This window comes from Stutzerimonas stutzeri (assembly GCF_019090095.1).
Classification (GTDB): domain Bacteria; phylum Pseudomonadota; class Gammaproteobacteria; order Pseudomonadales; family Pseudomonadaceae; genus Stutzerimonas; species Stutzerimonas stutzeri_AN.
Window position 1 is genome coordinate 1,866,261 of record NZ_JAGQFP010000002.1, and the last position, 113,092, is coordinate 1,979,352.

Here is a 113,092-nt window from a genome sequence, read left to right on the forward strand (position 1 = left end):
CGACGACGCACCCAGCACACCGGCGAGCAGGCGCTCGGTATGCGCGATCCATTGCCCGTCGGCCTGCTGCTTGGGCGAGTAATCATGGCCGTGACGGCGGGCGAAACGCTGGAAACTCAACTCCGCGCGCTCGGCGCCAACGAAGCGCGAGGCCAGCGAAAGCAGGTCCTCGACCTGCACGGCAAGCAGCCGGCGGGCGTTGGGGGTGGCGTGTATTTCCTGGCCGATGAAGCGGCTGGCCTGCCAGTGTTCGGCGACGCGGGTCTGCGACAGGATCGAGACCCAGAAGAACAGCGTCGCGTTGCCGACCAGCGACAGCGTGACGCCCAGGGTCAGCGCACTGGTGTTGAACGGCAGCTCGGTGGTGTACATCCACTGCAGGCCGGGGAACATCTCCAGCGGCCAGCCGAGCAGCGGCAGCACCAGGGTGTAGACCCAGATCAGCGCACCGGCGGTGAGGCCGGCGAACACACCGCGGCGGTTGGCCTGCTTCCAGTACAGCGCGCCGACCATGGCGGGCGCCACCTGGGTCAGGGCAGCAAAGGCGATCTGGCCGATGGTGGCCAGGCTGGCGCTGGAGCCGAGCAGCCGGTAACTGACGTAGGCCAGCAGCAGGATCGCGACGATGCTGATGCGGCGCACCGAAAGCATCCAGTGACGGAACACCTCGAATGGCTGCTCGGCCTCTTTGCGGCGCAACAGCCAGGGCAGCAGCATGTCGTTGGAGACCATGGTCGACAGCGCCACGCTGGCGACGATGACCATGCCGGTGGCCGCCGAGGCGCCGCCGATGAACGCCAGCATCGCCAGCGCCGGGTGCGCTTCGGCCAGCGGCAGGCTGATCACGAAGGAGTCGGAGCTGACACCACTGGGCAGCAGCATCTGCCCGGCCAGCGCGATGGGAATGACGAACACGGCGGCGAGCACCAGGTAAAGCGGGAAGACCCAGCGCGCCAGACGGAAGTCGCGCGGCTCGATGTTCTCCACCACCGTCACATGGAACTGCCGCGGCAGACACACGATCGCCATCAGCGCCACGGTGGTCTGCACCAGCATCGAAGGCCAGTTCACCGTTTCTTCCCAATAGCCGGTCAAGGTCGATGACGCATAGGCCTGGTTGAACAGGTCGCCGAAGCCGTCGTACAGGCCGAAGGTGACGAAGACCCCTACCGCGATGAAGGCGAACAGCTTGACCAGCGATTCGAAGGCGATCGCCAGGACCATGCCGCGATGGTGCTCGGTCACGTCCAGGTTGCGGGTGCCGAACAGCACGGTGAACAGCGCCAGCACCATCGACACGATCAAGGCGGTGTCCTGCGTGCCGGAGCCGGCAGCGGCCTCGCTGTGGTTGCCGATCAGCAGGTTCACGCCGAGCACGATGCCCTTGAGCTGCAGGGCGATATAGGGCAACACCCCGACCAGGCAGATCAGCGTGATGACCACGGCCAGCAGCTGCGACTTGCCGTAGCGCGCCGCGATGAAGTCGGCGATCGAGGTGATGTTCTCCTGCTTGCTGATCATGATGGTCTTCTGGATCACCTGCGGCGCCAGCAGCATCAGCAGGATCGGCCCCAGGTAGATCGGCAGGAAGGACCACAATTGCTCGGCCGCCTGGCCGACCGCGCCAAAAAAGGTCCAGCTGGTGCAATAGACCGCCAGCGACAGGCTGTAGACCCAGGCGCGCACACGGGGCGACATCGGCGCACTGTTGCGATCGCCATAGAAGGCGATGGCGAACAACACAGCCATATATGCGAACGCGGCCAGCGCGATCAGCCCACCGGACAACGACATGCACACTCCAGATAACAGATGAAAAGCGACCGATACCGATGCTGTCGCGTAGTCGGTGTCGGTCGAGACTAACGACGCCGCCGGGGCTGACGCAGCCGGACGATCAGATCCACCGGTGCGGTTGCTTGTACCGATGCCTTGTGCGACTGCTCAGGCTCGACGGATGACGACAATCGGCGGTTTCGCTCAGCAGTAGATGAGTATGCAAAGTTTCGCAGCAAAAGCGTCAAGCGTGTTGCTGCTGCGACCATCGTCGCATGAGCCTGTTCGCCGCAGTGAAGCGGTGATAGCGCCGTGCCAGACGGGTCGCGGCCATTCGGCGTGCGCCTGTGACACAGCGCCTGGCCTGCGCGCTGCAACAACGGCGTGCCGTGACCGCCGGTTGGCGGATTGCCGGGCACGCCTGGGGCACTTCCCGCTTGCGCCAGCATCACACAGGGTTATCCCGCCGATATCAGGAGAGCCTTCGATGTTCACGCCGCGTCCGGTCACCTTGCAGCGGGGCGCCTTGCGCCTGGAGCCGCTTGTCGAAGCGGACATTCCGGACCTGGTCGCATTGGCCCGGCGCAATCAGGACCAGCTCATCTACCTCAATGGCCCCTTGCGCCCCGACTGGTATCGGCTGGCGCTCGCCGAGCAACGCGAGGGCCGCGCGGTCGTGTTTACCCTGCGCATGGCCGATCGCATCGTCGGCACCACCCGGTTCGCTGACTTCAATCCGGCATTGCCGGCCGCCGAACTCGGTTGGACCTGGCTGGACCAGGCCGAGCACGGCAGCGGTCTGAACACCTCGATCAAGCAGCTGTTGCTTCGGCATGCCTTTGAAGAGTGGCAGCTGGTGCGGCTGCAACTGAAAACCGCAGCCAGCAACCTGCGATCGCAACGGGCCATCGAAAAGCTCGGCGCCCAGCGCGAGGGGGTGCTGCGTAACCACCGTCGTCTGGCCGACGGGCGGCTGGACGATACGGTGCTCTACAGCATCACCGATCTCGAATGGCCTGCCGTCCGGGATGCGCTGGGCGCGCGCGGCCAAGATCAGTAGGCGGCTTCGGCCGGTTCGTGACCGGGTTGTGCCGGCACCGGGCAGGAAGGAGCTGGACGGTGCCGAGGGCAACGGCCGTCGCCGACGAGGCACCGCTTAGGGTAATGTTGGCGGTTTTCACGGGCAGACCGCGCCGCGGCCCCGAACCCGTTCTCGTCTTGCTCTACACCTCGGCCGTCAGCGGCGTGTAGCGCTGCATCGGTTGCGGTGCATACTTAAGGAGCCTTGATGTCCCGCTTGCAGGAATTCTTGCATGGCTGCCGCGATATCCTTCCGCTGATCGTCGGCGCGATTCCATTCGGCATCATATTCGGCACGTTGGCCATCGGCGCCGGCCTGTCGCCCTGGCAGACCATCGGCATGTCAGCGCTGGTCTTCGCCGGCTCTGCGCAATTCATCGCGGTCACGCTGATTACCGGAGGCGTGGGGGCTGCAGTGGTGCTGCTGACGACCTTCGTCGTCAACCTGCGCCATGCGCTCTACAGCGCGGCGCTGCAACCCTTTGTGCGGCATCTGTCGAGCCGCTGGCGGGTGCCGCTGGCATTCTGGCTGACCGACGAGGCCTTCGCCGTCATCCAGCATCGCTATGCCAGCGATGATGCCTCGCCGTACAAGCACTGGTTCTTCTTCGGCGCGGCGTTGACCATGTACCTCTCCTGGCAGCTGGCGACCCTGGCCGGCATCGCCTTCGGTCAGGCGGTGCCGGACGTGGCCAGCTGGGGCCTGGATTTCGCCATGATCGCGACCTTCATCGGTATCGCCGTGCCGATGATGCGCACCCGTCCGCAGGTGGCCTCGGCCTTGGTCGCCGCCGCCGTGGCGCTGTTGACCTGGGAGCTGCCGTACAAACTCGGCCTGATCGCTGCGGCGCTGGCCGGTATCGTCGTCGGCGTCTGGCTCGAGCGGCGCGCCGAGCGCCAACTGCGGGAGGCGCACTGATGCAGACCTGGCTGCTGATCATTGGAATGCTGGCGATCACCTTCCTGACGCGCTACAGCTTTTTCGCCTGGCCCGACCTGCGTTTTCCGCGCGTGGTGGAGCAGGGCCTGCATTACGTGCCGGTCGCCGTACTCACCGCCATCGTGGTGCCGGGCATGCTCCGGCCCGAGGGCGACTGGGCGTTGCACTGGCACAACGCGTACCTGTTGGCGGGGCTGCTGTCGATCGGCGTTGCCGCCTTGACCCGCAATCTGCTGGCGACCATCGCGGGCGGGTTGCTGAGCTTCTTCGTGATGCGCTGGGCCTTCGGGCAATTGCCGCTATGACCGCGCTGGCCAGCCTTGTTTCGGACTATCAACGCGGAGACGCGCCATGACCCCGCATTCGCAGTTCGGCCTGCTCGGCAGCCGACGCTTCCTGCCGTTCTTTCTTACCCAACTGCTCGGCGCCTTCAACGACAACGTGTTCAAGCAGGCGCTGGTGCTGGCGATCCTCTTCAAGCTGGGTACCACGGCCGACGTCAGCGTGCTGGTGAACCTCTGCGCGCTGTTGTTCATCCTGCCGTTCTTCCTGTTTTCCGCGCTGGGTGGCCAGTTCGGCGAGAAATACGAGAAGGCCTGGTTGATCCGCCGCATCAAGTTCGCCGAGATCCTGATCATGCTGGTCGGCGCCGTGGGCCTGTGGCTGGGCAACCTGCCGTTGCTGCTCGCCGTCCTGTTCTGCATGGGCACGCAATCGGCGCTGTTCGGGCCGGTGAAATACGCGATCCTGCCGCAGCAACTGCGGCCCGATGAGCTGGTTGGCGGCAATGCGCTGGTCGAGATGGGCACCTTTCTGGCGATACTCGGCGGCACCATCGCCGCGGGCGTCCTGATGGGCTACCTCGACTATGCGCTGTGGGTGTCGCTGGCGGTGGTGGGGCTGGCTACGGTGGGGTTCCTCGCCAGCCGGGCGATTCCGCTGTCGGCGGCAGCGCTGCCGGGCCTGCGGCTGGACTGGAACCTGTTGCGCCAGTCACTGACCATCATGCAGTTGGGCTTGGGGCAGCAGCGCGCCGTCTCCCGGGCCATGATCGGCAATTCCTGGTTCTGGTTTCTCGGCGCGGTGTACCTGACCCAGATCCCGGCCTTCGCCCGTGATTGGCTGCAGGGCGACGAGGGGGTGGTGACGCTCATCCTGGCGGTGTTCTCGATCGGCATTGCGCTGGGCTCGATGCTCTGCGAGCGGCTGGCACGGCACCGGGTCGAGCTCGGCCTGGTGCCGCTGGGCGCGAGCGGATTGACGCTGTTCGGCGTGCTGCTCTGGTGGCATGCCGGCAGCGTGCCGGCCGCAGCGGCGGTGAGGGACTGGTCGGCGCTGCTGGCCGAGCCACACGCCTGGTGGGTGCTGCTGGACATTCTCGGTCTGGGCACCTTCGGCGGGCTCTACATCGTGCCGCTGTACGCCTTGATCCAGTCCCGCACGGCGCTGCAGGAGCGGTCTAGGGTGGTGGCCGCGAACAACATTCTCAACGCGTTGTTCATGGTGATCTCGGCGATCTTCGCCATCGTGCTGCTCAGCCTGGTGAAACTGACGATCCCGCAACTGTTCCTCACGGTGGCGCTACTGAACGTCCTGGTGATCGGCTGGATATGCTATTCGGTGCCGGAGTTCGCGGTGCGTCTGCGCGACTGGCTGTTGCGCCGGCCGTTGCCACCGCCGACGGCCTGACCCGTCGCGCAAGCGGCATCGCCGGTGGCGGCGGGCGCTTGGCTAGCGCTCGGCCGCGGTCGCGCTGGCGACGGGGTAGAAGCGGCGGCGCACCCTCTGCATCTCGCCGTGGCGCTTCAGGCGAGCGCTGATCTGTTCGAGCGTCGTGGGAATGTTCAGCTCGCCGTTGAGCATCGGGCGCAGGCGCGTCTGGAACAGGCTCCAGAAGCGTTTCATCTCCGGGATATCCGGCATGATCTCGCCGCTGGCGGCCGACTGGTAGGTATGCGCGATCAACGGGTCGCGCTGCAGGGTTTCCAGCAGTTCGAGGTTGGCGGCCGCACCCAGGGGCTTGTCCGCGTCGATGGCGCGTAGCCCGTCGGCCGTGGTCAGGTAGTCCTCGAGAAAGCGCTGCGCCTGGGCCTGGTTGGGGCTGTGCGAGTTGATCGCTGCCGCGATGATGCCGACGAAGGGCTTGCCGCGCCGATCGGCATCGATCCCCGGCACATCGTCGATACCGATGCGCATGCCGGTCGTACGCAGCTCGTTCCACACCCAGGGACCATTGACCATCATGGCCAGCTCGCCGGCCTTGAACGCCTTCATCATGCTGTCGTAGTCATCCTCCGGTGCCAGCACACCTAGCTCGCGCAACTGGCGCAGTTGCTCGAAGCCGGCGACGGCGCCCGGGTTGCCGATACCCAGATCGCTCAGGTCGTACAGCCCGTCGTGCTTGCGCACGCTGTAGCCGCCACTGCCGGCGATCATCGGCCAGGAGAAATAGAGGTTGGCGTAGTCCCAGGCGATCGCGCGCTTGCCTTGTTCGCGAAGACGTCGGTCCAGCTCGATCACTTCGCGCCAGGTGCGCGGCGCCGAGGCGACCAGGTCGCGGTTGTAGATCAGGCTGACGACTTCGGTGGATAACGGGTAGCCGTAGATGCGATTGCCGACGCTGACCGCCTCCCAGGTAAACCCCGGGGTGCGCTCGAGGGCGGCGGGGCTCGGCTTCAGCGGGGCGAGGTGGCCAGCGTCGAGCCAGGAGCCGAAGCGATCATGGGCGAAGATGACGATGTCGGGGCCTTTGCTGGTCCCGGCGAGGCGGTCGAACCGCGCCGCGAGGTCTTGCGGCGTGGCGACTTCGACCTCGATGCCCGTGTCTGTATGAAAGCGCTCGCCGACCTTGGCGACGCCGTTGTAGCCCTTGTCCTGATTGACCCAGACCAGCAGCTTGCCGCGTTCGAAGGCCGACGCGGTGGTGGCCAGGCAGGCCAGCATCAAAACCCAGGCGGTATTGCGCAACCTGATCATGTGCAACTCCTTGCTCGGTAGCGACGCACCCGGTCCTGTCCGGGACCGGGTGGAGGGTTTTGCGGCGCCGGCTATTTGATCTGGATGCGCTCCAGCAAATAGGCCCGCGCTTCGCTGTCGCCGATGCGAACCGCTTCGTCCGCCAGGCGCAGTGCGCGTTCAAGGTCCTGGCTGGCCAAGGCCGCGTCGATGCCCTGGCGGTAGTAGGCCTGGGTTTCCGGCAGGACGGCCGGAGCGGGGGTGGAGGGCACCTGATTGCCCATCTCGCCGCCGATGCTGTAGGCGGGTACGTAGGTGTTGGCCTCTTGGCCGGCGGCGCGGTCTTCGATCAATACCATCTTGATCACACCGACCGGCGAATGCTTCGCCACCGGATCGGGGATGCTCGGCGGCTCGTTGCCCAGCGCCTTGGCGTACGCCTTCGCCGGGTGCTGCAGGGTGGTCTGGCCGTCGCTGTCGCGCTCCGAGGCGAAAATCACCAGGTAGCGTTCGTTGCCGGGGTTGTCCAGGTAGAGCCGGTCGACCCGCAGGCGGGCATCGAGGCTGTCGCCCTTCATGCCTTCGGCCGGTACGTAGGTGAAATCGTCGGCGTCGAGCAGGCGGGTCATGCGGAACTGACTGTCGAGCAGCATGACGCTGGGCGCCAGTACCGTGTCGCCCGCCTGGCTGAACAGGCGAATCTCGAAGGATTTGCTGTCGCGCGGCAGGGCGAATGCGCGGAAGAAGCTCTTGCCGGTCTTGAAGGGGTAGGCCGGGGCGGAAGCATCCAGGGTCACGTTACCGGAGAAGTTGGCCGGCAACGGTTGAAAGGGGAAGGTCTTGATCGCGTCGCAGCAGATCGGAGCGTCAGCCAATGCCTGGCGAGCGCTGTGTATCGGCATGTCCAGTGGAGCGGGCGTCTGTGCCAGCGCATCCACACGGCGAAGCGGTTGGTTGCCGCAACCGGCTGCCAGCAGCACGGCCAGGCCCAGCAGGGAATATCGCAGCGTTTTCATGATCAACACTCCAGTCGCCAATCGAAAAGACCCCGACCAGCCATGGTCGGGGTAAAAGCACCGCCGGAACGGTGGGAGCGAAAAAAGAGAGAGTGGCCGGACCGGGCGGCGTGCAACGGGAGGAGAGGGACCGCTGCGCGCCGCCGGACCGTCAGGCGCTTACCACCAGGCCTCGGCTTGTACGCCGAAGGTCAGGCCGTCGTCGTCGCCGGCGTCGATGGACTCGCTAGCCGCCTGGTAGCGGCCACCGTCCCACTTGGCGTAGGTGGCGAAGACGCGGATCTGCGGACGGGCCCAGAAGCTGCGGCCGGCGGACCATTGCTGGGCCAGGGTGAGTTTCTTCAGATCGCGGCTGCGCTCGCCATCGGCCTGCGGGTCGACACGGTCGTAGCCGAATTCCAGCGCGGTGCTCATGGTCTCGTTCCACTTGTAGACCGGGCGCACGCCAAAGGAGAGCCATTTCTGGCCGGAGTCGTTGTCGAAGTCTTTGTCTTCGTAGATCTGCACGTACATCATTTCGACGTTGTCGGTCAGGCCGACCACGCCCTGGTTGACCAGGCGGAACATGTCGCCATCGCTGTTGCCGGTGTTGTTGCGACCGCTGCTGCCGATGATGCCGTCGGTGCCGTACTGCAGGGCGAGCTTGTTGTAGCCGCCGAACCAGTTGCCCTGAGTGTGCTCGAGGGTGACCATGTGGCCCTTCTGGTCCTGATAGCCGTCGTCACGCTCTTGCAGGTCGGTCAGGTTGGCCTTGCCGTAGTCGTAACCGATTTCCAGCTTGCCGTTGGGGTTGACGTCGATTTCGGCGACACGGAAATCCAGGGTGTCGTTGGCGATGTTGGTGCCGGTTCCCGAGCCTTGATAGGTCCACTCACCATCGGTGTTGCGGATCCAGGCGATGCTGGCCTTGCCGAAGCCCAGGTCGATGTCTTCGATACCGGCACCGGGGCCGGATACGTCCCAGTAGTAGTAATCGTTGATATGCACGTCGTGGCGCTTGTAGTAACGCTTGCCCGCCCAGATGTCGGCGCCTGGCAGGCTGGAGATCAGGTTCTTGCCCACCACGTTGAACTGGCGGATGGCAACGTCGCCGCCTTCATCGAAGGGGTTGTTGGCATCGCCATTGGTGTCAGTACGGGTGGCTTCCCAGTCGTTCGCCTGGCGCGAGTTGTAGGCGATCATGCTGTCGACGTAGAAGCTCTGTTCGCCTTCCTTCCAGACTTCCTGGCCAAGACCGATCTCGGCGTAGGTTTCGCATTCGTTGCCCAGACGGTACTTGGCCGGTGCGCCGGCTGCCTGGAAACAGGCCTGATCGCCACCCCCTGCGGTCGCACCGACGCCGGAACGCATGTAGCCATGGAAATCCACCGCGTACGAAGGCATCGCCGCCAGCAGGGCGGTGCAGAGCAGGGTGGGCTTTAGATAACGCACGGATTGTTGCGGAGTCATCGCGAAAGTCCTTTGTTCTTTTTGTTGGTCAAGTGCGACCGGCGAGGTTTTGCCAGCCGTGCGCCAACGGTCGCTCCGGGTGAAACCGGTTTGGGCTGACGGCGGTTGAAAGCCTGCGATTCGGCGAAGATCGCGACATCCTCCCGGGCGGTTTTTTTTCAGGCGGAGCGGCAGGGCGTAGCGGGGGAGGAGGTCGGGCGACGCGACGGCCGCGCGGATTACGCCTGGCCACTAAGCCTCGAATAATCCGGTTGGGGAGGTATGGCCGGGCAGGCGTGCGGGGCAGGCTGTGGCGGTCGGTGATGGGGTTGTCACCGACTGCGCCCGGCCGTCCGGGAAGCCGGTGGCCGTTGTCGGGTGCTCACAACAACTACAAGAGTGGAGCTACTTCGATGAGACATGCTTTATCTTCGACCCGCCTGGCCTTGGCGGTTTCTTCCCTGTTGCTGACCCTGGGCACGGCCCACGCCGCCGATCTGGCCGGCAAGAGCCCGGCTGGCGTGCGCTACCACGGCGGCGATGAAATCATCCTGCAGGGCTTTCACTGGAACACGGTGCGTGAGGCACCCAATGCCTGGTACGACAGGCTCCGCGAGATGGCGCCGACCATCGCCGCCGACGGCTTCAGTGCCATCTGGATGCCGGTGCCCTGGCGTGACTTTTCCAGCTGGAGCGACGGGTCCAACTCCGGTGGCGGAGAAGGCTATTTCTGGCACGACTTCAACAAGAACGGCCGCTACGGCAGCGATGGCCAGCTCAAGCAGGCGGCGGCCGCGTTGAACGCCGCGAAGGTGAAGGTGCTCTACGACGTGGTGCCCAACCACATGAACCGCGGCTATCCGGACAAGGAAATCAACCTGCCGGCCGGCCAGGGCTTCTGGCGAAACGACTGCAACGACCCCGGTAACTATGCCAACGATTGCGATGATGGCGACCGCTTCATGGGCGGCGATGCGGACCTCAACACGGCCAACCCTCAGGTCTTTGGCATGTTCCGGGACGAGTTCGCCAACCTGCGCGGGAACTACGGCGCCGGCGGTTTTCGCTTCGACTTCGTCCGGGGGTATGCCGGCGAGCGGGTCGACAGCTGGATGAGCGCGGCCCATGACGACGCCTTCTGCGTGGGCGAGCTGTGGAAGTCGCCGAGCGAATACCCGAGCTGGGACTGGCGCAACACGGCCAGCTGGCAACAGGTGATCAAGGACTGGTCCGACCGGGCCAAGTGCCCGGTGTTCGACTTCGCCCTCAAGGAGCGGATGCAGAACGGCTCGATCGCCGACTGGAAGAACGGCCTCAATGGCAATCCCGACCCGCGCTGGCGCGAAGTGGCGGTGACCTTCATCGACAACCACGACACCGGCTACTCGCCGGGGCAGAACGGTGGCCAGCATCACTGGGCGCTGCGTGACGATCTGGTGCGCCAGGCCTATGCCTATATCCTCTCCAGCCCCGGTACGCCGGTGGTGTACTGGTCGCACATGTACGACTGGGGACAGGCTCCGCTGATCCGTCAACTGATCCAGATCCGCCGCGCCGCGGGCATCCGGGCGGACTCGGCCATCGAGTTCCACAGTGAGTACTCGGGCCTGGTCGCGACGGTGCAGGGCACGGCGCACACTCTGGTGATCGCCCTGGGCTCGAACCTGGACAACCCGGGCCAGGTCAGCAGCGGCAGCTTCAATCAGGCGCTGAGCCAGGACAATGGTCAGGTGCGGATCTGGACCACTGGCGACAACGACGGCGATGGCGGTGAAGACGGCGGCGACAACGGCGCGCTGGTCAGCGTCAACTTCCGTTGTGACAACGGCGTCACCCAGATGGGCGATAGCGTCTACGCGATCGGCAACCTGACGCAGCTGGGCAACTGGAACCCGGCCAATGCGGTCCGCCTCACCGATGTCAGCAACTACCCGACCTGGAAGGGCAGCATCAGCCTGCCGGCGCAGCAGGCGGTGGAATGGAAGTGCATCGTGCGCAGCGAAGCCAATCCGACCCAGGTCAAGCGCTGGCAGCCGGGCGGCAACACCCGCTTCACCAGTGCGGCGGGCGCCAGCACCAGCGGTTCCTTCTAACCGACGCGCGCCGGCTCCGGTCGGCGCGACCGTCTGCTGGCCGGAACCGCTGCATGGGCCGGTCAGGGTGGAGATTCGCCATCCAGTACGCCTGCCCTACGCCTGGGTGCTCCTCCCTTCAGGGGTGGCGGGGGGAGGATGTGTGGATGCCCGGCCCAAAGGATTCTGGCGCGACAACAACAAGTCGTCGCGTTCGCTGTCGCGCCAGGAGCTTTCATGTCCGCCCAATTGCGTTTTTCCCTCTTTCGACTCGGCTTCCTGCCGCGCCTCTATCTGCTGATTGCCGCACTCGTCGTCTTGCTCATGCTGGTGACCGGTTCCAGCCTGGTGGCGATCGGCCGGTTGCAGGACAACGCCGGGCAAATCTCCACCACGGCCTCACGCCTGCTGGTCAGCGAGAGTTTTTTCAGCACCTTGCAGAGCCTGACGCAAAACCTGTCCGACGCGCTCGCCGAGGACCGGCCGGAGCAGCTCGATGCCTTTATCGAGCGCCACCGCGACCTGCATCAGCGGGCGGTCGAAAAGCTCGACGAACTCGATGGTCTGACACCGGGCCACACCGATGCCAAGCAACGGCTGAGCGAGTTGTTGCCGGAGCTCGACCGTCGCAGCCTGGCGCTGATCGACGCGCACCGTGGCCTGCTCCAGCGCGTCGAGCACAATGCCGTTGGCCTGCGTGACCTTCAGTTGGAGTTCTCGCGCCTCAAGCAGGATCTGTTGCAGGCCCAGTTCGTCACCCACGACGACCTGGTGGCCTATTCGATCAAGCAGTTCATCATCCCGCTCGAGCAGGTCGAGGCGACGATGTTCGATGCGATCGGCAGCGCCTCGCCCAGCAAGCTCGACGAAGCGGCCGCCACGGTGGCCGCACGCTTGCCCGACTTGCAGAAGAAGCTCGACAACGTGCTGATGGACCTGGCCCCGCACCAGGACAGCCGCACCGATTACGCGCACAGCTTCCGCCCGCCGTTCGACGCCATCCAGCGCCAGCTTGAGGTCACCGGGCAGGGCGCGGTCGGGCAGTACTACGCTTGGCTTCGCGACAAGCAGGCCAACCGCGAGCAGAAGGACCAGCTCAGCGGCTTGCAACGCCAGGCCCGCGACGATATCGGCACGCTCATCGCCAGTGCCCAGCAGGCCAGCGACGAACAGCTTGCCCGGGCACAGGACACCTATCGGCTGGGTGTGATCCGGCTGCTCTGGATGGCTGCGCTATCGATCGGGATCGCGCTGTTCATGGGCCTGTGGCTGAGCCGCACCATGCGCGTTGCGCTGGGTGCCGTCACCGGTACCTTGCAGCACCTGGCCTCAGGCGACCTGCGCGACCAATGCAGCTACCGCAAGGCCGACGAGTTCGGTCGCGTCAGCGAGCACGTCAATCGGGTCGCCGCCAACATGCGCGATGCACTGGCGCAGCTCGGGCGCAACGCCGACGAGCAGGACGAAATCGCGCGGCGCAATGCAGAGGCCTGCAACCAGGCGCGCGCCGGCCTCGAGCAGCAGCGCAGCAGCATCGGGGCGCTGGTCGCCAGCCTGACCGAGCTGGAAACCAGCTTCGGCGAGGTCGCTCATCACGCCGGCGAGACGGCAGCGCGGGTCGGCAGCGTCGAAACCCTGGCCCGTCAGGGCAGTGAACTGATGAGCGACACCCGCGAGAGCACGGCCAGCCTGGCGCGCCAGTTGGAGGCGAGCGTGGACGAGATCGCCAATGTCGAGGTGCTGAGCGAACAGATTGGAGAAATTCTCGTCGTCATCCGCGGCATCGCCGACCAGACCAATCTGCTGGCACTCAACGCAGCCATCGAGGCGGCGCGCGCGGGCGAGCAGGGACGCGGCTTCGCCGTGGTGGCCGACGAGGTGCGCGGACTGGCGCAGCGCACGGCGAAGTCGACGGGAGAGATCCAGCAGCGCATCGAACGCCTGGCGCAGGGCATCGCCTCGGCGGTGCAATCAGTGGAGAAGAGCCGGGTGCAGATGCAGGCCAACCTGGATCAGGTCGGTACGGCCGACCAGCTGATGCAGGACATCCGCCAGCAGGTAGAGCACATCGCCACCATGTCCCGCGAGATCGACTCGGCGACCGGGCAGCAGCGTCTTGCCGCCGAGGAAGTCTCGCGTGGAATGCATGAGATCGACGCTGCGGCCGAGCAGAACATGGGCAGCGTCGTGGCGATCAGCCAGAGCAGCGATCGCCAGGCGCGCATGTCGGCCGAACAGCAGGCGCTCTGCGCGCGCTACTACACCTGATCCCGGCAGCGGTATGGCGATGATGGCCAGCCAAGGTGCGCCAGGCGGCGCCGATGGGTTGAGGCCCTAGGTCCTTTCGTCAGTTCGATCGCTTCGCTAATGGCCGGGGCCGAGTCGCTCAACGGGTGAGCGACTCGCTCGTTCACGGCTGCGGCGTGGCGCCAGGCACCTGCCAGCCGATCGCCTGCGCTTCTGCACGCTCGAACTGGGCCAGCAAGGCGGTACGGCTGGCGCCCTGTTCGCCTGCCAGGGCGCCACAGCGATGCAGATCGTCGTAGCGGGCGTCGGCCATCTCGCGCAGCCAGGCGAGCCGTTGCAGCGTCAGGGGTGTGCAGGTCTGGCCGTCCAGGTCATCGGCCAGATCCAGGCGATGCGAGCGCCATGCCTCGCACAGGTATAGCGCTTCCGCCGAGCCGGACAATGCGCTTTGCCAACGCGCGATGACAGCGTCCAGCCGCTCGAGCACGGCGGGCGTCGCACCCCGCTGATCCAGTTCATGGCGCCAGCGCTGGTAGTGCTCCAGGGCGATGGATTTTTCCAGGCGGAATGCCGCCAGGGCGCGGTCGCTGCCCAGCCGTTCCTGCCCCAGCAGCCAGGCGAAGAACTGCCGTGTTTCGAACCGCTCGACCGGGTGGAAGCCCGGCCCGGCGAGGCCGTCGCTGTTGAACTCGCGCAAGGGGTCGAAGCGGTACAGGTAGCCGAAATCGAACAGGCGGATACGCCCGTCATCGAGCACGTTGCCAGGGCACAGGTCCCACTCGAACAGACCGTGGGAGGCGAGGGTGATGACGGTGTCGAACAGGTCGGTCAGGCGCGCTTCGTTCCAGTCGGCGACCACCTCGCCATCGATCCAGGGCGACAGCAGTACGCCGTGTCTGAAGCTGGCGTAGCAGGTGTCGACGATACCCGCGAGCCGTTCGGCCAGTTCCGGCCGTGCCTTGAGCGCGCGCAGGTCCGCACGCCGCTGGACCTCGTTGAGGAACGAGGTCTGACCGTCGGCGTTCTGTACCAGGCAGCGTTCGCGGGCGCGCTTGAGCGTCCAGCTGCGCCCCTGTGCTTCGACCCGGTAGACGTGCGCGGTAAGCCCGCCGGACAGGACCCGGCTGACATAGGCTTCACTGCCGTCGGTCGAGGCCAACGTGGCGAGGGGCAGCGGGCAGTCGTCCGGGTGGCCGACCTCCAGCTCCGCACCGCTGCTGACGAAGGCCAGTTGAGCTTGCTGGCGGGCGTTAAGGGTTGCGTTCATGACGAGGCATTCTCCGATCGGTGCGGCTATTCAGGGCCGGCGCGTGGCCGGATGGACTGCAAGCGGGGTTTGGCGGTGTGTCGCGTCGTGGCGGGAAGCCCCGCAGCCCCGCTGCCGGGGCCGCAAGGCGTGCGCGCTCAACGGTGGACTGACGCGCCGGCCTGTACGACGACCACGCGATCCGCGCCGAGGACTCGCGAGAAGGCGTAGGGCTGGGTCGACAGCCGCGCATGGCGTCCGGCGCCGATGGCCGGGTGGCGGGCGCGGAACTGGCCCAGTGCGCGCCAATGGTCGAGCAGTGCCGCGACGTCCGGTTGGGCCTGCTGCGCCCAGTTCATGTCCGAGCGGGTGCCCTGGAAGGGATCCGAACCCGTCGGGCCGAACCGACGGGCGCTTTCGTCGCCATAGAAGATTTGCGCGGTGCCCGGCGCCAAAAGCAGGGCATTGGCCAGCCCGCGTTGCAGCGCCAGGTCGTTACCGGCCTGTTGGGAGAACAGCGCCGTATCGTGGGATGAGCCGTAGTTCATGAAGTTGTGGTCGGGATGCTCGGCCAGCAGGCTGGCGTAGGCCGCGTACGTCGGCTCGGCCTTGGCCAGGCATTCGCTGGCCGCTGGCGCTGCGTCGGTCTGGAAGGCGAAGTTGATCAGCGCGTCGAAGCCGTTGTCCTGGTAGGCGCTGGTTTCGGGGCCATGGCCGAACACTTCACCGACCATCCAGAACGGCGAGCCGGCGAAGCGGTCGTCCGGGTGCGCAGCCGACCATTCGGCACGGGCGCGGTCCGCGGCCTGGCGCAGCTCGGCCCAGGCCGCCGGTTCGACATGCATCACCGTATCGGCGCGAAAGCCGTCGACGCCGTATTCGCGTACCCAGTCGGTCAGCCATTCGACCAGGTAGTCGCGGACCCGATAGCCGTCGCGCGCTACCGCACCGGTGGGTTGCTTGTGCTGCAGGAAGACCGGCAGCCCGACGGGCTCGTCGCGTTCGGTCTTGAAGTCGGGCAAGAAGCTCAGCGAGCCCTTGACCGGGTCGACCAGGGCGCTGGGTGGCTGGTCGTAGTCACCGAGGCCCGACCGCACCCAGTCCTTGCCCCACCACTTGACCCAGTCCGGGTGCTGGTAGTCGATCAGGTTGTGGTAGGCGTGGAGGTTTTCGTGGGGCTCGGGTTGCCAGCGCGTCCATTGCGCGGGCAGGTATTGCGCCATGCCGTCGCGCAGTCCGCCGAAGCCGAACGTCTGCATGTCGGCCAGGGTCGAGTAACCGGGATGGTTCATCACCACGTCGAACAGCACGCGGATGCCGCGGGCGTGTGCTTCGGCCATCAGGTTTCGCAGGTCGGCCTCGCTGCCCATGTTGGCGTCCAGCTCGGTGTAATCGAGCGCGTAATAGCCGTGGTAGCCATAGTGGCGGAAGTCGCCCTTGTCGCCGCCGCCGACCCAGCCATGAATCTGCTCGTAGGGGGCGGTGATCCAGACGGCGCTGACGCCGAGTTCGGCCAGGTAATCGAGCTTGCTGGTCAGGCCCTTCAGGTCGCCGCCGTGAAAGGTGCCGATTTCCTCTGCTCCGTTCGGATCGCGGCCATAGCTGTGGTCGTTGGACGGGTCGCCATTGGCAAAGCGGTCGGTAATGACGAAGTAGACGGTCGCGTTACGCCAGTCATGGGCGGCTTCGGCAGGCGCGTCGGCCGCCTCGAGCAGTAGCAGGCCATCGCTGCCGGCGGCCGGGGTCAGGGTGACCCGGCCGTCACGCACCGTCGTGGCCTGGCCGCTGTAGGCGTCGCGAACCCGTTCGCCTTCGGCGAACACGCCATCGACCTTGAGGCTCACCGGCTCGCCCTGCCAGACCGCGCAGGTGATACCCGGCTTGGCGGGTTTGGCTTCCTTTATGGGCAGCAGACGCAGGCTCGCGTTTTCGCCGGTTTCGACGATCAGCCGATACCGCCCCGGTGCGGGAACGTCGAAGCGCAACGCAGTGTCTTTGTCCAGCGTCTGCTTGCGGTAGGGCGTCAGCGGCTGCGACCGTTCCGCATCGGTGGCGCCCAGTTCGAGCCTGCCAACGGGCAGCGTCAACTCGGTGCTGTAGCGCTCGGGCTGCATTTCGCGCCAGCGAAGGTCAATGGGTTGGTCGGCGATACGCGCCGTGATCGAGGGCTCGGCCAAGGCCAGCTGGGCGGGAAGGGCAATGGCTAAGGCGAGCAGGTGACAAGCGGGCGTCCGGCGGTGCATGGTGTCGGTCCGTTTTGTTGTTTTCGCAACATTTAACATCCGACTGCCAACCAAGTGCAGGCGTAACGCGGCATTTCGCAGGCGGAATTTGTCTTCATCCCAGACGCGGTCTACGCCCTGTCTCTACGCCCTCCCTGGGCAGGCGGGGGAGGATGTGCGCCCCGGGTCGCTGGCCGATTATGCGGGAACTGCGAATGCCCAAGGGCTGCAGCGTGTGGGATCAACAATAAGAAGCCACGAGGAACAGGAAATGAACAAAACGCTGTGGGGTATGGCCGCGATGGGTCTGGCTGCGACCTTCAGTCTTCCGCTGCCGGCAATGGCCGCGATCGAGGAAGGCAAGCTGGTCATCTGGATCAACGGTGACAAAGGCTACAAGGGATTGGAAAAGGTCGGCCAGAAGTTCACCGCCGAAACCGGTATCCCAGTCGAAGTGGCGCACCCGGACAGTGCCACCGACAAGTTTCAGCAGGCCGCGGCAACCGGTAACGGCCCCGACATCTTCATCTGGGCACACGACCGCATCGGTGAGTGGGCCAAGAGCGGGCTGATCACGCCGATCACGCCGAGTGGAGAAACCAAGAGCGAAGTGGCTGATTTCGCCTGGGACGCGGTGAGCTACGGCAACAAGCTGTGGGGCTACCCGATCTCCGTGGAAACCATCGGCCTGATCTACAACAAGGCGCTGGTCGACACGCCGCCGAAGAGCTTCGATGAAGTCTTCGCGCTCAATGAAAAGCTCGCTGCCAACGGCAAGCGCGCCATCCTCTGGGACTACAACAACACCTACTTCACCTGGCCGTTGCTGGCAGCCAACGGCGGCTACGTATTCGAGAAGACCGACGCTGGCCTGGACGTCAAATCGACCGGCGTAAACAATGCCGGCGCCAAGCAGGGCGGCAAGGTGCTCGCCGAGCTGATCGAGAAGGGTGTGATGCCCAAAGGCGCTGACTACAGCGTCGCCGAAGCAGCCTTCAACAAGGGTGACTCGGCCATGATCATCAGCGGGCCGTGGGCCTGGAGCAACATCGAGAAGAGTGGCATCGACTTCGGCGTGGCGCCGATCCCGTCGATCAATGGCGAGCCCGGCAAACCTTTCGTGGGTGTCACGGCTGCGACCCTCAATGCAGCCAGTCCGAACAAGGACCTGGCGGTCGAGTTCCTGGAGAACTACCTGCTCGAGGTAGACGGCCTGCAGACCGTAAACGCCGATGTTCCGTTGGGAGCCGTGGCGAACAAGGCCTACATGGACGAGCTGTCGAGCAACCCGCACATCAAGGCGACCTTCGAGAACGCGCAAATGGGCGAGCCCATGCCGAACGTTCCGGAGATGGGGATCTTCTGGTCGTCCATGGCGGCCGCGCTGACCAACATCACCTCGGGCCGGCAGACTGTCGATGCCGCCCTGGATGATGCCGCCAAGCGCATCACCCGCTGACATCGTCGCCGATCACCGGTCGCCGTATCGCGACCGGCGATCTACTCTCCAGGTTAGAAAGGTTCCCCGTCGTGAATGCCCTTGCCGAGTTGCCCAGCCCTGCCATGACTACCCATACAAGGACGCTTCATCCCTCGTTGAAAGCCGGGCTGCGCTGGCTGGTCTGGCTTACCTTCAACGCGCTCTCGCTGTACCTGGTCGTGGCGCTGTATGCCCAGCAACAGCTGGCATTCGCCCTGCTCGGTCTGGTCGTGACGGGAATCGCCAGTTTCGTGTTCATCAGCCGCCGTACCTATGCCCATCGCTATATCTATCCGGCGGTGGCGGGGATGCTGGTGTTCGTCATCTTTCCGCTGCTGTACACGGTGGGCATCGGTTTCACCAACTTCAGCGGCAGTAACCTGCTGAGCCAGGAGCAGGTCAAGCAGTATCATCTGAATCAGACCTACCTGGCCGGCGAGCGCTACCGGTTCAGCCTGTTTTCCAGCCCCGAGGGTGACCGCTTTCGCGTCGACAAGGGCGAGCAGGGTGTGTTCGTCAGCGATCCGCTGACCGGCGAGCCGAATGCTGAAGAGCCCCTGGCGATGCAGCCGGCCGATCAGGTCGCCGATCTGGGCAAGGCATTGCCGCTGCGCGATGTCATCCAGCGCCGCGAGCAATTGCAACAGTGGGTCATGCGCGGCCCGGACGGCAGCCTGCTGCGCCTGTATGGCCTGCGCGAAGTCGCCGCGGTGCAGCCGCTCTACCGGCAGGCCGAGGACGGCGTGCTGATCAATAACAAGACCGGCGAGCAACTGACGCCGAACCTGGAAACCGGCTTCTATGTCGACGGCGACGGCAAACCGCTGGCGCCTGGCTTCGCGGTGTTCACTGGCTTCGACAACTTCACCAAGGTATTGACGGATCCGAGTATTCGCGAACCCTTCGTGCAGATCTTCATCTGGACGGTGGCCTTCGCCGCCCTGACGGTACTCTTCACCCTGGCCGTCGGCCTGGTGCTGGCGAGCCTGCTGCAGTGGGACATGGTGCGTGGCAAGCCGTTCTACCGGGTCATGCTGATCCTGCCTTACGCTGTGCCGGCATTCATCTCGATCCTGGTCTTCCGCGGCCTGTTCAACCAGAACTTCGGCGAGATCAACCTGCTGCTCGACACGCTGTTCGGGATTCGCCCGGACTGGTTCAGCGACCCCACGCTGGCACGCGGCATGATCCTCATCGTCAACACCTGGCTCGGTTATCCGTACATGCTGCTGCTGTGCATGGGCTTGCTGCAGGCCATCCCGCGCGATCTTTACGAGGCCTCGGCGATGGATGGCGCGACGCCGTTGGACAACCTGCTGAAGATCACCCTGCCGCTGCTGATCAAGCCGCTGGCTCCCTTGCTGATCGCGAGCTTCGCGTTCAATTTCAATAATTTCGTGCTGATCACCCTGCTGACCCGCGGCGGGCCCGACATCATCGGCGCGACCACGCCGGCCGGTACCACCGATCTGCTGGTCAGCTACACCTACCGCATCGCTTTCCAGGACTCTGGACAGAACTTCGCCCTGGCGGCCGCCATCTCCACGCTGATCTTCCTGCTGGTCGGTGCCATGGCCTGGCTGAACCTGAAACTCTCGAAAGTGAAAGTGTGAGGAAAACCGGACATGGCCATCGTTCAAGCTAAATCCGTCAAATACCGCCTCTGGCTGGCGCACGCTTCGCTGCTCGTCTTCATCGCATTGATCGTGTTTCCGTTGCTGATGGTGGTGTCGATCTCGTTCCGTGAAGGAAACTTCGCCACCGGCAGCCTGTTTCCCGACCATCCCACGCTCGAGCATTGGTCGCTGGCGCTGGGCATCCCCTACACGCACGCCGACGGCACGGTGACCCAGCCGCCGTTCCCGGTGCTGTTGTGGTTGTGGAACTCGTTGAAGATCGCGTTGATCAGTTCGGTGCTGATCCTGATGCTCTCGACCACCAGCGCCTACGCCTTCGCCCGCATGCGCTTCCGTGGCAAGGCGCCGATCCTCAAGGGCATGCTGATTTTCCAGATGTTCCCGCCGGTCCTGTCACTGGTCGCCATCTATGCCTTGTTCGATCAGCTCGGCCAGCACGTTTCCTGGCTCGGCGTGAACAGTCACGGGGCGGTGATCGTCGCTTCGCTGGGCGGCATGGCGCTGCATATCTGGACGATCAAGGGCTATTTCGAAAGCATCGACGGTTCGCTGGAAGAAGCGGCCATCGTCGACGGTGCGACCACCTGGCAGGCGTTCTTCCATATTCTGCTGCCGATGAGCGTGCCGATTCTGGCGGTGGTGTTCATCCTCGCCTTCATCACCAGCGTGACCGAGTACCCGATCGCCTCGGTGCTGCTGATGGATGTCGACAAGCTGACCCTGGCCGTCGGGGCGCAGCAATACCTGTATCCGCAGAACTACCTCTGGGGCGACTTCGCCGCGGCCGCGGTGCTGTCAGGCCTGCCGATCACGGTGGTGTTCCTGTACTGTCAGCGGTGGATCGTGGGCGGACTGACCGCTGGTGGCGTGAAGGGGTAGGGCTCGCGCAGCCGAGATCGATGGAGCAGGTGACCCGACCAGGGAACGAAGCACGGGAGATGACCATGAATGTCGCAATACCTGAGCCCTTGCCGCTCATACCGGCCAAGCTGAGCATGCCGCCCCTGCCCAAAGGTCTTCTCTCGCGGCCACGGCTGGACGAGTGGCTGCAGCGCCTCGGGGATGTGCGCCTGGCGGTGCTGCATGCGCCGAGCGGCTTCGGCAAGACCACCCTGGCATGTCAGTGGGCGCGGGCATTTGCCGGGCAGGTGGCCTGGCTGCAGCTGCATCCGGCGGATAACGATCCGCGGCAGCTGGCTCGCTACCTGCTGCACGTGCTCGATGCGCAGCTGGAGCAGGGCTGCCCGCGCAGCTTGCTGCTCGCAGAGCAGGGGGCCGAGCCTTTCGACGTTCTGCTCACCCATCTACTGGCGGAGCTACCCGCCGAGAACGAACCGCTGCTGCTGGTGCTCGATGACTTCGAGGCCTTGGTCAACCCGGAGGTCATCGCGGTGTTGCGCTTTTTCCTGCGCAACATGCCGTCCTGGCTGACGCTGCTGGTCTGCAGTCGCGGTCTGCCTGAACTCGGCGTCGCCGAACTGCGGGTCAAGCACCAGTTGCTGACAGTGGATGCGGCGCAACTGGCGTTCGAAACCGACGAAGTCGAAGCCTTGCTCAACGAAGGGTTGCCGGTGACGGTCAACCGCGAGCAGGTGGAACGACTCAATCGCCGCATCGGTGGCTGGCCCTGCGCGTTGCAGCTGGCGCTGCAAGAGGTACAGACCAGCCGTGGCATGGACGTCTTTCTCGAAAGCCTCCAGCTCGGCCATCCCTTCGTCCGCGACTACCTGCGCGAGCAGGTCTTGAGCCAGCTGGACCCGGCAACGGTCGAGTTCCTCCAGGCGACCTGTCTGTTGGAGCGTTTCAATGCGTCTCTGGCCAATCACCTGACCCAGGGTAGCAATTCCCGCGACATGCTCGAGCAGCTCGAACGGAACGGCCTGTTCGTGCAGCCGCTCGACAGCTTGCGTCAGTGGTACGCCTACCATCCGCTGTTCGCCGTCTTCCTGCAGGGCGAGCTGCACACCCGCCAGCCGCAGCGCGTTGCCGAGTTGCATCTGCGCGCGGCCGGCGCGCTGATGGCCGAGAGCATGCCGGAGGAGGCCGCACGCCACGCCGTGCAGGCGCGCTGCCCGACGCGTGTCGGCGAGGTGTTGGAGCGTTTTGGTCGGCAGTTCTACCGCCAGGGACGACTGGGGTTGTTGCAGCAATGCCTGGAAACCCTGCCAGAGACGGTCATCGCCGGATCGCCCTTGTTCACGCTGCTACAGGCGTGGGTGTCACAGAATTCCTACCAGTTCGATCAGGTCGAGCGCTGGTTCAAGGCCGGCGAGCAGGCGCTGCAGCACAGCTGCTCGGAAGAGGACTGGGCGCGTATTGTCGGCGAGTTCAATGCCGTGCGCGCGCAGGTGGCGATGAACAAGGGGGACGAGCAGCAGGCCATCGCCCTGGCTCGCGAGGCGTTGGTCCGCGAACCGCTGATCATGCGGACCTCGAAGGTTGCCGCGCTGTCGGGTCTGGCCGAAGCGCATTTCGTGCAGGGGCTGCTGCCACAGGCGCAACAGCAGTACCAGGAGGCCGAACGCCGCGCGCGGGAAATTCGAGCCTCGCATCTGGTGGTGTGGAACCTCGGGCAGCTCTCGGAGATCGCCATCGCCCAAGGCTTTCTGCAGAAGGCCTACTCGTTGCAGGAGCGGGCGATTCAGTACGTCGAACAGGCGGAGCTGCAGGCCACGCCGATCATGGAATTCATCTACCGCGTGCGCGGTCAGGTCCTGCTCGAGTGGCACCACCTGGACGCCGCCGAGCAATGCGCGTTGCAGGGTATCCAGATCCTCGAAGACGTGGGTGACCGCTGGTTGATGCAGTGCTACGCGTTGCTGGCGGGCGTCGCCCATGCGCGCGGCCAGCAGAATGTCTGCGCGGACTATGTCGGCAAGATCCAGGGCATGTTGGCGGGCGACAATTACCACGTCGATTGGCTCGCCAATGCGCATGCGGTCATGCTCAGCTACTGGGATTCGACGCAGGACAAGACGGCGATCCAGCAGTGGCTGCTTACCGCACCCGCGCTGGAGCGGGGTCTCAATCACTTCGCTCAGTACAACGGCCGCAACCACGCGCGTGCGCACCTGTCACTGCAGCAGCCGGAAAAGGCCCTGCCCATCCTGCGCCAGCTGCAAAGCGATGCCGAGCAGCACGGCCTGGTGATGGATCTGAACCGCAACCATATCCTCCTGGCGCAACTGCATTGGCAGCGCGAGGAGCGCCAGCAGGCGCTGGACCACCTGCAGCAGGCACTGACGCTGGCCACCAGCACCGGCGCCATTGGCAGCTTTCTGCGCATCGGCAAGCTGATCATCGTCATGCTCAAGGCGTTGCAGCACGAGCGCACGCTCGGTGAGCTCGAGGCCCAGCGTGCCGATCGGCTGATCCAGCTGGCGCAACAGCAACGCGACTTCAGCCGGGCGATCCGCATCACCCTCGACGAGGCGGTGATCCAGGACATCATCAACCGTCCCGACGTGCCCGAGCTGATCCGCCATTCGCCGCTGACCCGGCGCGAGTGGCAGGTGCTCAGCCTGATCCATGCCGGGCAGTCGAACGAGCAGATCGCCGAGCACCTCAACGTCGCACCGACCACCATCAAGACACACATCCGCAGCCTGTATCAGAAGCTCAACATCACCCATCGCAACGAGGCGGTGCAGTTGGCGCGCAGTCTGCTGAGCAAGATCCAGGGCGAGTAAGCATTGTTTGCTGCAACCTGTGTGCACCCGACCGCGTCGGTGGGTGCTTTCACGCGTAGCGAGAGCCGAAGATGACGATGACCGAGAAACAGAAGATGCTGGCCGGTGAGCTGTATCGCCCCGGCGACCCCGAGCTGCAGGCCGATCAGGCCACCGCCAAGGCCTGGATGGTGCGCTACAACGCGGCCCTCGGCGAGACGCCGGCGGTGCGCCGGGCCTTACTCAAGGAGCTGCTGGGCAGTGTCGGCGACGGTGCGGTGGTGCGGCCGCCGTTTCATTGTGATTACGGCTACAACATCCACCTTGGCGACGAGGTGTTCTTCAACTTCAACTGCGTGATTCTGGACGTGGCCGAGGTGCGCATCGGTGCCGGCACGCAGATTGGCCCGGCGGTGCAGATCTATGCGGCGGATCATCCGCGCGGTGCCGAGGAGCGTCGCAGCGGTCTGGAATTCGGCCGGCCGGTGATGATTGGCGAGCATGTCTGGATCGGGGGCGGCGCAATCATTCTGCCAGGCGTGACCATCGGCGATGGCGCCGTGATCGGTGCCGGCAGTGTGGTGACTCGAGACGTCGCGGCGGGCGCGACCGTGATGGGGAATCCGGCCCGCAGTCGCTGAACGCGCCGAAGTGCGAGGCGACGTGCCAATGCCGCTGCGGTAGGCCAGTTGTCGTTGGCCCGGTGACCTTGGGATAGGCGACAACCTTGCCGGGAATGACAGCCGACCAGGGCCGGCTGTCGACCGCGCTTATTGCTGGGTCACGATGGCCATGTTGCCCGAGCCCATTTGCGACACCATGGCGGCGTTGCCCATGCCGCTCTGGTCGAGGATCGCCTGGTTGGCGGTACCCCCTTGCAGCACTTGCGCCAGATGGCCTTCGCCGGTCTGGGAAAGGGCGACTTCGTTGTCCGCGCCATAGATCTGCTGGATATCGGCGACGTTGAGGTTGCCGTCCTGCATCACGTCCACCCGGTTGTTGTCGCCGTAGCTCGAGCCGGTCAATTCGTTACCATTGCCGGTCTGGCTGACGGTCAGCAGGTTGTCGGAGCCGTCCTGGGCGAAATCGATCAGGTGATCGGCGCCTTGCTGAGTGACATAGGCCTGGTTGTATTCGCCGGTCTGTTGAAGCGAGGCCGTCTGGAAGTTGCCATCGAGCTGGTCGATGGTGAGGTAGTTGTTATTGCCGGTCTGCTCGGCCGTGGCGTTATTGCCATCGCCGGCCTGGAAAACATCGGTGCTGTTGGCCACGCCGTTCTGGTAAATCGCCGCGGTTTGCAACGAGCCGCTCTGGTCAACGTAGGCTTCGTTCATCGTCCCGGAAGACCGGATGCTGGCGGTGTGATCGGAACCTTGCTGCGTCACCGAGGCGACCTGCGAGTCGCCCTGCTGTTCGATCTCGGCGCGTGAGTCGAAGGCATTGGTCTGATAGACGCTCGCATCGTTGAAGTTGCCCTGCTGGTCGACGCTGGCGGTGTTGCGGGCGCCGCCGTCCTGCCAGACCAGCGAGACGTTCTCATCCCCCGTTTGGCGCTGTTCCGAGACGCTCGCCTCGGTGTTGCTCTGCACGCTTTCAGCGAAGTTGTCGTTGCCACTTTGCTCTGTCACCGCCGTGCTCATGTCCGCCGCGTTCTGCTCGGTGATCGAGACGTTGAACGTGCCGTCCTGGTATTGCCGGGCGCTGGCGCCGAAGGAGTCGTTCTGGACGATGCTGGCATCGTTGTTGTCGCCGTACTGCTCCTGGATCGCCTCGCTCTGGTCGGTCGAGGTCTGGCTGATCGCGGCAACGTTCAGGTTGCCGCCCTGGGTCTGCACCGCGTCGGACAGGGTTGCTTGCGTCTGGGTCACCTTGCCGTCGTTGCCGGCGCCGATCTGCGACTGATAGGACAGGTTGTCCCGCCCGCCGCTCTGGGTGGCTTCGGCGATATTGTCGGTACCGGACTGATTCTGTTCCGCGCGGTTATCGTCGGCGTAGGCCTGGGTCGCCAGGATCGCAATGATGGCGGCTGCGAGGGGCTTGCACTTGAACATGTCGTCTCTCCATGGGGGTAGGGGCGTGTCGTTCCTGACTGGCGCGGCTGCGTCTGGCTTTAGCCGGAGGCTGCAGCTACGACGGTGTCGGTCGCGGAACTACCCCGATCCTAGGAAGGCCTCGTGACAAAATAATGTCGAATCAGCGTTGTGTCGACGTTTTTATGGCGATGGGCGGCAGGCACGGCTGCCGGATTGCATGAGCGCTCGGACCGTGGGGGGAGGCGTGTGCACTACGCCCCCGGCAGGAGGTGGCTCTACGCCTGGTTCATACGCCTCGTTATTGCTGGCGGCGGAGGATGTTGCGGCGGGTTGCCGCACCTAGAGTGGCGGCGTGTTCCCCCAAACATCGAAGGTGGGTTGTATGAATCGCAACGACTGGTGGCGCGGCGGCGTCATTTATCAGGTTTACCCGCGCAGCTTTTTCGATAGCAACGGCGACGGGGTCGGCGATCTGCTCGGTGTGGTCGAGAAGATCGACTACATCGCCAGCCTCAACGTCGATGCCATCTGGCTGTCGCCATTCTTCACCTCGCCGATGAAAGACTTCGGCTATGACGTGTCCGATTACCGTGACGTCGATCCGCTGTTCGGCACGCTGAACGACTTCAAGCAGGTCATCGACGTCGCCCATGCGCGTGGCATTCGTATTCTCATCGATCAGGTGCTCAACCATTCCTCGGACCAGCACGCCTGGTTCAAGGAAAGCCGCTCCAGCCGCGACAACCCGAAAGCGGACTGGTACGTCTGGGCCGATCCGAAGGACGACGGCACCGTACCCAACAACTGGCTGTCGGTCTTCGGCGGGCCCGCCTGGACCTGGGACAGCCGCCGCAAGCAGTATTACCTGCACAACTTCCTGTCCAGCCAGCCGGATCTCAACTTCCATTGCGAGGAGGTCCAGCAGCAGCTGCTCGACGACATGGAGTTCTGGTTGAAGCTGGGGGTCGACGGTTTCCGCCTGGATGCCGCGAACTTCTACTTTCATGATCGTGAGCTGCGCGACAACCCGCCGAATCATGAGATTCGAGAAGGTAGCATCGGTGTGCGCGCCGATAACCCCTATGCCTTCCAGCAGCACGTCTTCGACAAGACCCAGCCGGAAAACATCGGATTCCTGCGGCGGATCCGGCAGTTGCTCGAGCGTTATCCAGGCAGCGCGACCGTCGCAGAGATCGGTTGCGATCATTCGCTGAGGACCATGGCCGCGTACACGGGCGGCAGCGATACCCTGCACATGGCCTACTCGTTCGACCTGCTGACCGAGCAGTGCAGCCCGAGCTTCCTGCGCCACACCATCGATTGCGTGGAGCGCGAGCTGGTCGACGGCTGGCCCTGCTGGTCGATCGGCAACCACGACGTGGTGCGGGTGATGAGCCGCTGGGCGCTGGCCAACCAGCCGGATCATGCCCGTGGCCGCATGTTCATGGCGATGCTGCTGAGCATGCGCGGCAGCGTCTGCCTCTATCAGGGTGAAGAGTTGGGGCTGGACGAGGCCGAGCTGCAATTCGAGCAACTGGTCGACCCCTACGGCATCCGCTTCTGGCCCGAATTCAAGGGGCGCGACGGCTGCCGGACGCCGATGCCCTGGCACGATCAGGACCCGCACGGTGGCTTCAGCCGCGAACAGCCCTGGTTGCCGCTGGCCGACAAGCATCTGCCGCTCTCGGTGGCCGCGCAGGAGCCGGATCCGAACTCAATGCTCAACATCTATCGCCGCTTCCTCGCGTGGCGCCAGGATCAGCGTCTTCTGGTCGAAGGCAGCATGCGCACCGTCTATCACGACGACGCCCTGCTGGTGTACGAGCGGCGCCTGGATGATGAAGTCTGGGTGTGTTTGTTCAACATGAGCGACAGTGCCCGGCACTATGACCTGTCTGCACCGGTCGAAGGGCTCGACGTGCCATCGGCCACCGCGGTATTCGATGGTCAGGGCGTACATCTGCCGGCGCACGGCTTCGGCTTCGCCCGCCGGCTCGGCTAAGTCCCGGGCCGGGACGAGACGGATGCATCGTCTCGACCGGCCCGTCGCCGCTCGCTATGCTCGCCGTGACTCGTCGCGGCAGCTGTTTTGAAGGAGAACAACAATAATGGCCAGTGTAACCCTGCGGAATATTTGCAAGAGTTATGACGAGGTCCCCATCACCCGCAACGTCGATCTGGACATTGCCGACGGCGAGTTCGTGGTGTTCGTCGGGCCGTCGGGATGCGGCAAGTCAACCTTGCTGCGGCTGATCGCAGGCCTCGAAGACATCACCGACGGCGAATTGCAGATCGATGGTGAGCGGGTCAACGAGCTGCCTCCGATGGATCGCTCGGTGGGGATGGTCTTCCAGTCCTACGCCCTTTATCCGCACATGAACGTGGCGGAGAACATGGCATTCGGTCTCAAGCTGGCCAAGGTCAGCAAGGTCGAGATCAACCGCCGCGTCGAGTCGGTCGCCAAGATCCTCCAGCTCGATCACCTGCTCGAACGCAAACCCAAGGATCTGTCTGGCGGGCAACGCCAGCGCGTCGCGATCGGCCGCACGATGGTTCGCGAGCCCAAGGTGTTCCTGTTCGACGAGCCACTGTCCAATCTGGACGCGTTCCTTCGGGTGCAGATGCGTATCGAAATCTCGCGCCTGCACCAGCGCCTCAAGGCCACGATGATCTATGTCACCCATGACCAGGTCGAGGCCATGACCCTGGCCGACAAGATCGTGGTGCTCAACGCCGGGCGCATCGCCCAGGTTGGCCCGCCGCTGGAGCTGTATCACTACCCGCATAACCAGTTCGTCGCCGGGTTCATTGGCTCGCCGCAGATGAATTTTCTGCCGGTGCGCGCCTTGCGCGCCGATGCGGACTCGGTGGAGGTCGAGATGCCCGGCGGCAGCACCATGTGGGTGCCGGTGGATGGCAGGAAGGTCAATCCAGGCGATGCGCTGACCCTGGGTGCTCGCCCCGAGCATTTCGTTGACGCCGAACAGGCGGATTTCGTCTTCAACGGCGAAATCGCGGTGGCCGAGCGGCTTGGCGATCACAACCTGCTGCACCTGAACCTCGAGGGGGTCGACTCGATGGTGGCGGTGGCCAGCGATGGCAATCGTCGAGTGTCGGTTGGCCAGATCTTCGCGACCGGCCTGCAAGCCAACAAGTGCCACCTGTTCCGCGCCGATGGTGAAGCCTGCGCGCGGCACTATCGCGAGCCCGCGCTGCACGGTTGATGCAGCCTGCGGCAGCCGGATCCGGCTGCCGCGGCGCTTATCAATGGCTCAGTTTCAGCCCCACCAGGCCGACGCAGATCAGCATCACGCTGGCCAGGCGGAGCAGGGCTGCCGACTCGCCGAACAGCAGAATGCCCACGACCACCGTTCCGACCGCTCCGATGCCCGTCCAGACGGCGTAGGCAGTGCCCAGCGGCAGCTCTTTCATGGCGATGCCCAGCAACGCCAGGCTGGCGAGCATGGCGGCAACCGTGAGCACGGTGGGAAGCGGGCGGGTGAAGCCTTCGGTGTACTTCAGGCCAACGGCCCAGCCGACCTCGAACAGGCCGGCAACAAACAGGATGATCCAGGACATACGCACCTCCACGGGACGGTGATAAGGGTGGGGCCGTCCCCGGTGATGTGTGCCGCCTGAGGTCGTCCTCAGCGTGCGCTATTGTCCACAGCTGCACGGTCCGGGCAACTGCCTCGGACCGGCGCAAGCGTATCAGGGGGCGTCAGAGCCGTCCTTCATTCTTCGATAGACCGTCGCCAGCAGCGCCCCGGAGAGGTTGTGCCAGACGCTGAACAACGCGCTGGGCACCGCTGCCAGCGGCGAAAAGTGAGCGCTGGCCAGGGCCGCCCCGAGCCCCGAGTTCTGCATGCCAACTTCGATCGACAGGGTCTTGCGCTGCGCCAGCGGCAGGCCGAACAGGCGTCCGACCAGATAGCCGATGCCGAGCCCCAGGCTGTTGTGCAGCACGACCACGGCCATGATCAACAGGCCCGACTCGGCGATCTTCGCCTGGCTCGCAGCGACTACCGCGGCAACGATGATCACGATGCTCACCACCGAGACCAGCGGCAGGATGTCGACCACCTGATGCACCCTGTTGCCCAGCAAACGCCGGGCGACCAGGCCGAGGGCGATCGGCACCAGCACGATCTGCACGATGGACATGAACAGCGCGCCGAAATTGACCGGTAGCCAGGCCGAGGCCAGCAGCCAGATCAGTGCGGGTGTGACCAGCGGGGCGAGCAGCGTCGTGACAGCGGTAATCGCCACGGACAGCGCTACGTCGCCGCGGGAGAACCAGGCGATGACGTTGGACGCCGTGCCGCCCGGGCAACAGCCCACCAGGATCACCCCGACGGCAATTTCCGCCGGCAGACCCAGCAGTTGGCAGAGCAGCCAGGCGAGGGCGGGCATGATCAGAAATTGTGCCCCGACACCCAGCGCCACCCAGAGTGGACGGCGTGCGACCTCGGCGAAGTCTGCGGCTTTCAGGGTCAGGCCCATGCCGAACATGATCAGGCCGAGCAACGGGACGATCCAGGCGGTGGCTGGCAGGAACCAGCTGGGCTGAAAGAAAGCGAGGACGGCGAACAGCAGGACCCAGAGGGCGAAGGTGTTGCCGACAAAGCGGCTGAAGGCGGCGAGGGCACGCATCGGGCTTACCTTGTTGTCATTGGAGAGGGGCCGTCAGCCTCGGCTGACGGCCAGAGGCAGTTTAGATGCCCTGCGGAATCTCCTCGCCACCCAGGGCTTCGAACAGCGCGGGCAGGAATTCCTTGAAGGTCAGCATCATCAGCACGAAGCTGGCGTCCTGCTGGCCGAGGTCGTCGTCACCGCCATCCTGTTCGGCCTGATCCTGCAGCAGCTCTTCGAAGCGCAGGCGCTTGATCACCAGCTTGTCGTCGAGCACGAAGGAGAGCTTGTCCTGCCAGCCCAGCGACAATTGAGTGATCTGCTTGCCCACTTCCAGATGCTGCTGGATCTCGTCGCTGGTCAGGTCCTGACGCTTGCAGCGGACCACACCGCCGTCTTCATGGGTGTCGCGCAGCTCGCACTCGTCGAGCACGAAGAAGTCATCGGCCGCCTTTTGTGTCTTGACCCAGTCGGTCATGGTTGCCGAAGGAGCAATTTTCACCGTCAGCGGGCGTACCGGCAGCGAGCCGATGGCTTCACGCAGCGTGGAGAGCAGGTCTTCGGCGCGCTTGGGGCTGGAAGAGTCGACCAGAATCAGGCCCTGCTCCGGCGCGATGGCCGCGAAGGTGCCGGACTTGCGGATGAAGGCACGGGGCAGGAAGGCCTGAATGATGTCGTCCTTGAGCTGGTCGCGTTCTTTCTTGTAGACCTTGCGCATCTGCTCGTTTTCGATCTCGTCGACCTTTTCCTTCAGCGCGTCCTTGACCACGCTGCCGGGCAGGATGCGTTCTTCCTTGCGTGTCGAAATCAACAGGAAGCCCTGGCTCGCATGCACCAGAGGTGCATCTTCGCCCTTGCCGAAGGGCGCGACGAAACCGTAGGTGCTCACCTCCTGGCTGGCGCAGGGGCGGGCGGGCTTGGCGGCCAATGCGGTTTCAAGTGTCTCGGCATCGAACGGGACGGTCTGGGTGAGACGGTAGACGAGCAGGTTGCGAAACCACATGACGATTGAGACTCCGGTAAAAGCAAAGCGCGCATTATTCCCGTCCCGGTAACGCAGGCCAACCCTGCGGCGCCGATGCGAGCTCGTTTTTGCCAATAAACAGTGGGTTTCCTAAGTCGTTGTAAGTTCTTCAATTTTTTTTTCAAAAGGGGGTTGCCAAGGTTAAGAACCCTCTCTAGAATGCGCCCCACTTCGAGAGCAAACGGGTGATTAGCTCAGCTGGGAGAGCATCTGCCTTACAAGCAGAGGGTCGGCGGTTCGATCCCGTCATCACCCACCACTCGAGGTTTAGCGCAGCGGTAGTTCAGTCGGTTAGAATACCGGCCTGTCACGCCGGGGGTCGCGGGTTCGAGTCCCGTCCGCTGCGCCATATTAGCCATCAAGGAACACTGAACGCCTTGATAGCACGAAGAAAGCGACCTTAGGGTCGCTTTTTTTTTGCCTGATGTTCTGGTCGTCATCTTTCTGCGTTTCGTGCGGCACTTCTGGACTTTGCATTGTCTTTACCTATTACCGCGGCGTGCTCGGTAGTCACTGTATGAGGTGGCTGTTAAGCTCCGGTCATCGTTTTTGCTTCACCCCTTACGCGTAATTAAAGGAAACAGAATGAGACATCATCGTTTGGCGTCGGCGATTGCCCTGGTTGGCCTGGTTCTGGCGGGCTGTGATTCGGAAACCAGCGCCAAGCTGGAAACCCCGGCACAAAAAGCGTCCTATGGCATCGGCCTGAACATGGGCAAGAGCCTGGCGCAAGAGGGCATGGCCGATCTCGATTCGAAAGCCGTTGCGCAGGGCATCGACGATGCCATCGGCAAGAAAGAGCAAAAGCTGACCGACGAGCAACTGATGGAAGCGTTCAGCTCCTTGCAGAAGCGCGCCGAAGAACGCATGGCTGAAATGAACAAAGAGGCCGTCGCGGCCGGCAAGAAATTCCTCGAAGAAAACGCCAAGCGAGAAGGCGTGAAGACCACCGAGTCCGGTCTTCAATATGAAGTGATCAAAGCCGCCGATGGCCCGCAACCGGGCCCGGATGACGTCGTGACCGTTCACTACGAGGGCAGCCTGACCGATGGGACTGTCTTCGACAGCTCGATCAAGCGCGGCACCCCGATCGATCTGCCGGTTGGTGGCGTGATTCCGGGATGGGTCGAAGGTCTGCAATTGATGCACGTGGGCGAAAAGTACAAGCTGTACATCCCGAGCGAACTGGCCTACGGCGAGCAGAGCCCGAGCCCGCTGATTCCCGCCAATTCGGTGCTGGTCTTCGACCTAGAGCTGCTGGGTATCAAGGGTGACGAGAACGCAGCGGCGCCGGCTGCCGAAGTCGAGCCTGAAGCTGCGGAAGAGACCGACAAGCAGTAATCGCTTCGCGGTATCGAAACGCCCCGCTTATGCGGGGCGTTTTCGTTTCTGGCCGCCACGCCCGGGTTGCTCTCGCACGCGCCGTCGAAGCGGGCTGCGTGCGCGCTTAGTGCGTTCCGCGAGCGGTCGCCAGCAGCACGCCGAATGCGACCAGCAGTCCACCGAATGTGCAGTCTATCCAGGGGCGAACGGCCAGGATGCGCTCGCGCATGGCACCGGCTGAAAAGCACAGCGCGACCAGGCTGAACCAAGCCACGTGTGCCATCGAGATGAAGACGCCATAGCAGATCTGTACCGCCAGTGGCGTATCCGGATGCACCACCTGGATGAACAGGCTGACGATGAATACTGTGGTCTTCGGATTCAAGGCATTGGTTAGAAAACCGGTACGCAGCGCGTCCCAGTTGGAGAGTGACGGTGCGGTGCCGTCGGCCGGCGCGCCACCTGAATTTACGCGCAGCATCGTCACGCCGAGATAGATCAGGTAGGCGGCACCGACCAGCTTGATGACATTGAATAGCCAAAGCGACTGCTCGATCAGCAGGCCGACGCTCAGAAGGGTGTAAGACAGGTGGACCAGTACGCCCAGGCCAACACCTAGAGACGTCAGCACGCCGGCGCGGCGCGACAGGGTCAGGCTGTTGCGAGTGACCATCGCGAAGTCCGGTCCCGGACTGATCACGGCGAGCAGGGTTATTGTGATCACGGCTATCAGTTCATTCATGACGTATCCTGTCGGCTGGTGGAGAGAAACAGGATGCTAGCCAAGGTGCTTCTGGGTGAATAACGATGTTTTCTGACAGTGTTGGTGAGACAGGCTCACAAGCCGCCATTCGGCCTCTACCCTCGTTACTGGCGCTGCGTTGCTTCGAAGTCGCGGCTCGCCTGGAGAATTTCAGCCGCGCCGCCGATGAGTTGCACCTGACCCATGGGGCGGTCAGCCGGGCTGTGCGCCTACTCGAAGATGAACTGGGCGTGACGCTGTTCGAACGGCGTGGTCGTCGTGTGCTCCTGACCGACTCCGGGCGTACCCTGGCGCGGGCGGTGAGCGGGGGCTTTGGCCTGATGCGGCAGGCTGTTGCAGAACTGCGCGCCAGTAGTCGCCAGGCACGGCGCTGGGTATTGTCTTGCGAACCCACGTTGCTGATGCGATGGCTTATTCCTCGCTGGCCGGACTTCCAGGCCAGGCATCCGGGGATTGAGGTGCATCTGGTCGCTGGCGGCGGACCGTTCTCCTTCGCGGACGGGATCGACCTGGCGATCCGTCGTAACGATTTCCGGTGGCCTGGCAACTACCATGCCGAGCCGTTGTTCGTAGAGCGGGTTGGCCCGGTCTGTCGGCCGGACAAGGCGGCGCTCTGGCTTCGCCGGGAGTGCGACGGTGAAGCGTTGCAGGCCGGTGCGCCTTGCCTTCACGCCCGGACACGGCCGTCGGCGTGGCAGGACTGGGCCTTGGCGGCGGGTCGGCGCTTTCCCGAGGCGCCAGGGCAGACCTTCGATCATTTTTTCTTCAGTTTGCAAGCGGCTGTCGCCGGTCTGGGCGTCGCCATCGGCCCCTGGCACTTGGTGCGTGACGATCTGCACAGTGGCGTGCTGGTCGCCCCGCTGGGGTTCGTCGAAGATGGCTCACGCTACTGTCTGCTGTCGCCGCAACCTTTGCAAACCTGCGGCCCGCAGGCCGATCTGTTGGCCTGGCTGCGCGAGATAGCCTGATCGAGGCGGTACAAAGGGAGGGCAGCTCACCGAATAACCTGGGACACAGTCCCTGGTGAGAGTCCGGCGGATACAAAAAATCCCCAGGTTTTCATCTGAGGCTTTGAAGTTGGCTCCGCGACCTGGACTCGACTGCGCAGCAGAACGCGCTTCAGCGCGGCCCCGAAGGGGTGAGCGAAGCGAATAACCTGGGACACAGTCCCTGGTGAGCGTCCGGCGGATACAAAAAAGCCCCAGGTTTTCACCTGAGGCTTTGAAGTTGGCTCCGCGACCTGGACTCGACTGCGCAGCAGAACGCGCTTCAGCGCGGCCCCGAAGGGGTGAGCGAAGCGAATAACCTGGGACACAGTCCCTGGTGAGCGTCCGGCGGATACAAAAAAGCCCCAGGTGTTCACCTGAGGCTTTGAAGTTGGCTCCGCGACCTGGACTCGAACCAGGGACCCAATGATTAACAGTCATTTGCTCTACCGACTGAGCTATCGCGGAACAGCGGTGCGTATCCTACTGTTTGTTAAGGGGAAGTCAACCCCTTGCGGATCAGAGGACCTGGACGATGGCGTCGGTGACATGGTCCAGATTGCTGTGGTTCAGCGCGGCGGCGCAGATGCGCCCGGTACCGATCGCGTAGACGCCGAATTCGACGCGCAGGCGCTCGACCTGTGCTGCGGAGAGTCCCGAGTAGGAGAACATTCCGCGCTGCTTGGCGACGAAGCTGAAGTCCTGTTTGGCGCCCTTTTCAGCCAGTTTGCGAACCATGCTCAGGCGCATGTCCTGGATGCGAGTGCGCATCTCGCCAAGCTCGGTTTCCCACATCGCACGCAGCTCCGGACTGTTCAGTACGGCGGAAACCACAGTAGCGCCGTGCGTCGGCGGGTTGGAGTAGTTGGTGCGAATCACGCGTTTGATCTGCGACAGCACGCGCGCCGACTCGTCGCGGTTCTGCGTGACCATCGACAGGGCGCCGACACGCTCGCCATAGAGCGAGAACGACTTGGAGAACGAACTGGAGACGAAGAAGCTCATGCCCGATTCGGCGAACAGGCGGACTGCAGCGGCGTCTTCCTCGATGCTGTCGCCAAAGCCTTGGTAGGCAATGTCGATGAACGGCACGTGATCATTGGCGCGCAGTACGTCGAGGATGTGCTGCCAGTCCTCGGGTTGCAAGTCGACGCCGGTCGGGTTGTGGCAGCAGGCATGCAGCACGACGATCGAGCGGGGCGGCAGGTTCTTCAGATCCTCGAGCAGGCCGGCGCGGTCGATCCCGTGGCTGGCTGCGTCGTAGTAGCGGTAGTTCTGTACCGGAAAACCGGCAGACTCGAACAGGGCGCGGTGGTTTTCCCAGCTGGGATTGGTGATCGCCACGACGGCGTCGGGCAGCATGCGCTTGAGGAAATCCGCGCCGATCTTCAGTGCGCCAGTGCCGCCCAGGGCCTGGGTGGTCACCACTCGACCGTCGGCGACCAGCGCCGAGTCAGCGCCGAACAGCAAACCTTGCACGGCCATGTCATAGCTGGCGATGCCCTCGATCGGCAGATAGCCACGCGGGGCGTTGAGCTCCAGGCGCGCCATCTCGGCGGCTGCAACGGCGCGCAGCAGCGGAATTCGACCTTCTTCGTTGTAGTAGACGCCAACCCCCAGGTTGACCTTGTTCTGCCGGGTGTCGGCATTGAAGGCTTCATTGAGGCCGAGGATCGGATCGCGCGGCGCCATTTCGACAGCGGAGAACAAACTCATGGTGGGGAAGCTCGAAGAGAGGAGGTGGCTGATGCAGCACCCTCGCTTCGCGCTGAGGGCGGTGCGCAAACGGGGCAAGAGTATAGCGGGCCGACGGTTGCGTCGCGATATGCTAGGGCGGTTTTTTCTTACCGATTCACGCCCGCCTGGTTGCGATCTCACCTTGCTTCGTCTGTCTGTCCGGTTGGGCACTTGATATCGTCGGGGGCGACCGCATTGAAAGGGCCACGTCAGCCGTTCGCCTTGTCCGCGACGGATCAGCACCACCGTTCGGCTTTCGAGTCGTCACGCTATTTGAAGAGGTCGATATGTCGAAGTTCGAATTGGTCACGCGCTTCAAGCCCGCCGGGGACCAGCCTGAAGCGATCCGGCAGATGATCGAGGGCATCGAGGCGGGGTTGTCGCATCAGACCCTGCTCGGTGTGACGGGCTCCGGCAAGACCTTCAGCATCGCCAACGTCATCGCCCACGTGCAGCGCCCGACGCTGGTGCTGGCGCCGAACAAGACGCTGGCCGCTCAGCTGTATGGCGAGTTCAAGGCGTTTTTCCCGAACAACGCGGTGGAGTATTTCGTTTCCTACTACGACTACTACCAGCCCGAAGCCTACGTGCCGTCATCGGACACCTTCATCGAAAAGGATGCCTCGATCAACGATCACATCGAGCAGATGCGGTTGTCGGCGACCAAGGCGCTGCTGGAGCGGCCGGATGCGATCATCGTCACCACCGTTTCCTGCATCTACGGCCTGGGCGATCCGCAGTCGTATTTGAAGATGGTGCTGCATGTGGATCGCGGCGACCGGCTCGATCAGCGCGAGTTGTTGCGCCGGCTCACGGGCCTGCAATACACCCGCAACGACATGGACTTCGCCCGGGCGACGTTCCGGGTGCGCGGCGACGTCATCGATGTCTTCCCGGCCGAATCCGATCTGGAGGCGATCCGCATCGAGCTGTTCGACGACGAAGTGGAAAGCCTGTCCGCGTTCGACCCGCTGACCGGTGAGGTGATTCGCAAACTGCCGCGCTTTACCTTCTACCCCAAGAGCCACTACGTGACACCGCGCGAGACCCTGCTCGACGCTATCGAGAACATCAAGGCGGAGCTCAAGGAACGCCTCGATTTCCTGCGTAGTAACAACAAGCTGGTGGAGGCGCAGCGATTGGAACAACGCACCCGCTTCGATCTGGAAATGATCATGGAGCTGGGCTACTGCAACGGCATCGAGAACTACTCACGCTACCTGTCCGGACGCGCGTCGGGTGAGGCCCCCCCCACGCTGTACGACTATCTGCCGGCTGATGCATTGCTGGTGATCGACGAGTCCCACGTCAGCGTCCCGCAAGTCGGCGCCATGTACAAAGGCGACCGATCCCGCAAGGAAACGCTGGTCGAATACGGCTTCCGCCTGCCCTCGGCGCTGGACAACCGGCCCATGCGCTTCGATGAATGGGAGGCGATCAGTCCGCAGACGATTTTCGTCTCGGCGACTCCCGGGCCATACGAGGCCGAGCATTCGGGGCGTGTGATCGAACAGGTGGTACGGCCTACCGGCTTGGTGGACCCTCAGGTGGAGATTCGACCTGCGCTGACCCAGGTCGACGATCTGCTCTCGGAAATCAACAAGTGCGTGGCCAAGGAGGAGCGGGTACTGGTCACCACGCTGACCAAGCGCATGGCCGAGGATCTGACCGACTACCTGGGCGATCACGGGGTCCGGGTGCGTTATCTGCATTCCGACATCGATACGGTGGAGCGTGTCGAGATCATCCGCGACCTGCGCCTGGGTGTGTTCGACGTGCTGGTGGGCATCAACCTGCTGCGCGAAGGTCTGGACATGCCGGAGGTGTCGCTGGTGGCCATTCTCGATGCGGACAAGGAAGGGTTCCTGCGCTCCGAGCGCTCGCTCATTCAGACCATCGGCCGCGCGGCGCGCAACCTCAACGGGCGCGCGATTCTCTATGCCGACAACATGACCGGCTCGATGGAGCGCGCCATCGGCGAAACCGAGCGCCGGCGCAACAAGCAGATCGCCTTCAACGAAGCCAACGGCATCGTGCCTCAGGGCGTGTTCAAGGATGTGAAGGACATTCTCGAGGGCGCTACCGTACCGGGGTCGCGCAGCAAGAAACGCCGCGGCGAAGCCAAAGCAGCGGAGGAGGCCGCGCGCTACGAGAACGAACTGCGCTCGCCCAGCGAGATCACCAAACGGATCCGCCAGTTGGAAGAGAAGATGCTCGCCTATGCGCGCGACCTCGAATTCGAAGCCGCCGCGCAGACCCGCGATGAAATCCACAAGCTACGCGAGCGCCTGCTGCAGGTGTAGCGGCTGTAGGAGCAGGCTCTGCCTGCGACCAACGTGGGCAGGGGTGGTGGCCTCTGTCGCAGGTAGAACCTGCTCCTACATGGAGCGGGTGTGCGGGTGTTTGGGTCGGCCTTCACAATCTGTAGGAGCAGGCTCTGCCTGCGACCAACGTGGGCAGGGGTGGTGGCCTCTGTCGCAGGTAAAACCTGCTCCTACACGAACAAAGCGTGTGGGCGGACTGTACCGATAGTGGGAGCCAGGAAGGCAGAAAAAGGAGCAAGGGACATGCGAGACATCAAACCGGGCGCCAGGAGCCTGCGGCGTGGGCGATATTCGGAGCCAGGCCGGATCTACCTCGTCACGGCTGTGACTCAGGCGCGAGAGCCGCACTTCACGGACTGGGGTTTCGGCCGCCTGGTGGTCGACCAGATGCGTGCGGCGGATACCGATGGCGGGCTTCGTTCGCTCGCCTTCGTCGTGATGCCCGATCATTTCCACTGGCTTTTCGAACTCGGCGAGCAACGGCTCGATGCGGTTGTGATGCGCGTGAAGTCCCGCAGCGCCAAGGCCGTCAACGCATCGCTAAGGCGCAGCGGACAGCTCTGGCAGCGCGGCTTCCATGATCGGGCCATCCGCCGGGAAGACGATATCCGCGCCATTGCACGCTATGTCATCGCCAACCCCTTGCGCGCCGGTTTGGTTCAGCGGGTGGGCGACTACCCGTTATGGGATGCGGTCTGGCTCTGACCCGCTCGTAGTGACGGGTCTGCACTAACCTGTAGGAGCAGGCTCTGCCTGCGACTGGAGTGCCGGGCGCTGTGGCGGTCGCAGGTAGAACCTGCTCCTACATGAAGCGGGCGTGCGGGTGCGTGGGTGGCGGTCTGCACCGATCTGTAGGAGCAGGCTCTGCCTGCGACTGGAGTGCCGGGCGCTGTGGCGGTCGCAGGTAGAACCTGCTCCTACATGAAGCGGGCGTGCGGGTGCGTGGGTGGCGGTCTGCACGATCTGTAGGAGCTGGCTCTGCCTGCGACTGGAGTGCCGGGCGCTGTGGCGGTCGCAGGTAGAACCTGCTCCTACAACGGGCGTGCGGGTGCGTGGGTGGCGGTCTGCACGATCTGTAGGAGGTGGCTCTGCCTGCGACTGGAGTGCCGGGCGCTGTGGCGGTCGCAGGCAGAACCTGCTCCTACATGAAACGGGCGTGCGGGTGTTTTGCTCAGTGCCCGCCGGCGCCGGCCTGGGTGTTTTGCGGTAACGGGCGGGTGAGCAGTACCGCAACCATGCTTACGGCGAGCGCTATGCCAACGAAATGGAATGCATCGTTGTAGGCCATGATCATGGCCTGCTGATGCGTGATCTCGCTGAGCCTTCCGAGCGCCGCCTGCTCGCTGCCCAATTGCTGGGTCAGCATGGTCAGGCGCTCGGCTACGGCCGGATTGCTCGGTACCACCGATTCGCGCAAGTAGTCGAAGTAGACCTTGGCGCGGCTGTCGAGCAGCGTGGCCAGCAGCGCGATGCCGATGGCGCCGCCAAGGTTGCGCAGAATGTTGAACAGGCTCGACGCCGAGCCAGCGTCCTGTGGCTGGACGTAGGCGGTGGCGATCAGCGAGACGGTGACCATGATCATTGGCTGGCCCAGCGCGCGGATGATCTGGATAGGGTGGAACTGGTCCCCCGCGAAGTCGGGATTGAGCGCGCCGGAGGCAAAGCTGGACAGGCCAAAGAGGGCAAAGCCCGCGGCGCAAAGCCACTTGGGCGCGATGACCTTCATCAGCTTGGGCACCAACGGGATCAGGAACAGCTGCGGGATGCCCATCCACATGATCACCTGGCCAATCTGCAGGGCGTTGTAGTCCTGGATCTGCGCCAGATACAGCGGCAACAGGTAGATGGAGCCGTAGAGCCCAAGCCCCATACCCAGGCTTGCGATGCTGGTTAGGCCGAAGTTGCGTTCGCGCAGGATGCCCAGGTTGATCAGCGGATTGGGGCGCGACAGCTGCAGAATGACGAACAGGATCAGGCTGACCAGTGCCACCGAGCCCAGCTGGACGATCAGTGTCGACTCCAGCCAGTCCTTGCGATGACCCTCCTCGAGAAACACCTGCAGACAACCGAGTCCCATGGCCAAGGTGACGATGCCCGCATAGTCGGTACTTTTCAGCAGCTCCCAGTGCGGTGGTTTCTTTTCCAGGCCGTACAGCAGGCCGGCAATCATCACCAGGCCGGGCGGCACGTTGATGTAGAAGATGTACTCCCAGCCCCAGTTTTCGGTGAGCCAGCCACCCAGGGTGGGCCCGATCGAGGGCGCGAAGGTGGCGGTGATGGCGAACAGTGCCATGCCCTTGGCCCGATGGTGCTCGGGCAGCTTGATCAGCGTGAGGGTGAAGGCCAGCGGAATCAGCGCGCCGCCGGTAAAGCCTTGCATCGCGCGGAACACGATCATGCTCTGCAGATTCCAGGCGAAGGAGCAGAGCAGCGACGAAATCAGAAAGCCTATCGATACCCACACCGCCAGCCGGCGCGCCGAGAGCAGCTGGACCAGCCAGGCGGTCAGCGGAATCATGATGATTTCCGCCACCAGATAGGACGTCGAAATCCACGAGCCTTCCTCCAGGGTCGCGGACAGCGCGCCCTGGATGTCTTTCAGCGACGAGTTGGTGATCTGGATGTCCAGCACCGCCATGAAGGCGCCAAGCATGGCGCTCATCACCGCGATCCAGTCGCGCCGGCTGGGTTCGCCATCCGGCCGAATCAGCGCATCAGCGGCCACGGAGATCGATCTTCACGTCCACCGACATGCCAGGACGGATACGCCCCTTGAGTGGATTGTCGCTGGCGAAGGTCAGCTTGACCGGGATGCGTTGAACCACCTTGGTGAAGTTACCCGTGGCGTTGTCTGGGGGCAGCAGGCTGAACTGCGCACCCGAGGCCGGGGAGAGGCTCTCGACTCGACCTTCGATGGGTGTATCGGGGAAGGTGTCGAAGGTCAGTTCGGCGCTCTGGCCGACCTGCATGTGGCCGATCTGGGTTTCCTTGAAGTTGGCCTGTACCCAGATGTCTTCGTCGGGAACGATCGACATCAGATAGGCACCGACCGAAACGTACTGGCCGTTGCGGGCCGAGCGTTGGCCGACGATACCGCTGATGGGCGAACGGATTTCGGTGCGACTCACGTTCAGTTCGGCTCGCTCGATTTCCGCACGTGCGCCATCGATCTGTGCCTGCAGGCGTTTGACATCGGCTTGCAGGGTGTCGACCTGCTGGCGCTGGGCGGCCAGGTCCGCTTCAGCCTTCTGCCGCTGCGAGCGGGCGACCCGCGCATCGGCCGACAGGGTGGTGACCCGTTCTTCCGAGACGAAGCCGGGCTTGCGCAGCGCTTCGACGCGCGACAGGTCGACCTGGCTGCGCTCGAGGTTCGCCTGGGCTGCGCTGACCGACGCCTGGCTGGCGGCAATCAGGCTGGTCTGTTGTTCGAGGCGGCTCACGGCCTGGGCGAGCTCGGCTTCGCGGATCGCCAGGTTGGCGCGGGCCTGGTCCAACGCCAGGCGGAAATCCCCGGGCTCGAGGGTCACCAGCAGATCACCAGGCTGCACATGCTGGTTGTCCTGCACATGAACACGTTCTATACGCGCCGCGAGTTGGCTGGAAATGCGGGTGATCTCGCCTTGCACGTAGGCGTTGTCGGTGTGCTCGTAGAAGCGGCCGATGAAAAACCAGTGTGCGAAAAAGGCACCTGCCACCAGCAGTAGCAGGGCGACGAAGATGAAGAGTCGGCGTTGCAGCTTGGCAGGCATGTCGTCGCTCGTGACCAGAGGTGAGCCGCACAATCTACCAGTGTTCCGGTTTCGTAATAAGCCGTTACAATCGCTAAACTTTGTTGCGCGCAAGGAACAATCGATGGGCCTCGACGACGCCTTGATATTCACCCGAGTGGTGGAGTGCCACAGCTTCACCCAAGCGGCGGCCAGCCTGGGTATGCAGAAATCCACCGTGAGCCGCCGGATCGTCCAGCTCGAAGAGCGGCTCGGCGTGCGCTTGATCAACCGCACCACGCGGCGTTTGCGTCTGACGGAGGTCGGTCAGGCCTACTACGAGCGCTGCCGGCAGATCATGCTCGATTTCGCCGAAGCCGAGCAGGTGGTGATGCAGCTGCAGCAGGCGCCGGCCGGCCTGCTGCGGATCTGCGCGCCGATCGAGTTCGGCCAGTGGATCCTGGGTCGGGTACTGGGCGATTTCATGCGGCTGTATCCGGACATCAACGCCGAGGTCGAGCTGGCGTCGCGATACGTCGATCCGGTGGAGGAGGGCGTCGACATCGTCATCGCGGTGGGTCAGCCGAACGATTCCACCTTGATCGCCCGCAAGCTCTTCGAAACCCGGCGGCGACTCTGTGCCAGCCCGGCTTACCTGGCGCAACACGGTGCTCCGGCGACGGTTGCCGACCTGGCCGCGCACCGTGCGATCAGCCTGTCGCGTGATCCGGTGCGCTACTGGCCGCTCGTCGAGCAGAACGTGGTGTGTCGCCGCGTGCTGGGTTGCAACAACATCACCTTCGCCCGTGAAGCAGCGCTGGCCGGGGCCGGGATTGCCGTGCTGCCAACCATGATCACTGACCAGGAGGTGCGCGACGGCGACCTGGTCGAGCTCTTGCCTCACGTCGAGTTGCCGGTCGGGGAAGTCTATGCGGTTTATCCATCGCGGCGTTTCCAGGCGATGAAGGTCAAAGCCTTTCTCGACTTCCTGATGCAATCGTTGCCAGTCACGGATGGTCGCCTGGTGGAGCCAGTAGAGGCACGCCTGCTAACATCGCGCCTTTACACGCGCTGACTCAGCCGACCGAGCCGGCTCCGCCAGTCGTGTGTCTTCCTGTGCATTGATCCGAGAACATCATGACCACCGTTCGCACCCGCATCGCACCATCTCCTACCGGTGACCCGCACGTCGGCACCGCCTACATCGCGTTGTTCAATCTCTGCTTCGCTCGTCAGCACGGTGGCCAGTTCATCCTGCGTATCGAGGACACCGACCAGCTGCGCTCCACGCGCGAATCGGAACAACAGATTTACGATGCATTGCGCTGGCTGGGGATCGAGTGGGACGAGGGCCCGGATGTCGGCGGGCCGCATGGGCCTTACCGGCAGAGCGAGCGCGGCGAAATCTACAAGAAGTACTCCGATGAGCTGGTTGCCAAGGGGCACGCCTTCCCGTGCTTCTGTAGCGCCGAGCGTCTGGATCAGGTGCGCGCCGAGCAGATGGCCAACAAGGAAACGCCGCGCTACGACGGCCATTGCATGCACATCGCGGCCGACGAGGCACAGCAGCGCATTGCGGCGGGCGAGTCGCACGTGGTTCGGATGAAGGTGCCGAGCGAAGGCGTCTGCCAGGTCAACGACATGCTGCGCGGTACGGTCGAGATCGGCTGGGATCGCATGGACATGCAGGTGTTGATGAAAGCCGACGGTCTGCCCACCTATTTCCTGGCGAACGTCGTAGATGACCATCTGATGGGCATCACTCACGTCCTGCGCGGCGAGGAGTGGCTGCCATCGGCGCCGAAGCTGATCAAGCTCTACGAGTACTTCGGTTGGGAGCAGCCGCAGTTGTGCTACATGCCGCTGCTGCGCAATCCGGACAAGAGCAAGCTATCGAAGCGCAAGAACCCGACCTCGGTCACCTTTTATGAGCGCATGGGCTTCATGCCCGAGGCGATGCTCAACTATTTGGGCCGCATGGGCTGGTCCATGCCCGATGAGCGCGAGAAATTCACCCTGGCCGAGATGATCGAGCACTTCGACATCAACCGGGTTTCACTGGGTGGTCCGATCTTCGATATCGAAAAACTGTCCTGGCTCAACGGCCAGTGGCTGCGCGAGCTGTCGGTCGAGCAATTTGCCGCCGCCGTGCAGAAGTGGGCGTTCAACCCCGACTACATGATGCAGATCGCGCCGCATGTGCAGCAGCGCGTGGAGACCTTCAGTCAGATCGCACCATTGGCCGGTTTCTTCTTCTCCGGAGCGTTGAACCTCGATCCCGCATTGTTCGAGCACAAGAAGCTCGACGCCACCCAGGTTCGCCAAGTACTGCAACTGACCCTGTGGAAGCTCGAAGCGCTGCGCCAGTGGGACAAGGAGCGCATTACCGACTGCATTAATGCGGTCGCTGCGCATCTCGAACTGAAATTGCGTGATGTCATGCCGTTGATGTTCGCCTCGATCACGGGCCAGGCGAGCTCGGTCTCGGTGCTCGATGCCATGGAAATCATCGGCCCGGACCTGACGCGCTTCCGTCTGCGTCAGGCGCTGGAATTGCTGGGCGGGGCATCGAAGAAAGAAGTGAAGGAGTGGGAAAAGCTTTTCGCGGCCATGTCCTGACCTCAGCTGCCAGGCGGCGTGCGCTGGCGCACGTCGTCCTGTACCGCTCGTCACCGGTAAGTATTTGTTCTGCTGCCGAAAAATCTTGGCACTCAGTTAAAAATATCGTTGACACCCTGCAGGCCCGCACCTAATATGCGCCCCGTCCTCGAGATGGGGCTATAGCTCAGCTGGGAGAGCGCTTGCATGGCATGCAAGAGGTCGACGGTTCGATCCCGTCTAGCTCCACCAATCTCGATTGCCACACCGGTTCACGCCGGTTGCCTTTGAAGGGCTTTGCGTCCCCTTCGTCTAGTGGCCTAGGACACCGCCCTTTCACGGCGGTAACAGGGGTTCGAGTCCCCTAGGGGACGCCATTATTCAGATCGCGACGTATGCACGGCGCGAGTCGGGAGACGTTAAATCCGGGGCTATAGCTCAGCTGGGAGAGCGCTTGCATGGCATGCAAGAGGTCGACGGTTCGATCCCGTCTAGCTCCACCAATCCACGACAGGTCGTAGCGGTTAGGCGATCTGTTCATCGAAGGTTTCGTCCCCTTCGTCTAGTGGCCTAGGACACCGCCCTTTCACGGCGGTAACAGGGGTTCGAGTCCCCTAGGGGACGCCATTTTTTTTGCCCGGTTTGGGCATCAAAGGGTCATTTCTCACGAAATGGCCCTTTTTGTTTTGCGCGCGATTTCATCTACTGCCAGTGCCGAAGGTTCTCTTCATCAGGTTGCAACGATGTGGCGTGCTGAATGGCTTGTCATAGACGATCGCCGCGTACGTGACATCCACCGGCATCTGGCTTCCAATAGTCCAGAACCGCAATCTGACGGCGCACCGTACAGCGAGGATAGGCATGATCTGGGACCAGACCGACGCGTTCATCATCGATTTCACTGTCGAGGCCGAGCATATCGATGAGCTGGGCCACGCCAACAATGCGGTGTACGTGTCCTGGTTGGAGCGGTGTGCCTGGCAACATTCGCAGAGCCTGGGGCTGGGCTTGGAGGACTATCGACGCCTGGATCGCGCGATGGCGGTGCTCAGGCACGAGATCGACTATCTGGCAGCGGCCTACCAAGGTGATCGCCTGCAGCTGGCGACCTGGATCGTCGATTCCGATCAGCGTCTGAAGATGCGGCGGGATTTCCAGCTCATCAGGCCCATCGACGGCATCACCCTCTTGCGCGCGCAAACCACTTTCGTCTGCATTCAGCTGTCATCGGGCAAGCCCAAGCGAATGCCGGCAGAATTCGTCGAGGGGTACGGCAAGGCGCTGGTACAGCCGTACCCCCTCGAGCTGTAGCCACTCGGCTCAGCGCTGTTCCGGTTTGCTGACATCGGCGTCACGGCGCTCCTTGGCATCTTCTCGCCAATCATCCTGCACTTCATTTTCCATCTTGCGTTCCATGCTCTTGCCGTTGGCGCCGACATCAGCCGTGTTGGCGCGCTGATGGTTCTCCTGCATCGCGCTGCCCTGGGTATCGCCGGCGGCGCCGTGGGTCTGGTGCTGCATATCGTCCTGATTGGCCATGGCGTTGCCGGCGAGCAGCAGGCTCAGGGTTGCGATAGCGGTGGTGGGAAATTTCATTGCGGTCTCCAGTCGTTGTGAACAAGTCTTTGGCTGCCTTAATTCCGACCGGAGCCTGTGGGTATTGTTCGAGCCCAGCGCTGAGCGGGCCAGCCTGGCGTTTCACCGCGGGGCTGCGCCCGCTCGACCAGCCGCTCTAGCATGGCGTTGGGAAGGCGCAGGTCTCGTCCGCTCCGTCTGTCGGCACGCTGCGGGGGCACTGTCTTCATGCAGAGCTAACCAAACGGAACGGGCGGTCATCCGGTCGATGGTTCGGCGAGCTGAATATCGGCGATAATGCGCGCCGCGCCTGGCCGCTACGGCTTGGCGCTTCCCGGCCAAACTCGAGTGCAGCACCGTTAACGCGACCAGAAAGATCATTCACGTCGATTGCGACTGCTTTTATGCGGCGATCGAGATGCGCGATGACCCCAGCCTGGCGAACCGACCTATCGCAGTCGGGGGGCTGGCCGACCGTCGCGGCGTCATCGCGACCTGTAACTACGAGGCACGGGCCTATGGCGTGCGTTCGGCGATGGCTTCGGGGCATGCGTTGAAGCTCTGCCCGGACCTGCTGATCCTGCGACCGCGCATGGATGCCTATAAGGAAGCCTCGCGGGAGATCCACAGCATCTTTCGCACCTACACCGATCTGATCGAGCCCCTGTCGCTCGACGAAGCCTTTCTCGATGTCAGCGGTTGCGAGCACTTTGCCGGCAGCGCCACGCGCATTGCGCAGGATATCCGGCGGCGCGTCTGGCAGCAGTTGCGCATCACGGTCTCGGCGGGCGTGGCGCCGAACAAGTTTCTGGCCAAGATCGCCAGTGACTGGAACAAGCCTGATGGGCTGTTCGTGATCACGCCTGATCAGGTCGATGACTTCGTCCTGTCGCTGCCGGTCACCAAGTTGCACGGTGTGGGGCGGGTGACGGCCGAAAAGCTCAAACGTATGGGCATCCACAGCTGTGCCGACCTGCGCAGCTGGCGGCGGCTGGATCTGGTGAAGGAGTTCGGCTCCTTCGGCGAGCGGCTGTGGGGCCTCGCGCATGGCATCGATGACCGACCAGTGCAGGTCGAGAGCCGGCGTCAGTCGGTCAGTGTCGAGAACACCTATGACCGAGACCTGCCCGACCTCGCCGCGTGCCTGGAGCGCCTGCCGGAACTGCTCGAACAACTGACCGGGCGCATGGCGCGACTCGACAGCGGCTATCGTCCCGGCAAGCCCTTCGTCAAGCTCAAATTCCACGATTTCACCCAGACTACCCTCGAGCAGGCCGGCGCCGGCCTTGCGCTCGAGGACTATGCCGACTTGCTCGCCATGGCGTTTGCTCGCGGCAAACGCCCCGTGCGGCTGATTGGCGTCGGGGTCCGTCTGATCGATCTGCGCGCCGGCTTCGAGCAGTTGCGGCTGTTCTGAATCGACCACTGGTCGCCATCCTCTTCGCAGAGCGCGCTAGCCAGCCTTTGTGGTACGCGTGTTGCTCCTCCTCCCATCAATTGCTGACGGCGCCATATTCCAGACGTTTCATTGGGTGGCCAGTGCGACGGGCGGTTTGAAGCCCGACTCCAGACCGGCCGATAAGCGCGTGGTAGCGGTAATTTGACGCGTATCCGCTCTTGCCAGTGAAGGCGGCGGCGTTTGGACCTGCCGGTGCGTTTTGTTAGAGTCGTGCCGCCGTGATAGCAATTTGCTATTTACCTTTCAGAAGCCCGGGATCGCTATAGAGCGCCTGTGAGCCACCGAGTCGTATCAGGAGTTCGTATCCCGATGGGGTTGTTTTTCAAACGCCGTGAAACTGCCACAGGCAGCCTGCTTGGTGTCGAGACCGGGCCGCAAGGCATCGCGCTCGCGCAGGTGCAGCGCAATGGCGCGACGCCAACGCTGAGGCGATGCGACTATTTTGAATGCGAACCTGCTGCGCAGGCGGAACGGCTCAAGCAGGCGGTTGCCGATCACGGCCTGAGCGGTCTGCCTGTCAATTTCCTGCTGCATCCGTCGGCGTATCAGATGTTTCTGCTAGAAGCGCCAGACGTGCCGGCCGACGAGTTACGTGACGCGATGCGCTGGCGCGTCAAGGATCTGATCAGCGAGTCGCTTGAAGACGTCGTTATCGATTGCTTTGCGCTACCGGACGATGCGTACCGCGGCCGCACCCGCATGGTCTATTGCGTGGTGCTGAACAAAGTACGGATGCAGGAGTATCGCGCGCTGGTGCAACAGGCCGGATTGCGGTTGGCGAGCATCGATATCACCGAAATGGCCTTGCGCAATCTCGGTCTGCTGGCCGGCGCCGGCACGACCAACCTTGCGTTGCTGCGGCTGCGAACCAGCGAAGGCTTGATCGTCGTTCAGAACGGGGCCGATCTGTATATGGCGCGGCGCATCGAGCATGGCCTGGCGCGCGCCGAGCACGACCTGTCGGGGGCGACGCTGGAAATCCAGCGCTCGCTCGATTATTTCGAGAGCCAGCTGGGCAAAGGCTATATCAGTCGCCTGCTGCTGCTGCCGATGAAGCAGGACGGCGAGCGTACCCACCAGGCGCTTGCCAGCGGCCTGGCCGTCAATCTGCAGCGCCTGGATCTGCGTGAGCTGTTCCCGGGGCAATCGGCAAGCGATCTTCCCGAGCCGAGTCAGGCGTTCTGTATCGGTGCCGTCGGCGCCGCCCTGCGTCAGGAACAAATCTGATGCAGAACATCAATCTCTATCAACGCGAACGTCGCCGTGGTGGTGGCCCGAGGCCGCGCCAGATACGTCTGGGCGTGGCGCTGCTGGTGGCCGTCTTGATCACACACGGCGCCTGGCAAGGTTGGCAGCTGCGTTCGGCCAGCCAGGCCGCGACATCTGCCGAGCGGCAGGCTGCCGAGGCGGTGGCCAGGCTCGACGTGGCCCAGACGAGCTTTCAGGAACCTACGCTGGACCCGGCATTGCCGCGTCAGCTGGCCGAGCGCGAGGCCGAGAATCGCGAGCTGCAACGCCTGGCCGACTACCTGAAGGCACTCGATGCCCAGCGCAGCTCCGGCTTCGCGGCCTTGCTGCAAGGGCTGGCCGACCGGCATCCGCCGCACGGGCTCTGGTTGACCAGCATTCGTCTGCAGGCCGGCGGGGAGGAGTTGGCCCTGCAGGGTTTGACTCAGGATCAGGAGCTGCTCCCGCTTTATCTGCGCAGCCTGGGGCAGAGCACGGCGTTTAGCGGGCGCGATTTTGCCCACTTCGATTTACAGCGTGACGACCGGGATCTGCTGCGGTTCCGGTTGGCCTCGCAAGCATTGGCGGAGCAGGGCGATGAATAAGCTCATCCAGCATTGGCGGGCCCTGGCGCCACGCGAGCAGTGGTTGACCTACGGCGTCGGCCTGGCACTGCTGGTCATGCTTTACGTGCTATTGGTTGCCGAGCCGCTGGGCCTGCGTGTCGCGGCCGAGGCCAGCCGACAGCAGCTCGCCCATGCGCGCCAGCTGGAGGCCGAGAACAGTCTGCTGGAGATCCAGGCCAAGCTCGCCGCTGACCCTAACCTGAGCTATCGCCAGGCATTGGCGACCGCACAGGCTGGGCGCGACGAGCTGCTTCTGCGCATCGACCAGGAAACCAGCACGCTGGTTTCGCCAGCGAAGATGAAGGCCTTGCTGCAGGACCTGTTGCGCAACCAGGCGAAGCTGAAGCTGATCTCGCTGGAAAGCTCCAGTGCACCGCTGGCCGTGCCGGCGGCAATACCGGCCGAGCCAGCCAGTCAGACGGCGGCGCCCGTGGTGTTCTATCGCCACGGTCTGCGCCTGACGCTGGAAGGCGGGTATTTCGACCTGCTGGCTTATCTCACCGCGATCCAGTCCAGCGGTTGGCGCTTGCATTGGGACGCGCTGGATTACGAAGTGGGCGAGGGCGGTGCCGGACAGGCCCGCGTCATCCTCGATCTGCATACCTTGAGTCGCGATGCGGGGTGGGTGGGTGTTTAAGTTCCGAATCAACACGATCGGTTTGGTTGCGCTGCTCAGCGCCGCGCCGGTCTTCGCCGCAGATCCCACGCTGCCGCCCGCCGAACAGGTAGTCGGCGACGTGGTGACACAGGCGCCCGAGACCCTCCAGTTGCAGGCCATCCTGCGTGGCCCCTCGCGCGCCAGCGCCGTGATCAACGGGCAGAAGCTGACGGTCGGTGACCGCTTGGGCGATGCACGAATCCTGGCGGTGCGCGCGCACTCCGTTGTCATCGAACGCCAAGGCCGGCAACAAGAATTGCGCCTGAGCGCTCCCATCATCCAAACGAGCCGTACCCTGCCATGATGCCGACCCTGATGCTCCGCCTCGGCGCGTTGAGCCTGTTCTGCCTGCTGCCCGCCTGCCAGACCTTCGAAGATGGCGACAAGCGCCTGTATGAGCAAAGCAACCGCCTGTTCCAGGAGAGTCTGGAGCAGAGCCAGCAGAAAGTCGCACCGCCGGCCTCGGTACAGGCTGGCCTGATTCCGCCGCTGCCCGCCGCGGACAGCCAGCCCGCCAGCGGGCCTCGGTTCGATGTCGCCGTCAGCGACATGCCGGCGCGTGAGTTCTTCCTCAGTCTGATGGACAGCGCCGGCGAGAACATCCTGGTGCACCCCGGCGTGACGGGCAATGTGACCTTCAGCCTGCGCAACGTCACGCTCGAGGAAACCCTCGCGGCGGTGCGCGACAGCTATGGTTACGATTACCGTCGCACCGCCTATGGCTATCAGATTCAGCCGAACCAGGCGATCACCCGCACCTATGACCTGAACTACCTGAACATCCAGCGGCAGGGCACCACCGACACCCGTGTCAGCTCCGGTCAGGTCACCAGCAGCGAAAACACTGGCGTTGGCGCGGCCGGCACCACCACCAGCAACACCTCCGCCACCGTGAATGCGAGCCAGCTGATGACCACCAGCAACGTCGACTTCTGGAGCGAGGTGCGCGGCGTGGTCGAAATGATGATCGGCAATGAGGAGGGCAACCAGGTGGTGGTCAACCCGCAGGCCGGGTTGCTGGTGGTGCGGGCACGGAGTGACGATCAGCAAGCGGTGGAGCGCTTCCTTGCCCAGGCGCAGCGCAACCTGCAACGTCAGGTCATCCTGGAAACCAAGATCCTTGAAGTGAACCTGTCCGATGGCTTCCAGTCCGGCATCAACTGGGCGCAACTGGGCAGCATGGGCAACGCCCAGATCAGCCTGGGCGTGCAGGGCGACCCTCTGAGCGGGCCGAACAACGTAGGCGGCGTATTCAGCGCGGCCGTGCAGGTAGGCGACTTCAGTGGGGTGCTGCAATTGCTCGAGACCCAGGGCGACGTGCGTGTGCTCTCCAGCCCGCGGGTTTCCACGCTGAACAATCAGAAGGCCGTGATCAAGGTGGGCACTGACGAGTTCTTCGTCACCGATGTGTCGACCACTACCACGTCGCTGGCCGGCGGTACCACCGCACCGGATCTGGACATCACGCTGACGCCGTTCTTCTCCGGCATCTCGCTGGACGTCACCCCGCAGATCGACGAGAGCGGGCAGGTCACGCTGCATGTCCGTCCCACTGTCAGCCGCGTTCAGGATCAGAACAAGAGCATTCAGCTGGGCGGTTCGGACAACGTCTTCAATCTGCCACTGGCACTCTCGACGACCCGTCAGTCCGACTCCATCGTGCGCGCTCGCAGCGGCCAGGTGGTGGTCATTGGCGGATTGCTTGAGAACCGCAATACCAACACCGACGCCAACATTCCCTGGGCCTCCAAGCTGCCGGTGGTGGGTGGGTTGTTCCAGCAGCAGCGCAAGGCGCTTCAGCAGACCGAACTGGTCATCCTGATGCGACCGCAGGTGGTCGATGACCAGGTCTGGCTGGACGATCTGCGCAAGTCCGCCGAATCCTTCCGGTCGGTTCGGTAAGCGCTGGCAATGTACGAAGCATTCTTCGGCCTGCGCGAAAAACCGTTCGCGCTGACGCCCAATACCGGCTTCATGGTCCAGCTGGCCCCCTACCAGGCCTGCCTCAACCTGCTGCGCGTGGCGCTGGCCGAGGGCGAGGGCTTCATCAAGGTGACCGGTGAAGTTGGTACGGGCAAGACGCTGCTCTGCCGTGCGTTACTGAACGAGCTGGACGCTAGCCGCTATCAGGTCGCCTGGTTGCCCAATCCCACCCTGACGCCGATGACCCTGCGCCAGGCCCTGGCGCACGAGCTGCACATCGCCGGGGTCGAGCAGCTGGACAATCACGCATTGCTCGCCGCCCTTCATGCTCGCCTGATCGAGCTGGCCGGGCAGGGCAAGAGCACGGTCTTGCTGATCGATGAAGCTCAGGCGCTGCCTACCGCGACGCTGGAGGCGTTGCGCCTGCTGACCAACCTTGAAACCGAACACAGCAAGCTGTTGCAGGTGGTGTTGTTTGGCCAGCCGGAGCTGGACGAGACCCTGGCGCGCGAGGACTTCCGTCAACTGCGTCAGCGCATCACGTTTTCCTACGCGCTGCGGCCGCTGGACGTCAAAGACACCACGCGCTATCTGCAGGAGCGCCTCGCCGTGGCGGGCTATCGCGGTGAGCCGCTGTTCCAGGCGGCGGCGGTCCGCTTGCTGGTGCGCGGCAGCGGCGGCATCCCGCGGTTGATCAATATCCTGTCCAACAAATGCCTGATGGTGGCTTTCGGAGAAGGCGCCCGTCAGGTACTGGCGCGGCACGTCCGGCGCGCGCTGGACGATACCGAAGGCGCACGGCCCTTCTGGCGGCAGCCGTCGCCTCGCGTCGGCTGGGCCTTGGCCGTGGGCTGTCTGGCGCTGCTTGCCGGTCTCTGGCCCTGGCTTTCTCCGCTAATCGAGGTGCTGCCATGAGCCTGGTCAACGACATGCTGCGGGACCTGGACGCGCGCCGAGCGGCGCCTGCCGAGCGCCAGCAGCTGGGCAGCCTGCATGCGGTGGATGAAGCGGGCGCCGCCCGCCGTGGGCGTCTCACTCGCCTGTGGCGGGGTGTGTCGATCATGGCGGCAATCGTGCTGCTGGCAGCGGCCCTGTGGCTGCTGAGCGATCGCCTGCGTCCGGCCGCCGAGCCGGCCGTGGTGGCAGCACCGGCTCCCGTCGCGCCGGCCGCTGCCGAGCCGGTTGCACCGATGCCAGAGGCCAACGAGTCGACGCGTTTGCTGGAAGTCTTGCCGCAGAACGATGGCCGACGTTTCTTGCTGCAACTGTTGCTCGACCATGCCGTCAGCTACGAGCGAACCGACACGAGTGGCTCGGTCAGCTTTCGGCTCGAAGACGTTCGGTACACGGGCGAGGCCCGTTCTGGCCGCATTGAGAAGGATGGCCAAACCTTGTCCTGGCGCGTCGAAGCGCAGGGCGACGATGTCCAGGTGCTACTGGTCGGTTTCGGCGATCGCTTGAGCGTGGCCGACCGCCTGGAGTTCGCTGGCGACCGGTCGCAGCTGTGGCTGGATGTGCCGCTGAGCGACGTCGACGAGGCCGAGGCGCAGAGCATCTCGATGCCAGTGGCCGAACCGGCCGAGCCGGATGAAGCGCAGCTGCCGGATTGGGTCACCCAGGAAGTCGCGCCGGCGGAGGCGCCCCGAGAGCCGGCGCGTGTCGCACGGCAGACCAGCCCTCGACCGGCGCCGAGTGTCGAGCCCGCCGCACCTGCTGGGCCCAAGACGCTGTCCATCGGGACGCATAAAGCCGATGCCCTGGTCGAGGCGCGCCAGGCGCTGGCGCGAGGCGATCACCTGCGCGCGATCGAACAACTTCAGGCCTTGCAGCTCACCCAACCGGACAACCCGGAGGTGGCCCGCTGGTTGGCTCAGGCCTATCTGGCGGCCGGCGACACGGCGGCGCTGCTGAGGTGGCTGCCGGCGCAACTGCAGGCGCGTCCCTTCGATGCGGCGCTTCGCGAACTGCTCGCGCGTGGTCAGTTGCAGGTCGGCGATCCGGCGGCTGCGATCGCCACGCTGCAGCAGAACGCACCGGAATTGCGCCGCAACACGAGTTATCACGCGTTGCTTGCAGCGCTCTACCAGCAGGTCGGCGACTGGGCGTCCAGCGCCGCCAGCTATCGGCAGTTGGTTGCCGTGCGGCCGGATCAGGCGGCCTGGCACCTCGGCCTGGCCATTGCGCTGGAGCAACTCGATCAGCCGGCGCAGGCCGGCCAGCATTATCGCCAGGCTTTGCAGGGGCAAGGCCTGGACAGCAGCGCGCGTCAGTTCGCCAGCGAGCGCGCCGGTTCCTTGGGAGTAACGCAATGACTCAGGACCTTCGCCAGCGCAAGATTCGTCTCGGTGATCTGTTGGTCCAGGCCGGGCTGATCAGCGAAGCCCAGCTACAACTTGCCCTGCAGGATCAGAAACGCACCGGCTCCAAGCTCGGACGTACCGTGCTGGATCTCGGCTTCATCGATGAAGGCCGCTTGCTGCGCGCGCTTTCCGAGCAGTTGCAGATCCCCTTCGTCGAGCTCAAGCACTACAAGTTCGATAACCAGTTGACGCAGAGTCTGCCGGAGGCGGTGGCACGGCGCTTTCGCGTGATTGTGCTGTCACGTCAGGCGGATGGCTTGCTGGTCGGCATGACCGACCCGCTCGACCTGTTCGCCCAGGACGAGATGGAGCGCCTGCTCGGCAAGCGGGTATTCCCCGCGGTAGTGCGCGAAAACGAACTGCTCGGCGCGCTCGATCAGCTCTATCGACGCACCAGCGAAATCGCCTCGCTGGCCGGCGAGCTGGAAGGCGAGCTGCAGGAGAGCGACTTCGACCTGTCGCGCCTGGGCGCGGAGAGCAACAGCGACGCCCCGGTGGTGCGCCTGCTGCAGACGCTGTTCGAAGATGCCGTGCAGATGAAGGCGTCGGACATTCATATCGAGCCCGACGAAGGCGTGGTGCGCATCCGCCAGCGGATCGACGGTGTGCTCAACGAGCAGGTGATGAAAGAGCACCGTGTGGCGTCCGCGTTGGTCATGCGCTTGAAGATCATGTCCGGCCTCGACATTTCCGAGAAGCGCCTGCCTCAGGACGGTCGCTTCAATATCCGGGTGAAGAATCGCAATCTGGACGTGCGGGTTTCCACCATGCCCGTGCAGTTCGGTGAGTCGGTGGTCATGCGTCTGCTCGACCAGAGCGGGGCGATGTTCCAGCTTGACGGCACCGGCATGCCCCCGGCCATGCTCGAGCGCTTCCGCCGCTTGCTGCAACGCCCTCACGGCATGGTGCTGGTCACCGGCCCGACCGGCTCGGGTAAAACCACGACGCTGTACGCAGGCCTTTCCGAGCTCAACAGCCCAGAGAAGAAGATCATCACGGTCGAAGACCCGGTGGAATATCGCCTGCCGCGGATCAACCAGGTACAGGTCAATGCCAAGATCGAGTTGACCTTCGCCCGGGTGTTGCGCGCCGCGCTGCGTCAGGATCCGGACATCGTGCTGGTTGGCGAGATCCGCGACCAGGAGACCGCCGAGATCGGCCTGCGCGCCGCACTGACTGGCCACCTGGTCCTGTCCACGCTGCACACCAACGACGCCCTGACGTCCGCCATGCGCTTGATCGACATGGGCGTCGAGCCGTTTCTGGTTGCCACCGCGCTCAATGCTGTCCTGGCTCAACGCCTGATCCGCCGCGTTTGCGAAAATTGCCAGGAAGAACATCAGCCCGATCCACGTCAGCTGGCGTGGCTGGAGGCGCTACATGGCAGCGACCTGAGCGGCAAACGCTTCTACCGGGGAAGTGGTTGCCACCAGTGCCACAACAGTGGTTACAGCGGACGGATCGGTGTTTACGAACTGCTCGAACTCGATGAAGCCATGGTCGCCGCGCTGCGTCGTGGCGATCCGCAGGGCTTCGCCGAAGCGGCGCGGCAGCAGCCGCACTATCGGCCGTTGGCCGAATGTGCCATGGACTACGCCATCGCGGGCGTTACCAGCGTGGACGAAGTGCTCAAGGTCTGCGCAACCCTGGCGGACGACGAGGTGACCGCGTGAACGTCGGATCGGTGCTGCACCGTACCGCTTCTCAAGGGGCCGGTTTGTTGGCGGACCTCGAGCGCGCTGCGCAAACGAGGTTTGGCGGGCAAGCGCGCGCGTGGCGTCGGCGTGCACTTGATGCCTCGCCCGCCATGTTCGCCCCATCATTCGTGCTGGGAGCGGGCCGGGTGTCCGTTAGTGCGGATCGCCACAAGGCACCGGCGCCAAGCGGAGCGCTCATCTGATGCCTAATTTTCGATACACCGGCCGTAACGCCCAGGGCGCCAAGATCAGCGGAGAACTTGAGGGCGCCAGCGCTGATTCCGTCGCTGGCGAGCTGCTGGCCCGGCAGATCACACCGCTGACCATCGACGCCAGCGATGTGGAAGCCGACAGCGGCGACGTGCTGGCACTGTTGCGCGACAAACTGCGACGCAAGCGTGTCGACCTGGACGAGCTGATCATCTTCAGCCGGCAGATGTACAGCCTGAGCAAGGCGGGCGTGCCGATCATCCGTGCCATTGGCGGTCTGGCCGAATCCAATCGGAACCTGTTCTTCCGCCAGGTTCTGCAGGATGTGCGCGCCAGCCTGGAAAGCGGCCAATCCATGGCGGTGGCCCTGAATGCCCACCCCAAGGTCTTCAACAATCTGTTCGTCAGCATGGTCAGCGTCGGTGAGAACACCGGCCAGCTCGATCAGGCGTTCAAGCAGCTGGCGGCCTATCTGGAGCTCGAGCGCGAGACCCGCAAGCGCATCAAACAGGCCACCCGGTATCCGATCTTCGTCATGGTCGCCATGGGCGTCGCCCTGGCGGTGATCAACTTGCTGGTGATTCCTGCGTTTGCCAAGGTGTTCGCGCAGTTCCACGCCCAGTTGCCCTGGGCCACGCGCGTACTGATCGGGACCTCCAACTTCATGCGCGACTGGTGGTGGCTGCTTCTGCTCGGCATCGTCGGTGGGCTGTACGGCTTCTTCAAATGGATCGAGACCGATCCGGGCCGATTGCACTGGGACCGCATCAAACTGCGCCTGCCCATTGTCGGCGGCATCTTCGAGCGCATCGCCCTGGCGCGCTTCACCCGCACCTTCGCGATGATGTACCGCGCCGGTGTGCCGCTGCTACAGACCTTGTCGATCAACAGCGCCAGCGTCGGCAACCGGCATATCGGTGACGCCATTCTCGGCATCCGCGAGAGCGTCGAGCGTGGCGAAGCCTTGACGCGTTCGGCCTACAACAGTGGCCTGTTCACCCCCCTTGTGCTGCAGATGATGGCCGTCGGTGAAGAAACCGGCGCTCTGGACGACCTCTTCATCGAAGTCGCCGATTTCTACGAGCAGGAAGTCGACTACGACCTCAAGCAACTGGCCGACGCCATCGAGCCGATTCTCATCGTCTGCATGGGCGTGATGGTGCTGGTGCTGGCGCTGGGTGTGTTCCTGCCGATGTGGGAACTGGGCGCGGCGGCGCAGGGGCGAGGGTGATGGCGCATGGGCTGCCGTCGGTCGGCAGGCAACGTAACCAGCACGGCAATTGCTAATGAACGGCTATTGGAAGCACTCATGACAAAAAAACGGCATCGCATGAACAAACCGCAAACAGGCTTCACGATGATCGAGCTGGTCGTGGTAATCGCGATCCTCGGCATTCTGGCCGCAGTGGCGCTCCCGCACTTCATCGACTCGGCGAAAGACGCCCACCGCGCCACGGTACGCAGCGCTGGCGGGGCGTTCACCTCGGCGGTATCGCTTATCCGCGGGCAATACGAACTCAACCGTAATGGCGGCACCAACCTCTGCGTCGGCGGCAACTGCCAAATCGACGTGGCGGGTTATGGCAACGGAACGCTCGACGTCAATGCGGCCGGCTGGCCGGTGGGCACCGAGCGCAGCGGAACGCCAGGAATCAATACGGCCATGACCGCCGACGAGTGCCGCCGCCTCTGGGGCAACCTGCTGCAAGCCTCGGCGCCCACGGTCACTGGCGACCAGGCGGCCTTCACCGCCACGGCCAACGGTACCCGCTGCCTGTACACCTACACGCTCGATGGGACTGACGATGTCATCGAGTACAACGCCAATACCGGCGAAGTTTTCGTCACCTTCAACTGATTACACAACGGGAGCAACACCATGAAGAAGCAACAAAGCGGTTTCACCATGATCGAGCTGATTATGGTGATTGTGATTCTGGGGATTTTGGCGGCGTTTGCGATCCCTCAGTTCGTCGATCTAGGAGGCGATGCACGACGCGGCACACTTCAGGGCGCGTATGGATCGATTAAGTCGGCATCTGCGCTAACACACTCTGCTTGGCTGGCGCAAAATAGTGCGGAAGCAGATTCGGTAAAGGTTGAAGGCGGTACGGTCGCGATGGTTAAGAAAAGTGGCTATCCAACAGATTCCGCGATTGCTGGAGCTGCTGGTATTAGCAGTCCGGATTTTGTCATTGATACCGACGCTACTGCTGGAACTGTGATCAGCCCTAAGGGAGCGACAGATAAAACAAAGTGCAAAGTGACATATAAGGCACCAAGTGAAACCGCTGGCAGTGTTCCTACTATTACTCTGTCATCTGATCTAAGTGGTTGCTAGTTTCTAGTTGTCGCTTGCGCTGTTTAGAAAGCTGGGCGTGGACAGATGTTAATTCTTCAAACCTGGCTGTCTTTGGATTCTGTCGGGCAGTTTTAGTCACCCTCTCTAACGCAAGCGGCAATTAATGCGCTCTGAGCACGCCATGGCCAATTCTCACGGCTTCACCCTCGTCGAACTGGTGATGACGCTGGTCATCATCGGCATCCTCGCCGCTGTGGTGGGGCCGCGATTCTTTGATCGACGGGTGTTCGACGAGCGCCTGTTTTTCGAAGAGACGGTCTCGGCCGTGCGCTACGCGCAGAAGCTAGCCTTGGCCAGCGGCTGCCTGACCCAGGTCAGCCTGGGCGCGGGTGGCTACCAGCTGCGCCGTGCCGCGAACTGCACGTCCGGCGCTTATAGCGCCGAGGTGCAGGGGCCGGACGGCCAGATACCCTTTGCCAATACCGACGTGCCCGCGGGCGTATCGGTATCGGCTACCCATTTCCCCGTGGTGTTCGACTCGCTGGGGCGTCCCTCCAGCGCGGCGAGTGCCACCATCGGCGCGTTCAGCTTCAGCGTGACCGCCGAAACCGGGCTGGTGCGATGAAGCGCCAGCAGGGCATGACGCTGATCGAGTTGGTGATCAGCATCGTGATCATCGGGATTGCCGCAGCCGCGCTTTATTCGGCGATGGCATCCATGGTTGGCCGCTCTGCTGACCCCATGTTGCGTCAACAGAGCCTGACGATTGCCGAAGGCTATCTCGAAGAAATCCTCACGCAGCCTTACCTCGACCCGAGCAGCTTCAATACCGGAAGCTGTGCGGCGACGGCTGGTCTGCCACGCGCACGGTTTGACGACCTCTGTGATTACGCCGGTCTGGATGACCAGGGCGCGCGCGATGCGGCGGGCAACGCCATCACTGGCTTGTCGGAGTACCGGGTACGGGTCGCGATTGCCAATCTGGCTGACTGGAATGGTGTACCGGCCCGTCGCGTCGAGGTCACGGTTACCGATCCGTCCGGCCAGGCCCTGAAACTCGCCGGCATGCGGACCTGCTATGGCGAAATCGACGCCAGCGGCGTGGAGCGTTGCCCATGAAGCCAACACGTGGTTTCACGCTCGTCGAGTTGGTCATCGTGATTGCGCTTAGCGCCGTCGTCCTGGTGATGATCACGGTGGTGCTCAAGCGACCGCTGGATGCGTACATCGACCAGAGCCGGCGCGGCGCGCTGGTGGAACTGGCGTCTCTGGCGCTCAACCGGGCGGCGCGCGATATCCGCCTGGCGGTGCCCCACTCGGTACGTCAGTCGGCTGACGGCCGCACGCTGGAAATGCTCAATACCCTCAATGCCGGCCGCTATGTCTCCAACCGGGCCGGGAGCGATAGCCTGCGTTTTTCCGCCGAGTTGAGCGGGTGCGAGACGGCCAATGGCCGTTGTGATGGTTTTCAGGTGCTGGATCCGAACTTCGATGTCAGCGGCGCCCGTTGGCTGGTGGTGTACAACCTGGGTGCCAGTAGCGGTGGCAACCCTTCGGCCGGGGCCAACGTGTGGGCCTATGCCAACCCGGGGGTGATCACACCCACTGGCGCTTCCTTCACTGCTGCAGCCAACGCCACCAGTCGCGAAACACAGGTAAGCCTGAATGGCCTCACGGGCGCAGGATTCACCTTTGCGTATCCCTCACCGCAGCGGCGGTTCTATCTGGCTGACCAGGTCATCGGCTATCGCTGTGAACCGGCTGCCGAGGGTGGACAGCTGGCGCGCTATACCCGCACGACCCTGACGGCAACCGCGCCGAGTACGTTGCCGGCAGACGCCGCGCGGGTGGCGCCCTACGTGTCCGGTTGCCTGATCAGCTACCAGCCTGGCACGCCGCAGCGCCCCGGTTTGGTCACACTGAGCCTGACGCTCACGCAAGAGGGCGAATCCATCACCCTTCAACAACAGGTGAAAGTCGACAATGCGCCATGAGCGAGGGTTTTCGTTGGTGGCGGCCATGTTCGTGATGATCGTCGTTGCGCTGGCTGTAATCGCCATGTCGCGCCTGTCGACCACCACGAGTGGATCGTTGAGCTTGTCACTGCAGCAGGCACGTGCGTACCAGGCGGCGCGCGCCGGTCTCGAATGGGGCATCCGCCGTGCGGTCAAGGATGGCGCTTGTGCGAGCTCCGCCAGTCTTACATTGGACGGCACGTCGGCTGAGTATTCCGGCGTGGCGGTGAGCTGCGTGGCGACTGTCTATCCGGCACGCGAGAACGGCAAGACAATCACGATGTTCAGTGTCGACGCCGTCGCGCAAAATGCGCCGACGCCCGCGGCGCGTCCAGATTATGCCTACAGGCGCTTGCATGCGAGGGTCGAAACCAGTGGGAACTAGGGCTTCTGCCGTCGTACGCCGGATGCTGTTGTCGCTGTGCATGCTGCCTGGATTGGCATCCGCGGCGGACTATTCCTTTTATTGGTATTTCGGCTACGGCACCAATGCACCCTGTACGGGTACTTGGTACTACGACAGCGGGACTTTCAGCTGTTCAGGGGCCGTGTCGCTGAACAGTGGTGACACGCTTACCGCGGATTGGCCACTGGGCGATGTAGCGGTGTCCGCGAGCGGCGGATTCACCCTGCGCGGCAATGTGATCGGCACGTCGAACAGATCCGTCTCGCTCAATTCCGGATATAGCCCTCTGACCGCCACCGGGACCAATACGGTCTACGGGTCGATCGCATCCACCAGCGGGGCGATTTCTCTCACCACGACGACTGTGAACGGGGCGGTCGAGGCCGGCACTGGCGGGGTGACCCTGGTTCGAAGCGCCGTTTCCGGCACGCTATTAAGCAGTGGCGCGACGAATATCACGGACACGTCGATCAGCGGAACTGCCCGGATCAACAACAACCTCACCGCCAGTGGCACGACTTTCAAAAGCACCCTGACGGTTACTGGAACGAGTCTGCTATCGGCAAGCACGCTGGAAGCCAACCTGGTCAACGGCGGTGATGTCACGGCCACCAACGGGACGGTGATCGCGGGCAGTGTCAGCAATAGCTACGGCACCATCCTGGTAGAGGGGGGGCGCGTCGGGGGTAGCGTTACGGGCCAGACGATCGTGGGTAACGCGGCGGTGTTCGGCGGCAGCCTGGCTGCCTCGGCCGGCGCTGTTACCGTCACTGGCGGGTCCGTGGCCGGTGCGATCAGCAGCAACTGCTGCCAGATCACGCTGACCAATACCACTGTGACGGGTAACGTGACGGCAACGAACAACAATATCGTTCTGAGCCGCACAACCCTGACGGGAAACATGAGCACCACCAACGAGGTCCGGCTCGACGACAGCGTTGTAAACGGCAACGTGACGGCGGCGACCTGGGGCAATACGACCATCACGGGTACTGGCAGTAGTCACGTCTATGGGGTTTGTACCCCCACAGCAACGACCCCGGCCAACCTTTGCGACGGTCCCGTCACGCCGAGCTGTCTGACGACCTCGGCCGACACCTTCGCTCGTTCACTGCTGGGTAATGACTGGGTCGTCACCTCGCGCAGTGGAACCTTTGGCACGCCAAGGATCGTCAATGGCCGCCTGCGGATGACGGACGACACCGGCGATGCGTCGACGGCCGCCACGGTGCAACGAACCTTCCCGGCCGCCAACAACCTGATCACTGTGACATTCAAATACTTCGGGTACTCGAACAAGAGTAACCGTGGCGCGGATGGCATGGCACTGATCCTGTCGGACGCGAGCGTGACGCCACAGCCTGGCGCATTCGGCGGCTCGTTGGGGTATGCGCAGAAAGTCGGCATTCCCGGTTTCGCCGGCGGCTGGTTGGGCATCGGCCTCGACGAGTTCGGCAACTATTCCAACCCCACGGAAGGGCGTGTGGGTGGGGTGGGCTCGCGCAGCGATGCAGTGGCCATTCGAGGTTCCGGTAGCAGCGAGTACGCCTATCTGACCGGGACCGGGAGCCTGGCGACGGGCATCGACAACGGCTCGGCCACCAGCACACCGAGCCCCGGACATCTCTATCGTATCACCGTTGACTCACGCACGCCTGGCAAGACGCTGGTCAAGGTTGAGCGTGACACAGGCGGCACCGGTAACAACTACACCACCTTGATTGCGCCCTACGACGTGCGCACCAACAGCGGTCAAGGCGCCGTGCCGAAAGACTTCATGCTCAGCTTTACCGGCTCTACGGGCGGCAACGTCAATATTCACGAGCTGGATGACCTCCAGGTGTGCGCCAACAAGATGAGCGCCGTGGGCGCTCAAATTGACCATTTCGAGATTTTCGCTCCACAGACGGGACTGACGTGTTCACCGATGCCGATCACGGTCAAGGCGTGCCTGGATGCCGCCTGCTCCTTGTACACCGAGCCTGTGACCGCCACGGCCACGTTATCCGCGGCAAACAGGGGCGTCGTCAGCAGCGATACCCAGACCTTCACCGGCGGCACAGGGGCATTTTCGCTGGTGCGTACGACCAGCGGCACCGTGACGCTGGGGGTAGGCGCCTCGACGCCAGCCGCCAAGCCGTATACCGAAACCAAATGCAAGATCGGCTCCGGGAGCCTGAGCGCTAATTGTGCCGTCGAGTTCGTCGATTCTGGGTTCGTGTTCGATATTCCCACGCAGCTATCCAACAAGCCGTCTGGCGAAGTGATGATCAACGCCGTGCGCAAGGACCAGACGACGCAACGCTGTGTGCCGGCATTCCAGAAGGTCGACCGTGATCTGGCGATATGGTCGACCTACATCGAGCCCAATACCGGCGCCGGACGGTCTCTGGAGGTCAACGGCACCCCCGTGTCCTCGAATGCGAGCGCCCCCACCACGATGCGCCTGAACTTCAACGACAATGCGCAGGCGCCCATCACTGTTCGTTACAACGACGCCGGGAAGTTAGAGCTTAACGTGCGCTATAGCGGTAGCGCGGCCAACAAGGATGCGGACTTGGTCATGTCCGGCTCGAAGCAGTTCGTGGTCAAGCCGGTGGGGTTTTGTGTCAAGCCCACGGCCTGGAGCGACGCCACGATGACGACCTGTGCGGCGGGTGATGCAACGTGCCCGGCGTTCATCGCGGCCGGTGATGGCTTCCCGGTGCGTTTCCGGCCGGTGGGCTGGGAGTCCGATAGTGACGCTGAGCTGTGTACCGGCAACCCGACCACGCCCAATTTTCGGCACAGCAATCTCGCGATCAGCTCGGAGTTGGTCCAGCCGATCGGTGGTGCGGCGGGTACGCTTAGCCTGTCATCCAGTAATACCAGCCTTGATGGACGGACAAGTTATGACCACTTGCCGAGTGCGTCCGGATACAGCGCTGCCAGCGCCGAGGTGGTGCAGCAGGTGAAGTTTTCCGAGGTTGGGGTGTTCCGCATGAAGGTGACTCCGCCCGTGGGCGGTTACCTCGATAACGAAACGGTGGCAGGCGGGCTTTCAGCCAATGTCGGGAGGGTGACGCCCGCTTATCTGGCGGCGGCGGGGAGCGGCAGCCTGGGTAACGCTTGCAGCAACGGCATCACCTATCAGGCCCAGCCGCTGAGTATTACCGGCAGGCCTAGCCTGACGATTAGCGGTATGAGCCGTGGCGGCACCTTGACCACCAATTACGATCGAGGGCTGTTTTGGCGTTTCGCAAGCAGCTGGGTGCCCACCTACTTCTCCAATACCGGCCGTGCGGCGTTGGATGCTCGCAGGCCGGCGGCGGGGCAGTCGGCGTCGCTCGATTGCTCACTGGCAGCCAACATCTCCAATTGCGTGGCGGCCAGGTTGGAAGTGGGCGGCTCGATTGTCGGACGGGTTCCTGACAGTGAGCAACCGGGTAACGGGGCGAAGACCTTTCTGGCCCCTGACGACCTGGCGCTGCGTTATCTACGGGCCGCCAACCCGGAGCTCGATGACAGCCCATTCGACGCAACCCTCTCGGTATTCACGCCGCGTGCAAAGCTTGTCGACGCGGATGGCGTCTACGTTGCCAGCGCCGCGGCAACTTACACACCAATTGACTATGCATTTCCCCTGAGCGGCGCATCGGTGGTGCTGGGGCGTTACCGGCTGACGGGGGCGTCGGGGCCGGAAATCAGCCCGCTAAGCCTGCCGCTGTACCTGGAATATTGGAGTGGAACGGCTTTCGTCACCGACACCGCGCCGGCCGATATGAACTGCACTGCGGTCAGCGATGCGGCGCTGGACAATCCAACCGGCAGTCTGACCCCTGCCAAGACCAGCGTCACGGTCGGGGCGGTGTCGCAAGGGGTGCGGTTGCTGACCCTGAGCGCGCCGGGCACCGGCAACGCAGGAACGCTTCGAGTGACGCCGCAAGTGCCCGGCTGGCTGTACTTCGACTGGCTGGGCAAGGGGGCGACAAACCCCAGCGCGATTGCCAGTTTTGGTGGCTATGCCGGTGCGCGGCCGTTGATCTTTCGCCGAGAGGTCTATCGCTAAACAAAGGGGCCGCTCACTGAGCGGCCCCTTTGCATGCCGATATAAAAGAGGGGATTCCCTGGCCTGCCTGTACCAGGGCCCCCAAAACTGGCTGTGACTGAGCTATTGCATCGGTCGTGCCAGTTTCGGACGTAGCGCGGATGGCGCTGCTTCGAACATCGCTAACGCGCCGCTTCGACTGGGCAGGGCGCTGAAGCCCGCGGTTCTAGCGGGGTTCGGCGGCAGGCGTTGCGCTCTGCTGCCGATAGGGGGATGCGATTTGCAGACTGACCCGGGTGATGCCGGGTCGCAAACAGGTCATGCATGCCTGGCGGCGGTGCTCGATTCGCGCCCTGCGCCCTGCTTTGGCGCAGTCAGTTCTGTTCGGGCCAGACGCGCAGCGGAGCACCCTCGGCAGGCCAGAAGCGCAGTTGGTCGATCTTCGAAACATCCCAGCGTTCGATTCGCGAGAGCAATTCGAGGAAGTGCTGCTCCTGCTTCATGATGTGTTCGGCGCAGAGCTTGCGGGTGCTGCCGATATCGCTGAAGCGCAGCGTTTGCCCATCGCGCTGGTAGTTGGCGAACCAGTGGTTACAACCGGCGTTGCCGTAGGCACGGTCTTCGCTGAACGTCAGTGAGACGGGGTTGCGTCCGACCACGGGCTCGTCACCAATCCATTCGGCGATATAGGTCACGTCGTTCTGCAGGGTCAGCGGTTCGACCGAGCAACCTGTAACGGAGGCCATGGCCAAACCGGCCATCATGAGCGCTCTCATGCTTGGGCCCTCTGGCAGGCGGGGCACAGGTGCCGACCGGCGTCGTTCTTCCAGCCCAGTTCGGCGATACGCGCTTCGGCGGCCGGGGCGCGCGCGGCTTCGCCCTTGGCGGCATCCACGGCGAACTCGAAATCCAGCTGCTTGCCGCAGCCGTCACAATCGACCTGCCAGTTGAGTATCGCCAGTTCGCGGAATACGGGGCCGCTCGCCACAGCCATCCATTGCCCGGGCGGATTGATCAAGTGGCGGACCTTGTCGACGGTCAGGCGCTGGGAGAGTTCGCGACTGCCTTTTAGCGTGACGATCAGCACGTCACCTGAGCGAACGTTGCCGCCGTTGCCAGTGACCTGATAACGGCCCGGTGCCAGGGCCCGGCATTCAGTGAGGGTGTGCCCGGGGTTGAGCAGGGTGTAGCGGAAATCGTGTTCGGCCATGACTCGCGATCGATTGGATTGGAAGGAAGGTGCGCTGGGTGGTCATGCTAGCACGGCCAGGCGTGGTGGCAGCGCTGGAAGCGCGCTGGGGAGTGAGGCGGGAGGGTAAGCGATGTCGGGGTAGGAGGTGGGGGCTGTAGGGGTTGGCGGGTTGGTTAACCCTGGCCCTTCACCCCAGCCCTCTCCCCAAAGGGGAGAGGGGACAGTCCCAGTGAATCGCCGGCGAGAGGTTGATCGAGACTGGGCGGCGAAGGCAACACCGGCCAAAGCGAAGCCAAACCCAAACCCAAACCCAAAGCTAAGCCAAAGCCAACAACCTAGGCAGGGAAGCCGGCAGCGGTTGGGTTATCGACCCGATTCGAAGGTCTGGTCGAGGAAGCGCTGCATGTCTTGCCAGGAGCGCTCGTCGGCGGCCTGGTTGTAGGCCACGTCGACGCCTTGTTCCTGGAATTTGTCCGCACCGGGGTTGGTAAAGCCGTGCTTGGCGCCGGGCAGGGAGACGAGCTGGTAGTCGGCACCGGCCTTGACCATTTCGGCGCTCAGCGCCGCGACATCGTCAGCGCTGACCATGCTGTCGGCGGCGCCATGCTCGACCAGTACGCGTACCTTGATAGTGCCAGGCGTGGCGCGGGTCTCGGTCGCCAAAGCGCCATGGAAGCTGACGACGCCGTCGAGCGGCACGCCCTGGCGCGCCATGTCCAGGACGACCTTGCCGCCGAAGCAGTAGCCCACCGCGGCAAGCTTGTCGGTGTCGGTCTGCGCTTGCTGCTTGAGCAGGTCCAGCCCGGCGTTGAAGCGGCCCTTGGCTGCCTCGGCGTCGGACAGCGCGGCCTTCATGAAGCTCATGGCGTCCTTCGGGTGTTCGGTATGTTTGCCCTGGCCATACATGTCGATGGCCAGAGCGCTATAGCCCAGCTCGGCCAGGTCACGGGCGCGGCGCTTGGCGTAGTCGTTCAGGCCCCACCATTCATGGACGACCACGACGCCCGGGCGCTTGCCTTCGATGGCGTCGTCGTAGGCGTAGTAGCCGACCATCTTGGTGCCATCGGCGGCGGTATAGGGCATTTCGCGGGTCTGGACTTCAGCGTGGGCGACGGCGCTGATGGCCATCAAAGTACCGAGCAGGCAATAACGCATGGTGGTTTCCTTATCGACCGTATCGAGGTGCTTCGATAAATAGCCGGAGTTCGGCTCGCGCGCAACCGCGCAGCGTCGGCGGGGCAGCGATGAGCTTGTCGAACGGCTTTTTCGGCAAGCCTGGCGGGGTGGCTCGCAGCAACAGCCCAGGTCACGGTGGGCGTTGATCGTAGTCGCCAGCCCGGTCATTGCGACCGGGCCGGGTTAGGCTCGTTACCAGCCAGGCACACCGTGCATATCCGGCAGCCGGTGAGCGATGCCCTTGTGGCAATCGATGCACGTGGCTTCGCCGTTGGCCAGGGCGGTGGAGTGGAATTTCGACGCGCGCTGGGACTGCTTGGTGAAGTCCATGTAGTCGAAGTTGTGGCAGTTGCGGCATTCGAGCGAGTCGTTGGACTTCAAGCGACGCCATTCACGCTCGGCCATTTCGCGACGCATGCCGAGAAACTTCTCGCGCGTGTTGATGGTGCCGAAGATCTTGCCCCAGACCTCCTTGGACGCCTGCATCTTGCGCGCAATCTTGTCGGTCCACTTGTGCGGGACGTGACAGTCAGGGCAGGTCGCGCGTACCCCTGAGCGGTTGCTGTAATGGATGGTGTCCTTGATCTCCATGTACACGTTGTCGCGCATTTCATGGCAGGAGATGCAGAAGGTTTCGGTGTTCGTCGCCTCCAGGGCGGTGTTGAAGCCGCCCCAGAAGATGATGCCGGCAATGAACCCACCGAGCGCCAAGGCGCCCAGGCTGTAATGCACGCTGGGACGGCGCAGTACCGTCCAGTATCGCTTGAGAAACGACAGTATTGACTTCATCCGGGCGTCCTCACTGTTCGTTCTGCTTGTTTTCGTGATAGAGCAGCTTGTCGATATTCTTGAAGTCGTTCTTCACCAGCGGCTTCACATCCTGCTGCACCACATGGCACTGCGTGCAGAAATAACGACGAGGAGCCACGGTGCCGAGTGTCTGGCCGTCACGGTCAGCGAAATGCGTGATGCTGATCATCGGCGCCTGAGTACGCGCGCTGTTGGCGCGGCTGTGGCAGGACAGGCACTTGTTGCTGTTCGTGTCGATCTGATAACCGCGAATGGTATGCGGGATGGTCGGCGGCTGCTCCGGGTAGTTGCGCTCGCGTCGCAGGTCCTTGTTTTCTTCGTCCTTCAGCGGCGGTGGGGTGAACTCCTGGGTCAGGGTGCCGCCCGGGCGGCGGCCGTCCGGGGCAGGGGCATCCAGTGGGTAGTCCGGCCCGGCGGCAACCGCCAGGCCAAACACCGCGAGGAGGGTCAAAGGCAGTAAGCGAAATTTCATGGCGACTCTCCTCAGGCGATGCTGACCACTTCGATCTTCACGGCGCATTTCTTGTAGTCCGTTTGCTTGGAGATCGGGTCGGTAGCGTCGAGGGTGACCTTGTTGATCAGTTTGTTGGCGTCGAAGAAGGGCACGAAGATCAGACCCTTCGGCGGTTTGTTGCGACCGCGGGTTTCGATGCGCGCCTGCATTTCGCCACGGCGGCTGATCACCTTCACCACGCTGCCACGGCGTGCCTTGAGATCACGCGCGTCCTCGGGGTGCATGTACACCAACGCATCGGGGACCGCCTGGTACAGCTCGTCGACGCGCTGCGTCATGCTGCCGGTGTGCCAGTGCTCCAGTACGCGCCCGGTACTCAGCCAGAAGGGGTATTCCTCGTCCGGTACTTCGGCCGGCACTTCGTATGGCAGCGCGAAGATAATCGCCTTCTTGTCCGGGTAGCCGTAGAACTCCACCCCCGCACCCTTGGCGACATAAGGGTCATAGCCCTCACGGTAGCGCCAGCGGGTTTCCTTGCCGTCCACCACCGGCCAGCGCAGACCGCGTTCCTGGTGGTAGCGATCGAAATCCGCCAGATCATGGCCATGCCCGCGACCGAACTGGGCGTATTCCTCGAACAGGCCCTTCTGCACATAGAAGCCGTAGGCCTCGGACTCCTGGTTGCGGTAGCCCTCGGCGATATCCGATGTGGGGAAACGGTCGACCTGGCCGTTCTTGAACAGCACCTCGAACAGCGTCTTGCCTTTCAATTCCGGCGCCTTGGCCAGCAGGTCGGCCGGCCAGACCTCGTCGGTGGTGAAACGCTTGGAGAATTCCATCAGCTGCCACAGGTCCGAGCGTGCCTCGCCTGGCGGGCTGACCAACTGGTGCCAGACATGGGTGCGGCGTTCGGCGTTGCCGTAGGCGCCTTCCTTTTCCACCCACATGGCGGCCGGCAGAATCAGGTCGGCGGCCTGGGCGGAGACGGTCGGGTAGACGTCCGAGACGATGACGAAGGTCTCGGGGTTGCGCCAGCCGGGCAGCACTTCCTGCATGATGTTCGGGCCGGCCTGCATGTTGTTGGTCACCTGGGTCCAGTAGACCTTGAGGTTGCCGTCCTTCAGCTCGCGGCTCTGCTGCACGGCATGGAAGCCGGGTTTTTCCTGGATGGTGCCTTCGGGCAGTTTCCAGATCTTCTCGGCCACGGCGCGATGCTTCGGATTGGTGACGACCATGTCCGCAGGCAGGCGGTGGGAGAAGGTTCCGACTTCGCGGGCGGTGCCGCACGCCGACGGCTGTCCGGTCAGCGAGAAGGGGCTGTTGCCGGGTTCGCTGATCTTTCCGGTGAGCAGGTGAATGTTGTAGATCATGTTGTTCGCCCAGACACCGCGGGTGTGCTGGTTGAAGCCCATGGTCCAGAACGACATGACCTTGGTCTTGGGGTCGGCGTAGAGTTCGGCCAGTGCCTTCAGGCGCTCGGCCGGTACGCCCGACTCGTGTGCCGCGTGCTCCAAGGTGTAGGGCTTGAGGAACTCGGCGTAGTCCTCGAAGCTGATATCGGTCCAGCTGCCGGCAACGGCGGCGTTTTCCGCCTTCAGCTCGCGGGGATCGGTCGGGCGCAGGCCGTAGCCGATGTTGGTCGCACCCTTGGCGAACTTGGTGTGGTTCTTGATGAAGTCCTGGTTGACCGCACCGCTCTGGATGATGTGGTTGGCGATGTAGTTGAGTATCACCAGATCGGTTTGCGGGTTGAACACCATCGGGATGTCGGCCAGGTCGAAGCTGCGATGCTCGAAGGTCGACATGACGGCGACCTTGACGTGCGGTGCGCTCAGCCGGCGGTCGGTCACCCGGGTCCAGAGAACCGGATGCATCTCGGCCATGTTCGAACCCCAGAGCACGAAGGCATCGGCCGCTTCGATATCGTCGTAGCAGCCCATGGGTTCGTCCATGCCGAAGGTGCGCATGAAGCCGACGGCGGCCGAAGCCATGCAATGGCGGGCATTCGGGTCGAGGTTGTTGGAGCGAAAGCCGGCCTTCATCAGCTTGTTGGCGGCGTAGCCTTCCCAGACGGTCCACTGCCCGGAGCCGAACATGCCGACTGCACTCGGGCCGCTTTCCTTGAGCGCGGCCTTGTACTTCTGCTCCATGATGTCGAAGGCCTGTTCCCAGCTCACTGGCTGGAACTCACCCTGCTTGTCGTACTGCCCGTCCTTCATGCGCAGCAGCGGCTGCGTCAGGCGATCGGTGCCGTACATGATCTTCGACAGGAAGTAGCCCTTGACGCAGTTGATGCCGCGATTGACCTCAGCCTTGATGTCGCCATGGGTAGCCACGACGCGGTCGCCGGCAGTCGCGACCATGACGCCACAGCCGGTTCCGCAGAACCGGCACGGTGCCTTGTTCCACTTGAGGGAAGTCGCCTCCGGATCGGTGATCAGATTACTGGCACTGGTGGCGATCGGCAGACCCGCCACGCTGGCTGCGATGGCCGCGGCGTTGGCCTTGGCGAATTGACGTCGTGTGAGGCTCATTCAGGCTCTCCTTCGGGTGAGAGGAGTTCGTGGTAAATCAGGGCAGCGTTGAGGACGCCGGGCACTTGTTGGATATCGCGGATGGTGTCGAGGATGACGCTCTCGTGTTCGGCCTCCAGCACGACCACCAGCTTGCCCGCAGGGCTTTCCTGGTGCAGTTCGGTACCGGGGAGCAGCGTCAGGTTGCGTTTTACCGCATCCAGCAGTTCGGGGCGGCAATGCACAAGCAGGCTGGCGATATGCAGGGCGTTGTGAGTCATTTTTTTGATAAGGCTCCGCCTGCATTGAAGTCAGGCAAGCTAAGGGACGATCGGGTCGTGGCGTTAAGAGCTGGGTGTCAACTCGGTGGGCCTGGCGGACCGAAGAACAACAGCTGGCTGAACCACACGATGAAGCCATAGCCGGCCACGATCGCGACGCTCAGGATGGGGAACAGAAAGACCAGCAAGAAAACGAACAGCCTCGTTTCTTCCGGCTTGCCTATGGGTTTCTGGTCGGTGTCATGGGGCACTGCGTTCACCTTGTCTCTCCGACTGTTGCCGGAAGTCTAGGAAGCACAAACGGCTTAATCAAAGTCATTCGTCTACTAAACTTAAGGTTATAAGCAAATCGTGCAGTTCCATTGATTTGGCTCAAGCAATGTGGCGGAACTTATGATCAATCCGCCGGGTGGTCGTCGCTCGACCCCAAACGACGCGCCGGGCGGCGGTCGGCACAGGCCATTGGTTATCGACGGCTGCGGCGCGCGGTGGCTGTGCTAACCTGCGCCGCTTTTTTTTCGGGCCTCATACACCGGTAGGGGCATCGGAGTAACCGTATGTCGACTGATTCGCTCGATGGCGCCCACCTCAAGCGCGGAACGCCCGCCTATCGCCGGGCAACGCTGGCGTTGTTCTGTGCCGGTTTCGCTACCTTCGCCATCCTTTATTGTGTGCAGCCGCTGCTGCCCTTGCTGGCCTCGCATTTCTCGGTTTCGGCGGCCAGCAGCAGCCTGGCGTTGTCATTGACCACCTTGTCCCTCGCCGTGTGCCTGCTGGTCTCCGGTGGTCTGGCGGAGAGCTGGGGGCGCAAACGGGTCATGGGGCTTGCGTTGGGGTTGGCCTGCCTGCTTGGAGTGGCCTGCGCCGCGGTGGAATCCTGGACGCTGCTGCTGGTGCTGAGGGCGCTGCTGGGGCTCGCGCTCAGCGGATTGCCTGCCCTGGCGATGGCTTATGTCGGCGAGGAATTCGATCCCGAATCGCTTCCTGCCGCGATGGGCTTGTACATCGGCGGGACGGCGCTCGGCGGGCTGTTGGGGCGGTTGTTGTCCGGGCTGCTGAGCGATATCGGCGGCTGGCAACTCGCCCTGGGCGGGATTGCCGGCCTCGGGATGGTGGCACTTGGTTCGTTCGTCTGGTTGCTGCCGCCCTCGCGGCATTTCAAGGCGCAACCCTTATCGCTGCAAGGGCTGCTCGCCAACTTCGCTCGACATCTGAGCAATCCCGTTCTGCGCGCACTGTTCCTGCAGGCGTTTCTGCTGATGGGTGGCTTCGTTGCCCTGTTCAATTACATCGGCTTCCGCCTGGCGGCGGCGCCGTTCAGCCTGTCATCGACGGTGATCGGCTTGCTGTTCGTCGTCTATCTGGCCGGCATCTTCAGTGCCGGTTGGGCAGGGCGTCTGGTACCGCGATTCGGGGCCAGGACCGTACTCCAGGCGGGTGTCGGTCTGATGCTGCTAGGAGTTGGGTTGTGCGCCACCCCGTGGTTGGTGGCTATCGTCATCGGTCTGGGGTTGTTCACGCTGGGTTTCTTCGCCGCGCACGCGGTAGCCAGCGGGCAGGTCGGCATTCATGCCAAGGGGGCCAAGGCGCAGGCTTCGGCGCTGTATCTGTGTGCCTACTACCTGGGGTCCAGCGTGGTGGGCTATGCCGCGGGCTATGTCTGGGAACAGGCCGGCTGGCTGCCGCTGATGGCGGTGCTCGCAGCGTTGTTCGTAGTTGCCGCCTGGCGGGCCCGATCCCTGTGAGCGGCGACTGAGCTATTCGAGCCGATGCTCGCCGCTGAACACCAGCGTCGTACGGCAGCTACGACAGAAATAACGCCGTCCTTTACGCACCAGTGCATGCCGCTGCGCGGTGAAGGGAAAATCCTGACCGCTGCAGGCACAGCGGTAGATATAGCGACTGACCGGGCGACGGCTGACTTCATAGGTATGGCAGCGATCAGGCACCAGCTCGTAGACGCCGCGCATTATCAGTTGCCACTCCTCGCCATGCGGCCGAATCCCGCCACCGAACATCTGATGCGCGACCAGGTGGGCCACTTCGTGAGCGACGGTCTGCTTGAGGAAGTGCTCGCGATTTTCTCGGTACAGCTGGGCGTTGAACCGCAACAGGTTGGAATGGAGGTGCGCGACGCCGGCTTTCTGCCCGCGTAGCTTGAAGCTGATTTGCGGGCGTTCGAAGCGTCGATTGAAAAAGGTTTCAGCCAGTTGGTAGCAGGCCTCAACACGGGCGTGAAGCTGTTCGGGCATAGGGCCTCCGAAGAAGCCCGGAATTATGCCCCAACGCGCCAGCCTGACAACCATTCAGCGACTGCCGGGTTCCTCCTGCGGACGCTCCTCCTGGATACCGTAGCTCTGGTTCTGCTGCACGGTCCGCTCGTAGTTCGGTTCGAGCGAAAACGTCCAAAACGAGATCATGCTGACCAGCACGGACACCAGCACGAGCAACGCGACGCCCCAGATCGAGCTGGCGTACAGAAAACTCTGCGAGTGCCGCTGGCGCATGAAGGCGGGCAGGCCAGTGAACAGGAGGTAGGTGGAGTAGATGCCGGCGATCAGCAGGACGATGGCAGCAAACCAGCGATTCGGGTACAGGCCGGTTACACCGGCGACGAGAAATGGCGTGATCACGTACGCGACGAAGCCGATGCACTGGTTCAGGTTCGGACGCACATCGAAGGCGCGCGCCATCCAGTGTACGAAGACGCCCATGATGGCCGTGCCGATGACGATGGTGACGTACAACAGCAGGCACAGTTGAAAGGCACTGGCGAAATCGAGTCTGACCCGCTCCGCATCCACCAGGCTCCAGCCCACCAACGTAACCCCGATGAACAGGCAGACGCTGGGAATCAAGGCCAGCGACAGCAGGTGCATCAGGTAGTGCAGGCTATGGGCGTCCTCTTTCTGGCGAATGGTTTCCCAGGCGCGATCCGGCCGGGTGAACAAGCTGATGAATTCTGGGGTCATGGGAGCCTCCTGAGGCCGATGCTTGAGCGCTGTTATTGCTGATATAGACGCTCACGCTCGATAGGGATTCAAAACCATGACCGTTGGCTGGCTGCTGGGCGCAACGCGACGCCCATCTCTGTCGTGGCCGGGAGAGGTGAACCACCGTATGAATTGCCCGCGCGCAAAGAAAAGCCGGCGTGAGCGATCACGCCGGCGGCAAAGAGAGACGGCTAGGTTAGCGGACGTACATCGGGCCGACGCCCATCCCCCACATGATCACCGACAGCGCAATGATGGCGACCAGGACGACCAGGCCGACCGCCAGAATCGAGCTTGAGAACAGAAAGCCCTCATCCGATGGGATGTTCATGAACGTCGGTAAGCCGACATAGAGCAGATAAGCGGTATAGCAGATGGCCGCCGTACCGACGATCATCCCCAGCCAGATGTGCGGATAGAGCGCCGCCAGCCCGCCGACGAACAGCGGCGTAGCCGTGTAGGCCGCGAACACGATGCACTGCACCAGGGTCGGGCTGGCATCGTAGGTGCGTGACATCCAGTGAATGAAAGCACCCATGACCGCGACGCCCGCGAGCATCGCGAGGTAGGAGAGCAGGGTGAGTTGCATTGCGCTGCCTTCGGTAAGCTTCACCGCTTCGCCGCCGCCGATGCTCCAACCGACCTGGGTAGTGCCAATGAATGCCGATATGGCGGGTATTGCTGCCAGCACCATGACCTCTCCGAGGTGCAGGTGGCCAACCTTGCGTTCTTCTCCAGTGATTTCCTGCCATTCCTGGCCAGGGTGAGCAAAGAGTCCCCAAACGTGATTGATCATGCCAGCGTCTCCTCAGTCTTGGAGGGTCGCTTCGCCTGGCGTGCCGTCAGTTGGACGGGCGTGCGACCTTAAGTCGCAGTATAGGAACTCGGCGATACAGCGCACCGGGGTCGGTTAGAGCAATTGGAAGCTATCGGGTCAGCGGTAATAGCGTTCCAATATTTCCATTGCCAGATTGATCGATTGCAGCCGCGCCGTACTGCCGCCCCGATCCGGATGATGAATGCTGACCAACTGGCGATAGCGGCGTTTGATGACGTGCAGCGTCAACGACGCGGCGTCGCGATCCAGCTCGAACAGTTCCAGGGCTGCGCGTTTCTGTTCCGGGTCCCAGCCGCCACTCGTCTCGACCTGATCGCCGCGCATCCTCGACCAGAAGCTGGCCAGCAGGCGTTCCACTTCCGCCTCGTCGGTATCGCGCAGGTTGCTCATGTCCAGGTAGTACTCGCGCAGCGGATCGTTTTCGACGATGCCACTGGCGCCGGCTACGTAGGGCTGCAGGCTTATGCTCAGCGGAGAGATCTGCAGGCTGTGGCTGGCTTCGCCCCACAACTGATCGCGAAGCCGGTATAGCGCGTTGAAGACCAGAAAATGCGTGCGATACAGCACCAGCTTGTCGAGTAACGGCAGGTTGGGGATGTGCGTGCTGTGGCGGGCCTTGAGCTGCTGAATCAGCTGGTATTCGCTGCAGCCCTCCGGCTGTTCTCGCAGCAATACGAATATCTGCTCGGCCAGATCCATCTGTGGTTCGAGGTCTTCGTTCATGTGCGCTAGCCTAGCACAGGGCCAGCAGTGCAAAGAGCCGGATCGATGGGGTGGGGCGCGCCGTGCTTTGCGCGTAAAATGCCCGCCTTTCGCATCTCACCCGGACACCAGACATGGGCAACCTTTCGGTCAACCAGAACAAACTGCAGAAGCGCCTGCGCCGCCTTGCCGGCGAGGCGGTCACCGATTTCAACATGATCGAAGAGGGCGACAAGGTCATGGTTTGCCTGTCCGGCGGCAAGGACAGCTACACCATGCTCGACGTCCTGCTGTACCTGCAGAAGGTCGCGCCCATCAAGTTCGAAATCGTCGCGGTCAACATGGACCAGAAGCAGCCGGGCTTCCCCGAGCACGTGCTGCCGGCCTACCTCGAATCGATCGGCGTCGAGTATCACATCGTCGAGAAGGACACCTACTCGGTGGTCAAGGAGAAGATCCCGGAAGGCAAGACCACCTGTTCGCTGTGCTCGCGCCTGCGTCGCGGCACGCTCTATACCTTTGCTGACGAAATCGGCGCGACCAAGATGGCCCTAGGGCACCATCGCGACGATATCCTCGAAACCTTCTTCCTCAACATGTTCTACGGCGGCACGCTCAAGGCCATGCCGCCCAAGCTGCTCTCCGATGATGGCCGTAACGTGGTGATTCGCCCGCTGGCCTATTGCAGCGAAGCCGACATCGAAGCCTATTCGCAGATGAAGGCATTCCCGATCATCCCCTGCAACCTCTGTGGCTCGCAGGAGAACCTGCAGCGCCAGGTAGTCAAGGAGATGCTGCAGGAGTGGGAGCGCAAGTCGCCGGGTCGCGTCGAGATCATGTTCCGCGCGCTGCAGAATGTGGTGCCCTCGCAATTGGCTGACCGCAACCTCTTCGACTTCGCCAGCCTGCGCATCGACAACGATGCCACGCCGCGTTTTGTCGACGTGATGAGCCTGTAAGGGCAGTGGCAAGCCGAGCTTGCGGCTTGCCGCTCGCCACAGTATGGTGAATGCCATTCAGGAGTTCGCTATGACCCTCAGCCTCGCTTCCCTTTCTCATGTAAACGCCGGTGCCGTGCGCGCCGCGTCGTTGCGTGGGCAGGTGATCGCCGCTGACGGTTATTACTTTGGGTATTGGTTTAGCCACAGGCGCGCCTGATACCCACAGGCGCCCTAGCAAGCAGGGTCGCCACCAGAGCAGTTTTCGAACCCCCGGTCGGCCACCCGACCGGGGGTTTTGTTTTTTTTGGCCTTAACAGGCCACTCGCACCGAGGACAACAGCATGTACCGCTACCGCAACGATGACCGCACCTACCACTATGACTGGCGATTTAGCCGCTTCTGTGCCGCCGCACCGACACCCATAGACCGAACACTTCGCTAGCGCCGACGCGGCAGACCGCCGCGCCGGCCACAGGACCGCCAGATCATGAACGCATCCACTTCCGCTTCCCGTGCCATCGATACCCCCGTTGCCAGCCCTGCCCGACGCAGCGCTCAACCCCTGCCCAGCCCCGCCGTCTTGCGCCAGCGCCTGCCTCTTGACGCCATTCTTGCTGACCGCATCCAGACCGATCGCGACGCTATTCGCGCCATCCTCGACGGCCGCGACCCGCGCCTGCTGGTCGTGGTCGGACCCTGTTCGCTGCACGATCCGGCCGCTGCGCTTGAATACGCCGAGCGCCTTGCCGAGCTGGCGCCTCAGGTCGACGATCAATTACTGCTGGTCATGCGCGCTTATGTCGAAAAACCACGCACGACCATCGGCTGGAAAGGGCTGGTCTACGACCCTCATCTCGACGGTAGCGGCGACATGGCCGAGGGGCTGCACCTGTCGCGGCGGTTGATGCTGGATATTCTCGAGCGTGGCCTGCCGATCGCGACCGAACTGCTCCAGCCGCTGGCAGCGGGCTATTTCGATGATCTGTTGGGCTGGGCGGCGATCGGCGCACGAACCAGTGAATCGCAGATCCATCGCGAGCTGGTCAGTGGCTTGGATCTGCCGGTAGGCTTCAAGAACGGCACCGACGGCAGCCTGGGGGTCGCTTGCGATGCCATGCGGTCGGCCGAGCACGCGCATCGTCACTTTGGCATCGATGATCTCGGCCACCCGGCCCTGTTGCAGACCCGTGGCAACCCGGACGTTCACCTGGTGCTGCGTGGCGGGCACGCCGGCCCGAATCACGATCCGCAAAGCGTTGCGATCGCGCGGGCCGCATTGCAACGCCAGGGTATCGCGCCGCGGATCATGGTCGATTGCAGTCATGCCAACAGCGGCAAGGACCCGCGCCGCCAGCCGGACGTGCTCGACTCGGTGATCGATCAGCGCCTGGCGGGCGAGTCCAGCCTGCGCGGGGTCATGCTCGAAAGCCATCTGTTCGACGGGTGTCAGCCACTGTCCGGTGAGTTGCGCTATGGCGTATCGGTGACCGATGGCTGCCTGGGCTGGAAGGCTACCGCGCAGGCGCTGCGTCAGGCCGCAGACCGGCTGCGCCGCTAACTTGACCGAGCCCGACAGTGACGGTCGGGCTTGCCGTCCCGGGGCCGTGGCGGGCACCCTATGGGGTTCGTTTCGATCGAGGTTTGAGCGCCCACATGCGTGACTACAAATGGCTGCACGAATACTGCCTCAACCGTTTTGGTTCGGCGTCGGCCCTGGAAAACCGGCTGCCCAGGCCGAACACCGCCGACGAACTGCGGGCCATTCCCGACGATCGCTATCTCTCGTTGATCAGTCTTCGAATCTTCCGGGCGGGGCTCAAGCACAGCCTGGTGGATGCCAAATGGCCGGCCTTCGAGGAGGTGTTCTTCCGCTTCGACCCGGAGAAGCTGGTGCTCATGGGCGGTGAGCATATCGAGCGGCTGATGCAGGACCCGCGCATCATTCGCCACCTGGGCAAGCTCAAGAGCGTGCCGCGCAACGCGCAGTTCGTCCTCGACGTGGCGAAGGAGCACGGCAGTTTCGGCAACTTGATCGCTGACTGGCCGGTGACCGATATCGTTGGGCTATGGCGCTATCTCGCCAAGAAGGGCAGCCAGCTCGGCGGCCTCTCGGCGCCACGCCTGCTGCGGATGGCCGGCAAGGACACCTTCATTCCCAGCAACGATGTCGTCGCCGCGCTCAAGGCGCAAGAAATCGTCGACAAGGTTCCCAGCAGTCAGCGTGACCAAGCGGCGGTGCAGGCTGCATTCAACCAGTGGCATCACGAGAGTGGCCGGCCGATGTGCCAGCTGTCGGCCATGCTGGCGTTCACCGTCAATCACTGAGGCGCAGCGTATGCATCGAAGTGTTCGTCGCTTGGCTCCCTCAAGGGGGCTTGTGCTTCGAGACCGCCACGCGAAAGAGGAGGCGTAACGATGAGCAGCGCGGTGCAACGGGCGGCCGAAGCGCTACGGCAAGCCGAACGCATTCTCTTTATCACCGGCGCCGGGCTTTCCGCCGATTCCGGCCTGCCGACCTATCGGGGCGTTGGCGGGCTTTACAACGGGCGCACCGAAGAGGGTCTGCCGATCGAGATGGCGCTGTCCGGGCCCATGCTTGAGCGCGATCCAGGGTTGTGCTGGAAATACCTCGCCGAGATCGGGCGCGCCTGCCTGGCCGGACAACCCAACGCCGGACACGTGGCGATCGCCGAACTGCAGAACCGGAAGCCAGGTTGCTGGGTCCTGACCCAAAATGTGGACGGCTATCACCGCGCGGCCGGAAGCCCCGCGCAGCGCCTGATCGAGATTCACGGCACGCTTGCACCCTTGTTCTGCATGAGCTGCGGCCGGGAAAGCGCCGAATTGGCAGAGCATCTGTCGACGTCGCTGCCGCCACGTTGCGCCCACTGTCGCGGCGTGCTTCGACCGCCCGTGGTGTTGTTCGAGGAGATGTTGCCGCAGCAAGCGCTGGCTCGTTTGCAGAGCGAGCTGCAGACAGGCTTCGATGCGGCGGTCGCGATCGGCACCTCTGCCAGTTTCGCCTATATCGTCGAGCCCCTGTTGCAGGTGCGAAACAGCGGCGGATTTACGGCTCAGATCGACCCCAGTGCCAGCGAATTGTCGCTTTTGGTCGATCTACATATCGCCGGGGCCGCCGCTGACGTTTTGCCGCACCTCATTCGTCACATTTTGGGCAATTGAATTTGCTCATCGATACGACAGCAGGCATAGTTCCGCCACTTCGACTTCCCGACGTCCCGTGTTATGCGACGAAGCCTTACATCACTGCTGCCCGTATCGCTCGTTCTGTTGTTGACCGCCTGCGTCAGTCAGCCCGAGCAGACCGAAGCCCCAATCGTCCCGAAGGGTTTCGCCTTCAGTTTCCCTGCCGAGCTGCCGGACGCGGAGACCGATGCCCAAGCCGATTCCAGCGAGCCTACCGAACAACAGCTGCGAGAGCTCGCTGACGAACAAAGCTACGAACTCCCCGCGCTGGCCGACAGCGTGCTGGAGCTCGGCTTCAAGCTGGTTGGCACCCCATATCGCTACGGTGGCAGTTCGACCAAGACAGGCTTTGACTGTAGCGGCTTCGTGGGCTTCCTGTTCCGCAAGGAAGCTGGCATCGACCTGCCGCGCTCGACCCGCGAGATGATCAATCTGGACGCACCCAAGGTCGCGCGCAGGGATCTCGAGCCAGGCGACGTGGTGTTCTTCAACAATCGTGGCCGCGGGCGGGTCACTCACGCCGGCATCTACATCGGCAATGACCAGTTCATCCACTCGGCCAGCCGCCGCAGTGGCGGCGTGCGTGTCGATAGCCTGGACGAGGCCTACTGGCGTTCCAGCTTCATACAGGCCAAGCGGATTCTGGCGCTTGCCCACGATTCCAGTGCCGTGCCCACTCATCACTGACCGCTGAAACAACGCTGCGCCGGGCTTGCATCCGCAAACGCATGCCGGCAGAGTGATGGCTCATTTGCCTGGACCGCTCTGTCATGCTTCTTCTGGCCCGATTCCTGACCGTCTTGGTGACCGCCGTTCTGGTAACCGCTTGTTCCAGCAGGGCGCCGGTCGAGCCGACGGTCGTCGCGCCCCGGCCGGTGCAGCAGTATTCCGGAACCGCCGAAGATGTGCTGTTCACCGCCTTGGGGCTGGTCGGCACCCCTTATCGCTACGGCGGCAATACACCCGACGGTGGCTTCGATTGCAGCGGGTTGATCGGCTATGTCTACCGCGGTGCGGCAGGCGTCGCGCTACCGCGAACCACTCGTGAAATGAATGCGATGCACGGTCTGACGGTAAAGCGCGACGCGTTGAAATCCGGCGACTTGCTGTTCTTCGCCACCAGTGGCGGACGCCAGGTCAGCCATGCCGGCATCTATGTGGGCGAAGGGCGTTTCGTCCATGCGCCATCGACTGGCGGAACCGTACGCCTGGATAGTCTTTCCAACCGTTATTGGCAAAAAAGCTATCTCAGCGCCAAGCGCGTTCTCGATAGCGAGCGCCTCGCGCGCAATCCGTAGCGGTTGCGCCTGGTCGGATGCCGGACCGCTGCGCTCTTGCTTCTTCCAGGCCAGAGGGGTGGCACGCCTCGCTGGCGGTTGCGTTCTGCTGGCGATTCGAGGCTCTCCCATGGCGCCGATTCTGCGACTTCCGGACCAGCCTGACGCCTGCGAGCTCTGCCTGCGCCAGGCGCCGCTGACTCGCCATCATCTGATCCCCAAAGCTCTGCATGGCAAGACCTACGTGCGCAAGCGCTTCGGCAGGGAGGCGCGGATCACCGCCACCTTGTGGGTTTGCCGGCCCTGTCATAACCAGATCCATCGCCTGTTCAGCGAGAAGGAATTGGCGCTCACCTTCAACAGTCGCGACGCCTTGTTGAGTGATCCGCGCTTGCGCACCTTCGTCGACTGGCTGTCCACCAAGCCTGCCGGATTCGTGCCGCGCCACTGATCGGCGAGCCGGAATATCTGGAAATACAACGAGTTTGACATTGGTCAGGTGTCGAATTGTCGCACTTTGGCTATGATCGCCGCCCCAACTTCTCGGGTGCGCTAACCGCGCACGAACCGTTCCCTCTTAAGCATCTGGTGTCCCATGCCTGAAATACTTCAGTACGTGCTGATCGGCCTTGCCGTGGCCGCTCTGCTCGGTGTCGTCCTCGAAGAAATAACCCATGTGAACAAAGCCAAGGTCACGCTGTTTTTTGGCACCCTGGCGTGGATCTTGTTGTTCGTCTTCTCGCCTGTCGGCGCCGAGCGTGAGCGGGTGCTGACGAGTCTCAACGAGAACATTGCGGAAATCGCCGGCCTCTGGATCTTCCTGGTCGCGGCCATGACTTTCGTGGCGTACCTGAACAAGAAAGGGATGATCGAAAACCTGATCTACCTTTTGCTGCCCAAGCAGATCAGTGAGCGGGCGTTGATGTTCCTGACCGCGGCGTTCTGCTTCGTGTTCTCCTCGCTGGCGGACAACATCACCGCGACCCTGGTCTCGATCACCCTGATCCTGTCGCTCCGGCTCAGTGCCGAGAAGACCATCAAGTACGCCGCCCTGGTGGTCTTCGCGGTGAACTCGGGCGGGGTGGCGCTGATCACTGGCGACGTCACTACGCTGATGATCTTTCTGGCTGGCAAGGTCAAGATCCTGCAGTTGCTGCTGCTGGCATTGCCGGCATTTCTGGCCGTCATGCTGCTGGCGGCCATGCTGTCCCTTGGCATGAGCGGGCAGGTGCTGGTGAAAAATCATCGCACCGATGTGCGTCGGGTCGATGTCGCCATCGCGCTGATCTTTTTGTGCACCATCCTGTGCACCATCGCCGGCAACTTCTTCTTCCAGATCCCACCCGTGCTGACCTTCCTCACCGGACTGTCGGTGATGTTCCTGGTGGCGCGCTTTTTCAGTGACGACATCGAGACCGATCCGATCCTGGAATACGTGCGTCAGGTCGAGTTCGAGACACTGCTGTTCTTCCTGGGCATTCTCCTGCTGGTCGGCATGCTCAAGGAAATTCACGTGCTCGACGGGCTGGTGCGCATCTACGACCAGGTGCCGGCCGTCCTGGCCAACTACCTGATGGGCGTGCTGTCCGCCATGATCGACAACGTGCCGCTGACGGCTGCATTGCTCAAGTCGGGACTGGAAATGGGAATCGCCGAGTGGATGGTCCTGACGTATTCGGTCGGGGTCGGCGGCTCGTTGCTGGTGATCGGTTCCGCCGCAGGTATCGTCGCCATGAGCAAGGTGTCGGGGCTGACCTTCGGTAGCTACCTGAAGTACAGCCTGTACCTGTTCATCGCGTTCAATCTCGGCTTCGCCGGGGTCTACCTGACAGGTCTGGCGGTTGCCGGCACGCTCGGCTAAATACTGTCTGGCGGCGCCGCAGCCCACTAACCGTTGGGGTGGGCTGTGGCGTTCACCAGTGCAGATTGAAGTGCGAGCCGAGAACGAACTCGCCGTCCAACAGGTCCCAGCGCTCGACGCAGGCTGTCTTGCCGTTGCCCGCGTGCAACTTCAAGCGGTTGAAAGAGTTGGGCGAGGTCCCGCGAACCCTCGACGACAGCGTGGTGCCGGCCTGCACCATCCAGATTTCGCGCGACAGGCCAGGATACTGCCTGGATAGCGGCAGCACATAGGGCAGATGAATATGCCCGCCCATCACCAGATCCAGCCCCTCGTCAGCCCAGCGATGCAGCGCGTCGTCGGCGTTGTGCTGCAGGTTGCTCAGGTCGCTCAGCACCATCGCGCCAAACGGCTGATGCGCCACGACAATGCGCAGCTTGTGCGGATCGGTTCGCCTGAGTCGTTGCGTCACCGCCACGACCTGTTCCTCGCTGACCCGGCCATCCTTGTGGCGACGCGGGTGCGTGGTATTGAGCCCGATGACCAGGGCGTCATCGTTCTCGTAGGTGGGTTCGAGGTCGTCTCCGAAGTGCCGGCGGTAGTTTCGGTAGGGCATCAGGAAACGGGCAAAAACGTTGTACAGCGGAATGTCGTGGTTACCCGGGATCACCAGGGTCTCGCCGATCCCGTGGCCGCGCAGCCGCTGGACGAACGCTTGCGCAGCGGCGAACTGCTTGGCTCTGGCCCGCTGGGTGATGTCGCCGGAAAAGATCAGCAGATCGGCACTGTGTTCCCGCACATGGTCTTCCATGGCTTGCACGACGGCGGATTGCTCGGTACCGAAGTGAGTGTCGGATATCTGCACGATGGTCGTCATGGGCGGGCGTCTTCTCGTCGAGGCTGAACGGGATGGGGCATTGTTGCATTCGAAGGCCAGAAACGCCTGACGGTTCCGGCAAAATGCCAGTGGTGGTGCTCGCACCCTGCTGTCGGGGCGTTGCGAATGCTCAAGGTTGCGCTGCGCAGAGCCTTCGACTACCCTCCGCGCTGCTTCAGGTACCGCTGGCTAAACGCCAGGGGTGAAACAGGGAAGCCGGTCCATTCTTTCGAAGACTCCGGCGCTGCCCCCGCAACGGTAGGCGAGACAGGAACCGCACACAGCCACTGTGCTTCAGGCATGGGAAGGCGCGGTTTCGGGATGCTGCAACGCGTCCGCTCGCAAGCCCGGAGACCGGCCTGTCGCTTCCACGGCAGTGCGGCGGGCGCTGATCGGGGTGCGGCTGCCTGTACCTGCACTCCCTTCGCTTTCTCCGTCTGCCCTTATCGACTGTTGTCGTGCGGCGGGCACGACGGAGACCTGAACCTTGATTGGCAAGCCTCGTTTCAAGCCAGCGACCTGTGTGTTGCTCGGCAGTTTTCCCCTGTTCGGCGGCCCGTTGGCTGCCGCTCCGCTGGCCCTGCAGCAGGAGGTTGTCACCGCGACGCGTACTGCGCAGACGGTTGAACAAAGCCTTGCGGCCGTAACTGTCCTCGACCGTGAGCGGATCGAACGGAGCCAGGCCGCCTCCGTGCCCGAACTCCTCAAGCAGGTGCCGGGCGTCTCGTTGACCAACTCCGGTGGGCCCGGCAAGAACACCTCGCTGTTCATGCGCGGTAGCGAGTCCGACCATGTGTTGGTGCTCGTCGATGGCGTCAAGATCGGCTCGGTCACCGGCGGTGGCGCCGCGCTGCAGGACTTTCCGCTGGAGCTGATCGAGCGCATCGAAGTGGTTCGCGGCCCGCGGTCCAGCCTGTACGGCTCGGAGGCCATCGGTGGCGTGATCCAGATTTTTACGCGCAAGGGGCAAGGGGAGGGCGCCAAGCCTTTCTTCTCGGCGGGCTATGGTACTCACGACAGCTACAGCGGCAGCGTCGGCGTGACCGGGGGTGATGGTCGCGGCTGGTACAGTCTGGCCGCCAGCGGTTCCGATACCGACGGCATCAATGCCAAGTCGGTGCAGACCAGTGGCTACGAGAACGACGCGGACGGCTATCGCAACCTGTCCGCTACCCTGAGCGCAGGTTATCGCTTCGACAACGGCCTGGAGCTGGACGCCAACGTCCTGCGTGCCAAATCCCATAACGACTACGACAGCGTCAACAGCAAGCGCACGGCGGGCTTCGGCGCCAATGCCGATGGCGAATCCCTGGTGTACGGTACCCGGGCGCGCTTCAATCCGGTCGATCATTGGGGCGTCACGTTGCAGGCCGGGCGCAGCGAGGACAATTCCGATGCGTATCAGGACGGGCGCTTCTACTCACGCTTCGACAGCCGACGCGACAGCCTGAGCTGGCAGAACGATATAGAGCTGGCGGCCGGCCACACCCTGACGCTGGGCGTCGATCACCAGCACGACGAAGTCGACAGCACCGCGGTGTACGCCGAGGACTCACGTGATAACGATGGCTACTTCGCCCAGTACTTGGGCCAGGCCGGACGTCATGACTGGCAGGTTTCGCTGCGCCACGACGACAACGAGCAATTCGGCCAGCACGACACCGGCAATATCGGCTACGGCTACGGCTTCACTGACTGGCTGCGCGGCACCATCAGCTACGGCAGCGCCTTCAAGGCGCCGACGTTCAACGAGCTGTATTACCCCGATTACGGCAACCCGAACCTGGAAGCGGAGACGTCTCGCAGCCTCGAGATCGGGCTTGGTGGACAGCACGGCTGGGGACACTGGGCCGTTAACGCCTATCGCACGGTGATCGATGACCTGATCGCCTACGACGCCAGCAGTTTCGGACCGGCGAACGTGCAGGAGGCGCGCATTCGTGGCGTCGAGCTGGTCGTTGGAAGCCAGTTGATGGGCTGGGACTGGAACGCCAATTACAGCCTGCTGGAGCCGGAAAATCGCTCCGCTGGCGCCAACCGTGGCAATGAGCTGACGCGCCGCGCCAAGCAATTGTTCAACCTCGATGTCGATCGCCGCCTCGGTGCCTTCAGCGTCGGTGCCAGCCTGCATGCGGAGGGGCAGCGCTACGACGATCTGGCCAACCAGAACGAGCTGGCCGGCTACGCCACGCTGGATCTGCGCGGCGAATACCGCGTGAGCCCCGAGTGGCGAGTGCAGGCACGTGTCGCCAACCTGCTGGATGCCGATTACGAGACCGCGCGTGGCTACAACCAACCGGGCCAGGCGGCCTACCTCACCGTGCGCTACCAGGCGCTTTGAGCCGAGGCGCGGGTATCTCGCCCGCGCCTACCGAAGGAGACATGCAATGATCAAGCTTGCCCCGCGGCACCAACTGCTGGTCGGAGTAGCCCTAATGGCATTGATGGCGATGACCCGCGGTCAGCACTTCGCCAGCGTCAATCTGCCCAGCGCATCCTGGGCGGTGTTTTTTCTCGCGGGCGTGCTGCTGCAGCCGAAGTGGAGCTTTCCGGCGCTGTTTCTCGAGGCATCGCTGCTGGATTTCGCCGCCATCCAGTGGACGGGCATAAGCGACTGGTGCATGTCGCCGGCCTACTGGATGCTCGCCCCGGCCTACGGTTCGTTGTGGCTGGGCGGTCGGCTCTACGCCCGTTGGCACCGCGACCAGCCGAGCAGCCTGGCCCGGCTGGCGTTGTGCGTGATGGCGAGCGCCTTGGTGTGCTACCTGTTCTCCGGCGGTGGCTTCCTCTATTTCTCCGGTCGCTATCCGGAACCGAGCCTGACGCTACTGGCCGAGCGGATCGGTCACTATTACCCGCATTACCTGGCGACCCTGGCGTTGTATGTCGGTACGGCTGCAGTGCTGTTCGTCGGCCTGCGTGGCTGGAAGGCCAAGCGTGAAGGGGAGGCTCAGGCATGAACGAGTCCCCCGACCGCGACGCGCGCCACAAGGCGCGAATGCAGCGCAAAAAGGCGGTCGTCGACCAGAAGATCGCCGAGGCGCAGGACGAATACGGCCTGTTGCTGGTGCACACGGGTAACGGCAAGGGCAAGAGCAGCTCGGCGTTCGGCATGGTCGCGCGGGCGCTCGGCCATGGCATCAAGGTCGGGGTGGTGCAGTTCATCAAGGGCGCGGCGAGTACGGGTGAAGAGACCTTCTTCCGCCGCTTCCCCGACGAGGTGCGCTATCACGTGATGGGCGAGGGTTTCACCTGGGAGACCCAGGATCGCCAGCGCGACATCGCCAAGGCGCGCGAAGCCTGGGCCGTGGCAGCCGAGTTGCTCGCCGATCCGCAGATCGGTCTGGTGATACTGGATGAGCTGAACATCGCCCTGAAGTATGGCTACCTGGAGCTCGAGCCGGTGCTCGCCGATATCGAGTCGCGGCCGCTGCTGCAGCATGTGGTGGTCACCGGTCGCGGCGCACCGGCGGGTCTGGTCGAGGCGGCGGATACCGTCACCGAGATGAGCCTGGTCAAGCACGCCTTCAAGGCGGGCGTGAAGGCGCAGAAGGGCGTCGAATTCTGATGTCGGCGATCAAGCCATTGGCGGTCCCTTACATAGGGTGGATGACGCTTTTTTCATCCACCATCGGCGCAATCGGTGGATGGGGGAAGCGTCTCCACCCAACGATGCTGCGCGGCGCTGCGGCGCGTGGGCGAAACGAGAGGTCGCGATGACCGGCTGGAAAGACCGCGATGGCCACTAGAACCTGCCCGGCGCTACTGATCGCCGCGCCCGCGTCCGGCCAGGGCAAGACCACCGTGACGGCTGGCCTGGCACGCTTGCACAGGCGTCAGGGCAAGCGGGTACGGGTGTTCAAATGCGGACCTGATTTTCTCGACCCGATGGTGCTGGCGCGGGCCAGCGGTCACCCGGTCTACCAGCTCGATCTGTGGATGGTCGGCGAGGCGCAGAGCCGGCGGTTGTTGTGGGAGGCGGCCGGCGAGGCCGACCTGATCCTGATCGAGGGCGTGATGGGGCTGTTCGATGGGACGCCGTCGGCTGCCGATCTGGCCCGGCACTTCGGTATCCCGATTCTTTCGGTGGTGGACGGGTCGGCCATGGCCCAGACGTTCGGCGCCTTGGCCCACGGCCTGGCGAGCTATCAAGCGGATCTGCCATTCGCCGGCGTGCTCGCCAACCGCGTCGGCAGCAGCCGCCACGGGGAGATCCTGCGCGATTGCCTGCCGCCGCACATCGGCTGGTTCGGTGCGCTGCCGCGCAGTGAGACGGGCCATCTGCCGAGTCGCCATCTGGGATTGGTGCAGGCGCAGGAACTGGCTGATCTGGATGCCCGTCTCGATGCGGTGGCCGATGCGCTGCAGGCCAGTGCCGACAGCGAACTGCCGGCCCCGGTGTGCTTCAAGCCAGCCGACCCCATCGAGCTGCCGCCTCTGCTGCAAGGGGTGCGAATCGGGGTGGCGCGCGATTCGGCATTCGCCTTCATCTACCAGGCCAACCTCGATATCCTGCGCGCGCTTGGCGCCGAGTTGCTGTTCTTTTCGCCGCTGCGTTATGCGCGGCTGCCGGCGGTGGACAGCCTGTATCTGCCTGGCGGTTACCCGGAGCTGCACATGCAGGCGCTTACCCGCAATCTGCCGATCGGCAATGCCATCCGCGCGCATCATGCGGCCGGCAAGCCGATCCTCGCTGAGTGTGGCGGCATGCTCTATTTGCTCGACGGCCTCACCGATCAGGACGGCGTCCGCGAAGCGATGCTTGGATTGTTGCCAGGTGAGGCCCGGTTGCAGTCACGACTCACGGCGCTGGCGTTGCAGGAAGTGGAGCTGCCGGAGGGCCGTCTGCGCGGGCACACCTATCATCACTCGTCGCTTGAGACAGCGCTGCAGCCGGTGGCGTATGGGCAGTGCCCGAACTACAAGCGCACCGCCGAAGCGGTGTATCGGCAGGGCCGGTTGACCGCCAGCTATATCCACCTGTATCTGCCCTCGGCACCGGAGGCAGCCGCCGCGCTGTTTCGCCCATGAGCTGGCATGCCTTTTCTGAGGCCGAGCGCGCCGGCGTGTACCGCGCCATCGCCGAACGGCGCGACATGCGTCACTTCGTGGCCGGTAAGGTCGAGCCCGAGCTGCTCGGGCGGTTGCTGGAAGCCGCGCACAGGGCGCCCAGCGTCGGGCTGATGCAGCCTTGGCGGTTCATCCGCATCACTCGGATTGAGTTGCGCGAGGCGATAGCCGGGCTGGTAGACGAGGAACGTCAGCGGACCGCAGAGGCCTTGGGCGAGCGAGGCAGCAGCTTCATGCAGTTGAAGGTCGAGGGAGTTCGCGAGTGCGCTGAATTGCTCGTGGTGGCCTTGATGGACGGGCGCGACGCGCATGTCTTCGGTCGCCGCACCATGCCCGAGATGGACCTGGCTTCGGTCGCCTGCGCCATTCAAAACCTGTGGCTCGCCGCCCGCGCGGAAGGGTTGGGGATGGGCTGGGTATCGCTGTTCGATCCGCAGGCACTGGCTGCGCTGATGGAAATGCCCGAGGGCGCCCAACCGGTGGCGGTGATCTGTCTGGGCCCGGTCGCCGAATTCTACCCGGCGCCGATGCTGGCGTTGACCGACTGGACCCAGCCCCGGCCGCTGGACGAGCTGTTGTTTCATAACGGTTGGGGGACGGGCGAGTGAGCGTGGCGCTGAGCTGCGTGGCTGGCATCGGCCTGGACATCGTGCTCGGCGAGCCGCGTCGCTGCCATCCCTTGGTGCTGTTCGGTCGCTTGGCGGATCGTTTGGAAGCGCAGTTCAATGGGCCCGATGGCCGCGGCTGGCGCAGTCATGGTGTCACGGCCTGGTGCCTGGCCGTGCTGCCGTTGACGGCCCTTGCCTGGCTGCTAAGCCTGTTACCCGGCGTGGGCTGGCTCGTCGAGATCGTGCTGCTATACATGGCCTTGGGGCTGCGCAGCCTGGGTGAGCATCTGGTCCCGGTGGCGCTCGCCCTGCGCCAGGGTGATCTGGCCGAGGCACGTCGGCGGGTCGGCTTCATCGTCAGCCGGGACACCAGCGCGCTCGATGAACAGGCGGTGGCACGCGCGGCGACCGAGTCGGCCCTGGAGAATGGCAGCGATGCGGTATTCGCGGCGCTGTTCTGGTTCGCCATCGCCGGCGGACCTGGCGTGGTGCTGTACCGTCTGAGCAATACCCTGGATGCCATGTGGGGCTATCGCAGTTCACGCTTCGAGCGCTTCGGTTGGGCGGCGGCGCGAATCGACGACGCACTCAATTTCGTGCCGGCCCGGCTCGTCGCCTTGACCTATGCGTTGCTGGGTCAGACACGCCGAGCCTGGCGCTGTTGGCGTCGGCAAGCGCCGCTGTGGGACAGCCCCAACGCCGGGCCGGTGATGGCGGCCGGGGCGGGCGCGCTGGGCCTGTCGCTGGGCGGTCCGGCCATCTATCACGGTGAACTGCACCAAAGGCCGACATTGGGGGAGGGGCAGGCCCCGACGGCGCGTGATATCGAACGCGCGCTGGATATGGTCTGGGCGGGCGTCGGGCTCTGGCTGCTGGCGTTGCTGCTGGGGGGCTGGCTGGATGCTTGAGCACGGCGGACGGTTGCGCGCGGCCGCGCGGACTTTCGAGATTCCCTTGCCACAGTGGCTCGACCTGTCCACCGGTATTGCGCCATATGGGTTCGACGTGCCGGCGATCCCCTGCGAGGTGTGGAATCGCCTGCCGGAAGCCGACGACGAACTCGAAGCCGTCGCCCGTGATTACTATGGTGTCGCCTCGCTGCTGCCCGTGGCCGGCTCGCAGGCGGCTATCCAGATGCTTCCCAGGCTCAGACGTGGGCTGCAGGTCGGCATCGTTTCGCCTTGCTATGCCGAGCATGCCGAGGCCTGGCGTCGCGAAGGGCATCGGCTCAGCGAGTTCAGCGAAGGCAGCGTACCGCGCGCGCTCGATGGCCTCGATGTCCTGGTTGTGGTGAATCCGAACAATCCCACCGGGCGGTTGGTGCCTGTCGAGCAGCTGTTGGCCTGGCATGCCCAGTTGGCGGCGCGTGGCGGCTGGCTGGTGGTCGACGAAGCCTTCATGGACCTCTCGCCCGACAGCAGCCTGGCAGCGTACGCGCACCTGCCAGGGCTGATCGTGTTGCGCTCGTTCGGCAAGTTCTTCGCCATGGCCGGCGCGCGGCTCGGCTTTGTACTCGCCGAGGCCGAGCTCTTGACTGCGTTGGGAACGCAGCTCGGGCCCTGGCCGGTCGCTGGGCCGACTCGGTTCATTGCGGCGTCATTGCTGGCCGATCGCGAGGGGCAGCAGCGCCAGCGTGAGCGGCTTCTGGCCGATGCCCAGCGCCTGGTGCAGCTGTTGACCGCGAGCGAACTGGCGCCTGTCGGGGGCTGCGGTCTGTTTCAGTGGGTTGTCACCGAGGAAACCGATCGGCTCTACGAGGCGTTCGCCCGCCGAGGCATTCTGGTGCGACGCTTTCACTATCCCCCCAGCCTGCGTTTCGGCCTTCCGCCCGATGAGGCGGGTTGGTCTCGCCTGACGGACGCGCTGGCACAGTATCGAGAGGCCGAACAATGAGCACGCTGATGGTGCAAGGCACGACGTCGGATGCCGGCAAGAGCACGCTGGTCACGGCGCTGTGCCGCTGGCTGCGTCGCCAGCGGGTGGCGGTGGCACCGTTCAAGCCGCAGAACATGGCGCTCAACAGCGCGGTGACGGCGGACGGCGGCGAGATCGGCCGCGCCCAGGCGGTGCAGGCCCAGGCGGCTGGGCTCGCACCGCATACCGACATGAATCCGATCCTGCTCAAACCCAACAGCGACGTCGGCGCCCAGGTGATCATCCAGGGGCGCGCGGTCAGCAACATGGATGCGGTGGCCTACCACGACTACAAGCGCGTAGCGATGGAGGCGGTGCTGACCTCTCATCGCCGGCTGAGCGAGGCGTATCAGGTGGTAATGGTCGAGGGCGCCGGTTCACCCGCCGAGATCAACCTGCGCGCCAACGACATCGCCAATATGGGCTTTGCCGAAGCGGTCGATTGCCCGGTAATCCTGATTGCCGATATCGACAAGGGCGGCGTCTTCGCCCATCTGGTCGGCACGCTGGAGCTACTCAGCCCAAGCGAGCAAGCACGGATTCAGGGCTTCGTGATCAACCGATTTCGCGGCGATATCGCGCTACTGCAGCCGGGCTTGGACTGGCTCGAACGACGCACCGGCAAGCCGGTGCTCGGCGTGCTGCCCTATCTGATGGATTTCCATCTGGAAGCCGAAGACGCGATCGACCTGCGTCAATCGGCCAAGACCGAACACACACTCAAGGTTGTGGTGCCGGCCCTGCCACGCATCAGCAACCACACCGACTTCGATCCGCTGCGCTTGCATCCGCAGGTGGATCTGCAATTCGTCGGCCCCGGGCAGGCGATCCCGGGTGCCGATCTGATCATTCTGCCCGGCTCGAAAAGCGTTCGCGCCGACCTCGCCTGGTTGCGCGCCAACGGCTGGGACTCGGCGATCCACCGTCACCTGCGCTACGGCGGAAAGGTGCTCGGCATCTGCGGCGGGCTGCAGATGCTCGGCGAGCGGATTGCCGACCCGCTGGGAATCGAGGGTGAGGCCGGACACAGCGAAGGCCTGGGCCTGCTGGCACTGACCACCGAGCTGGCGGCGCACAAGCAACTGCGCAACGTGCGCGGGCGCCTGCGATTCGGCAACGCCGCGATCAGTGGCTATGAAATCCACGCCGGTGTCAGCCAGGGCCCGGCGCTGGAATGCGCGGCCGTTCAGCTTGAGGACGGGCGGATGGAAGGGGCCGTCAGTCCCGATGGGCAGGTACTGGGCACCTATCTTCATGGTCTTTTCGAAAGCCCCGAGGCCTGCCAGGCGCTGCTGGGCTGGGCCGGGCTGAATCAGGCAGAGCGAGTCGACTACCACGCCCTGCGCGAACGTGACATCGAGCGCCTGGCCGACCTGGTCGAGGCGCACCTGGATACCGCGCGGTTGAAAAGCCTGTGCGGCCTTGCCCCGGAGTGACCACAGCATGATCGAACTGATTCTCGGCGGTGCCCGTTCCGGTAAAAGTCGGCTGGCCGAGCGGCTGGCAGGCGAGAGCGGCCTGACGGTCACCTACATCGCCACCAGCCAGCCGCTGGACGGTGAGATGAGCGCACGTGTCGCGCAGCACCAAGCGCGCCGGCCTTCTGACTGGGGGCTGATCGAAGAGCCGCTGGCTCTGGCCGCGGCGTTGCGAGCGCAGGCGGCACCTGATCGCTGCCTGCTGGTGGATTGCCTGACGCTGTGGTTGACCAACCTGTTGATGCTGGACGATACGGCGCGCCTGGTAGCCGAGCGGGATGCGCTGCTCGACTGCCTGCTGGCGTTGCCGGGCAGGGTGCTGCTGGTGAGCAACGAAACTGGCCTCGGCGTGGTGCCACTGGGCGAGCTGAGCCGGCGTTATGTCGACGAGGCGGGCTGGCTGCATCAGGCGCTGGCCGAGCGTAGCGAACGTGTGGTCTTCACCGTGGCGGGTTTGCCGATGACGCTTAAAGGAGAACCGCTTTGACCGAACACTGGTGGCTGGCACCGTGCCGCCCTCTGGACGAAGAGGCACGCCTGGCAGCCGTCGAGCGCGACGCGCAACTGACCAAGCCGGGCGGTGCATTGGGACGCCTCGATGCGTTGGTCCCGCAATTAGCGGCCCTGCGTGGCCAGGCCCGGCCGAGCGTGGACCCGATCTGGATCACCGTCTTTGCTGGCGATCACGGCGTCGTCGCCGAGGGTGTCTCGGCGTTTCCGCAGTCGGTGACTGGGCAAATGCTCGGCAATTTCGTCAACGGCGGCGCGGCGATCAGCGTACTGGCCCGTCAGTTAGGCGCGCAGCTCGAGGTGGTCGACCTGGGCACGGCGACGCCGAGCGGGCCCTTGCCTGGCGTGCGGCATCTGGCGTTAGGCCCGGGTACGGCGAATTTCGCCGAAGGCCCGGCGATGAGCGCTGATGCCTGCCTGCAGGCCATGCGGGCCGGGCGTGACGCGGTACTGCGTGCGCACGAGCAACAGTGCGCCTTGTTCATCGGTGGCGAGATGGGCATCGGCAACACGACGACGGCCGCGGCGCTGGCCTGTGCGCTGCTGGCGCGCGAACCTCATGATCTCGCTGGCCCTGGGACGGGGTTGGGCGAAGCCGGTGTGGCGCGCAAGCGCGAGGTGATCGAGCGCGCCCTGGCGCTGCATGCCGGCGACCATGACACGCTGGCTTGGATGCGGCGCGTGGGTGGTTTCGAGTTGACGGCGCTTACCGGCGCCTTCTTGGCCTGCGCGCAGCAGGGCATCGTGGCGTTGGTGGATGGCTTCATCTGCACGGTTGCGGCGCTGTGCGCGGTACGGCTGAACCCGGCCTGTCGCGACTGGCTGCTGTTTGCCCATCGCTCCGCCGAGCCGGGACACCGGGCGGTGCTCGACGCGCTCGAGGCGCAGCCCTTGCTCGATCTCGGTCTGCGGCTGGGCGAGGGCAGCGGTGCGGCGCTCGCTGTGCCGCTGCTGCGGCTGGCCTGCGAGCTGCACCACGGCATGGCAACCTTTGCCGAGGCGGCAGTTTGCGGACGTGACCATGACCCTTCGGCTTGACCTGTTGCGTCACGGCGAGACCGTCGCCGGTGGCGGGTTTCGCGGCCGCCTCGATGACGCGTTGACCGCCACGGGTTGGCAGCAGCTACGCCAGGCTGTGCAGGACGCTGGGCCGTGGCAACGAATCGTCAGCTCGCCACTCTTGCGCTGTGCTCAGTTCGCGCAGGAACTGGCCGAGCGCCAGCAGCTTGAACTGGAAATAGAGCCCGCCTTTCGCGAACTGGACTTCGGCGACTGGGAAGGGCGTACGGCAGCGGAGCTGATGGTCGATCACAGCGTCGAGCTCGGCCGGTTATGGAACGATCCTTACGGTTTCACTCCGCCGGGAGGCGAGCCGTTGGTGGCGTTCGAAGCGCGCATTCTCACCGCCCTTGAGCGGCTCACCGACCGTTGTGCTGGCGAGCGGGTATTGCTGGTGACGCACGGCGGGGTGATGCGGCTGCTATTGGCCGAGGCGCGGGGATTGCCTCGCCAGCAACTGCTGCAGGTCGAGGTGCGGCACGCTGACCTGTTCGGACTGAAAATCGGCTTTCGCGATGCCACGCTCTGGATGGAGGAAGCGTGCAGCCGTTCCTGATTGCGCTGCAGTTTCTGACCAGCCTGCCCGTGCGCCTCGACGGCATGCCCGAGCCGCAGGCGGTAGGCCGATCACTGCTGCATTACCCCGGTGTGGGTGTGCTGCTGGGGGCGATGCTATGGCTCGCTGGCGCAGCCCTCGATGTCACCGCGGCACCGTTGCTGGCGGCACTGCTGCTGACGGGCTGGGTCGCGCTGACCGGCGGATTGCATCTGGACGGCCTGGCCGACAGTGCCGATGCCTGGCTCGGCGGCTTCGGCGATCGGGAACGTACCCTGGCGATCATGAAGGACCCGCGCAGCGGTCCGATAGCGGTGGTGGTGCTGGTATTGCTGCTGTTGCTCAAGTTCGCCGCCCTCTGGACGTTGCTGGTCGCCGAGCAGCATCTGGCGCTGCTGCTGGCCCCACTGCTTGGGCGCAGTGCCTTGCTGGGCTTGTTTCTGACGACGCCCTACGTGCGACCGGGCGGGCTCGGTCAGGTCCTGGTTGAGCAGATGCCGCGTAATGCCGTTCATATCGTGCTCGGGGCGATCGTGCTGGTTTGCCTGGCACTGGGTTCGAGCGGCTGGCTGGCACTGGCGGCCGCCGCCGGCGTCGGCTGGCTAGCGCGTCGGGCGATGTGTCGACGCATCGGTGGTACCACGGGCGATACCGCGGGCGCGTTGGTGGAATTGGTAGAGTGCGCCGTGCTGGTTGCCTTGGCCCTTGGGCTTTGAATGGGCCTAGCCGAGCAGGGCAACGGCCTTGATCTGCGCCCAGAGGGTTTTGCCCGGCTGCACGGCCAACTGATCGGCCGAACGGCGCGTGATACGGGCCAGCAAAGGCGTGCCCTGGGCATTCAATCGCACCAGTACATGGGCCGGGGTGTCCGCCGCCACGACTTGCTCCACGCGCGCCGGCAGCAGGTTGCTGATGCTGGTGCCCTCGGCTTTTTCCAGCGCCAGGCTGACGTCGCGCGCATGTACCCGAAAGCGCAGCGGGCGACCGACGGCTTCGTCGCGCCTGGCCACCAACACCTCGCCGCCGGGGAACGCCAGGCGCGTCAGGTGGTAGTCCGGATCGTGTTCGGCAATCACCGAGTCGATCACCACACCGGCGTCGTCGCCAAATGCCGTTGGCAGGTCGAGGCGGGCCAGGGTTTCCTGTAGCCCTCCTTGAGCGACGACCCGCCCTTCATCGAGCAGCACCAGGTAGTCCGCCAGCCGCGCCACCTCGTCGGGCGCATGGCTGACATAAATCACCGGGATGTCCAGTTCGTCATGCAGGCGCTCCAGGTAGGGCAGGATCTCTTGCTTGCGCTTGAGGTCCAGGGCCGCCAGCGGCTCATCCAGCAGTAACAGTTCCGGGCTGGTCAGCAAGGCGCGGGCGATGGCCGTCCGTTGCCGTTCACCGCCGGAGAGCCGGTCGGGGCGACGATCGAGCAGATGACCAATGCCGAGCAGCTCGACGGCCTGGTCCCAGACCACGCGGCGTTGGCCATGCTCGACGCGCTTCATGCCGTACTCCAGGTTGCCCCGCACTGATAGGTGGGCGAACAGATTGGCGTCCTGAAAGACGTAGCCGATCGGACGCTGATGTGGCGGGATGAAGTGGCTGCTGGTCGAGTCCTGCCAGCATTCGCCGTTGACGTCGACGCGCCCCACCGCGCGGTTCTCCAAGCCTGCCAGGCTGCGTAGGCAGCTGGTCTTGCCGGAACCGGAGGGACCGAACAATGCGGAAATGCCGCGGCCGGGCAGCGTCAGTTCAACGTCCAACCGAAAACCGGGATGGGTCATGCGAAGCTGCGCGTGGATGCCGCCTGACCTGTCGCTCATCTGCGTAAACCCTGCCGAGACCGGCTGCCGTACAACGCCAGCAGCACCACGAAGGAGAACACCAGCATGCCGCCGGCCAGCCAGTGCGCCTGTGCGTACTCCATGGCCTCAACGTGATCGTAGATCTGCACCGACAGCACGCGCGTCTTCTCCGGAATGTTGCCGCCAATCATCAGGACGACGCCGAACTCCCCGACGGTATGGGCAAAGCCCAGGACGCTGGCCGTGACGAAACCTGGCCGGGCAAGCGGCAACACGACCGTGAAGAAGGTATCCAGCGGACCGGCGCGCAAGGTGGCGGCAGCCTCCAGCGGCGCTTCGCCGATGGCTTCGAAGGCATTGTGCAGGGGCTGCACCACGAACGGCATGGAATAGAACACCGAGGCCACGACCAGTCCGGCGAAAGTGAACGGTAGCGTGCCCATCCCGAGGCTCTGGGTGAGCTGGCCGATCGGGCCGTTGGGCCCCAGTGCAACCAGCAGGTAAAAGCCCAATACGGTTGGCGGCAGCACCAGCGGTAGCGCCACCACTGCGCTGATCGGGCCCTTGAGCCGAGAGCGGGTTCGCGCCAGCCACCAGGCGATAGGGGTGCCAATCAGCAGCAACAGCAGCGTCGTGACGCTGGCGAGCTTGAGCGTCAGCACAACCGCGGCCAAGCCGACGTCGTCCAACGGCATCATTGCAGGCTGTAGCCGTACGCTTTGATCACGTTGGCTGCTTGCTCGCTCCTGAGATATTCGAGCAGCGCGAGCGCCGCCGGGTTGTCGCGCCCCTTGAGCAGCAGGAGGGCATCCTGGCGGATAGGCGGATGGTAGGTGGATGGGACGACCCAGCCCGAGCCTTCACCAATCGCGCCGTCCTTCACCACCTGGGACAGCGCGACGAAGCCCAGCTCCGCGTTGCCACTGGCGACGAACTGATGCGCCTGGGCGATGTTTTCACCCTGCACCAGCCGGCCACGGACTGACTCGGTCAGGCCGAGTTTTTCCAGTGTCGCCATGGCCGCCGCGCCATAGGGCGCCGTCTTCGGGTTGGCGACCGCCAGGTGTCGATACGGCTGGTCGGCAAGTGCATTCTGGCCCTCGATATAGTCTTGGCGAGCCGACCACAGTACCAGCGTGCCGATGGCGTACGGAAAGCGGCTTTCGGCCACACCCAGGCCTTCGCGCTCCAGTTTCGCCGGCACCGCTTCGTCCGCCGCCAGCAGCACATCGAACGGGGCGCCGTTACTGATCTGCGCGTACAGCTTGCCCGTCGAGCCGAACGCGAGCGCCGCCTTGTGCCCGGTGTCCTGCTCGAAGCGTTCGGCGATGACCTGCATGGGTTGGGTGAAGTTTGACGCGACGGCAACCTGTACCTCGGCGGCTTGGCCGGTAAGTGGGATCAGTGCGGCGGTCAGCAAGGCGGCAAGCGAGCGAATGGGGTTCATGATAGTCCTCAGTCCACGGCGATGATGACGTGCGACGCTTTGATCAGCGCCGTGCAAGGCATTCCAAGCGCCAGTCCCAGCTCTTCGGCGCTCTCGTTGGTGATGATCGCGCCCAGCGTGCGGTTTCCCGGTAGCAGTAACTTGACCTCGCAGTTCACTGCGCCGGGTGTCAGGCTGCTCACGGTGCCGCTCAGCCGATTACGCGCACTGATCTTTACCGTCGGATCGGGCGACAGCAGCACGAAACTGGCCTTGATCAGCGCCATGGCGGTCTTGCCCGGCGCCAGCTGGAGCTCGTCGATGCTGTCGTTGGTCAGGGTGGCGGTAATCATCACGCCTTCGCCGATATCGAGGCTGACGCTGGCATTGACTGCGCCTTTGGTAACCTGAACGACCTGGCCGCGGAATTGGTTGCGTGCGCTGGTTTTCATGGCAATGGCCCGCAGTAGTTTGTCGAAGTCGTCGAACCCGTCGATGCCTTGCGCCACCTGGGCGAGAAAGCGTTCGTATTCATGTTGCATGCGCCGCCAGACGTTGAGCATCTCGCGGCCAAATTCGGTCAGCTGTGTGCCGCCGCCCTTGGCGCCGCCTGCGGCGCGCACCACGAGCGGACGTTCGGACAGGTTGTTCATCGCGTCCAACGCATCCCAGGCGGCCTTGTAGCTCAAACCGATAGCCTTGGCCGCACGGCTGATGGACCCGCTCGCCTCGATCTGCTCCAGCAGTTCGATGCGCTTGCCACCGAGATAGCCCTTCTCGCCACGGTTGAACCAGAGTTGTCCGTCGATGCGCAGCGGGCCGAGGGGATGTGGGTCAGTCATGGTCTGGCTCCGGGTTGGGCGGCCATTCTGACAAGCGCTGTATAGTTTTGTATATAGCGAAAGTTTCCGTGCTCACCAGTGGAGCGGTCTTGACCGCGAAGGACACCGTTTGGTCGGCGAGCCGGCAGCTATCCCAGGCTCGGCCAAAGCAGCGCTCTACTTCATCCGACGTTGCCGGTTTGCCAGCTCGGGGGTAGCGTGGTGCTCATCTCACTCGGAGCGTTCTTATGAAGCGTTATCTGCTTGCCGCCTCGCTGGTGTTCGCCACCCTGGCCGGTCCCGTTCATGCGCAAGAGTGTCCGGCGCTCTTGCAGCACGAGCTACCAAAGCTGCGCTCGAAAGACACCATTGATCTGTGCGAAGCCTTCCAGGGCAAGGCGCTGGTGGTGGTCAACACGGCGAGCTTTTGCGGCTTCGCACCGCAATTCAAGGGGCTGGAGGCGCTCTATCAGCGCTACAAGGACGAGGGCCTGGTCGTGCTTGGCGTACCCTCGGATGATTTCTTTCAGGAGTCGGATGATGAAGCGGAAACGGCGAAGGTCTGCTACGTGGACTACGGCGTCACCTTTCCCATGACGCAGACGCAAGCCGTGCGCGGTAGCGATGCGACGCCGTTGTTCAGGGAGTTGGCCGAGCAGGCCGGCGGGGCGCCGCGCTGGAACTTCTACAAGTATGTGGTCGGTCGCGACGGCCGGGTGATCGACTATTTTTCCAGCAAGGTCAAGCCGGACGATCCCGAGCTGATCGGAGCAATAGAGAAAGCGCTGGGCAAATAGCGGTAGGGTGCCCCGACCGGACGGTCGGGGCGGGGTGCATCAGAAGCGATAGGTCAAACCAGCGCCGAAGCCGTGCGCTCTATTCTTGTACGTAGCGTCGTAGTTGGCTTCGAGCAGACCGCCTTGATAAGAACGGCTGCGGCTAATGTCGACTTCTTCTTCGCGAAGGTACGAGTAAGCAAGGTCGACAGTAACGTCTTCGGTCGGATTCCACGCCAACCCCAAGCTGATCGCAGTGCGATCACCCGTTGGGATACGCGGCGAACGGTGAGTATTGTTGGTCGGGCTCTGGTCGAACGCCAAGCCTGTCCGGAGCGTCCATTCACGGTTCAACTTGTACGCTGCGCCAATCGCATAGGACCAAGTGTCATGCCAATCTTGCTCTTCCACGATCGGAGCGAGATTGCCCTGCAGCGAGGTCGGAATGCCGTCGTTTTCAATGACAATCGCTTCGAAGCGGCTCCAGCGCGTCCACACGGCACCGCCGTACAGCGTCCATTGATCGTTGAGCTCATGAGTAAGCGATACGTCAACCGACTCAGGTGTGTCGAGCTCAAGCGAGGCGTCGTAGTCGCCCGCAGCGCCGGTTAGCGCGAAGCTGCCACCGGATAGTTCGGTGTCGCCCTTGAGCTTGTAAGCAACCTTCGAGTGATAGGTGACGCCCGCTCGTGTTTGTGGAGAAAATTCGTAAAGCAGACCGGCATTGAAGCCGAGCGCAGTGTCGTCGCCAGTGACCTTCACGCGACCGTCATTAGAGCCCAGCGGGCCGGCGGCGTTGGGAGACTTGCTTTGAAGCTCACCGTCGATACGGTTGATGGTTGGGCCGAAGCCTACCGACAGCTTTTCATTGAAGCGGTAGCTAACGGTGGGCTGCACGGTAATCACGCGCACTTCGCTGTAATCACCGAAGTAGCGGCCCTGAAAACCGTTTTCGTAATCGGTCACCAGCCCGAACGGTACATAGACGCCAACCCCTACGGCCCACTTTTCATCGATCGGATTAACGTAGTAACCCATCGGGACGGCGGTAACTGGGACCATATCCCCATCGTTGCTTCCGCCATACGGCAGGCTTGCCCCCCCCAACGCTGGTCCAGAAAACGACCCGGAGCTGTCGCTTATGTCTGTGTTGGCACTGATCGCCGCCATGCCGAAACTCACCTGCTCGCGCTTCAGCATCGCCATTCCAGCAGGGTTTCCAAAAACTGTACTGGCATCATCGGCAGAAGAGGAGCGGCCTGCGAAGGAGGTGCCCATGCCGCTGATGCTCTGTTCGTTCAGTGCGAAGCCAGCAGCCATGGCCTGAGTGGAAAGCGCACCTACGGCTACCGCGATCGCGGTCTTCAACCAAGTTGTTTTCATTGTTGTACTCCAGGGGAAAAAGCGGCTCGGACCCTATCAACAATGTTTGATTCGCTGCAACGAGAAGAGTGCAGTTTTTCGTAAAAGGGTGACGATCGGCAGCGAAAGACGGCGGAATATCCGGGAAAAACCGATTAACCATTTCGTGACCGATCGGACAGATTCGTACTGTCCCGTCATCGCGCCACGGGTCGCTGGGAATCGGTGATCCATTCGCTCCACGAACCGGCGTACAGCTTCGCCAGTGGATAGCCGGCCAGGCAGAGCGCGAACAGGTTGTGGCAGGCGGTCACACCGGACCCGCAATAGGCCACCAGTCCGTCAGCCGACGCCGTCGCGACCAGCGGGCTGAAACGTGCTTGAAGGGCTTGCGGCGAAAGGAAGCGGTCGTCTTCGTCGAGGTTGCCATTGAAGGGGACGCACTGGGCGCCCGGTATGTGTCCGGCAACCGGATCGATGGGCTCCTGTTCGCCTTTGAAGCGGGGCAGGGCGCGGGCGTCGAGCAGCGTCAGGCCGGGCTGCTGCAGGTTGGCCAGGAGGTGTGCGGCGTCGATCAGCATGGCGCTGTCCGGAGTGCCTTCGAAGTTGCCGGGCTCGACGCGAGTCGGTTCGCTGGTCACGGCGCCCCCGGCGGCACGCCAGGCCTTGAGGCCTCCGTCCAGCAGGTATACTCCGCTGCGCTTGCCGAGCCAGGCCAGCAACCACCAGACTCTGGCCGCGAAGGCGCCGGGGCCATCGTCGTAGAGCACCACCTCGCTGTCGTCGTGCAGTCCTGCTTCGCGCAATCGCTCGACCAGTTGTTCTGGCGACGGCAGCGGATGCCGACCGGTCTGGCCGGGCACAACCGGGCCGGACAGGTCCTTCTCCAGATCCAGGTAGACCGCACCGGGGATGTGCCCCTGGTCATAGCTACGCTTTCCATACTGCGGATCGTCGAGGGCGAATCGGCAATCGAGAATGCGCAGGTTCGGCTGGGCAAGCTGTGCCGTCAGGCGGGTGGTGTCGATCAGTTGAGCAAGCGCCATGGCAAGGCTCCGTTCGGGTTGTGTTGGGCAACGGTAGCACGCGTCTTTGACAGTGCCGATGATGCGCTGCGAATGGCGGGGCGCGATATATACTGCGCGCCTATTCGCCCGCACGCCGGTCGTTACAGCAAACAACAAGGAGGGCCTAGTGGCCATCGAAACTCAATGGGTGCGGGATGATGCGCAGCTGGCCCGCCTGTGTGCCGAGTGGCGTCAGTTGCCATACGTGGCGGTGGACACGGAATTCATGCGGGTCGACACCTTTTACCCGATCGCCGCCCTGTTGCAGGTCGGTGACGGCCGTTGCGCCTATCTGATCGACCCATTGCTGATCACCGACTGGCGTGCGTTCGCCGGCCTGTTGGAAGACCAGCAGGTGGTGAAGGTCCTGCATGCCTGTAGCGAAGACCTGGAGGTGCTTTGGCGCCTGACCGGCAGCCTTCCGGTGCCGTTGTTCGATACCCAGCTCGCCGCCGGGTACCTGAATATCGGTTTTTCGATGGGTTACTCGCGTCTGGTACAAGCCGTCCTGAATATCGAGCTACCCAAGGGCGAGACGCGTTCGGACTGGCTTCAGCGCCCGCTGAGCGAGATGCAGGAACGCTATGCGGCCGAGGATGCTCAACATCTGGCCGAACTCTACGCGGCGCTGCTGCCCAAGCTGTGCGCCGACAAGCGCGCCTGGGTACTGGAAGACGGCGCCGAGCTGGTCGCGAACCTGCAGCGCGAAACCGATCCCGACGAAGCCTATCGGGAGGTCAAGCAGGCCTGGCGCTTGAAACCGCGCCAGCTGGCCGTGCTGCGGGCGTTGACGGCTTGGCGCGAGCGTCAGGCGAGAGCGCGCAATCAGCCGCGCAATCGGGTGCTGCGCGAACACAGTCTATGGCCTCTGGCACGTACCCAGCCGACCGATCTGGTCGGTTTGGCGCGCATCGACGACATGCATCCTCGTACCGTCCGGCAGGACGGCGAAGCCTTGCTGGAGCTGATTCGCAGCGCCGCCTCCACGCCGGAGCAGGACTGGCCCGAACCGCTGCCGGAGCCCTTGCCGCTCGAAGCGTCGGGGCTGTTGAAAAAGCTGCGCGCGGTAGGTCAGCGCGAGGCTCAGGTGCTCGATATTGCACCGGAGCTGGCATTGCGCAAAAAGGTCCTGGAGGCCTTGCTTAAAAGCGGATACCCGGATGGCCCCTATACGCTGCCCGAGTCGCTACGTGGTTGGCGCCGTGAACGGATGGGGCAAGCCCTGCTACAGGTTCTGGAAGAGAAATGATGAAACGCATCTGCTCCATTTATAGAAGCCCACGCAAGAACGAGATGTACCTGTACGTCGAGCGAAGCGAGGCATTGGCACGCGTACCCGAAGCGCTACTCGCCGCCTTCGGCCCACCACAGCACGCCTTCGATATGGTCCTGACACCAGAGCGCAAACTGGCACGAGAGGACATCGCGGTGGTGCTCGACAATCTGGAAAAGCAGGGCTATCACCTGCAGATGCCGCCGCCCGAAGACGACTATATCGAGCACCTGCCCGACGAGTTACTGCGGCGCAACGACCCGGTCTGAGCTGGAACACCGTCGGTCGCCTGACGGCTCGCCGCGCCATGCTGCGGGCCGCCGTGCTTGGCCGGTTGCACGGCAATGGCTAGACTCGCCATTTTCTCGAGATGACCCTTTTCATGGCGGCAAAAGTCGAACCCTTCTGGAAACGCAAGTCCCTCGCCGAGCTGGACACCGACGAGTGGGAGTCGCTCTGCGATGGCTGCGGGTTGTGCTGCCTGCAAAAGCTCGAGGACGAGGAAGACGGCAGCGTCTACTACACCCGCATCGCCTGCAAACTGCTCGATTTGAACAGTTGCCGTTGCAGCGATTACCCGAACCGCAGGGCGAGCGTGCCCGATTGCGTTCAGCTGACCCCGGCGGACGCTGCGCAGTTCAAATGGCTGCCCAGCACCTGTGCCTATCGGCTCGTGGCCGAAGGCCGGGACCTGCCGCTCTGGCACCACCTGGTCTGTGGTGATCCGGATGCCGTGCACGCTGAACGCATTTCGCAGTCCGGCCGAATGATCGCCGAAGGAGCTGTCGCCGACGAGGACTGGGAAGACCATCTGATTTTCCGGGCCGGTTGAATCTACCCACGGCCGCGTCGTCTTAGCTCTGAACCCCATCTGGAGTCGCTCGATGTCCCTCCGTCAGTTGCCGCTGCTTGCCGCCTTGTTGCTGTTATTCGTTGCGCCCGCCCAGGCTGCCAAGCGAGTCGATCTGGATTTCGTCGTCAAATTCGTCCCTGAACGGGATGTTGCCGAAGTCGAATTGTTGCTGGAGGACGGCAGCGCAATTCGCTATCTGAACTTCAACCTGGGCGATGAGGGCCTTTACAGCGATTTCGAAACGGACGCCGAGGGCGTATGGCAGGAGCAGGGCGGGCGCGGCATCTGGCGGCCGGCGGCCGGTAAGGCCCGGTTGAGCTATCGGGTGAAAGTCAGTCATCAACGCAAGAGCGGCCGTTTCGATGCGCGCATGACGGACCAGTGGGCGTTGCTGCGCGGCGACGACCTGGTGCCCAGCGGTCGCCTGGACCAGCTCGATGGCGTCAAGCTCGTTTCGCGGCTGAAGGTCGAGTTGCCGGCGGGCTGGAAAGGGGTCGAGACAGGCTGGCCGCGTATCGGCAAGAATCGCTTCCGCATCGATAACCCTGAGCGCCTGTTCGATCGTCCGACCGGTTGGATTCTGGCCGGCAATCTGGGCAGCCGCCGGGCCAAGCTGGGCGAGACGGATGTCACCGTCGCCGGGCCGGTCGGCGAGGGGCTGCGGCGGATGGATATCCTCACGATGCTGACCTTCGTCTGGCCTGAAATGCAGAACGTCTTTCCGCGCGACCCCAAGAAGCTGCTGGTCGTCGGGGCTGGCGATCCGATGTGGCGAGGTGGCCTGTCCGGGCCGAATTCCTTCTTCATGCATGCTGACCGCCCTTTGGTCAGTGAAAATGGCACCAGCTCGCTGGTCCACGAACTGGTGCACGTGTTCAGCCGAATCAGCGACGCCGACCGCAGCGATTGGATCAGCGAAGGCCTGGCCGAGTACTACGCGATCGAACTCGTGCGCCGCGCCGGCGGCATGAGCGAGGATCGCTATCAGCGGGTTCGCGAACACCTGACCAAATGGAGCCGCAAGGTCGACAGCCTGCGTACCGAGCACTCCACCGGTCCCGTCACGGCCAGGGCTGTGCTGATGCTGCAAGACCTCGACCGTGAGATCCGCCAGCGCAGCAAGAGCCGTCATTCACTCGATGACGTGGCGCGCGGCCTGATGCGTCTCGACAGGGTGACAACCAGCGACTTCATCAACATCAGCGAGACCTTGATGGGCGGCGGGTCGAAAGTGCTGGAAACTCGCCTGCTGCGCTAGTGGCGCGCATCGCCATCGATGCACGTGCCTCAGGCAGCCCCAAGCAAGGAACCTTCGAGATGCTCATCGATCTTCGTAGCGATACAGTCACCCAGCCTACGCCCGGCATGCGTGACGCCATGCTGAGTGCGCCAACCGGTGACGATGTCTATGGCGAAGACCCGACGGTCTGCCAGTTGGAGCAGACCGTCGCTGCACGACTGGGGCTGCAGGCGGGGCTGTTCGTGCCCAGCGGCACCATGAGCAATCTGCTCGCGCTCATGGCGCATTGCGCGCGTGGGGACGAATACATCGCCGGCCAGCTGGCGCACATCTACAAGTACGAGGGTGGCGGAGGTGCCGTGCTGGGCTCGATCCAGCCGCAGCCGATTGAAATGGAGGCGGACGGCTCGCTCGATTTGGCGCGGGTGGCCGCGGCGATCAAACCGGACGACTTCCACTTCGCGCGCACCCGCTTGCTGGCCCTGGAAAACACCATGCAGGGCAAGGTGTTGCCGCTCGACTACCTGGCCCAGGCCCGGTCGTTCACCCGTGAACGTGACCTGGCGCTGCACCTCGACGGCGCGCGCCTGTTCAACGCCGTCGTGAAGTTGGGTTGTACGGCCGAGACCATTACGCGTCACTTCGATTCGGTGTCGGTATGCCTGTCGAAAGGATTGGGTGCGCCCGTCGGCTCGGTGCTGTGCGGCGACTCGTCATTCATCGCCCGAGCGCGGCGCCTGCGCAAGATGGTCGGTGGCGGGATGCGTCAGGCCGGCATGGTGGCAGCGGCCGGCTTGTACGCGCTGGAACACCATGTGGCGCGGCTGGCTGAAGATCACCAGCGTGCCCAGGTGCTCGCTGAAGGGTTGGAAGCGCTGGGCTATGTGGTCGAGCCGGTGCAAACCAATATGGTCTACCTGCAGATCGGTGACCGTGCGGCAGCGCTGAAGGCGTTCTGTGCCGAACGCGGTATCCGGCTGACCGCCGCGCCACGGTTGCGAATGGTGACCCACCTGGACGTGCTGCCCGAGCATGTCGATCCGATCCTGGAATGCTTTGCGGCTTTTGCCAGGGCATAGGTTCGAATCGCTGTCGAATAGCTTGATTCAATCTTATTTATCCACTATGCGCGCGGCGCAGGGCCGATATAATGCGGCCCTTTGCCGGCTATTCGTTTGGATAGTTGCGAACCGACGCCCGGTGCGTCCTGCCGTGCCGCTTTACAGCCGCTCGGCCGCTGTCTTCTGGAAGAAAATCTATGAAAAGCGCAGAAATCCGTGAAGCCTTCCTCCGCTTCTTCGAAGAGAAGGGGCACACGCGTGTGGCCTCCAGTTCGCTGATTCCGGCGAACGACCCGACGTTGTTGTTCACCAATGCCGGTATGAACCAGTTCAAGGACTGTTTCCTCGGGCTGGAAAAGCGCGCCTACACCCGTGCGGCCACGAGCCAGAAGTGTGTGCGTGCCGGCGGCAAGCACAACGACCTGGAGAACGTCGGCTACACGGCGCGGCACCATACGTTCTTCGAGATGCTCGGCAATTTCAGTTTCGGCGATTATTTCAAGCGCGACGCGATCAGCTACGCCTGGGAGTTCCTGACATCCGAGAAGTGGCTGAACCTGCCCAAGGAGAAACTTTGGGTCACCGTTTATGCCAGCGATGACGAGGCCTATGACATCTGGACGCAGGAAGTCGGTGTGCCGGCCGAGCGCATGGTGCGCATTGGAGACAACAAGGGGGCACCCTATGCCTCGGATAACTTCTGGGCGATGGGCGATACCGGTCCCTGCGGGCCTTGCACCGAGATCTTCTTCGACCATGGCGAGCACATCTGGGGTGGCCCACCGGGTTCGCCAGAGGAAGATGGTGACCGCTATATCGAGATCTGGAACAACGTTTTCATGCAGTTCAACCGCACCGCCGATGGCGTGATGCATCCGCTGCCGGCGCCCAGCGTGGATACCGGCATGGGGCTGGAGCGCATCAGTGCGGTACTGCAGCACGTGAATTCGAACTACGAGATCGACCTGTTCCAGAGCCTGCTCAATGCTTCGGCCCAGGCCATCGGTTGTCACAACGAGGGGCAAGCTTCGCTCAAGGTCGTGGCCGACCATATTCGCTCCTGCGGTTTCCTCATCGCCGACGGTGTGACGCCTTCGAACGAAGGGCGCGGCTACGTGCTGCGCAGGATCATCCGCCGCGCTTGCCGGCACGGTAACAAGCTGGGCGCGAAGGGGAGTTTCTTCCATCGGATCGTTGCCGCTCTGGTGGCTGAGATGGGTGATGCCTTCCCCGAACTGCGTACGCAGCAGGCGCATATCGAGCGTGTGCTGAAGACCGAGGAAGAGCAGTTCGCCAAGACCCTCGAGCAGGGGCTGAAAATCCTCGAGCAGGATCTGGCCGAGTTGAGCGGCAGCGTCATCCCCGGCGAGGTGATCTTCAAGCTCTATGACACCTACGGGTTTCCCGTCGACCTCACGGGCGACATCGCGCGCGAGCGCGAGCTGACCCTCGATGAAGCGGGATTCGAGCGCGAAATGGAGGCTCAGCGCGAGCGGGCTCGCTCGGCCAGTGCCTTTGGCATGGATTACAACAATCTCGTCAAGGTCGAGGGTGACACGCGCTTTACCGGCTATCTGGGCACCTCCGGGCGCGGCAAGGTGCTGGCGCTGTTCAAGGAAGGCATGGCCGTGCAGACCTTGTCAGCCGGAGAGGAAGGCGTGGTGGTGTTGGACGAGACGCCGTTCTATGCCGAATCCGGCGGTCAGATCGGCGATTGCGGTTACCTGTCCGCCGAAGGCCTGCGCTTCGACGTTCGTGACACCAGCAAGGCCGGTGGCGCGTTCCTGCATCACGGCATTCTCGATAGCGGCAGCCTGCAAGTCGGTATGGCCGTCGAGGCCGTCGTCGATGCTTCGGTTCGCCAGGCAACGGCTCTGAACCATTCCGCCACCCACCTGCTGCATGCCGCTCTGCGGCAGATCGTTGGCGATCATGTCGCGCAGAAAGGCTCGCTGGTCGACAGTCAGCGACTGCGCTTCGATTTCAGTCATTTCGAGGCGATCAAGCCCGAGCAGCTGAAAGCGCTGGAAGATATTGTTAATGCCGAGATACGCCGTAACACGGCAGTCGATATCGAAGAGACCGACATCGAGACAGCGAAGCGCAAGGGTGCGATGGCCCTGTTCGGCGAAAAATACGGCGAGCGGGTGCGCGTCCTGACCATGGGCGGTGGCTTTTCTGTCGAGCTCTGCGGCGGGACCCACGTCAGTCGGACCGGCGATATCGGTCTGTTCAAGATTGTCAGCGAAGGTGGCGTAGCCGCGGGCGTACGGCGGATCGAGGCGGTTACCGGTGAACAGGCGCTGGCGTATCTGAACAATGCCGAGCAGCAGTTGAAGGAAGCGGCTGCCCTGGTCAAGGGCAGCCGTGACAACCTGCTGGACAAGCTGGGAGCGGTGTTGGAGCGCAATCGCCAGCTGGAGAAAGAGCTCGAGCAACTCAAGGCCAAGGCGGCCAGCGCGGCCGGTAATGATCTGGCCAGCTCCGTTGTCGATGTGAAGGGCGTGCAGACCCTCGCGGCTCGCGTGGATGGGCTCGATGGCAAGGCGTTGCTTGCGCTGGTCGATCAGCTGAAGAACAAGCTCGGCAGCGGCGTTATCCTGCTTGGCGGCGTGCTGGACGAAAAAGTGGTGCTGGTCGCCGGTGTGACGCAGGATCTGACGGCACGTTTCAAGGCGGGTGATCTGATGAAGCAGGCTGCCGCGGTGGTAGGTGGCAAGGGCGGCGGTCGTCCGGACATGGCCCAGGGCGGCGGCAGTGACATCGGGCGGCTCGACGAGGCGCTGGCCCTTGTCGCCGCGTTTGTCGAGCAGCGCTTGTAACGACGCGGCGACAGGCCGCTCAGTCTTCGGCCCGGGGTCGCAGGCGTATCGATGAGGCACCACGGATCGGGCAGTTCGATCTGCCCGGTTCAGGTGTGGTGCTTGGGTTGTTTGTTTAATGAGCGCCCGTGACGGGCTTAGGCGGCTATGAGATGGCTTTGATCGTACAGAAGTTTGGTGGTACCTCGGTGGGCTCCGTCGAGCGCATCGAGCAGGTGGCGGCGAAGGTCAAGAAGTTCCGGGACAAGGGCGACGACATTGTCGTCGTGGTTTCCGCCATGAGCGGTGAAACCAATCGGCTCATCGATCTGGCCAAGCAGATCAGCGAGCAGCCCGTGGCACGTGAACTGGATGTGATGGTTTCGACCGGCGAACAGGTCACCATCGCGCTGCTGGCCATGGCGCTTATCAAGATTGGCGTGCCGGCCGTTTCCTATACCGGCAGCCAGGTTCGCATTCTCACCGACAGTGCTCATACCAAGGCGCGCATCCTCGAGATCGATTCGCAGCAGATCCACAAGGAACTCAAGGCTGGTCGCGTCGTCGTGGTTGCTGGTTTCCAGGGCGTTGACGCGGCCGGCAACATCACCACCCTCGGACGCGGTGGCTCGGACACCACGGGCGTGGCGCTGGCTGCGGCGTTGAAAGCCGATGAGTGCCAGATCTACACCGACGTCGACGGCGTCTATACGACCGACCCACGTGTGGTGGCCAAGGCCCAGCGGCTAGACAAGATCACCTTCGAGGAAATGCTGGAAATGGCGAGCCTCGGCTCCAAGGTGCTGCAGATTCGCGCCGTGGAATTTGCCGGCAAATACAGCGTGCCGTTGCGCGTGCTGCACAGTTTTCAAGAGGGTCCAGGAACCCTCATTACCCTTGATGAAGAGGAATCCATGGAACAGCCCATCATTTCCGGCATCGCTTTCAATCGTGACGAAGCCAAGCTGACCATTCGTGGCGTGCCGGATACGCCCGGGGTGGCTTTCAAGATCCTCGGGCCGATCAGTGCGGCTAACGTCGAGGTCGACATGATCGTGCAGAACGTTGCGCACGATAACACCACGGATTTCACCTTCACCGTTCACCGGAACGACTACCATAACGCGTTGCAAGTCCTGGAGGGCATTGCTCGCGACATGGGGGCCAGGGAAGTCATTGGTGATGTGGATATCGCCAAGGTGTCTATAGTTGGCGTTGGCATGCGTTCGCACGCCGGCGTTGCCAGCCGGATGTTCGAGGCGTTGGCGAAGGAAAACATCAACATCCAGATGATCTCCACGTCCGAAATCAAGGTTTCGGTGGTGATCGAGGAGAAGTACCTGGAGCTGGCGGTAAGGGCCCTGCACACGGCTTTCGAGCTGGATGCTCCTGCCGGCAAGGGTGAGTGATTCACGGATTTGCGAGCAATTCGCACCTTCCGTCGTTTTAGATGTAAGAAAAAGGAACTTTAGAGTCGTTCTTACTGGTCAATAGCTGGTGCGAAGGCTCTAGGGCCGATGTTTCACGGAGCATTATCCGTTTTTTACTTTGCAGACTGTTTACTGAATTGAATCCGTTTTTAAGGAGAAAGGAATGCTGATTCTGACTCGCCGGGTCGGAGAGACCCTGATGGTGGGTGACGATGTGACTGTCACCGTGCTGGGTGTCAAAGGAAATCAAGTGCGCATTGGGGTGAATGCTCCTAAAGAGGTAGCTGTGCACCGTGAGGAGATCTATCAACGGATCCAGAAAGAAAAAGATCAAGAACCAAGCCATTAATATTTATGTGATTTTTGGCTTTGCAAGCGGGGCGAAGATGGGTATCATGCGCCCCGTGTTGCGGAGAGGTGGCCGAGTGGCCGAAGGCGCTCCCCTGCTAAGGGAGTACATCTCAAAAGGGTGTCGGGGGTTCGAATCCCCCCCTCTCCGCCATTTTGCATCGTTAAGGTTGTGGTTGGTTCCGGCACTTTGGTTTGTGGAAATCACTGAATTAAAGAGCTTGACCGGCAAATTCACAAACTTATAATGCGCACCCTCAGTGCACTCATAGCTCAGCTGGATAGAGTACTCGGCTACGAACCGAGCGGTCGGAGGTTCGAATCCTCCTGAGTGCGCCACTTTAAGCGAGTCACCGAAAGGTAGCTCGTGGCTGTAACCAGCGGTGATCTGGTTTATCAAGCGCCACATGCACTCATAGCTCAGCTGGATAGAGTACTCGGCTACGAACCGAGCGGTCGGAGGTTCGAATCCTCCTGAGTGCGCCAAACCTGAAAGGGCCTGCAGCGATGCAGGCCCTTTTTTCGTTACTGGCTCAGCGTTTCCCGCGTACGCAGCCGTGCTCATCGAAACTGATGGTTCGTGTCCGGCCCTTGTCGGTGCTGTAGCGATATTGCACCTGTCCATTGCGGCTGGTGATGGAGTCGGGTGTCCCGAAGGTGCTTTCGATATCTGCGCGGGTCATCCCGGGGCGAATCTGCTGCCGCACCTTGGCGTTGCGTTTGGCACTTCCGGTGATGCGATTGCCGCAACCGTCTTCCGGCACGCCTACAACGGTGAGCTGATCTGCGGCCGTATGCTTTCGTGCATTTCGTGGCCTTGGTTTGGCCAGAGGAATCAAGCGGTCGGAGCTTGGCGTCGGATTCGTCACGTCCTGGCTAAGGGCTGCGTGATCGGGCGGGCAGCCCTGTCGAGTGAACGTGACATTGCCGGCCCCGTCCGTGCAGCGGTAAACATTCGCGGCGAGCGTCGGGGTGATGTTGAGCAGCAAGGCGCAGCTGCTCGCAATGAGTAGCTTGTGCATGGTCGTCCTCCTTGACGAATGAGCGACGAAGCCTAGCCAACATTTTCTTCGTACGCAGTCGTGTCTTCTCGTAACGTGAATGCGTCGACAATGAGAGCCCGCATGTTCGCGGCGACAGTGATGCAAGCAGTTGTATTAGC

At 63.4% G+C, this 113,092-nt stretch carries 104 protein-coding genes, 10 tRNA genes and 1 riboswitch (1 of these 115 running past the window's edge); of the genes, 77 read left to right on the forward strand and 37 right to left on the reverse strand.

The genetic code is table 11. From position 1 onward, the window contains the following. Positions 1–1,794: the 5' portion of a hybrid sensor histidine kinase/response regulator gene (locus KVO92_RS18350; RefSeq protein WP_217476955.1), read on the reverse strand. The gene continues 1,677 nt to the left of window position 1, outside the view; the window shows 1,794 of its 3,471 coding nt (coding positions 1–1,794); it begins with the start codon at positions 1,792–1,794; its stop codon lies off the left edge, out of view. A 469-nt stretch (positions 1,795–2,263) separates the two neighbouring features. Between KVO92_RS18350 and KVO92_RS18355 the strand changes: the two genes are divergently transcribed. From KVO92_RS18355 to KVO92_RS18370, 4 genes are all read left to right on the forward strand, one after another. Beyond that, a complete protein-coding gene (locus tag KVO92_RS18355; RefSeq protein WP_217476956.1) occupies positions 2,264–2,836 on the forward strand; it encodes a GNAT family N-acetyltransferase in 573 nt (190 codons plus the stop codon). A gap of 228 nt (positions 2,837–3,064) precedes the next feature. After that, positions 3,065–3,775 (forward strand): AzlC family ABC transporter permease, encoded by a 711-nt coding sequence (locus KVO92_RS18360; protein WP_217476957.1) that lies wholly within the window; start codon positions 3,065–3,067, stop codon positions 3,773–3,775. Next, complete coding sequence (locus KVO92_RS18365) at positions 3,775–4,101, forward strand: AzlD domain-containing protein (RefSeq protein ID WP_217476958.1); 327 nt, start codon at positions 3,775–3,777, stop codon at positions 4,099–4,101. Before KVO92_RS18360 ends, KVO92_RS18365 begins: the two co-directional genes overlap by 1 nt. Positions 4,102–4,147: 46 nt before the next feature. After that, positions 4,148–5,485 (forward strand): MFS transporter, encoded by a 1,338-nt coding sequence (locus KVO92_RS18370; protein WP_217476959.1) that lies wholly within the window; start codon positions 4,148–4,150, stop codon positions 5,483–5,485. A 42-nt stretch (positions 5,486–5,527) separates the two neighbouring features. Here KVO92_RS18370 and malE (KVO92_RS18375) read toward each other — a convergent pair whose 3' ends face one another. From malE (KVO92_RS18375) to KVO92_RS18385, 3 genes are all read right to left on the reverse strand, one after another. Beyond that, positions 5,528–6,772, reverse strand: coding sequence for a maltose/maltodextrin ABC transporter substrate-binding protein MalE (gene malE, locus KVO92_RS18375; protein WP_217476960.1), 1,245 nt, complete (start codon positions 6,770–6,772; stop codon positions 5,528–5,530). A gap of 71 nt (positions 6,773–6,843) precedes the next feature. Then, positions 6,844–7,767: a MalM family protein gene (locus tag KVO92_RS18380; RefSeq protein WP_217476961.1), complete on the reverse strand. Its 924-nt coding sequence runs from the start codon at positions 7,765–7,767 to the stop codon at positions 6,844–6,846. Between the two features lie 159 nt (positions 7,768–7,926). Next, positions 7,927–9,216 carry a maltoporin gene (locus KVO92_RS18385; protein ID WP_217476962.1) on the reverse strand — a complete coding sequence of 430 codons (1,290 nt, stop codon included), beginning with the start codon at positions 9,214–9,216 and terminating at the stop codon, positions 7,927–7,929. Between the two features lie 392 nt (positions 9,217–9,608). Between KVO92_RS18385 and KVO92_RS18390 the strand changes: the two genes are divergently transcribed. Beyond that, positions 9,609–11,288, forward strand: a complete 1,680-nt coding sequence (locus KVO92_RS18390; protein ID WP_217476963.1) for a glucan 1,4-alpha-maltotetraohydrolase domain-containing protein — start codon at positions 9,609–9,611, stop codon at positions 11,286–11,288. Between the two features lie 216 nt (positions 11,289–11,504). After that, positions 11,505–13,535 carry a methyl-accepting chemotaxis protein gene (locus KVO92_RS18395; protein WP_217476964.1) on the forward strand — a complete coding sequence of 677 codons (2,031 nt, stop codon included), beginning with the start codon at positions 11,505–11,507 and terminating at the stop codon, positions 13,533–13,535. Between the two features lie 142 nt (positions 13,536–13,677). On the opposite strand, the gene KVO92_RS18400 is transcribed toward KVO92_RS18395, so the two are convergent. Both KVO92_RS18400 and KVO92_RS18405 read right to left on the reverse strand, forming a co-directional pair. After that, positions 13,678–14,781, reverse strand: coding sequence for a hypothetical protein (locus KVO92_RS18400; RefSeq protein WP_217476965.1), 1,104 nt, complete (start codon positions 14,779–14,781; stop codon positions 13,678–13,680). Positions 14,782–14,918: 137 nt separating this feature from the next. Beyond that, positions 14,919–17,003 carry an alpha-amylase gene (locus tag KVO92_RS18405; RefSeq protein WP_217476966.1) on the reverse strand — a complete coding sequence of 695 codons (2,085 nt, stop codon included), beginning with the start codon at positions 17,001–17,003 and terminating at the stop codon, positions 14,919–14,921. 250 nt (positions 17,004–17,253) lie between these two features. Between KVO92_RS18405 and malE (KVO92_RS18410) the strand changes: the two genes are divergently transcribed. The 5 genes from malE (KVO92_RS18410) (at position 17,254) to KVO92_RS18430 (ending at position 24,408) form a co-directional block, all read left to right on the forward strand. Beyond that, positions 17,254–18,441 (forward strand): maltose/maltodextrin ABC transporter substrate-binding protein MalE, encoded by a 1,188-nt coding sequence (gene malE, locus KVO92_RS18410; RefSeq protein WP_217476967.1) that lies wholly within the window; start codon positions 17,254–17,256, stop codon positions 18,439–18,441. A 71-nt stretch (positions 18,442–18,512) separates the two neighbouring features. Continuing rightward, a complete protein-coding gene (gene malF / locus KVO92_RS18415) occupies positions 18,513–20,075 on the forward strand; it encodes a maltose ABC transporter permease MalF (protein ID WP_217476968.1) in 1,563 nt (520 codons plus the stop codon). Positions 20,076–20,087: 12 nt separating this feature from the next. Beyond that, positions 20,088–20,978, forward strand: a complete 891-nt coding sequence (gene malG / locus KVO92_RS18420) for a maltose ABC transporter permease MalG (RefSeq protein ID WP_217476969.1) — start codon at positions 20,088–20,090, stop codon at positions 20,976–20,978. 65 nt (positions 20,979–21,043) lie between these two features. Then, on the forward strand, positions 21,044–23,788 hold the full coding sequence (malT, locus tag KVO92_RS18425; RefSeq protein ID WP_217476970.1) for an HTH-type transcriptional regulator MalT: 2,745 nt from the start codon (positions 21,044–21,046) through the stop codon (positions 23,786–23,788). Between the two features lie 71 nt (positions 23,789–23,859). Continuing rightward, positions 23,860–24,408 carry a sugar O-acetyltransferase gene (locus KVO92_RS18430; protein ID WP_217476971.1) on the forward strand — a complete coding sequence of 183 codons (549 nt, stop codon included), beginning with the start codon at positions 23,860–23,862 and terminating at the stop codon, positions 24,406–24,408. 129 nt (positions 24,409–24,537) lie between these two features. Here the strand turns inward: KVO92_RS18430 and KVO92_RS18435 are convergent, their stop codons facing one another. Beyond that, positions 24,538–25,818: a hypothetical protein gene (locus tag KVO92_RS18435; protein WP_217476972.1), complete on the reverse strand. Its 1,281-nt coding sequence runs from the start codon at positions 25,816–25,818 to the stop codon at positions 24,538–24,540. A 364-nt stretch (positions 25,819–26,182) separates the two neighbouring features. Here KVO92_RS18435 and KVO92_RS18440 point away from each other — a divergent pair, with 364 nt between their 5' ends. Together KVO92_RS18440 and malK are read left to right on the forward strand one after the other, a co-directional pair. Beyond that, positions 26,183–27,802 carry an alpha-glucosidase family protein gene (locus KVO92_RS18440; RefSeq protein WP_217476973.1) on the forward strand — a complete coding sequence of 540 codons (1,620 nt, stop codon included), beginning with the start codon at positions 26,183–26,185 and terminating at the stop codon, positions 27,800–27,802. A gap of 106 nt (positions 27,803–27,908) precedes the next feature. Next, entirely contained in the window at positions 27,909–29,024 is a 1,116-nt protein-coding gene (gene malK, locus KVO92_RS18445; protein WP_217476974.1) for a maltose/maltodextrin ABC transporter ATP-binding protein MalK, read from the forward strand. Positions 29,025–29,064: 40 nt separating this feature from the next. Here the strand turns inward: malK and sugE are convergent, their stop codons facing one another. The 3 genes from sugE to rdgC form a co-directional block, all read right to left on the reverse strand. Then, a complete protein-coding gene (gene sugE, locus KVO92_RS18450; RefSeq protein WP_217476975.1) occupies positions 29,065–29,379 on the reverse strand; it encodes a quaternary ammonium compound efflux SMR transporter SugE in 315 nt (104 codons plus the stop codon). Positions 29,380–29,511: 132 nt separating this feature from the next. Beyond that, entirely contained in the window at positions 29,512–30,453 is a 942-nt protein-coding gene (locus tag KVO92_RS18455; RefSeq protein ID WP_217476976.1) for a bile acid:sodium symporter family protein, read from the reverse strand. Positions 30,454–30,514: 61 nt separating this feature from the next. After that, positions 30,515–31,435, reverse strand: a complete 921-nt coding sequence (gene rdgC / locus KVO92_RS18460) for a recombination-associated protein RdgC (RefSeq protein WP_217476977.1) — start codon at positions 31,433–31,435, stop codon at positions 30,515–30,517. Positions 31,436–31,639: 204 nt separating this feature from the next. On the opposite strand from rdgC, the gene KVO92_RS18465 reads away from it, so the two are divergent. The 3 genes from KVO92_RS18465 to KVO92_RS18475 all read left to right on the forward strand — a co-directional run bounded on the left by KVO92_RS18465 (position 31,640) and on the right by KVO92_RS18475 (position 32,797). Further along, positions 31,640–31,715: transfer RNA gene (locus KVO92_RS18465), tRNA-Val, on the forward strand. 13 nt (positions 31,716–31,728) lie between these two features. Continuing rightward, positions 31,729–31,805: transfer RNA gene (locus KVO92_RS18470), tRNA-Asp, on the forward strand. Between the two features lie 236 nt (positions 31,806–32,041). Further along, complete coding sequence (locus KVO92_RS18475) at positions 32,042–32,797, forward strand: FKBP-type peptidyl-prolyl cis-trans isomerase (protein WP_217476978.1); 756 nt, start codon at positions 32,042–32,044, stop codon at positions 32,795–32,797. Positions 32,798–32,903: 106 nt separating this feature from the next. On the opposite strand, the gene KVO92_RS18480 is transcribed toward KVO92_RS18475, so the two are convergent. Beyond that, positions 32,904–33,521 carry a LysE family transporter gene (locus KVO92_RS18480; RefSeq protein WP_217476979.1) on the reverse strand — a complete coding sequence of 206 codons (618 nt, stop codon included), beginning with the start codon at positions 33,519–33,521 and terminating at the stop codon, positions 32,904–32,906. A gap of 65 nt (positions 33,522–33,586) precedes the next feature. Between KVO92_RS18480 and KVO92_RS18485 the strand changes: the two genes are divergently transcribed. Further along, a complete protein-coding gene (locus KVO92_RS18485) occupies positions 33,587–34,510 on the forward strand; it encodes a LysR family transcriptional regulator (protein WP_217476980.1) in 924 nt (307 codons plus the stop codon). Between the two features lie 410 nt (positions 34,511–34,920). Here KVO92_RS18485 and KVO92_RS18490 read toward each other — a convergent pair. Both KVO92_RS18490 and KVO92_RS18495 read right to left on the reverse strand, forming a co-directional pair. Continuing rightward, positions 34,921–34,996 (reverse strand) — tRNA-Asn (locus tag KVO92_RS18490). Between the two features lie 51 nt (positions 34,997–35,047). Next, entirely contained in the window at positions 35,048–36,244 is a 1,197-nt protein-coding gene (locus KVO92_RS18495; RefSeq protein WP_217476981.1) for an amino acid aminotransferase, read from the reverse strand. A gap of 308 nt (positions 36,245–36,552) precedes the next feature. On the opposite strand from KVO92_RS18495, the gene uvrB reads away from it, so the two are divergent. Continuing rightward, complete coding sequence (uvrB, locus tag KVO92_RS18500) at positions 36,553–38,568, forward strand: excinuclease ABC subunit UvrB (protein ID WP_217476982.1); 2,016 nt, start codon at positions 36,553–36,555, stop codon at positions 38,566–38,568. 264 nt (positions 38,569–38,832) lie between these two features. After that, positions 38,833–39,294, forward strand: coding sequence for an REP-associated tyrosine transposase (locus KVO92_RS18505; protein ID WP_217476983.1), 462 nt, complete (start codon positions 38,833–38,835; stop codon positions 39,292–39,294). A 466-nt stretch (positions 39,295–39,760) separates the two neighbouring features. Here the strand turns inward: KVO92_RS18505 and KVO92_RS18510 are convergent, their stop codons facing one another. After that, entirely contained in the window at positions 39,761–41,314 is a 1,554-nt protein-coding gene (locus KVO92_RS18510; RefSeq protein ID WP_336512651.1) for an MDR family MFS transporter, read from the reverse strand. Next, entirely contained in the window at positions 41,304–42,338 is a 1,035-nt protein-coding gene (locus KVO92_RS18515; RefSeq protein WP_217476984.1) for an HlyD family secretion protein, read from the reverse strand. Before KVO92_RS18515 ends, KVO92_RS18510 begins: the two co-directional genes overlap by 11 nt. Positions 42,339–42,441: 103 nt before the next feature. On the opposite strand from KVO92_RS18515, the gene KVO92_RS18520 reads away from it, so the two are divergent. The 7 genes from KVO92_RS18520 to KVO92_RS18550 all read left to right on the forward strand — a co-directional run bounded on the left by KVO92_RS18520 (position 42,442) and on the right by KVO92_RS18550 (position 46,205). Continuing rightward, positions 42,442–43,371, forward strand: coding sequence for a LysR family transcriptional regulator (locus KVO92_RS18520; protein WP_217476985.1), 930 nt, complete (start codon positions 42,442–42,444; stop codon positions 43,369–43,371). A gap of 62 nt (positions 43,372–43,433) precedes the next feature. After that, a complete protein-coding gene (gene gltX / locus KVO92_RS18525; protein WP_217476986.1) occupies positions 43,434–44,915 on the forward strand; it encodes a glutamate--tRNA ligase in 1,482 nt (493 codons plus the stop codon). Between the two features lie 155 nt (positions 44,916–45,070). Further along, a tRNA-Ala gene (locus KVO92_RS18530) sits at positions 45,071–45,146 on the forward strand. Between the two features lie 49 nt (positions 45,147–45,195). Continuing rightward, positions 45,196–45,271, forward strand: a tRNA-Glu gene (locus KVO92_RS18535). Positions 45,272–45,321: 50 nt separating this feature from the next. Next, positions 45,322–45,397, forward strand: a tRNA-Ala gene (locus KVO92_RS18540). 48 nt (positions 45,398–45,445) lie between these two features. Then, positions 45,446–45,521, forward strand: a tRNA-Glu gene (locus tag KVO92_RS18545). 234 nt (positions 45,522–45,755) lie between these two features. Further along, the gene (locus tag KVO92_RS18550; protein ID WP_217476987.1) at positions 45,756–46,205 is read left to right on the forward strand and encodes an acyl-CoA thioesterase; all 450 of its coding nucleotides are present in this window, start codon (positions 45,756–45,758) and stop codon (positions 46,203–46,205) included. A gap of 9 nt (positions 46,206–46,214) precedes the next feature. On the opposite strand, the gene KVO92_RS18555 is transcribed toward KVO92_RS18550, so the two are convergent. Then, positions 46,215–46,490, reverse strand: coding sequence for a hypothetical protein (locus KVO92_RS18555; RefSeq protein WP_217476988.1), 276 nt, complete (start codon positions 46,488–46,490; stop codon positions 46,215–46,217). Between the two features lie 289 nt (positions 46,491–46,779). Between KVO92_RS18555 and dinB the strand changes: the two genes are divergently transcribed. Next, positions 46,780–47,886, forward strand: a complete 1,107-nt coding sequence (dinB, locus tag KVO92_RS18560; RefSeq protein WP_217477301.1) for a DNA polymerase IV — start codon at positions 46,780–46,782, stop codon at positions 47,884–47,886. A gap of 333 nt (positions 47,887–48,219) precedes the next feature. Here dinB and KVO92_RS22700 read toward each other — a convergent pair whose 3' ends face one another. Next, complete coding sequence (locus KVO92_RS22700; RefSeq protein ID WP_254621474.1) at positions 48,220–48,462, reverse strand: hypothetical protein; 243 nt, start codon at positions 48,460–48,462, stop codon at positions 48,220–48,222. Positions 48,463–48,477: 15 nt separating this feature from the next. Between KVO92_RS22700 and KVO92_RS18565 the strand changes: the two genes are divergently transcribed. The 16 genes from KVO92_RS18565 to KVO92_RS18640 all read left to right on the forward strand — a co-directional run bounded on the left by KVO92_RS18565 (position 48,478) and on the right by KVO92_RS18640 (position 65,400). Continuing rightward, positions 48,478–49,155: an MSHA biogenesis protein MshI gene (locus tag KVO92_RS18565; RefSeq protein ID WP_254621475.1), complete on the forward strand. Its 678-nt coding sequence runs from the start codon at positions 48,478–48,480 to the stop codon at positions 49,153–49,155. Then, positions 49,155–49,760 carry a PilN domain-containing protein gene (locus tag KVO92_RS18570; protein WP_217476990.1) on the forward strand — a complete coding sequence of 202 codons (606 nt, stop codon included), beginning with the start codon at positions 49,155–49,157 and terminating at the stop codon, positions 49,758–49,760. Before KVO92_RS18565 ends, KVO92_RS18570 begins: the two co-directional genes overlap by 1 nt. Next, positions 49,753–50,418: a type II secretion system protein GspM gene (locus KVO92_RS18575; protein ID WP_217476991.1), complete on the forward strand. Its 666-nt coding sequence runs from the start codon at positions 49,753–49,755 to the stop codon at positions 50,416–50,418. The genes KVO92_RS18570 and KVO92_RS18575 overlap by 8 nt, the downstream gene beginning before the upstream one ends. Beyond that, positions 50,411–50,743 carry a Type II secretory pathway component gene (locus tag KVO92_RS18580; protein WP_336512652.1) on the forward strand — a complete coding sequence of 111 codons (333 nt, stop codon included), beginning with the start codon at positions 50,411–50,413 and terminating at the stop codon, positions 50,741–50,743. The genes KVO92_RS18575 and KVO92_RS18580 overlap by 8 nt, the downstream gene beginning before the upstream one ends. Further along, positions 50,740–52,341: a pilus (MSHA type) biogenesis protein MshL gene (mshL, locus tag KVO92_RS18585; protein ID WP_217476992.1), complete on the forward strand. Its 1,602-nt coding sequence runs from the start codon at positions 50,740–50,742 to the stop codon at positions 52,339–52,341. The genes KVO92_RS18580 and mshL overlap by 4 nt, the downstream gene beginning before the upstream one ends. A 9-nt stretch (positions 52,342–52,350) precedes the next feature. Continuing rightward, positions 52,351–53,277 carry an ExeA family protein gene (locus KVO92_RS18590; RefSeq protein ID WP_217476993.1) on the forward strand — a complete coding sequence of 309 codons (927 nt, stop codon included), beginning with the start codon at positions 52,351–52,353 and terminating at the stop codon, positions 53,275–53,277. Then, positions 53,274–54,674, forward strand: coding sequence for a tetratricopeptide repeat protein (locus tag KVO92_RS18595; protein ID WP_217476994.1), 1,401 nt, complete (start codon positions 53,274–53,276; stop codon positions 54,672–54,674). The genes KVO92_RS18590 and KVO92_RS18595 overlap by 4 nt, the downstream gene beginning before the upstream one ends. Then, the gene (locus tag KVO92_RS18600; protein ID WP_217476995.1) at positions 54,671–56,395 is read left to right on the forward strand and encodes a GspE/PulE family protein; all 1,725 of its coding nucleotides are present in this window, start codon (positions 54,671–54,673) and stop codon (positions 56,393–56,395) included. The genes KVO92_RS18595 and KVO92_RS18600 overlap by 4 nt, the downstream gene beginning before the upstream one ends. Positions 56,396–56,621: 226 nt before the next feature. Next, entirely contained in the window at positions 56,622–57,860 is a 1,239-nt protein-coding gene (locus KVO92_RS18605) for a type II secretion system F family protein (RefSeq protein WP_217476996.1), read from the forward strand. Positions 57,861–57,938: 78 nt separating this feature from the next. Then, positions 57,939–58,487: a type II secretion system protein gene (locus tag KVO92_RS18610; protein WP_217476997.1), complete on the forward strand. Its 549-nt coding sequence runs from the start codon at positions 57,939–57,941 to the stop codon at positions 58,485–58,487. Between the two features lie 21 nt (positions 58,488–58,508). After that, the gene (locus KVO92_RS22810) at positions 58,509–58,970 is read left to right on the forward strand and encodes a type II secretion system protein (RefSeq protein WP_217476998.1); all 462 of its coding nucleotides are present in this window, start codon (positions 58,509–58,511) and stop codon (positions 58,968–58,970) included. A gap of 142 nt (positions 58,971–59,112) precedes the next feature. Further along, the gene (locus KVO92_RS18620; RefSeq protein ID WP_217476999.1) at positions 59,113–59,556 is read left to right on the forward strand and encodes a pilus assembly FimT family protein; all 444 of its coding nucleotides are present in this window, start codon (positions 59,113–59,115) and stop codon (positions 59,554–59,556) included. After that, the gene (locus tag KVO92_RS18625) at positions 59,553–60,050 is read left to right on the forward strand and encodes a prepilin-type N-terminal cleavage/methylation domain-containing protein (protein WP_217477000.1); all 498 of its coding nucleotides are present in this window, start codon (positions 59,553–59,555) and stop codon (positions 60,048–60,050) included. Before KVO92_RS18620 ends, KVO92_RS18625 begins: the two co-directional genes overlap by 4 nt. After that, positions 60,047–60,925: a PulJ/GspJ family protein gene (locus KVO92_RS18630; RefSeq protein ID WP_217477001.1), complete on the forward strand. Its 879-nt coding sequence runs from the start codon at positions 60,047–60,049 to the stop codon at positions 60,923–60,925. Before KVO92_RS18625 ends, KVO92_RS18630 begins: the two co-directional genes overlap by 4 nt. Positions 60,926–60,950: 25 nt before the next feature. After that, on the forward strand, positions 60,951–61,331 hold the full coding sequence (locus KVO92_RS18635; RefSeq protein WP_254621477.1) for a hypothetical protein: 381 nt from the start codon (positions 60,951–60,953) through the stop codon (positions 61,329–61,331). Between the two features lie 22 nt (positions 61,332–61,353). Then, positions 61,354–65,400: a DUF6701 domain-containing protein gene (locus KVO92_RS18640; protein WP_254621478.1), complete on the forward strand. Its 4,047-nt coding sequence runs from the start codon at positions 61,354–61,356 to the stop codon at positions 65,398–65,400. Positions 65,401–65,753: 353 nt separating this feature from the next. Here KVO92_RS18640 and KVO92_RS18645 read toward each other — a convergent pair whose 3' ends face one another. From KVO92_RS18645 to KVO92_RS18680, 8 genes are all read right to left on the reverse strand, one after another. Next, complete coding sequence (locus KVO92_RS18645) at positions 65,754–66,143, reverse strand: META domain-containing protein (RefSeq protein WP_423836240.1); 390 nt, start codon at positions 66,141–66,143, stop codon at positions 65,754–65,756. 8 nt (positions 66,144–66,151) lie between these two features. Further along, a complete protein-coding gene (locus tag KVO92_RS18650) occupies positions 66,152–66,589 on the reverse strand; it encodes a hypothetical protein (protein ID WP_217477004.1) in 438 nt (145 codons plus the stop codon). 345 nt (positions 66,590–66,934) lie between these two features. Beyond that, complete coding sequence (locus KVO92_RS18655) at positions 66,935–67,726, reverse strand: dienelactone hydrolase family protein (RefSeq protein WP_217477005.1); 792 nt, start codon at positions 67,724–67,726, stop codon at positions 66,935–66,937. Positions 67,727–67,939: 213 nt separating this feature from the next. Continuing rightward, positions 67,940–68,536: a cytochrome c3 family protein gene (locus KVO92_RS18660; protein WP_021208425.1), complete on the reverse strand. Its 597-nt coding sequence runs from the start codon at positions 68,534–68,536 to the stop codon at positions 67,940–67,942. Positions 68,537–68,546: 10 nt separating this feature from the next. After that, positions 68,547–69,029: a nitrate reductase cytochrome c-type subunit gene (locus tag KVO92_RS18665; RefSeq protein ID WP_217477006.1), complete on the reverse strand. Its 483-nt coding sequence runs from the start codon at positions 69,027–69,029 to the stop codon at positions 68,547–68,549. A gap of 11 nt (positions 69,030–69,040) precedes the next feature. Beyond that, on the reverse strand, positions 69,041–71,545 hold the full coding sequence (napA, locus tag KVO92_RS18670; RefSeq protein ID WP_217477007.1) for a nitrate reductase catalytic subunit NapA: 2,505 nt from the start codon (positions 71,543–71,545) through the stop codon (positions 69,041–69,043). Continuing rightward, on the reverse strand, positions 71,542–71,805 hold the full coding sequence (locus tag KVO92_RS18675) for a chaperone NapD (protein ID WP_217477008.1): 264 nt from the start codon (positions 71,803–71,805) through the stop codon (positions 71,542–71,544). The genes napA and KVO92_RS18675 overlap by 4 nt, the downstream gene beginning before the upstream one ends. 77 nt (positions 71,806–71,882) lie before the next feature. Further along, positions 71,883–72,056, reverse strand: coding sequence for a periplasmic nitrate reductase, NapE protein (locus KVO92_RS18680; RefSeq protein WP_217477304.1), 174 nt, complete (start codon positions 72,054–72,056; stop codon positions 71,883–71,885). Between the two features lie 306 nt (positions 72,057–72,362). On the opposite strand from KVO92_RS18680, the gene KVO92_RS18685 reads away from it, so the two are divergent. Continuing rightward, positions 72,363–73,550, forward strand: coding sequence for an MFS transporter (locus KVO92_RS18685; protein WP_217477009.1), 1,188 nt, complete (start codon positions 72,363–72,365; stop codon positions 73,548–73,550). 12 nt (positions 73,551–73,562) lie between these two features. Here the strand turns inward: KVO92_RS18685 and KVO92_RS18690 are convergent, their stop codons facing one another. The 4 genes from KVO92_RS18690 to KVO92_RS18705 all read right to left on the reverse strand — a co-directional run bounded on the left by KVO92_RS18690 (position 73,563) and on the right by KVO92_RS18705 (position 76,359). Further along, positions 73,563–74,057, reverse strand: coding sequence for a SprT family zinc-dependent metalloprotease (locus KVO92_RS18690; protein WP_217477010.1), 495 nt, complete (start codon positions 74,055–74,057; stop codon positions 73,563–73,565). A 54-nt stretch (positions 74,058–74,111) separates the two neighbouring features. Next, entirely contained in the window at positions 74,112–74,777 is a 666-nt protein-coding gene (locus KVO92_RS18695; RefSeq protein ID WP_217477011.1) for a Yip1 family protein, read from the reverse strand. Between the two features lie 217 nt (positions 74,778–74,994). After that, the gene (locus KVO92_RS18700; protein WP_217477012.1) at positions 74,995–75,594 is read right to left on the reverse strand and encodes a Yip1 family protein; all 600 of its coding nucleotides are present in this window, start codon (positions 75,592–75,594) and stop codon (positions 74,995–74,997) included. A 138-nt stretch (positions 75,595–75,732) separates the two neighbouring features. Then, positions 75,733–76,359, reverse strand: a complete 627-nt coding sequence (locus KVO92_RS18705; RefSeq protein WP_217477013.1) for a DNA-J related domain-containing protein — start codon at positions 76,357–76,359, stop codon at positions 75,733–75,735. A 113-nt stretch (positions 76,360–76,472) separates the two neighbouring features. Between KVO92_RS18705 and ttcA the strand changes: the two genes are divergently transcribed. The 9 genes from ttcA to nhaD all read left to right on the forward strand — a co-directional run bounded on the left by ttcA (position 76,473) and on the right by nhaD (position 83,625). Further along, the gene (gene ttcA / locus KVO92_RS18710; RefSeq protein WP_217477014.1) at positions 76,473–77,297 is read left to right on the forward strand and encodes a tRNA 2-thiocytidine(32) synthetase TtcA; all 825 of its coding nucleotides are present in this window, start codon (positions 76,473–76,475) and stop codon (positions 77,295–77,297) included. A gap of 70 nt (positions 77,298–77,367) precedes the next feature. Then, a complete protein-coding gene (locus tag KVO92_RS22815; RefSeq protein WP_272876520.1) occupies positions 77,368–77,496 on the forward strand; it encodes a hypothetical protein in 129 nt (42 codons plus the stop codon). Positions 77,497–77,767: 271 nt separating this feature from the next. Continuing rightward, positions 77,768–78,838, forward strand: a complete 1,071-nt coding sequence (locus tag KVO92_RS18715; RefSeq protein WP_217477015.1) for a 3-deoxy-7-phosphoheptulonate synthase — start codon at positions 77,768–77,770, stop codon at positions 78,836–78,838. 95 nt (positions 78,839–78,933) lie between these two features. Then, positions 78,934–79,605 carry a DNA-3-methyladenine glycosylase I gene (locus KVO92_RS18720; RefSeq protein ID WP_217477016.1) on the forward strand — a complete coding sequence of 224 codons (672 nt, stop codon included), beginning with the start codon at positions 78,934–78,936 and terminating at the stop codon, positions 79,603–79,605. Positions 79,606–79,695: 90 nt separating this feature from the next. Beyond that, the gene (locus tag KVO92_RS18725; protein WP_217477017.1) at positions 79,696–80,463 is read left to right on the forward strand and encodes an NAD-dependent deacylase; all 768 of its coding nucleotides are present in this window, start codon (positions 79,696–79,698) and stop codon (positions 80,461–80,463) included. A 63-nt stretch (positions 80,464–80,526) separates the two neighbouring features. Beyond that, positions 80,527–81,174 (forward strand): C40 family peptidase, encoded by a 648-nt coding sequence (locus KVO92_RS18730; RefSeq protein WP_217477018.1) that lies wholly within the window; start codon positions 80,527–80,529, stop codon positions 81,172–81,174. Positions 81,175–81,257: 83 nt separating this feature from the next. Further along, entirely contained in the window at positions 81,258–81,785 is a 528-nt protein-coding gene (locus KVO92_RS18735) for a C40 family peptidase (protein ID WP_217477019.1), read from the forward strand. A 109-nt stretch (positions 81,786–81,894) separates the two neighbouring features. After that, the gene (locus tag KVO92_RS18740) at positions 81,895–82,215 is read left to right on the forward strand and encodes a hypothetical protein (RefSeq protein ID WP_217477020.1); all 321 of its coding nucleotides are present in this window, start codon (positions 81,895–81,897) and stop codon (positions 82,213–82,215) included. Positions 82,216–82,359: 144 nt separating this feature from the next. Continuing rightward, on the forward strand, positions 82,360–83,625 hold the full coding sequence (gene nhaD / locus KVO92_RS18745; RefSeq protein WP_217477021.1) for a sodium:proton antiporter NhaD: 1,266 nt from the start codon (positions 82,360–82,362) through the stop codon (positions 83,623–83,625). Between the two features lie 52 nt (positions 83,626–83,677). Here the strand turns inward: nhaD and KVO92_RS18750 are convergent, their stop codons facing one another. Next, positions 83,678–84,481 carry a metallophosphoesterase family protein gene (locus tag KVO92_RS18750; RefSeq protein WP_217477022.1) on the reverse strand — a complete coding sequence of 268 codons (804 nt, stop codon included), beginning with the start codon at positions 84,479–84,481 and terminating at the stop codon, positions 83,678–83,680. 160 nt (positions 84,482–84,641) lie between these two features. Next, positions 84,642–84,858, forward strand: a riboswitch (cobalamin riboswitch). Positions 84,859–84,968: 110 nt separating this feature from the next. Here KVO92_RS18750 and btuB point away from each other — a divergent pair. The 12 genes from btuB to KVO92_RS18810 all read left to right on the forward strand — a co-directional run bounded on the left by btuB (position 84,969) and on the right by KVO92_RS18810 (position 96,392). Beyond that, the gene (gene btuB, locus KVO92_RS18755; protein ID WP_217477023.1) at positions 84,969–86,822 is read left to right on the forward strand and encodes a TonB-dependent vitamin B12 receptor; all 1,854 of its coding nucleotides are present in this window, start codon (positions 84,969–84,971) and stop codon (positions 86,820–86,822) included. 46 nt (positions 86,823–86,868) lie between these two features. Continuing rightward, on the forward strand, positions 86,869–87,441 hold the full coding sequence (locus KVO92_RS18760; RefSeq protein ID WP_217477024.1) for a hypothetical protein: 573 nt from the start codon (positions 86,869–86,871) through the stop codon (positions 87,439–87,441). After that, positions 87,438–88,049, forward strand: a complete 612-nt coding sequence (gene cobO / locus KVO92_RS18765; RefSeq protein WP_217477025.1) for a cob(I)yrinic acid a,c-diamide adenosyltransferase — start codon at positions 87,438–87,440, stop codon at positions 88,047–88,049. Before KVO92_RS18760 ends, cobO begins: the two co-directional genes overlap by 4 nt. 170 nt (positions 88,050–88,219) lie before the next feature. Next, a complete protein-coding gene (locus KVO92_RS18770; RefSeq protein WP_217477026.1) occupies positions 88,220–89,512 on the forward strand; it encodes a cobyrinate a,c-diamide synthase in 1,293 nt (430 codons plus the stop codon). After that, a complete protein-coding gene (gene bluB / locus KVO92_RS18775; protein ID WP_217477027.1) occupies positions 89,509–90,159 on the forward strand; it encodes a 5,6-dimethylbenzimidazole synthase in 651 nt (216 codons plus the stop codon). The genes KVO92_RS18770 and bluB overlap by 4 nt, the downstream gene beginning before the upstream one ends. After that, a complete protein-coding gene (cbiB, locus tag KVO92_RS18780) occupies positions 90,156–91,067 on the forward strand; it encodes an adenosylcobinamide-phosphate synthase CbiB (RefSeq protein ID WP_217477028.1) in 912 nt (303 codons plus the stop codon). The genes bluB and cbiB overlap by 4 nt, the downstream gene beginning before the upstream one ends. Beyond that, positions 91,060–92,052, forward strand: a complete 993-nt coding sequence (gene cobD / locus KVO92_RS18785) for a threonine-phosphate decarboxylase CobD (RefSeq protein ID WP_217477029.1) — start codon at positions 91,060–91,062, stop codon at positions 92,050–92,052. Before cbiB ends, cobD begins: the two co-directional genes overlap by 8 nt. After that, complete coding sequence (locus tag KVO92_RS18790) at positions 92,049–93,509, forward strand: cobyric acid synthase (RefSeq protein WP_217477030.1); 1,461 nt, start codon at positions 92,049–92,051, stop codon at positions 93,507–93,509. The genes cobD and KVO92_RS18790 overlap by 4 nt, the downstream gene beginning before the upstream one ends. A 7-nt stretch (positions 93,510–93,516) precedes the next feature. Next, entirely contained in the window at positions 93,517–94,038 is a 522-nt protein-coding gene (cobU, locus tag KVO92_RS18795) for a bifunctional adenosylcobinamide kinase/adenosylcobinamide-phosphate guanylyltransferase (RefSeq protein WP_217477031.1), read from the forward strand. Then, a complete protein-coding gene (gene cobT / locus KVO92_RS18800; RefSeq protein WP_217477032.1) occupies positions 94,035–95,099 on the forward strand; it encodes a nicotinate-nucleotide--dimethylbenzimidazole phosphoribosyltransferase in 1,065 nt (354 codons plus the stop codon). The genes cobU and cobT overlap by 4 nt, the downstream gene beginning before the upstream one ends. Next, positions 95,083–95,676: an alpha-ribazole phosphatase family protein gene (cobC, locus tag KVO92_RS18805; RefSeq protein WP_217477033.1), complete on the forward strand. Its 594-nt coding sequence runs from the start codon at positions 95,083–95,085 to the stop codon at positions 95,674–95,676. The genes cobT and cobC overlap by 17 nt, the downstream gene beginning before the upstream one ends. Continuing rightward, positions 95,661–96,392 carry an adenosylcobinamide-GDP ribazoletransferase gene (locus KVO92_RS18810; RefSeq protein ID WP_217477034.1) on the forward strand — a complete coding sequence of 244 codons (732 nt, stop codon included), beginning with the start codon at positions 95,661–95,663 and terminating at the stop codon, positions 96,390–96,392. Before cobC ends, KVO92_RS18810 begins: the two co-directional genes overlap by 16 nt. A gap of 6 nt (positions 96,393–96,398) precedes the next feature. Here KVO92_RS18810 and modC read toward each other — a convergent pair whose 3' ends face one another. The 4 genes from modC to KVO92_RS18830 are packed head-to-tail and all read right to left on the reverse strand — an operon-like array spanning position 96,399 to position 99,740. Next, entirely contained in the window at positions 96,399–97,490 is a 1,092-nt protein-coding gene (modC, locus tag KVO92_RS18815) for a molybdenum ABC transporter ATP-binding protein (RefSeq protein WP_217477035.1), read from the reverse strand. After that, the gene (modB, locus tag KVO92_RS18820) at positions 97,487–98,167 is read right to left on the reverse strand and encodes a molybdate ABC transporter permease subunit (protein WP_217477305.1); all 681 of its coding nucleotides are present in this window, start codon (positions 98,165–98,167) and stop codon (positions 97,487–97,489) included. The genes modC and modB overlap by 4 nt, the downstream gene beginning before the upstream one ends. Next, the gene (gene modA, locus KVO92_RS18825; protein ID WP_217477036.1) at positions 98,167–98,919 is read right to left on the reverse strand and encodes a molybdate ABC transporter substrate-binding protein; all 753 of its coding nucleotides are present in this window, start codon (positions 98,917–98,919) and stop codon (positions 98,167–98,169) included. The genes modB and modA overlap by 1 nt, the downstream gene beginning before the upstream one ends. An 8-nt stretch (positions 98,920–98,927) precedes the next feature. Further along, positions 98,928–99,740, reverse strand: a complete 813-nt coding sequence (locus KVO92_RS18830; RefSeq protein WP_217477037.1) for a TOBE domain-containing protein — start codon at positions 99,738–99,740, stop codon at positions 98,928–98,930. Positions 99,741–99,967: 227 nt separating this feature from the next. Here KVO92_RS18830 and KVO92_RS18835 point away from each other — a divergent pair, with 227 nt between their 5' ends. Further along, positions 99,968–100,516 (forward strand): glutathione peroxidase, encoded by a 549-nt coding sequence (locus tag KVO92_RS18835; RefSeq protein ID WP_217477038.1) that lies wholly within the window; start codon positions 99,968–99,970, stop codon positions 100,514–100,516. A 39-nt stretch (positions 100,517–100,555) separates the two neighbouring features. Here the strand turns inward: KVO92_RS18835 and KVO92_RS18840 are convergent, their stop codons facing one another. Both KVO92_RS18840 and KVO92_RS18845 read right to left on the reverse strand, forming a co-directional pair. Beyond that, positions 100,556–101,878: an OmpP1/FadL family transporter gene (locus KVO92_RS18840; protein ID WP_217477039.1), complete on the reverse strand. Its 1,323-nt coding sequence runs from the start codon at positions 101,876–101,878 to the stop codon at positions 100,556–100,558. Positions 101,879–102,054: 176 nt separating this feature from the next. Next, complete coding sequence (locus tag KVO92_RS18845; RefSeq protein ID WP_217477040.1) at positions 102,055–102,903, reverse strand: sulfurtransferase; 849 nt, start codon at positions 102,901–102,903, stop codon at positions 102,055–102,057. Between the two features lie 148 nt (positions 102,904–103,051). Here KVO92_RS18845 and rnd point away from each other — a divergent pair, with 148 nt between their 5' ends. The 11 genes from rnd (at position 103,052) to KVO92_RS18900 (ending at position 112,416) form a co-directional block, all read left to right on the forward strand. Continuing rightward, positions 103,052–104,173, forward strand: coding sequence for a ribonuclease D (gene rnd, locus KVO92_RS18850; protein WP_217477041.1), 1,122 nt, complete (start codon positions 103,052–103,054; stop codon positions 104,171–104,173). Next, positions 104,173–104,466, forward strand: coding sequence for a YcgL domain-containing protein (locus KVO92_RS18855; RefSeq protein WP_217477306.1), 294 nt, complete (start codon positions 104,173–104,175; stop codon positions 104,464–104,466). Before rnd ends, KVO92_RS18855 begins: the two co-directional genes overlap by 1 nt. 113 nt (positions 104,467–104,579) lie before the next feature. Continuing rightward, on the forward strand, positions 104,580–105,029 hold the full coding sequence (locus KVO92_RS18860; RefSeq protein ID WP_217477042.1) for a YcgN family cysteine cluster protein: 450 nt from the start codon (positions 104,580–104,582) through the stop codon (positions 105,027–105,029). 52 nt (positions 105,030–105,081) lie between these two features. Further along, positions 105,082–106,308 (forward strand): hypothetical protein, encoded by a 1,227-nt coding sequence (locus tag KVO92_RS18865; protein ID WP_217477043.1) that lies wholly within the window; start codon positions 105,082–105,084, stop codon positions 106,306–106,308. Between the two features lie 59 nt (positions 106,309–106,367). Further along, a complete protein-coding gene (gene ltaE, locus KVO92_RS18870) occupies positions 106,368–107,369 on the forward strand; it encodes a low-specificity L-threonine aldolase (protein ID WP_217477044.1) in 1,002 nt (333 codons plus the stop codon). A gap of 179 nt (positions 107,370–107,548) precedes the next feature. After that, the gene (alaS, locus tag KVO92_RS18875) at positions 107,549–110,173 is read left to right on the forward strand and encodes an alanine--tRNA ligase (protein WP_217477045.1); all 2,625 of its coding nucleotides are present in this window, start codon (positions 107,549–107,551) and stop codon (positions 110,171–110,173) included. Positions 110,174–110,325: 152 nt separating this feature from the next. Further along, positions 110,326–111,561 carry an aspartate kinase gene (locus KVO92_RS18880; protein WP_217477046.1) on the forward strand — a complete coding sequence of 412 codons (1,236 nt, stop codon included), beginning with the start codon at positions 110,326–110,328 and terminating at the stop codon, positions 111,559–111,561. A 184-nt stretch (positions 111,562–111,745) separates the two neighbouring features. Further along, positions 111,746–111,931 (forward strand): carbon storage regulator CsrA, encoded by a 186-nt coding sequence (csrA, locus tag KVO92_RS18885; RefSeq protein WP_003283978.1) that lies wholly within the window; start codon positions 111,746–111,748, stop codon positions 111,929–111,931. 62 nt (positions 111,932–111,993) lie between these two features. Next, positions 111,994–112,084: transfer RNA gene (locus KVO92_RS18890), tRNA-Ser, on the forward strand. A 108-nt stretch (positions 112,085–112,192) separates the two neighbouring features. After that, positions 112,193–112,269, forward strand: a tRNA-Arg gene (locus KVO92_RS18895). 70 nt (positions 112,270–112,339) lie between these two features. Further along, positions 112,340–112,416, forward strand: a tRNA-Arg gene (locus KVO92_RS18900). Between the two features lie 47 nt (positions 112,417–112,463). Here KVO92_RS18900 and KVO92_RS18905 read toward each other — a convergent pair. After that, positions 112,464–112,952, reverse strand: coding sequence for a DUF4124 domain-containing protein (locus KVO92_RS18905; RefSeq protein WP_217477047.1), 489 nt, complete (start codon positions 112,950–112,952; stop codon positions 112,464–112,466). Positions 112,953–113,092: the final 140 nt, after the last annotated feature.

Bases quoted from the DNA above. Each gene is read 5' to 3' on its own strand.
- malG (WP_217476969.1), top strand. From the start codon at position 20,088: ATGGCCATCGTTCAAGCTAAATCCGTCAAATACCGCCTCTGGCTGGCG.
- KVO92_RS18705 (WP_217477013.1), bottom strand. From the start codon at position 76,359: ATGAACGAAGACCTCGAACCACAGATGGATCTGGCCGAGCAGATATTC.
- KVO92_RS18730 (WP_217477018.1), top strand. From the start codon at position 80,527: ATGCGACGAAGCCTTACATCACTGCTGCCCGTATCGCTCGTTCTGTTG.
- KVO92_RS18655 (WP_217477005.1), bottom strand. From the start codon at position 67,726: ATGCGTTATTGCCTGCTCGGTACTTTGATGGCCATCAGCGCCGTCGCC.
- KVO92_RS18665 (WP_217477006.1), bottom strand. From the start codon at position 69,029: ATGAAATTTCGCTTACTGCCTTTGACCCTCCTCGCGGTGTTTGGCCTG.
- KVO92_RS18740 (WP_217477020.1), top strand. From the start codon at position 81,895: ATGGCGCCGATTCTGCGACTTCCGGACCAGCCTGACGCCTGCGAGCTC.
- KVO92_RS18505 (WP_217476983.1), top strand. From the start codon at position 38,833: ATGCGAGACATCAAACCGGGCGCCAGGAGCCTGCGGCGTGGGCGATAT.
- bluB (WP_217477027.1), top strand. From the start codon at position 89,509: ATGAGCTGGCATGCCTTTTCTGAGGCCGAGCGCGCCGGCGTGTACCGC.
- KVO92_RS18430 (WP_217476971.1), top strand. From the start codon at position 23,860: ATGACGATGACCGAGAAACAGAAGATGCTGGCCGGTGAGCTGTATCGC.
- cobO (WP_217477025.1), top strand. From the start codon at position 87,438: ATGAACGAGTCCCCCGACCGCGACGCGCGCCACAAGGCGCGAATGCAG.
- KVO92_RS18645 (WP_423836240.1), bottom strand. From the start codon at position 66,143: ATGATGGCCGGTTTGGCCATGGCCTCCGTTACAGGTTGCTCGGTCGAA.
- KVO92_RS18385 (WP_217476962.1), bottom strand. From the start codon at position 9,216: ATGACTCCGCAACAATCCGTGCGTTATCTAAAGCCCACCCTGCTCTGC.
- KVO92_RS18550 (WP_217476987.1), top strand. From the start codon at position 45,756: ATGATCTGGGACCAGACCGACGCGTTCATCATCGATTTCACTGTCGAG.
- KVO92_RS18620 (WP_217476999.1), top strand. From the start codon at position 59,113: ATGGCCAATTCTCACGGCTTCACCCTCGTCGAACTGGTGATGACGCTG.
- KVO92_RS18770 (WP_217477026.1), top strand. From the start codon at position 88,220: ATGGCCACTAGAACCTGCCCGGCGCTACTGATCGCCGCGCCCGCGTCC.
- KVO92_RS18700 (WP_217477012.1), bottom strand. From the start codon at position 75,594: ATGATCAATCACGTTTGGGGACTCTTTGCTCACCCTGGCCAGGAATGG.
- KVO92_RS18880 (WP_217477046.1), top strand. From the start codon at position 110,326: ATGGCTTTGATCGTACAGAAGTTTGGTGGTACCTCGGTGGGCTCCGTC.
- cobU (WP_217477031.1), top strand. From the start codon at position 93,517: ATGATCGAACTGATTCTCGGCGGTGCCCGTTCCGGTAAAAGTCGGCTG.
- KVO92_RS18675 (WP_217477008.1), bottom strand. From the start codon at position 71,805: ATGACTCACAACGCCCTGCATATCGCCAGCCTGCTTGTGCATTGCCGC.
- KVO92_RS18845 (WP_217477040.1), bottom strand. From the start codon at position 102,903: ATGGCGCTTGCTCAACTGATCGACACCACCCGCCTGACGGCACAGCTT.
- KVO92_RS18685 (WP_217477009.1), top strand. From the start codon at position 72,363: ATGTCGACTGATTCGCTCGATGGCGCCCACCTCAAGCGCGGAACGCCC.
- KVO92_RS18790 (WP_217477030.1), top strand. From the start codon at position 92,049: ATGAGCACGCTGATGGTGCAAGGCACGACGTCGGATGCCGGCAAGAGC.
- KVO92_RS18475 (WP_217476978.1), top strand. From the start codon at position 32,042: ATGAGACATCATCGTTTGGCGTCGGCGATTGCCCTGGTTGGCCTGGTT.
- KVO92_RS18395 (WP_217476964.1), top strand. From the start codon at position 11,505: ATGTCCGCCCAATTGCGTTTTTCCCTCTTTCGACTCGGCTTCCTGCCG.
- napA (WP_217477007.1), bottom strand. From the start codon at position 71,545: ATGAGCCTCACACGACGTCAATTCGCCAAGGCCAACGCCGCGGCCATC.
- KVO92_RS18735 (WP_217477019.1), top strand. From the start codon at position 81,258: ATGCTTCTTCTGGCCCGATTCCTGACCGTCTTGGTGACCGCCGTTCTG.
- KVO92_RS18860 (WP_217477042.1), top strand. From the start codon at position 104,580: ATGGCGGCAAAAGTCGAACCCTTCTGGAAACGCAAGTCCCTCGCCGAG.
- KVO92_RS18630 (WP_217477001.1), top strand. From the start codon at position 60,047: ATGAAGCCAACACGTGGTTTCACGCTCGTCGAGTTGGTCATCGTGATT.
- KVO92_RS18405 (WP_217476966.1), bottom strand. From the start codon at position 17,003: ATGCACCGCCGGACGCCCGCTTGTCACCTGCTCGCCTTAGCCATTGCC.
- KVO92_RS18520 (WP_217476985.1), top strand. From the start codon at position 42,442: ATGGGCCTCGACGACGCCTTGATATTCACCCGAGTGGTGGAGTGCCAC.
- ttcA (WP_217477014.1), top strand. From the start codon at position 76,473: ATGGGCAACCTTTCGGTCAACCAGAACAAACTGCAGAAGCGCCTGCGC.
- KVO92_RS18905 (WP_217477047.1), bottom strand. From the start codon at position 112,952: ATGCACAAGCTACTCATTGCGAGCAGCTGCGCCTTGCTGCTCAACATC.
- KVO92_RS22700 (WP_254621474.1), bottom strand. From the start codon at position 48,462: ATGCAGCAGGAAATTGACAGGCAGACCGCTCAGGCCGTGATCGGCAAC.
- KVO92_RS18625 (WP_217477000.1), top strand. From the start codon at position 59,553: ATGAAGCGCCAGCAGGGCATGACGCTGATCGAGTTGGTGATCAGCATC.
- mshL (WP_217476992.1), top strand. From the start codon at position 50,740: ATGATGCCGACCCTGATGCTCCGCCTCGGCGCGTTGAGCCTGTTCTGC.
- KVO92_RS18515 (WP_217476984.1), bottom strand. From the start codon at position 42,338: ATGCCTGCCAAGCTGCAACGCCGACTCTTCATCTTCGTCGCCCTGCTA.
- KVO92_RS18635 (WP_254621477.1), top strand. From the start codon at position 60,951: ATGTTCGTGATGATCGTCGTTGCGCTGGCTGTAATCGCCATGTCGCGC.
- KVO92_RS18660 (WP_021208425.1), bottom strand. From the start codon at position 68,536: ATGAAGTCAATACTGTCGTTTCTCAAGCGATACTGGACGGTACTGCGC.
- ltaE (WP_217477044.1), top strand. From the start codon at position 106,368: ATGCTCATCGATCTTCGTAGCGATACAGTCACCCAGCCTACGCCCGGC.
- KVO92_RS18605 (WP_217476996.1), top strand. From the start codon at position 56,622: ATGCCTAATTTTCGATACACCGGCCGTAACGCCCAGGGCGCCAAGATC.
- uvrB (WP_217476982.1), top strand. From the start codon at position 36,553: ATGTCGAAGTTCGAATTGGTCACGCGCTTCAAGCCCGCCGGGGACCAG.
- KVO92_RS18435 (WP_217476972.1), bottom strand. From the start codon at position 25,818: ATGTTCAAGTGCAAGCCCCTCGCAGCCGCCATCATTGCGATCCTGGCG.
- KVO92_RS18370 (WP_217476959.1), top strand. From the start codon at position 4,148: ATGACCCCGCATTCGCAGTTCGGCCTGCTCGGCAGCCGACGCTTCCTG.
- KVO92_RS18440 (WP_217476973.1), top strand. From the start codon at position 26,183: ATGAATCGCAACGACTGGTGGCGCGGCGGCGTCATTTATCAGGTTTAC.
- KVO92_RS22815 (WP_272876520.1), top strand. From the start codon at position 77,368: ATGACCCTCAGCCTCGCTTCCCTTTCTCATGTAAACGCCGGTGCCGTG.
- KVO92_RS18750 (WP_217477022.1), bottom strand. From the start codon at position 84,481: ATGACGACCATCGTGCAGATATCCGACACTCACTTCGGTACCGAGCAA.
- KVO92_RS18400 (WP_217476965.1), bottom strand. From the start codon at position 14,781: ATGAACGCAACCCTTAACGCCCGCCAGCAAGCTCAACTGGCCTTCGTC.
- cobC (WP_217477033.1), top strand. From the start codon at position 95,083: ATGACCCTTCGGCTTGACCTGTTGCGTCACGGCGAGACCGTCGCCGGT.
- KVO92_RS18360 (WP_217476957.1), top strand. From the start codon at position 3,065: ATGTCCCGCTTGCAGGAATTCTTGCATGGCTGCCGCGATATCCTTCCG.
- malE (WP_217476967.1), top strand. From the start codon at position 17,254: ATGAACAAAACGCTGTGGGGTATGGCCGCGATGGGTCTGGCTGCGACC.
- KVO92_RS18390 (WP_217476963.1), top strand. From the start codon at position 9,609: ATGAGACATGCTTTATCTTCGACCCGCCTGGCCTTGGCGGTTTCTTCC.
- gltX (WP_217476986.1), top strand. From the start codon at position 43,434: ATGACCACCGTTCGCACCCGCATCGCACCATCTCCTACCGGTGACCCG.
- malE (WP_217476960.1), bottom strand. From the start codon at position 6,772: ATGATCAGGTTGCGCAATACCGCCTGGGTTTTGATGCTGGCCTGCCTG.
- KVO92_RS18840 (WP_217477039.1), bottom strand. From the start codon at position 101,878: ATGAAAACAACTTGGTTGAAGACCGCGATCGCGGTAGCCGTAGGTGCG.
- KVO92_RS18555 (WP_217476988.1), bottom strand. From the start codon at position 46,490: ATGAAATTTCCCACCACCGCTATCGCAACCCTGAGCCTGCTGCTCGCC.
- KVO92_RS18380 (WP_217476961.1), bottom strand. From the start codon at position 7,767: ATGAAAACGCTGCGATATTCCCTGCTGGGCCTGGCCGTGCTGCTGGCA.
- KVO92_RS18480 (WP_217476979.1), bottom strand. From the start codon at position 33,521: ATGAATGAACTGATAGCCGTGATCACAATAACCCTGCTCGCCGTGATC.
- malK (WP_217476974.1), top strand. From the start codon at position 27,909: ATGGCCAGTGTAACCCTGCGGAATATTTGCAAGAGTTATGACGAGGTC.
- sugE (WP_217476975.1), bottom strand. From the start codon at position 29,379: ATGTCCTGGATCATCCTGTTTGTTGCCGGCCTGTTCGAGGTCGGCTGG.
- nhaD (WP_217477021.1), top strand. From the start codon at position 82,360: ATGCCTGAAATACTTCAGTACGTGCTGATCGGCCTTGCCGTGGCCGCT.
- KVO92_RS18640 (WP_254621478.1), top strand. From the start codon at position 61,354: ATGCTGTTGTCGCTGTGCATGCTGCCTGGATTGGCATCCGCGGCGGAC.
- modA (WP_217477036.1), bottom strand. From the start codon at position 98,919: ATGAACCCCATTCGCTCGCTTGCCGCCTTGCTGACCGCCGCACTGATC.
- KVO92_RS18495 (WP_217476981.1), bottom strand. From the start codon at position 36,244: ATGAGTTTGTTCTCCGCTGTCGAAATGGCGCCGCGCGATCCGATCCTC.
- KVO92_RS18590 (WP_217476993.1), top strand. From the start codon at position 52,351: ATGTACGAAGCATTCTTCGGCCTGCGCGAAAAACCGTTCGCGCTGACG.
- KVO92_RS18760 (WP_217477024.1), top strand. From the start codon at position 86,869: ATGATCAAGCTTGCCCCGCGGCACCAACTGCTGGTCGGAGTAGCCCTA.
- cobD (WP_217477029.1), top strand. From the start codon at position 91,060: ATGCTTGAGCACGGCGGACGGTTGCGCGCGGCCGCGCGGACTTTCGAG.
- KVO92_RS18600 (WP_217476995.1), top strand. From the start codon at position 54,671: ATGACTCAGGACCTTCGCCAGCGCAAGATTCGTCTCGGTGATCTGTTG.
- KVO92_RS18650 (WP_217477004.1), bottom strand. From the start codon at position 66,589: ATGGCCGAACACGATTTCCGCTACACCCTGCTCAACCCCGGGCACACC.
- KVO92_RS18355 (WP_217476956.1), top strand. From the start codon at position 2,264: ATGTTCACGCCGCGTCCGGTCACCTTGCAGCGGGGCGCCTTGCGCCTG.
- malT (WP_217476970.1), top strand. From the start codon at position 21,044: ATGAATGTCGCAATACCTGAGCCCTTGCCGCTCATACCGGCCAAGCTG.
- KVO92_RS18610 (WP_217476997.1), top strand. From the start codon at position 57,939: ATGACAAAAAAACGGCATCGCATGAACAAACCGCAAACAGGCTTCACG.
- KVO92_RS18725 (WP_217477017.1), top strand. From the start codon at position 79,696: ATGAGCAGCGCGGTGCAACGGGCGGCCGAAGCGCTACGGCAAGCCGAA.
- KVO92_RS18575 (WP_217476991.1), top strand. From the start codon at position 49,753: ATGAATAAGCTCATCCAGCATTGGCGGGCCCTGGCGCCACGCGAGCAG.
- KVO92_RS18565 (WP_254621475.1), top strand. From the start codon at position 48,478: ATGTTTCTGCTAGAAGCGCCAGACGTGCCGGCCGACGAGTTACGTGAC.
- KVO92_RS18855 (WP_217477306.1), top strand. From the start codon at position 104,173: ATGAAACGCATCTGCTCCATTTATAGAAGCCCACGCAAGAACGAGATG.
- KVO92_RS18595 (WP_217476994.1), top strand. From the start codon at position 53,274: ATGAGCCTGGTCAACGACATGCTGCGGGACCTGGACGCGCGCCGAGCG.
- rdgC (WP_217476977.1), bottom strand. From the start codon at position 31,435: ATGTGGTTTCGCAACCTGCTCGTCTACCGTCTCACCCAGACCGTCCCG.
- modC (WP_217477035.1), bottom strand. From the start codon at position 97,490: ATGAGCGACAGGTCAGGCGGCATCCACGCGCAGCTTCGCATGACCCAT.
- KVO92_RS18485 (WP_217476980.1), top strand. From the start codon at position 33,587: ATGTTTTCTGACAGTGTTGGTGAGACAGGCTCACAAGCCGCCATTCGG.
- KVO92_RS18830 (WP_217477037.1), bottom strand. From the start codon at position 99,740: ATGACTGACCCACATCCCCTCGGCCCGCTGCGCATCGACGGACAACTC.
- KVO92_RS18570 (WP_217476990.1), top strand. From the start codon at position 49,155: ATGCAGAACATCAATCTCTATCAACGCGAACGTCGCCGTGGTGGTGGC.
- KVO92_RS18695 (WP_217477011.1), bottom strand. From the start codon at position 74,777: ATGACCCCAGAATTCATCAGCTTGTTCACCCGGCCGGATCGCGCCTGG.
- KVO92_RS18865 (WP_217477043.1), top strand. From the start codon at position 105,082: ATGTCCCTCCGTCAGTTGCCGCTGCTTGCCGCCTTGTTGCTGTTATTC.
- KVO92_RS18365 (WP_217476958.1), top strand. From the start codon at position 3,775: ATGCAGACCTGGCTGCTGATCATTGGAATGCTGGCGATCACCTTCCTG.
- KVO92_RS18715 (WP_217477015.1), top strand. From the start codon at position 77,768: ATGAACGCATCCACTTCCGCTTCCCGTGCCATCGATACCCCCGTTGCC.
- KVO92_RS18455 (WP_217476976.1), bottom strand. From the start codon at position 30,453: ATGCGTGCCCTCGCCGCCTTCAGCCGCTTTGTCGGCAACACCTTCGCC.
- KVO92_RS22810 (WP_217476998.1), top strand. From the start codon at position 58,509: ATGAAGAAGCAACAAAGCGGTTTCACCATGATCGAGCTGATTATGGTG.
- KVO92_RS18835 (WP_217477038.1), top strand. From the start codon at position 99,968: ATGAAGCGTTATCTGCTTGCCGCCTCGCTGGTGTTCGCCACCCTGGCC.
- csrA (WP_003283978.1), top strand. From the start codon at position 111,746: ATGCTGATTCTGACTCGCCGGGTCGGAGAGACCCTGATGGTGGGTGAC.
- modB (WP_217477305.1), bottom strand. From the start codon at position 98,167: ATGCCGTTGGACGACGTCGGCTTGGCCGCGGTTGTGCTGACGCTCAAG.
- KVO92_RS18720 (WP_217477016.1), top strand. From the start codon at position 78,934: ATGCGTGACTACAAATGGCTGCACGAATACTGCCTCAACCGTTTTGGT.
- alaS (WP_217477045.1), top strand. From the start codon at position 107,549: ATGAAAAGCGCAGAAATCCGTGAAGCCTTCCTCCGCTTCTTCGAAGAG.
- KVO92_RS18690 (WP_217477010.1), bottom strand. From the start codon at position 74,057: ATGCCCGAACAGCTTCACGCCCGTGTTGAGGCCTGCTACCAACTGGCT.